Origin of the sequence: Achromobacter sp., from assembly GCF_050285585.1 — a bacterium.
GTDB lineage: Bacteria > Pseudomonadota > Gammaproteobacteria > Burkholderiales > Burkholderiaceae_B > Achromobacter.
The window spans coordinates 1-110984 of sequence record NZ_JBLZXF010000012.1 but is presented as its reverse complement, the minus strand read 5'-3'; the positions used below and the strand labels follow the sequence as shown (position 1 = coordinate 110984).

Genomic DNA, 110984 nt, shown 5'->3' with positions numbered 1-110984 from the left:
GTCGCCTTCGCGCAACCCAAGCTCGGCCGCGTGGCCTACGGGCAGGGCAGCATCGATCCCTTCTTCGCCGCCGGCTACGTGGCGCTCAAGAACGGCTATTTCGGCGAGGGCGGGCTCGAGGTCGAATACCTGAACTCCCAGAGCGGCCCGCGCACCAACCAGCTGCTGGCCGCGGGCCAGATCGCCTTCGGCGCCACCGCCGCCACCGCGGCGCCGGCCCTGACCCTGGCCGGCAAGCCCGCCACCCTGGTGTTCGGCTTCGACCGCAAGCTCACCTATGCCAACGTCATCGTGCGCCGCGAAGACTTCGAAAGCGGCAAGATCAAGTCATTGAAGGACCTTGCCGGCAAGCGCGTGGGCGCCACCCAGCCGCAGTCCAGCACCTGGCTGATGGCGCTGTACCTGATGCAGAAGGCGGGCGTGGCCGACAAGGTCGACATCCGCCCGCTGGGCGACCTGGCGACCATGCTGGGCGCGCTCAAGACCGGTTCGGTATCCGCCAGCATGGCCACCATGTCCATGATGGAACAGGCTCGCCAGGAAGGCTGGGGCGTGCCCATTTTCGACGCCACCACCGAGAGCTCATGGAACGAGTTCATGGGCGGCGACGTGCCCGGCATCGCGGCGCTGACGCTGCAGGACACCATACAGAAACGTCCCGAGGTGGTGCAGGCCTTCGTCACGGGCCTGGTGCGGGCGCAGGATTTCATCGGCGCCAACAGCGCCGCGGCCGTCACCGACGCCATCTACGACGACTACCTCAGCGCCTTTCCGCGCGACGCGATCGAGAAGACGCTGGGCGTGTACAAGGAAACGGTGTTCCTGAAGGACAACATCATCACCCAGGACGCCTACGACCGCATGACGGCCATCATGGGCGACGGCCGCCAGTTCTCCAATGACGAGATCAAGACGGTGCCGTACGACCGCTGCGTGAACATGAGCTTCGTGCGCCGCGCCAGGGGCCTCTGATGATCACGCTGGACCACGTCGGCAAGGCGTACCAGACGCGCCAGGCCACGACCCACGCGGTGGGCGATGTCAGCCTGACGATCCCGGAAGGCGAGTTCGTCTCCATCGTGGGCCCTTCCGGCTGCGGCAAGAGCACGCTGCTGAACATGATCGCGGGCTTTCTGCGCCCGACCACGGGCGCCATCCGCGTGGACGGCCGCATCGTGGACGGGCAGGTGCCGCCCGCGCTGGGCTACATCTTCCAGAAGGACACGCTGCTGCCCTGGTTCAGCGTGAGGAAGAACGTGGCGCTGGGCCTGAAGTTCCAGGGCGTGCCCGCCGCCAGGATCGAACGCCGCGTTGCCGAGCTGCTGGAACTGGGCCATCTCGGCGCCTTCGCCGACGCCTTTCCGCACCAGCTGTCCGGCGGCATGCGGCGGCGCGTGGCGCTGCTGATGAGCCTGGCGGTGGAACCGCGCATCCTGCTGCTGGACGAGCCCTTCGGCGCGCTGGACACGCACACCAAGACGCACCTGCATCGCGAACTCATCGAGATCTGGCGCAAGCTGGGCCAGACCATCGTCATGGTCACGCACGACCTGGACGAGGCCATCCTGCTGTCCGACCGCGTGGTCGTGCTGTCGGGGCCGCCCAGCACGGTGCTGCTGGACGAACGCATCGCCATCTCGCATCCGCGCGATGTCTTCACGCTGCGGGAAACGCCGCAATTCGTGAGCCACGTGCAAAGCCTCTGGAGCGTGCTGGGACAGCAGTTCCGCGCCGCCGCCTGACATGACCCCGACCGATACTTCCGATTCCCTGCAGGACCAGCTGCGCCTGGACCGCCGCGCCGGCATGGCGCGCCGCCTGCGCATCACCCTGTGGCAAGTGCTGATCCTCGCCTTCATCCTGGGTTCCTGGGAAATTCTGACGCGCATCCCGTGGTTCGCGCAGAACACCTTGTTCGACCCGTTCTTCATCAGCCAGCCCTCGCGCGTGGCGCTGCGGCTATGGGAATGGCTGCAGCCCGGCCCCCGATCGGTCTGGCCGCACCTGTGGCTGACCTTGCAGGCGACGATGGTGGGCCTGGTGGTCGGCGTGGGCAGCGGCTTCATCGTGGGCATGACGCTCAGCCGCAGCCGCTTCCTGGCCGACGTATTCAATCCCTTCATCGTGGCGTTCAATTCCATGCCGCGCATCGCCTTCGTGCCGCTCATCACCATGTTCTTCGGCCTGGGGCTGGCCTCCAAGGTGGTAACGTCGTGGTTCGTGGTGTTTTTCCTGGTGTTCTTCAACACCTACAAGGGCGGCCGCAGCGTTGAGCGCGAGCTGGTGGATTTCTGCCGCACGCTGGGCGGTTCCCCCCGCCAGATCCTGTGGCGGGTACGGATCCCGACCGCCGCCGCATGGACGTTCGCGGCGCTGCCCAACGCCATCAGCTTCGCGCTGATCGGGGTGGTGCTGGCGGAGTTCGTCGGTTCCACGACGGGAATGGGCTACCTGATGATCACGGCGCTGGCGACCCTGAACGCCACCGACATGTTCGCCGCGGTGACGCTGCTGTCGGTCGTGGGCATTGCGCTGGTCTATTGCGTGACCTGGCTGGAACGCCGCCTGCTGCATTGGGCGCCGGAGTTCCGCGAATAGGAGGGCTCCCCCCGCAGCGCTGCGCGCTTCCCCCCAGGGGGGCGCCGCTGCGGACCGGCGGAGCCGGATCCGCGCGGCCCGGATTGAGACGAAGCACTTTGGACGACTGACATGGATACGCTGCCATATTTGCGCAACTTCGACCTGACGGGAAAGGTCGCCCTGGTGACCGGTTCGGCGCGCGGGTTAGGCTTCTGTATTGCAAGGGCGCTGGCCGGCTGCGGCGCGCGAGTGCTGATCAACGGCCGCAATGCCGAGGGCGCCGCCGCCGCTGCAGCTGAATTGACGGCCGCCGGCCTGGACGCGCATCCGCTGCCGTTCGACATCTGCGACGACGCCGCGATGGAACGCGCCTTCCAGGGCATAGACCGCGACCATCGGCGCCTGGACATCCTGGTGAACAACGTCGGGGCCCGCAACCGCAAGACCCTGCGCGACACCAGCCCCGCCGAGATCCGCGAGCTGATCGACACGGACCTGGTGGCCGGCATGCTGCTGGCCAAGTTCGCCGCCGAGCGCATGATGCGCCAGGGCGGCGGGCGCCTGATCGCCATTACCTCGGTGGTGGGGGAGCTGGCCCGCTCCGGCGACGCGATCTACCCGGCCGCCAAGCAGGGCCTGACGGGCATGGTGCGCGCGCTGGCGGCGGAGTTCGGCGGCCATGGCATCACCAGCAACGCCATCGCGCCGGGCACCTTCGCCACCGAAACCAACGCCGCCATGGTCGCGGACCCGGAGTTCGGGCCGCGCATCGCCTCGCGCAATCCGATGGGCCGCTGGGGCGAACCGGAAGAGATCGCCGGCGCGGCCGTGTTCCTGGCCTCGCGCGCGGCCTCGTACGTGAACGGACACGTGCTGGTGGTCGACGGCGGGCTGTCGATCCAGTTCTAGGGCCGGCGACCCCAAGCCCTGGCCCCGCGGCCGGACCTCGCTCAGGTCGTCTCGTCCTGGTACCAGACGCCTTCGGCCAGCATCATCTTCTGATGCCCGTGCCCGGCGGGCATCATGGGGAAGCAGTTCTCCTGCGCCGCCACCGCCACGTCGAGGAAATAGGGGCCGTCGTGCGCCAGGCATTCAGCCAGCGCCGCGTCCAGCTTTGCCGGATCGTCCACCCGCGCCGCGCCCCAGCCGAAGGCCTTGGCCAGGGCCACGAAGTCCGGCAGCGAGGCGTTGTAGCTGTGGCTGTAGCGCCCGCCATGGATCAGCTCCTGCCACTGCCGCACCATGCCCATGTAGCCGTTGTTGCACAGCACGACCTTGACGGGCGTCTGGTGCTGCATGGCAGTGGACAGTTCCTGGATATTCATCAGCACCGAAGCGTCGCCGCTGACGCAGACCACCGTCTTGTCGGGATGGCCCACCTGCGCGCCGATGGCGGCGGGCACGCCATAGCCCATGGTGCCCGCGCCGCCCGAGGTCAGCCAGCGGTTGGGGGCGTCGAAACGCAGGTACTGCGCCGCCCACATCTGGTGCTGGCCCACGTCGGTCGAGACGATGGCGTCGCGGCCTTCCAGCGCGGCGTTCAGGCGCGACATCAGGTGCTGGGGCAGGATGGCGTCGGCCGCGGGCGTGTAGCCCAGGCAATCCTGGGCGCGCCAGGCGCCGATGCGGGACCACCACGGCGCCAGCCGGGCGGCGTCCAGGGGCTCGTCGCCCAGCTCCGCGCGCAGCGCGCGCACCAGCGGCAGGCAGTCGCCCACCAGCGCGACGTCCACGCGCACCACCTTGTTGATCGAGGCCGGATCGATGTCGATATGGATCTTGCGCGCATGGGGGCAGAATTCCGACAGCTTGCCCGTGATGCGGTCGTCGAAGCGGGCGCCGATGCAGACCACGAGATCGGCGTTGTGCATGGCCAGGTTGGCCTCCACCGTGCCGTGCATGCCGAGCATGCCCACGAACTGGTCGTCCGACGCCGGGAAGGCGCCCAGACCCATCAGCGTCAGGGTGCAGGGCGCGCCGGTATGGCGCACCAGGTCGGTGAACGCCTCGCAGGCCTCGGGGCCGGCGTTCACCAGTCCGCCGCCGCCGTAGAAGATGGGCCGCCTGGCCTGGGCGATCAGGCCGGCGGCCCGGCGCACGGCCGACTGCGGCAGCTTGGGCGCCAGCTTGCTGGCCTGGCGCCGCGCGCGCAGCGCCGCCAGCTTTTGTTGCGAGGGCACGGCCGGGACGCCGTCGTCGGCGTCTTGCGGCACGGCCAGCTGCACGTCCTTCGGAAAATCCACCAGCACCGGGCCGGGACGGCCCTGGCGCGTCAGTTCGAATGCCCGGCCCACCACGCCGGCTACGTCGTCCACCGCCCGGATCTGGGTATTCCACTTGGTCACCGAGCGCGAGATGCCGATGGCGTCGCATTCCTGGAAGGCGTCGGTGCCGATGGCGGCCGTGGTGACCTGGCCGCTGATGCACAGCACCGGGATCGAGTCGCACATAGCGTCCAGCAGCCCGGACGTGGTGTTGGCCATGCCGGGGCCCGACGTGACGAAGACCACGCCCGTGCGCCCCGTGCTGCGGGCATAGCCCTCGGCCGCATGGACGGCGGCCTGCTCGTGGCGCACCAGCACGTGCCGCAGGCGGGGCTCGGCGTAGAGCGCGTCGTACAGGGGCAGGACGGCGCCCCCCGGGTAGCCGAACACCGTATCCACGCCATAGGCGATCAAGGTATCGAGCAGAATTTTCGCCCCGTTGTCGGCGGGGCGATCGGAGGCGGCAAGCGCGGCGGCGGCGGTGGGGTGCAGGCGATCGTTCATGCTATCTATCTTATTCGTAGATCGGAAGAATATTTATCTTCTTTTCCACCGATAACCGACAATCGCAGTAAATTTATCTTTGATATGGAGGAATCAAAGAAAATGAACCTGGACAAGTTTGACCTCGCCATTCTCAAGGTGCTGCAGGAGAACGCGCGCGCCAGCCTGAACGACATCGGCGCGGCCGTCGGGCTGTCGTCCACGCCGTGCTGGAACCGCATCAAGCGCATGGAAAGCGCCGGCGTGATCCGCGGCTACACCGTGGACATCGACCCGGCCAGCCTGGGCTTCATGGACACGGTGATCGTCCACGTCACGCTGGAAAGCCACAGCGAGGAGACCTTGTACGAGTTCGGCCGCGCGCTGGCGCAGATCCCGGAGGTGCTCGAAGCGTTCCTGGTTTCGGGCGACTATGACTATTACATCCGCATCGCCGTGCGCGACACCCGGGACTACGAACGCCTGCTGCGCGAGCAGCTCTACCGGATTCCGGGGATCCGGCACAGCAAGTCGTGCTTCGTGCTGCGCCGGCTGAAGGAGACCCAACTGCCCCTGACCGGCCTGGCTGACGCCGCGCGCGCCTAGCGCAGGACGAAGTCCACCGGCCGGGCGGGCTCGGGCAGGGGGCGCACGCCCAGGCCTTCGAGCAGGTCGATCTCGATCACGCGGGCCAGGGCCGACAGCGGCAGGTCGTTTTCGTCCACGCCGAATGGATCTTCCAGCTCGTCCCCGACGGCATCCAGCCCGAAGAAGGTATAGGCCACGATGGTGACCGCGACCGGCATCAGGTATTCCAGCGCCCCCACCAGCCCGAAAGGCAACAGCAGGCAGAACAGCCACGCCGTCCGGTGCAGCAGCAGCGAATACGCGAAGGGCGAGGGCGTGAACTTGATCCGCTCGCAGGCGGCCTGGATGGCGGCGCAGGCGGCCACGCGCCGGGTGAGCCCTTCGTACAGAATGTCGCTCAGCTCGCCACGCCGCAGGCAGGCCGCCAGGTCGCGGTTGATCGCCATGAGCAGGGCGTCCGGCACGTTCCGGCAACCGGCCAGCGTCTCCGCCTCGTCCTGCTGCACCCAGGGGCGCGCGGCGGCCGTCATGTCCTCTTCGCGCAGCCTCGCCGCAAGCGCATAGGCAAAGCCGATGCAGCGACGCACGATGCGTTCCTGCACCGGATTGGCCGTGCTGGCGGCCAGCAGCACCGCGCTTTCGCGCGCCAGGCTGCGGGCCTGCACGATCAGCTCGCCCCACTGCTTGCGGGCTTCCCACCAGCGGTCGTAGCAGACATTGTTGCGAAAACCCATGAACACGGATAGGGCCAGGCCGAACAACGAAAATGGCACCGCCGACAGGTGGGCGGGCGAAAACCATTGCCGGTGGTACATCCACACCACCAGGCAGGAAAGCAGCGTGATGACGAGGATGCGGCTCAGGATGCGCGGGATGATGGAACCGCGCAGGATAAAGAACAGGGCCAGCGCTGAAGGACGCGGACGGACGATCATGATGGGTATTCGATCGGAAACAGGGCGGCGCACACTATACGCCTGTCATTCTGTAAAACGGCCGCCGATATAATCCTGTTTCGTCTCACCGCCACCGCCACTGCCCAATGACCACCGAAGACACTCCGATCAAGCCCTGGCACGTCGTCCGCCGCTCCAAGCTGCACGGCAATGGCGTCTTCGCCGCGCGCAAGATCCCGGCGGGCACGCGCATCATCGAGTACGGCGGCAAGCGCATCAGCGCCAAGGAAGCGGACCGCCGCCATCCGACCAATCCGGACGATCCCTTCCACACCTTCTTCTTCGCGCTCAGCTCCGGCCGCGTGATCGACGGCGGCGACGAAGGCAACGACGCTCGCTGGATCAATCACTCCTGCGAGCCCAATTGCGAGGCCCAGGAAGGCAGGCACGGTAAGCGCGTCTACATCGTCGCGCTGCAGGACATCCCGCGCGGCACCGAACTGTTCTACGACTACGGCCTGGTGCTGGACGGCCGCATCACCAGGAAGCTCAAGGAAGGCTACCGCTGCCTCTGCGGCACGCCGCCCTGCCGCGGCACGATGCTGGCGCTGCCCGAGAAAAAGAAGAAGTCCGCCAAGCCGGAAACCGCCGACGCCGCGCCCTGAGCGCGAAGCCATCCGTCCCCACGCGTGCCAAGACCCCGGACGCGGCGCGCGTATTCGGCGTTCCGCGCCGGACAGGCGTACAATCGACCAAGTCGTTAACACGACATGCAGTACGTCTTCAGGGCGGGGTGAAACTCCCCACCGGCGGTATGCCATGCAATGTGGCGAGCCCGCGAGCGCCCGGCCTCCCTTACGGAAGCCGGGGTCAGCAGATCTGGTGAGATGCCAGGGCCGACGGTCATAGTCCGGATGAGAGAAGATGTGCCGGCACATACCCGCCCGTCCTGGCGCGCCCGCGTCCGGGCAACGGTATTGCGTTCGGCTGTCGAGTAGCCCTGGAACGTTTTTCGCCCCTTTAACTTGCGAGAGCGTTTCCAATGTCCAACGTTACCCTTACCCCGCAGTCCCCCATCCCCAGCCTGGCTTCCCAGCCGTTCGCCGTCCGCCTGCAGCGCGCGCTGCATCAGTTGCGCCTGGGCCGCCCCGTCATCCTCATGGACGACTTCGACCGCGAGAACGAAGCCGACCTGATCGTGGCCGCCGACAAGCTGACCGTGCCCGTCATGGCCCAGCTGATCCGCGACGGCAGCGGCATCGTCTGCCTGTGCCTGCCCGGCGAAACCCTGGATCGGCTGGGGCTGCCGCCCATGGTCCAGCGCAACCAGAGCCGCTTTGCCACCGCATTCACGGTGTCCATCGAGGCGCGCGAGGGCGTCAGCACCGGCGTGTCGGCCGTGGACCGCGTCACCACGATCCGCGCCGCGATCTCGCCGTCGGCGCAAAGCGACGACATCGTCAGCCCGGGACACGTATTCCCGCTGCGCGCCCAGCCCGGCGGCGTGCTGACTCGCCGCGGCCACACGGAAGGCTCCGTGGACCTGGCGGTGCTGGCAGGCCTGCGCCCCGCTGGCGTGCTGTGCGAACTGATGAACGCCGACGGCACGATGATGCGCGGCGCGGCATTGGAGCGCTATGCCGCCCAGCATGGCCTGGTCGCGCTAACCATCGCCGAGCTGGCCGACCACCTGCAGCAACTGAAGGACGGCCAGGCCGAGGCGATCGACGACGAGGTGCTGGAGATGGCCGCAACGGTCTGATCCTTGCCCAGGCGGCGCCGCCTGGGCTTTCAACGCCGTCCCCTGAGCGCCATGGCCACGGCCATCGCCGCCAGCGCACACGCGCCCCCCATCGCGTACACCGCGCCGTAGCCCTGCGCCCCGGCCAGCCAGCCGGCCGCCGGGCCGCTCAGCCCCAGCGCGATATCCAGGAAAGCCACATACGCGCCCATGGCCGTGCCGCGGCTTGCCGCCGGCACGCGGCGCACGGCCTCCACGCCGAAGGCCGGAAACGCCAGCGAATAGCCCGCGCCCGTCAGCAACGCCCCGGCATAGGCCCAGGCCGGCGTGGAGCCGGTCCAGATCAGCCATTGTCCCGCCGCTTCTATCAGCACGCAGACCAGCGCCACCCGCGCGCCGCCCAGCTTGTCCGGCAAGCCGGCGAAGAACACGCGGGCCAGGATGAAGCCCGCTCCGAATGCAGTGAACATCCATGCGGCGCCTTCCCAGCCCCGCGCCGAGAACAACAGGCTCACGAAGGCGGTGATCACGCCGAAGCCGACGCTGCACAGCGCCAGGCCCAGGCCCGGCAGCAGAACCAGCCCCAGCACCCTGTAGAAGGGCGTGCGCGAGCCGCCCGCCGCGCGCACGCCGCGCAGCGGCAGCACCAGCGCCAGGGCGGCCAGCGGAATCAGCGCCGTGGCCCAGGCGATGCCCGCGAAGCCGGCGGCGCCGTAGAGCCGCATGCCGGCCGGCGCGCCCAGCGCATAGGCGGCGTAGATCGCCACGCCCACCCAGGCCATCACGCGGCCCGCGTTTTGCGGCCCCGCGCGGCCCACGCCCCAGCTCAGGGCGCCGGTGACGATGAGGCTTTCCGCGCAGCCCATCAGCGCGCGCCCGGCAAGCAGGGCGGCCAACGCCGCCTGCGGTTTTGCCGACAGATCGTCGGCAAGCAGATAGAACAGCCCCGCGACGGAGCCCAGCGCAAAGCCGCCCGCCACCGCGCGCTTGGCGCCGCGGCGGTCGGCCACGGACCCCGCATAGGCGCGAGACAGCAGCGCGGCGGCGAACTGCAGGCCCGCCACCACACCGACGGCCAGGGCGCCCAGGGCAAGCGTGCCGTCCACGTACAGCGGCAGCACCGGCATGGGCAGGCCGATCATGAAAAAACCGACAAACACCGCCAATGCGAGCGGCAGGATTTGCGCGAAAACGGAACGCGCGGGTCCGTGGGCCGAGGGCATGGCCCCGGCCGCAGATGAGTTCGACATGGATATTCCTTGGACAGGTGATCGCGTCCCGCCGCCATCGCGCGAAAACCGTCGATGGCATAATCCGCCCATGGGGGCGGCCTTCGGGATCGTCTGCCGGAAATTCTATGAGTGATTGCTCATGTTTGATACTCGCCTTTCATTGCACCCATGACCGTCATCCCACAGCCCCGGAAATCGCCGCGCCAGCTCAGGTCCCAGCACACCGTGGACACGATTCTGCAAGCCACGGCTCGCGTTCTGGCTACGCATGGCTATGCCGGCACCAATACCAACCTGATCGCGGAAACCGCCGGCGTCAGCGTCGGCTCGCTGTACCAGTACTTTCCGAACAAGAACGCGCTGATCGCGGCGCTGCACGACCGCCACGACAACCAGATGCTGGACGTCATCGACGGGGTGCTGGACAGCAATCCCGCCGCCACGCTGCGCGAGCGGGTCGCGGCCATCGTCCAGGCCATGCTGCACGCGCACCTGCTGGAGCCCGCGCTGCACCGCGTGCTGGAAAGGGAATTCCCGCTGTTCGACCTGCCGCACGAGCACAGCCGCGCCGACCAGGACATCCATCGCCGCATGCGGCATCTCCTGGAATTCCATCGCGACGAGATTGCGCAGCAGGACCGTGACCTCGCCACCTACGTGGTGCTGCGCATCATGGAATCGCTGGTGCATGCCGCCGCGCTGGAACCGCCCGCCGGCTTCTCGCCGGCGCAGCTCGAACAAGCGGTGGTCGACGCCGTAATGGGATACCTGGGCACGCCGCCATCGCCTGCCCGGCCGGCGCCGCGCAAGGCGGCGAGGAAAACGGCGCGGCGCTAGGGCGCGTCCTAGCTCGCCTCGGCCATGCGGGCCAGGCAATCGGCGGCATCGCCGTGGACAATGCGGGCGCTGCATGCCAGCATCAGGTTCAGGCTCAAGCCGAAGTCCTCGACGGTATAGCCCTGGGCGTCCACCATGCGCGATGCGCCGTCGTCGGCCGCCGCCCCGACGGCCACCTGATCGATCAGCGATCCGGCCTGCCGGGTATAGCCCCAAACGGGTTTTCCACAGGCGATGGCGTAGCCGACCTCGAAGGCCGTTCCCGAATCGGGCTCGGCCCCTCGAAACGGGTTCAGGTTGGCCATCACCATATCGGCGCGACGGATCAGGGCGACGTTCTCGCGATAGATCCATTGCGCCAGCGCAGGGCCGGAGAGCTCCCGGGGCGCCTGGTTGTCCAGGGGAAAGAGGCCTTCGAAGCCGTGCGCGGCGCACAGCGCCTTCAACCGCCCGCCGTGCGCCTCGGCGTCGGGCAGGAACACGTCGAAACCGGCAAGGTACACGCTGCGCATGAAGCTACTCCGTCGCGGAGACATTGAAGGCTTCGCCCGTGGCGAAGAAGGGCCCGCCCGCCAGGTAATGGACCGAGCGGCGCGCGTCATCCGGGAAGTGCCACCGGTTTCCGGAAAACACTTCCGGCGCGGCCCAGGCGGCCACGACCTCGCCGATGAAGAGATCGTAGGCCTGCTGGTTGTGCGGTTCGGGCACGACACGGCATTCGAGCCAGCCCAGGCAGCCGTCGACCAGCGGCGCCCCGATCTTGCTGGCCGGAAACGTCGTCAGGCCGCTGGCGGCGAACTTGTCCTCGTCGCGCCCGGAATTCGATCCCACCCTCAGCGTGGCCTGGGCTTGCGCGCGCGAGGGGATGCACAGCGCAAATTCGCCGGACGCTTCGATCAGTTCACGGGTGTAGGTGCTCTTGTCCACCACCACCAGCATCTTGGGCGGGCTGAAGTCCAGCGGCATGGCCCACGCGGCGGCCATGACGTTGCGGGCTTCGCCATGCGCGCTGGTCACCAGCACGGTCGGGCCGTGGTTGAGCAGAAGATAGGCGCGCGGCAGTTCGACGGGCTCGATGCGGGACATGATCCGCTTCCTTGCTGGATGAACGGGCCCTAGAACATGCCGTTCTTGTTGGCCGGGTTTTCCGGAATCTCCTGGCTCACGTCCCAATGCTCGACGATCTTGCCGTTTTCCACCCTGAAGATATCCACCACGGCCTGCCCGCGGTCTTCCGGGGAATCGCGCCACAGGTTGTGGATCATCACCAGGTCGCCCTCGGCGATCACCCGCTTGATCTCGACGATGGATTGCGGATGCTGTTCGAAGTAGGCGGGAAAGAAGTCCACCATGGGCTCGACGCCGTCCTGCATGTACGGATTGTGCTGCGTGTAGCCCGGGCCGACGTACCGGCGCACGGCTTCGTCGATATTGCGGTCCTGGAACATCATGCGGAAGAACGCCACCACGATGTCCTTGTTGGACTGGGGCGCGGCCGCGCGGACCGGCGCGATCGCCAGGGTGGCGGCGGCGACCAGCATACAGAGGGCCAGAGATTTGAACTTCATACGCATACAGGACAACTCAGGTCGTGACGCCGGCTTGGCGCGGTTTGCCAGTTTACAAATAAATACGCGGATACCGGGGCCTTTCCCCCAATGAGAAAAGGGGCCCGCCCGGGCCCCTTTTCCGTCCGCCCGCGGGCGGCGCGCCGGCGATCAGTAGCCGACGGTGTAGCGGCGGCGCGAGTGCTTGGGCGTCTCCAGCTCGTCGACCAGCGCAATGGCGTAGTCTTCCATGGAGATCCAGCTCTTGCCTTCGTCGTCGGCCAGCAGGGTATCGTCCCCCACGCGGAACTTGCCGGTGCGCTCGCCCGGCTCGAACAGCGCGGAAGGCGACAGGAACGTCCAGTTCAGCACCTTTTCCTGGCGCAGCGCGTCCAGGAACACCACGCCCGCGCGGGCCTCGGGCTTGTAGGCGTCGGGGAACTCGGGGGTGTCGATCAGCATCTTGCCGGGAGCAACCAGCAGGCTGCCCGCGCCCCCGACGACCAGCAGGCGCGGGACGCCGGCGTCCTTCACGGCATGAAGCAGAGGCTTGGCGTCGGACGAGACGAAGCGCGACGCGCTGATCACGGCGTCATGGCCGGCCAGGATCGAGGTCAGCGCCTCCGGGTCGGTGGCGTCGCCCTGCTTGATGGTCAGGCCGGGCTGGGGATTCACGTCGGACAGGTTGCGGGCGATGCCCGTGACCTGGTGGCCGCGCTTGAGCAACTCATCCGCCACGCGCGAACCCACGCGGCCGGTAATTCCGATCAATGCGACTTTCATGGTCTTGCTCCTTGGAAAGGGAAGCCGGGCAGGCAGCCGCAACATGCGGCGCAGCGCGTCCGGCTCAGGCAAAGCCATACTATTCGGTCAAATCCGATCAAAAAACCCGTAAAAGCGGAAGAGTTTTTTGCATTCCATGCACCAATTCATGAAACCGGATGAGCCCGGGAGCGAATCGACCGGCCGGACCGCCATGCCAGTTTGCGCTCCCCGGCCCTGCTTGAACAGGGGCCGCGAAGCCGTGGCCGGCCCGGGCGCTCAGCCTGCGGCGCGCTGGGCCTGATAGACCTGCAGATGCGTGTAGGCGGCGCGCAGATAGGTCGCGTCCACGCCCAGCGTGCGGGCGCGGCGGAGCATATCGCCCACGATGTGGTCGGCTTCGACCGGCAGGCCCTGGCGCAGGTCCCGGAACATGGAGGCGGTCATGGGCTGCGCGGGATCGGTCAGGATCTTGCGCGCCGACGCGTCGGCCTCGGGCCGGACCGCATGGCCCGAGGCGGCGGCCACGGCTTGCGATTCCTGCAGCAACGAACCCAGGATGTCGAGGCCGTCATCGGTGGAGGCGATCTGCCCGACGGTGCCGCGCATCAGGCAGGTGGCGGCCGCCAGGGTGGTCAGGAACACGTACTTTTCCCAGATGTCCTGGTAGATCTCCCCGCTCAGGCGGCAGGAATATTCCCCTCCGGCCAGCGCCTGCTCAAGCGCCTCGCAGCGCGCGCTGCGGGCCGGGCCCGCGCGTTCGCCGAAGACGATGCTGGCGTGCTTGCCCAGGTGGACCACCTGGCCGTCCGGGCCGAGCGTCGCGTTGATCTGGCAAAGGCCGCCCAGCACGCGATGGGGCTCGAACTCGCGGTCCAGCACGTCGTATTGCAGCACGCCGTTCATGATGGGCAGCACGGCCGTGTCCGGGCCGACCGCCGGACGGATCGCCTCGATCGCGCTGGACAGGTCGTACGCCTTGCAGCTGAGCACCACCACGTCGTAGCTGCCTTGCAGCGTGTCCTGCGTGACCAGCTGCGGATGCAGCGTGGCGTCGCCCAGCGGGCTCTGGATGCGCAAGCCATGCTCGCGGAGGCGGGCCGCGCGCGGCTCGCGCACCAGGAATGTCACGTCCGCGCCCGCCTGGGCGGCGCGCCCTCCGAAATACCCGCCGGTGCCGCCAGCGCCCAAGAACAACAACCGCATGTCTCTCTCCTGTCGTGGCCCTTCGCCAATGCCGCGGGCCGATGGCGGAATTATGCGCCTTGCGCGGGCGCGGCGCGCTTGCGCTCGGCCCAGGCCTCGTATCCGCCGCGCAGGGCCCAGGTGTTGGGATAGCCGGCGGCGCGCAGCCGCGAAGCCAGCAACGCGGCCGATACCTCGTTGGGGCAGGCGCAATAGACGACGATGTCGGACTCCAGCGCATCCGGATCGAGCTCGGGCAGCGGCGCCTTCAAGTCCACCGCGATCGCGCCCGGGATCCGCTGTTCGTCTCGCACCGCCTCCGGCCGCACGTCGAACACGAGGGGGCTGCGGCCGTCCTGCCGCCATTGCATCAGCTCGTCGACCGACAGGCGGGGTATGACGCGCAGGCTGCGCAGCAGGATTCTCCGCCGCAGGAAGCGCGCCAGGATGTATAGCGCCAGCACCGCCGCCAGCACGCCCAGGCCCATCGCGCCATAGGTGCCCAGGATCTCCAGGAGGTCGTTCACGACGTTGTGGAACAGGCCGCCCAGCAGCAACGCGGAACCGACCCAGATCAAGGACCCCGCCAGGTCGTAGAGCAGGAACCGGCGATAGGCCGTGCCCGTCAGCCCCGCCATGACCGTGGACAGCGCTCCCGCGCCCGGCAGGAATTTGCAGACCAGCAGCGCGCGCACGCCGATGCGCAGGTACAGGCGCTGCGTCTGGCGGATACAGGAGTCCTGCGACAGCGACATCTTGCAGATCACGCCCAGCAGGCGCGAGCCGTAGCGCCGGCCGGCAAGGTACCAAAGCGTGTCGGCCAGCAGGCAGGCGGCCGTGGCCGCCAGCCAGGGCACGGCCCAGCCGCCCGCGCCGCCCAGGGCGCCGGCGGCGATCAGCATGGGATAGGCGGGCACCGGCAAGCCCGCCTGCTCGACCAGCACATTGGCGAACACCAGCCACCCGCCGTACTGTTCGAGCAGCAATTGAATATCTTGCATGGCGTCTTCCCGCTTGCCGCGCCGCGCGCGGCTCATCCAGGGATTTTAGGCTTGCGGGGCCGCGGCGGATGCCCCGCGGCAGCGCAACAGCCCGTTCCGGAGCCGCGCTGTCCACGCCTTGGAACGGCGCGCACCCTATCGGTGCCGCGATTCCCCGCCAGGGTGCCTATAATCCTGCCCGGCCATCAGGTTTCCCCGACTTGTCGCGGGGATGCCCCATGGCATACAACTTGCTTCGCCTGGACTGGCCGCGAACCCGCCCCTTCGGATGGGACGCGCCTCCCGGCGCTCCCGCCCAATGACCGATCCCGCGCCCTCGTCTTTGTCCGCTCGCCCCGGCATGCCCGCCGGCGACCGCCATTCCGCGGCGCGCCCGCAACACCCCCCGATCCCTTTCCTTCCCCGCGTAGGAGTCACCTGCATGAAAGCCCTGTTCCCCCCGTCCGGCGCCATTGCCCGCCGCGGCCTGCTCAAACTGGCCGCAGCCGCCGCCGGCGCGCTGCTGTTCTCCGGCGCCGTCCAAGCCCAGGCGCCCGCCAAGACCAAGGTCGCCGCCATCTACACGGTGCCGGTCGAGCAGCAATGGGTGTCGCGCATCCACAAGGCGCTGACGGCCGCCCGCGATCGCGGCGAGATCGAATACACGTTCTCGGAAAACGTCACCAACGCCGACTATGAGCGCGTGATGCGCCAGTACGCGGAACAGGGCAACAAGCTGGTGGTGGGCGAGGCCTTCGCGGTGGAAGCCGCCGCCCGCAAGGTGGCCAAGGACTACCCGGAGACCGCCTTCCTGATGGGGTCTTCCGGCAAACCGCAGAAGCCCAACTTCTCGGTGTTCGACAACTACATCCAGGAGCCCGCCTACCTGACCGGCATGATCGCCGGCGGCGTCAGCAAGACCGGCAAGATCGGCCTGGTGGGCGGCTACCCCATCCCCGAAGTGAACCGCCTGATGCAGGCCTTCATCGAAGGTGCCAAGGAAGTGAACCCGCAGGCCGAGTTCACCGTTACCTTCATCGGCTCCTGGTTCGATCCCCCGAAGGCCAAGGAAGCCGCCTTCGCCATGATCGACAAGGGCGCGGACGTGCTCTACGCCGAGCGCTTCGGCGTGTCGGACGCCGCGAAGGAACGCGGCAAGCTGGCCGTCGGCAATGTGATCGACACGCAGCCCCAATACCCGGAAACCGTCGTCGCTTCGGCCTTGTGGAGCATGGAGCCGACCATCGACGAAGCGCTCAAGCAGGTCAAGGCCGGCACCTTCAAGGCCGACGACTACGGCCAATACTCGCTGATGAAGCACAAGGGTTCGTCGCTGGCGCCCCTGGGCACCTTCGAAAGCAAGATCCCGGCCGAGCTGATCGCCCGCGTCCAGGCCAGGCAGAAAGCCATCCTGGACGGCAGCTTCAGCGTGAAGGTCAACGACAAAGAACCCAAGTCCTCGGCACGATGAACCAAGCGCCGCTCGCCCTGCGACTGACGGGGATCACCAAACGCTTCGGCAGCCTGACGGCCAACGACGACATCTCGCTTACCCTGCGCCAGGGCGAGGTGTTGGCCCTGCTGGGCGAGAATGGCGCGGGCAAATCGACCCTGGTGTCCATCCTGTTCGGCCACTATGTGGCCGACGCCGGCGGCATCGAGGTTTTCGGCAAGCCCTTGCCTGCGGGCCGGCCCGACGCGGCGCTGGCGGCCGGCGTGGGCATGGTGCACCAGCATTTCACGCTGGCCGACAACCTCTCGGTGCTGGACAACATCATGGTCGGCACGGAGTCGCTGTGGAAGCTGGCGTCCGGCCGCGGCAAGGCGCGCAGGCGCCTGGTGGAGCTGGGACGGCGCTTCGGCCTGGGCGTGGATCCGGACGCCCGGGTCGGCACGCTGTCCGTCGGCGAAAAGCAGCGGGTCGAGATCCTGAAGGCGCTGTACCGCGGCGCCCGCGTGCTGATCCTGGACGAGCCCACCGCGGTGCTCACGCCGCAGGAAGTGCAGGACCTGTTCGCCACCCTGCGCGGCTTCGTGGACGAAGGCCTGGCCGTGATCTTCATTTCGCACAAGCTGGACGAAGTGATGGCCGTGTCGCGCCGCGTGGCCGTGCTGCGCCAGGGCAGGCTGGTGGCCGAACGCGACACCGCCGGCACCACCCCCGCCGAACTGGCGGAGCTGATGGTGGGCCGCAAGGTCGTCATGCCGCATGCCGAGGCGGTGGCGGCAGCCGAACAGGCCGCGCCCGTGGTGACCCTGTCCCAGGTTTCGGTGCGCGACGGCCGTGACGGCGCGTTGCGGCTGGACGGCCTGGACCTGGTGGTCCACAACCATGAAATCGTCGCCATCGCAGGGGTGGCCGGCAACGGCCAGCAGGCGCTGGTCTCGGTGCTGACGGGCCTGCGCCAGCCGTCCGACGGCACGATACGCCTGGGTCCCGAGCACGCGGCCGCGCCCACGACGCCGGCCGGCTGGACGGCCGCGCGCGTCGGCCGCATCCCGGAGGACCGCCACGGCGAAGGCATGATCGGCGACAGCCCGTTGTGGGAAAACGCCATCGTCGAAGACCTGAAGGACAAGCGCTTCGCGCGCTACGGCCTGATCCGCGCGCGCGCGGGCAAGGCCTACGCCGCCGAGCTGGCCAGGCAATTCGACGTGCGCGCCGCCTCGCTGGACGTGCGCACCCGCAGCCTGTCCGGCGGCAATATGCAGAAGCTGATCCTGGGCCGCACGCTGGCGCGCGAGCCGCGCTTCATCGTGGCCGACCAGCCCACCTGGGGACTGGACATCGGCGCGGTGGCCTATGTGCGCGAGCAGCTCCTGGCGGCCCGCAAGCGCGGCGCCGGCGTGCTGCTGGTGTCCGAGGACCTGGAAGAGATCTTCGCGCTGGCCGACCGCATCGCCGTGCTGTGCGCCGGCAAGCTGGTCGCCGTCAAACCGGTGGCCGACTGGACGCCCGCCACGGTGGGCCTGGCCATGACGGGCACCCGCGCCTGACGGACCGTCGGCGCCCCTATATTGAGCATCTTTCGCATGAAACTGATCCTGGAACGCCGCCCCGAGCCCAGCCGATTGGCGCTGGCCTTGGCCCCCATCGCGGCCATCCTCTTTACGCTGGCGGTCTGCACGCTGCTGGTGGCCTGGGCCGGCGCGCCCGTCGGCCGCACCTACGGGCTGCTGTTCGAAGGGGCATTCGGCTCGCGCTTCGCCCTGTCCGAAACGCTCACCCGCGCCACGCCGCTGATGCTGACGGGCCTGGCCTGCGCCGTGGCGTTCCGCGCCCGCTTCTACAACATCGGCGCCGAAGGCCAGCTGTACCTGGGCGCGCTGGCCGCGGTCGCCGTGGGCGGCCTGCACGACGGCACCGGCTTCGACCTGCCGGTGCCCGCGCTGTTCGCGGGCATGATGCTGGCCGCCGCGCTGGCGGGCGCCTTGCTGCTGCTCATCCCCGCGTTGTTGAAAACCCGCCTGGGCGTGGACGAAGTCGTCACCACGCTGCTTGGCAATTTCATCGTGCTGCTGTTCGTGTCCATGATGCTGGACGGTCCCATGAAGGACCCGATGGCCATGGGCTGGCCGCAATCCGTGGCGCTCAACGGCGACCTGGAACTGGGCAAGCTGATCGAACGCACCCGCGCCCACACCGGCCTGCTGTGGGCCGCCGGGCTGGCGGTAGGCCTGTGGCTCTTGAACCGCTACACCGTATTCGGCTTCCAGATGCGCGCGGTCGGCGCCAATGCCCATGCCTCGCGCTTCCTGGGGCTGCCCGTGAACCGCGTCATGCTGGGCACCGCCATGCTGTCGGGCGCGCTGGCCGGGCTGGCGGGCGCGATCGAAGTGGCGGGCCGCACCGGCTACGTCACCCTGGACATGTCGCCGGGCTATGGCTACACGGGCGTGGTGGTCGCCATGCTGGCGGGGCTGCACCCGCTGGGCGTGATCCTGGCCAGCCTTTTCGTCGCCGGCATGCTGGTGGGCGCGGACAGCATGAGCCGCGCCATCGCCGTCCCGAACTACATCGCCGACGTCATCGTCGCCACCTCGTTGCTCGCCATGCTGGTCGCGACGTTATTCGCGCAGTACCGCCTGCGCCGGACCCAGGCCTGAGGAGCGCGCCATGGAATGGATGGATCTGATGAGTTCCCCGGCCTTCTGGGTCGCCGTGCTGCGCCTGGCCACGCCGTTGATCCTCGGCACGCTGGGCGTGCTGCTGTGCGAGCGCGCCGGCGTCCTGAACCTGGGCATCGAGGGCATCATGGTGGCTGGCGCGTTCACGGGCTGGCTGGTGGTGTACCTGGGCGCGCCGCTCTACGTGGGCGTGCTGGCGGCGGCGCTGGCGGGCGCGGTGTTCGGCCTGTTGCACGCGGTGCTGACCGTGCCGCTGGGCCTGTCGCAGCACGTATCCGGCCTGGGCGTCACCCTGCTGGCCACCAGCCTCAGCTACTTTGCGTACCGCGTCACCTTCCCCAGCGTGAATACGCCGCCCACGATCGCCCCGTTCTCGGAAATGAAGTTCCTGGACGGCATCCCGCTCATCGGGCCGGTGCTGGCGGGGCAGACGCCCATGACCCTGATCGCCCTGGCTGCCGTGCCCATCCTCGCCTGGGTGCTGAACCGCACGCCGGTCGGCCTGGCGGTGCGCATGGTGGGCGAGAACCCGGCCGCCGCCGAGGGGCAGGGCCTGTCCGTGACGCGCCTGCGCATGGGCGCCATCGTGGCGGGCTCGGCGCTGATGGGCGTGGCCGGCAGCTTCCTGACCCTGGCGGCGTTCAATGCCTTCTTCTTCAATATGGTCAACGGCCGCGGCTGGGTCTGCGTGGCGCTGGTGGTGTTCGCCTCGTGGCGGCCGGGCAAGGCGCTGCTGGGCGCGCTGATATTCGCCTTTTTCGACGCCCTGCAGCTGCGCATGCAGCAGGGCGGCGCGGCCTTGCCCGGCCTGCCCGAGCTGCCGTACCAGGTGTACCTGATGCTGCCGTATATCCTCTCCATCCTGGCCCTGGTGGTGATGGCGCGCCGCGCCGCCTACCCGCAGGCCCTGATGAAACCGTACCGCAAGGGCGAAAGATAGGGAGCCCCCCCGAAGCGCTACGCGCTTCCCCCCAAGGGGGGCGTCGCTACGGACCGGCAAAGCCGGCTCCGTGCGCCCCGAATGGGGCGACGCCGGCTTGAAGCAGCGAGGGAAGAGCGCAGTACGATGAATAACAGAAACCTCCAGCAAGGAACACAATGCTCGATCTGATCCTTAGAAACTGTGCGCTGCCGGACGGCCGCCGGCACATCGACATCGGCATCGCCAATGGCCGCATCGCGGCCTTGGAGCCGGCGCTGAAGGCCGAGGCCGCGCAGACCATCGACGCGGGCGGCCAGCTGGTGTCGCCGCCCTTCGTGGACGCGCACTTCCACATGGATTCCACGCTGTCCTTCGGACTGCCGCGCGTGAACCAATCGGGCACGCTGCTGGAAGGCATTGCGCTGTGGGGCGAGCTCAAGCCGCTATTGACCCAGGAAGCGCTGGTGGAACGCGCGCTGGCGTACTGCGACTGGGCCGTTGCGAAGGGTCTGCTGGCCATCCGCTCGCACGTCGACGTCTGCGATCCGCGCCTGCTGGCCGTGGAAGCGCTGCTGCACGTGCGCGAGAAGGTCAAGCCCTACCTGGACCTGCAACTGGTGGCCTTCCCGCAGGACGGCGTGCTGCGCGCGCCGGGCGCGCTGGACAACCTGAAGCGGGCCCTGGACATGGGCGTGGACGTCGTGGGCGGCATTCCCCACTTCGAGCGCACCATGCAGGACGGCACCGAATCCGTGCGCATCCTGTGCGAACTGGCCGCCGAACGCGGCCTGCGCGTGGACATGCACTGCGATGAAAGCGACGACCCGCTGTCGCGCCATATCGAAACCCTGGCCTACCAGGCGCAGCGGCTGGGCCTGCACGGCCGCGTAACGGGCTCGCACCTCTCGTCCATGCATTCCATGGACAACTACTATGTCTCCAAGCTGATCCCTCTGATGCGCGAGGCGGGCGTCGCCGCGATCGCCAATCCGCTGATCAACATCACGCTGCAAGGCCGTCACGACACCTATCCCAAGCGCCGCGGCATGACGCGCGTGCCGGAGTTGCTGGCCGCCGGCGTGCCGGTGGCCTTCGGCCATGACTGCGTGATGGATCCCTGGTACAGCCTGGGGTCGGGCGACATGCTGGAAGTCGCGCACATGGGCCTGCACGTTGCCCAGATGACGGGCCAGGACGCGATGCGCGCCTGTTTCCAGGCGGTGACCGCCACGCCCGCGCGGATCCTGGGCCTGGACGAAACGGGATTGGAGGTCGGCAAGCGCGCCGACCTGGTGCTGCTGCAGGCGCGCGACCCGGTCGAGGCGCTGCGCCTGCGCGCCACCCGCCTGATGGTGATGCGCAGCGGCAGGGTGATCGCGACCACGCCTCCCGCCACGGCCACCCTGGACCTGCCCGGACGCCCCGGCCAGGTCAGCTTTCAGACACCGGCCCGCTGACGAACCCGGGACGCCGCGCCGCCGTCACGATGATCTCCACCAGCAGCTCGGGCGCGGCCAGCTTGGCCTCGCACGTGGCGCGGGTGGGCATCGCATTGGGCAGCGCCCACTCGGCCCACACGGCGTTCATGCCGGCGAAGTCGCGGTCGATGTCCTTCAGCCAGATCTGCACGGACAGCAGGCGCGACTTGTCCGTGCCGGCCTGCGCCAGATAGCCGTCGATCTTCGCCAACACGTCGCGGGTCTGCTCGGTGATGCCGCCGGCCGCGGATGAGGTCACGCCCGCCACGTACACCGTATCGCCGTGGATCACGATGCGGCTCAGGCGCTGGTTGGATTCCTTGCGCACGATATCAGTCATTCGTCTTGCTCCTTTGCGGATGGGTCGGACTCCGTCGCGGGGTCCGTGAAACGTTCGATCCTGAACGGCGCGATTGGCTGGTCCGTCTCGCCCGTGGTGATCAGGTCGGCCATGATACGGCCCACGATGGGGCCCAGTTCGAAACCGTGGGCCGAGAAACCGAAAGCATGGAATGCGGTCTCGTGGCGGCTGCTGCGGCCGATCACGGGTATTTCATCCGGCATGGCGGCCTCGATGCCCGCCCAGCCTCTGTTCACGATCGCATCCCGCATGTGCGGGAACAGGTCGCAGACTGTGCGCGCGCCTTCGGCCAGCGAGCGGAAATCCAGTTCGGTCCATTCGGCGTCGCGGTCCACCCAGGCGCGCCGCCCGCCGCCGATCAGCACCGTGCCGTTCGCGCGCTGCTTGAACGACAACGCGCGGCCCGTGCCCAGCACCACCGGATCCAGGAAATGGTTCATGCGCAGCGTGACGAGCATCATGGGACTGATCGCGGTCAGCGGCACGGGCTCGCCCCACTGCGCGGCAATGCGGTCGGCCCAGGCGCCCGCGCAGTTCAGCACCTGCGGGGCGGTGTAGGTCCCCCCATCCGTTTCCACCACCCACTGCCCGCCCCTGCGCGCGACCTGGAGCACGCGCACGCCCTCCAGGTAGCGGGCGCCCAGGCTCGCGGCCTTCATGCGGAAAGCCAGGGTCGTGCGGTAGGGATCGGCGGCGGCATCCTCGCGCGCGATCAGGCCGCCCTGCACCGTGGGCGCCAACGCGGGAATCAGCGCCCGCAAATCCGCCGGACTTATCCACTGCTCGTGGCTATAGCCGTGATCCGTCATGGTCCGCAGGCGGGCGCGCAGCAAGGCGGCGTCCTCGGCGTTCTCCGCGACGCGCACCTGCCCGTGCTGTTCGAAGCCGCAATCGTCGTCCACCAGCTCGCCGATGCGATACCAGAGCTCGCGCGAGGCCAGGGCCAGCGGCACCTCGGCCAGATGCCGCGACAAGGTGCGCACGCCGCCGGCATTCACGCCCGACGCGTGCCGGCCCGCGTAGTTTTTCTCGATCACCAGGGCCCGTACCCCCGCGCGCGCCAGGTGCAGCGCCGCCGAGCTGCCATGCAGCCCTCCGCCGATGATGATGACTTCCGCCGACCGCGTAGCACCGGTCATGTCTTTTTCCCCTTCAGCCGCCGCACGGCTGTTCAAGAACGCAATCCCGCAAATGGCCGCGACCCAAAACGCGGACGCCGGAGATCCGGCTGCGCCGGTCTCCAGGCGTCGCCCCCTCGAGGGGGCGCGCGCAGCGCGTAGGGGGTGGGTTTACTTCTTCAGCCGGACCACGGCCTGCCGGGAATCGTCCGTCTGCGGCAACGATGCGAGCTCTCCCAGCGTCAGCGGCTTGGTCGGGAAGCGCAGGCGGTAATAGCCCACCTCCTGCGTCGGCACGCCGCGCTCCTCGGCAATGATCTCGGACACCGTCAACCCGCAAAAGCGGCCCTGGCAAGGCCCCATGCCGCAGCGCAGGAAGGCCTTCATCTGGTTCGGCCCGCTGCATCCCAGCTTGACGGTTTCACGCACCTGCGCCGCGGTGACTTCCTCGCAACGGCAGACAATGGTGTCGCCGGTGGGGCGCCGGAACGCATCGGGCGCCTTGTAGAGCGCGTCGAAGAACTCGCGGCCCCTCACGGCCCTTGCCAACGCGGCGCGGGGCGCCTTGGCCTCGCTATCGCGTTTGGCGGCGTCGATCCGTCCGAGCAGATGGGCGGCCTGCAAGGCCGCCAGCCGGCCGCGGTGTTCCGCCGCCAGCGCGCCCGCGATGCCCGCGCCATCGCCCGCCATGCCGATGCCGTCCACCGAGGTCAGTCCCCATTCGTCGACCTGCGGTTCCCAACAGTCCAGCGCCTCGTTCCAGCGATGGGCCGCCCCCACCGCGCGCGACAGATTCACATTGGGCACCACCCCCTGGTGGAGCATCAATTGTTCCGCGGGCAGCGTCTTCGTGACGCCGCCCGCCGTGTAGCGCACGCCTTCCAGCTTGTCCTGGCCCACCGCCTCCAGCGCCGTAACGCCGCGGACGACGGGCACCGCTGCCTTGACCGCCCGCAACAGCTTCAGGCCCTTGCCCAGGTATGGCGAACGCAGGAACCCCCAAATCCTGGGCAACGCCTGGCTCATGCGGCCGGGCGGCGTGGTTTCGAGCAGCGCGTCGATCTTCACGCCGGCGTTCAGATACTGCCAGGCCACCAGGTACAGCAACGGACCGCTGCCGGCCAGCACCGTGCGGTCGGCAGGCACCACGCCCGCGGATTTCAACAGGATCTGCGCCGCGCCGGCGGTAATCACGCCGGGCAGGGTCCAGCCCGGAATGGGGAAAGGGCGCTCCTGGGCGCCCGTAGCAAGCAGCAGCCGGCGCGCGTGAGCGATGCGCGCCTCGCCGGCCACGGAGTACGCCACTTCGAAGCCCTGCTCCGGATGCGGCGCCGTGTGCTCGGCCACGGCCCATACCGTGGCGCCCGGCACGTAGCGCGCGCCGGATTGCTGGAAGGGCGCCACGAGCGACGCGCCGTGCCAATAGTCTTCGCCCAGGATGCCGCGGTCGGTCACGGGCGTGGTCGTGATGGCACGATAGATCTGCCCGCCTGGCGCCGGCTGTTCGTCCAGCAGCATCGTGTCCACGCCCAGTTTGGCCGCCAGCGCGGCGGCCGCCAATCCCGCCGGACCCGCGCCCACCACCAGCAAATCGCATTGCGTCGTATCGATCATGCCTGCACCTTGCGCGCGCCCATCTGGCGCTCGATCTGCATTCCTTCGCGCACGGCCGTCATGCAGCCCTGCTGATTCGCCTGGCCGTCGATGGTGACCAGGCAGTCGTAGCACACGCCCATCATGCAGTAGGGTCCGCGGGGCACTTCGTTGACGGCCGTGTCGCGGCAGGCCTGCACGCCGCCCGCGAACAGCGCCGCCGCCACGCTGTCGCCCTGGCGGCATTGCAATTCGGCCCCGTTGACCGTTACGCGCACCGGCGCGCCCTGCGCCTGGCGCTGCGCCTCGTCAAGCCTCTTGAACATGGAACCTCCGGGTAGAAAAAGGCGCCATATCGTCGGCGAGAGAGCCGGCGGCGATCATGGGCGCCAGATGGAGCGCGTGCGCGGCGGCCAGCGTCACGCCGCTATGGCAGGTGGCGACGAAGGCGCCCGGGCACGTTTCGGATTGCTGATAGATGGGAAAGCCATCCTTGGACATGACGCGCAGCGCGGCCCAGCTGCGCACGACGCGCACCTCGCGCAACGCGGGCAGGGTGCGCACGGCGCGGTCGGCCAGCGTGCCCAGGATCGGCAGGCCCACCTGATTGTCGGCGTAGCCCGCCTCTTCCTGCGAGTCGCCGATCAACCAGGTTCCCTCGTCGGTCTGGCGCAAGGTGGACAGCGGCGTTTCCAGCATCCGGCGCGTGCGCTCCAGCACCACGATCTGGCCGCGTTGCGGGCGCACCGGAACGTCCAGGCCTATCTGGGCGCCCAGCTCCTTGTTCGACAGGCCGCTGGCCAGCACGAGCGTGCGCGCGCGCACCGTACCGGCCGGCGTGTCGATGTCGAACACCCCATCGCGCTGGCGGATGCGCTGCGCCGGACGACGCGGCAGGTAATCCACAACCCGTCGCGCAAAACTCATGTGCAGCGCGCGCAGCAGTTTGAGCGGATTGGCGATGCCGTCGACCGGCGTCCAGGTCGCGCCCCGCACGTCCGGACCGATTCCCGGCACCAGATCGGCGACCTCGCCGCGGTCGAGCAACTTCCAGTCGTACGTCGCCATGCCGGGCTGCGCCAGCAGGGTCTGCATGAACGTGACGCGAGCCTCCAGCTCCTCTTCGCTCAGCAGCGCATGCAGGCCGCCGCGCTGCTCCAGGTGGACGTCCACGCCGGTCTCGTCGAGCAGTTGCGCGGCCAGCCTCGGCCAACCCGATGCCGAAGCCATGGTCCATACGCCATAGCGCGGCAGGCCCATGCCCTTGCTCTGCACCCAGACCAGCCCGAAGTTTCCCCGCGAAGCCCGATAGGCCACGTCGCCTTCATCCAGCACGGCCACGTGGTCCAGCTCGCGCCGCAGGCCGTAGGCGATGGCCGAGCCGACGAGCCCGCCGCCGATGACCGCCGCGTCGTATATCCCGCGATGCGCGGGCGCGCGCGGCGCCAATTCCGTTTCTTCCGTCATTAGCGTCCCTTTCCTACAAACAGCTTTTCCAGGCCGACCACGCGGTCCAGGATGAAGATGGCGATGATGGTCATGTAGATCAGTACGGCCGATACGGCGGTGACCAGCGGATCTATCGTGTCTTCGATCTGCAGGAAGATGCGCACCGGCAGCGTGGTCGTGGAGGGCGAGGCGATGAAGATGGACATGGTCAGCTCATCGAAGCTCGTGATGAAGGCGATCACCCATCCGCTGACGACGCCCGGCAGCAGCAAGGGCAGCACCACCCGCCTGAACGCTGTCCAGTTGGACGCGCCCAGGGATTGCGCGGCCCGCTCCAGCGCTGGATCGATGCCCGTGGCCGACGCCAGCACCAGGCGCAGCGCATACGGCATGATCAGGATCACATGCGCCACCACCAGGCCCACGTACGTGCCGGCCAGATCCACCGTGGTGAAGAACTTCAGGAACGCCAGGCCCAGCACCACGTGCGGGATCATCAATGGCGACAGGAAAAAGGCGACCAGCGCCTCGCGGCCGCGGAACCGGTTGCGGGCCAGCGCCAGCGCGCTGGGCACGGCGAGCAGCATGGCCAGGCTGGCCGACAGCGTGCCCAGGCCCATGCTGAACCAGAAGGCCTCGATGAAGCGCGGATTGTCCAGGATGGCGCGGAACCACCGCAGGGACAGCCCTCCCGTGGGCAACGAGATGAAGCCCTCGGACGTGAACGCCACCGCGCAGACCATGACGATGGGAGCCAGGATGAAGAGGATGAACAGCGTGTGAAACAGCAGGCCGACGGGACCGTTTCTGAATGCCATCTCAGCCTCCCGCCTGATTGAAGACCGCGCCGTACTTGCGCTCGATGATGCGGTTTGCCGACAGCAGCACCACGACCGTCGCCAGCAGCAGCACCACCGCCAGCGCCGCGCCCAGCGGCCAGTTCAGGGTATTCAGGAACTCGTCGTAGGCCGCGGTAGCCACATTCTTGAGGCGGCGTCCGCCGATGATGGCCGGCGTGGCGAAGGAACTGGCGGCCATCGCGAACACCATGATGGCGCCGGACAGGATGCCCGGCATGACCTGCGGGATGACGACCCGGCGGATCACGGTGAACTGCGTGGCGCCCAGCGACAGCGCCGCCGCCTCGGTCGACGGGTTGATCCGCTGCAGCGATGCCCATACCGATATCACCATGAAGGGAACCAGCACGTGCGTCAGCGCGATGGCCACGCCCAGGTTGCTGTACATCAGGTCCACCGGCGTGGAGATCAGTCCGATCCCCATCAAGGCTTTGTTGATCAGCCCGGTGGAACCGAACAGCAGCGCCCAGCCCAGCGTGCGGACCACGACGGAGATCAGCAGCGGCCCCAGCACCACCATCAGGAACAGCCCCTTCCAGGGGTTGGCCATGCGCGAGAGCACATAGGCCTCCGCCGTGCCCAGCACCAGGCAAGCCAGCGTCACCGCGGCGGCCACGCCGAAGGTGCGGGCGTAGATCTCGTAGTAGTAGCCGTCGGACAGAATCTCGAAATAGTTTTTCCAGGTGAACGTGGCCTGCATGCCGCCATAGAACTGGAAGTCGAAGAAGCTGATCAGGATCACCAGCGCCATCGGCACCACGAGAAACGTGGCATACAAGGCCAGCGCAGGCGTGCTGAGCACCCAGGGATTGACGCGCGCGCTCATGACGGCCTGCCCTGCGGCGGCTGGGACACGGCGCACATGTCCTGCGCGCGCCAGCGCAGGTGCACGGTCTCGCCTTCTCCCGGCACCGGCACCCCGTCGTTCTGGCGGATCACCATCACCTCGCCCACCGAGGTCTCTACCTGGCACAGCCAGTGGTTGCCCTGGAAGACGCGGGTCTTCATGCGGCCGGGCAGCGCACAGGCCGCGGGCTCGGAGAACAGGATCTTCTCGGGGCGCACGATCACGGCGCCCTGAGGCACGGGGCTGCCTTCCATCGAAACGTGGGCTTCGCCGATGCGGGCGCGCGTCTCGCCGCCGTAATCCTCGGCTTGCGGCGTGAACACATTGGCCTTGCCCAGAAAGCCGCCCACGAACTGGCTGGCCGGCCCCTCATAGGCCTGGAACGGCTCGGCCACCTGCTCCACGCGCCCCTGGTTCATCACCACGATCCGGTCCGACAGCGCCAGCGCTTCGGACTGGTCGTGCGTCACCAGAATGGTGGTGGTGCCGACCGTGCGCTGGATGCTGCGCAGTTCCAGCTGCATTTCCTCGCGCAGCTTCGCGTCCAGGTTGGACAGTGGCTCGTCCAGCAGCAATACGCTGGGCCGGATGACCAGCGCGCGGGCCAGCGCCACGCGCTGCTGCTGCCCGCCGGACATGCGCGCCGGGTGGCGGTCGGCCAGATGCGACAGGCCCACCAGCTTGAGCGCATCGGCCACGCGCGCTTCGCGCTCATCCTTTTTGACGCGTTGCATCTCCAGCCCGAATGACACGTTTTCGGCGGCCGTCATGTGCGGAAACAGCGCATAGTTCTGGAAAACCATGCCCAGGCCCCGCTTGTTGGCGGGCACCTTGCTGACGTCCCTGCCATCCAGCACGATGCTGCCGCCCGTCGGCTCGACGAAACCCGCGATCATCTGCAAGGTTGTCGTCTTGCCGCAGCCCGACGGCCCCAGCAGCGAAATGAATTCGCCCCGGTTCACGGAAAGGCTCAGATCCTGCACGGCGACGGTATCGCCGTAGCGCTTGCTCAGGCCATTCAAGACTAGGTAGCTCATGGATGCAGGCCCTCAGCGCTCGATTTCCCGCGTCCAGCGCTTGTTCCAGTCGTCGCGGTTCTGGTTGACCGTATCCCAATCGATCACGATCAGATCGGCGGCGCGCTTGCCGATGGGCAGCGGCACGCGGGGATCGTCGGTCACCTTGGCCTTCTTGTTCACCGGGCCATAGCCATAGGCGGTCGCCAGCTTCTCCTGCACCTCGGGAGAGACGAGGTATTGCACGAAGGCCTGGGCAAGCGGGTTGGGATTGGGCTTGGCCACCGGGCAGACGGACGACAGCAGGGCGTAGGCGCCTTCCTGCGGATACACGAAGCCCACGGGGAACCCGGTGTCGGCAAATGCCTTGACGCGGCCGCTGCCCCAGACCGATATCACCGCCTGGCCGCTGGAGAACAGTTCCGTCATCTTGCCGGGCGACGGCTCGTAGACCAGGACATTGGGGCCCACTTCCTTCTTGAAGGTGGCAAAGCCCGGATCGATCTTCTTTTCCCCGCCGCCGCCTTCGCGCGCGTACTCCACCAGCGCGTGCAGGCCGTAGGTGTTGTTCAGCGGCGGAATCACCAGCTGCTTTTTGTACTTGGGATCCTTCAGGTCCTTCCAGGACGTGGGCGGCGCCCATTTCCGTTCGTCGAAGACCTTCTTGTTGTACATGATGCCGGTCGCCACGATGCCGATGGCCACCGCCTTGTCGTCCTTGTAGCGCGCCGTCCCGTAAATATCGTCGCCCGGCAGGCCCTTGATGGGTTCGCAAAAGCCCAGCGCGATGGCCTGGTACATGGGGCCGTCGTCGATGATGGCCACGTCGATCTGCTGGTTGCTCTTTTGCGCCTGCAGGCGCGCCACCGTATTGGTGGAATTGCCGGCCACGTAATCCAGCTCGACGCCATGCTGTTTGGCGAAGGGCGGGAAGATGTCCTTGCGCATGATGTCTTCGAACGAACCGCCATATCCAGCCACCACCAGCTTCTGCGCCGCCGCGTTGGAGCCGAGCCCGGCCGCCATCGCCGCCGCCGCCAGCACTGCAAGTACCTTGCCCATGAGAACCCCCGAATATTGGAAGAGAACCGCAAGAACCGCCAAATGCCGCCAGGAGCGCAGGCGGGACGCGCGATAGGGCGCCCCACGACAAAAAAATCTCTTCCCACGCTCCCGGACTTCATGTCAGCCGTACAATTTGTCCGTACATGAATGTCCGGACAAATAATGGATCTCGCAAGATGTCCTTGTCAATGGGTTATTGTCCGTACAAACCCCATATAACAATTCCAGGAGCCTCCCCAATGACCCGATCCTCCGAGCGCGCGACTGGCCCGGGCGGAGCACGGCAAGCGCACGGCAAGCCGGAGTCGCCGGCCCACGGCGGCAATGCCGACGGCCCCCGCTACAAGAGCATTTTTCAGACGCTCTCCCACGACATCCGCTCGGGCCGCTACCCCGTCATGACGCTGCTGCCTACCGAGCACGAGCTTTGCGACCAGTTCAATGCCAGCCGCCACACCATCCGCGAGGCCATCCGCATGCTGACGGTGGCCGGGATGGTTTCACGCCGCCCGGGAGTGGGCACGCGAGTGGAGACCGCGCGCGCCGGCACCCGCTTCACGCAGCGCATTTCGCAATTTCCCGATCTGCTGCAGTACGCGCGCAACGCCGCCCTGCTGGTGCAGGACGTGCGCGCCATCAAGCTCGGCAAGCGGCTCGCCGAAACGCTGGGCTGCGAACCCGGCGTGTCCTGGCTGCACATCAATTCCATCAAGACCCTGGACGACAGGGACACCGCCGCCGCCTGCACGCTGATCTACACCGATCCCGCGCATTCCGACCTGCGGGTCGAGGTCAAATCGCGCATCTCGCTGCTGCGCCTGATAGAAGACCATTTCGGGGACCGCATCACGGAAGTCAACCAGGAGTTCTCGGCCACGCCCATCGGCGCGACGATGGCCAGGCAGCTGGGGGTCGAGCCCAGGACGGCGGGTTTCGTCATTACGCGGCGCTATTACGGGGACGGCGGCGTGCTGCTGCTCGCCACCATCACCACGTTTCCGCATGACAAGATGAAGTACTCCATGACGCTCAACGTGGGGTGAGGCCCCACGCGAGGTCCGGCCCGATGCGCGTTTGCGGCGCGCGGGCCGCCTACTTCAATGGAAGATGGATGCGGGTCAGCAATTGCGCGGGAGGCGTGCTGCGCGGGTCGTTCATGTATTGCTCGAACATGGGGAAATCGGCGGGCACCATGCCGCTGCCGGGCAGCCATTCCGAGAACATCCAGTTGTACGCCTTGCCCATCTCGCTATAGGGGCCGGTGTACGCAAGCACGGCGCAGCGGCCGGCGGGGATCTCGAAGCGTTCCAGCCCGTCGCCCAGCGCGGCGTCCGCGGACACCGGCACGCCGGCCAGCGAACGCAATTCCTGTACGGGCACCTGTTCCGGATCGTCGAAGTACACCCCATATCCGCAGGTTTCTGGCGTGGCCAGGCCGCGGCTGCCCGCCAGCATGAAGGCCCGGTCGAACACGGGTCCGATGTCCTGGTAGCTGCCCCGATGAGGCAGCGCGGCGAGGATGACGCCGGGAAAGTTCTCGATGGTGATGGGATACATGCCGAGCTCCTGAGGATCGAAGGGACGGGAGCGGGCGGCGCGATAGCGTCCCGGCGGGATGCCGAAGACCGCGCCGAATGCCCGGTTGAACGCCGCGTCCGACTCATAGCCGGCGCGCTGCGCCACCTCCCGCAAGGAAGCCTGGGTACCCGCGAGCGCCGCCGCCGCGCGATGCATGCGGATGCGCTGCACCGTTGCGTTTACCGTCTCTCCCATCATGGCGCGATAGACCCGATGGAAGTGGTAGGGCGACAGGCAGGCCAGTTCCGCCAGCCGGTACAGGTCCGGGTCGGCGTCGGGGTGGCTTGCCAGCCAGCGCAGGACGGGGTCCAGGCGCCGGGCGTATTGGATAAGGGTTCCTGGCTTCATGCGGGCTCCTTGGAGGGCAATGTAGCGAAGGGACGTTTGCAGATTTTGCGCTTTCGCGGCCGGCGCGCCCGCGCCGGCTCAATAGCCGCGCCGCGTATCGTAGAGGTTCGGCAGCGCTTCCCCGCGCTCATGGGCTCCGATCAGGAACGCCGTGTGCCGCGCGCGCTCCTTGCGATCCGGAATGGCCGCGCAATGCGGCGTGACGATAATGCCGGGATGCGACCACAGCGCGGATTCCGGCGGCAGGGGCTCCTCTTCGAACACGTCCAGCACGGCCTGGCTCAGCTGGCCGCTGTCCAGGGCGGCGAGAACATCCTGCTCGACCATGTGGGAGCCGCGCCCGGCGTTGATCAGGCAGGCGCCGCGCGGCAGCCGCGACAGCGTGGCGGCGTTGAGGATGCCTCGCGTGGAATCGGTGGCGGGCAACAGGCAGACGAGGATGTCCGTCGCGGCCAGGAACGCGCCGAACTGCGCCTGTCCGGCATAGGTGGGCAGGCCTTCCAGCCGGCTGTTGCCGCGGGACCAGCCGCTGACCTGGAAGCCGACCCGCGCCAGCAGCTGAGCGGACGCCGCCCCGAGGTGGCCCAGGCCCATGATGCCGACCCGCAGCTCTGCGGCGATGCGCGCGGCGTCGAAGAACTCCCAATGGCGGCGCGCCTGGTTGTCCACGGCCCGCTTGATGTCGCGGGTCAGCATCAGCGCCGACGTCAGCACGAATTCGGCCATTTCGGTCTGGGTGCGGGCGGTGATCATGCGCGCGATCGGCACATGGCGCGGCCACTGCGGATCGGCCAGGATGTGATCGACGCCGGCGCCGGCGCTGATGATGAGCTTGAGGTTCGGGAACGTGGCCAGGCGGCCCGGATCGGGCTCCCAGACGAGGGCGTAGTCCACGCTGGCGGGGTCGACGTCTTCGTGCCAGCCCGCCACCTCCAATTCAGGAGCGAACGCCTGGAAGTTCGAACGCCAGTCGTCGATCGCCCGGGCGCCGCCGGAATTGATGATGAGCCGCATGTCGGTCCTCGGAAAGGCGCGGCGCGCGCCCGCAGGTTTTCCACAGACGCGCGCCGTTTTCAGCGTTGATCCTGGATCGTGGCGTACGCCACGCGCATCAGGTCGGGTAGGTTCCCGGCAGCAGGATGCTGCGGTCCCCGGGTTCGATGGAGCGGCGGCCGCACAGCGCCATGGTGGTGTCCATTTCCTTGTACAGGATCTCCAGCACGCGCCTCACGCCGTCCTGGCCGTAGGCGCCCAGGCCGTACAGGAACGCGCGGCCGATCATCGTGCCGCGCGCCCCCAGCGCCACGGCCTTGAGGATGTCCTGGCCCGACCGGATGCCGCCATCCATCCACACCTCGATCTTGTCGCCCACGGCATCGGCGATCGCGGGCAGGGCGGCGATGGAAGACATGGCGCCGTCCAGCTGGCGCCCGCCGTGGTTGCTGACGATCAGCGCGTCGGCGCCGCTGTTGGCCGCCAGTTGCGCGTCCTCGACGTCCAGGATGCCCTTGATGATGAGCTTGCCGCCCCAGCGCTGCTTGATCCATTCGACGTCGTCCCAGCTCAGGCGCGGGTCGAATTGCTCGGCCGTCCATGAAGACAGCGACGACAGGTCGCTCACGCCCTTGGCATGGCCGACGATGTTGCCGAAGGTGCGGCGCTTGGTGCCCAGCATGCCCATGCACCAGCGCGGCTTGGTCGCCAGGTTGATGAGATTGCGCAGGGTGGGCTTGGGCGGCGTCGACAGGCCGTTCTTGATGTCCTTGTGGCGCTGGCCCAGGATCTGCAGGTCCAGCGTGAGCACCAGCGCGGAGCAGCCGGCGGCCTTGGCGCGGTCGATGAGATTGCCCACGAATTCGCGGTCGCGCATCACGTAGAGCTGGAACCAGAACGGCTTGCGGGTCGCGGCCGCCACGTCTTCCAGGGAGCAGATGCTCATCGTGGACAGCGTGAAGGGCACGCCGAAGGCCGCGGCCGCCTTGGCCGCCAGGATTTCCCCGTCGGCATGCTGCATGCCGGTCAGGCCCGTGGGCGAAATGGCCAGCGGCATGACCACGTCCTGGCCCACCATGGTGGTGCGCAGCGACCGGCCTTCCATGTTCACCGCCACGCGCTGGCGCAACTTGATCTTCTGGAAGTCGCTCTCGTTGGCTCGATAGGTGCCTTCGGTCCAGGCGCCGGAGTCCGCGTAGTCGTAGAACATGCGCGGCACGCGCTTTTGCGCAATGGCGCGCAAATCTTCGATGCAGGTGATCGTAGAAAGGTTAGCGGTCATGGGGTGGTCTATGGAGTGTAGAGGGACGGCTGCGATTCTTTATTTTTTGGATCCCCGGCCACCGGCTGCGGGCGGCTCCAGGGTGCCGCCGGGCCTGGAGCCCGCGGCGCCGCCCAGTATACGCGCCGGGGCCGGCAAGCGTCGCTTGCCGGCCCCGGTCGCCCCCCTGCCGCAAGGGCTCTTCCGGCCCTTGCGCCCCCTATCGCGGCCAGACCTTCGACACGGCCCGGATCGTGGCCCACGCCACCCAGCGCGGGCTGGTCAGCCTCGCCGCGGGCAGGCGGCGCATCACGTCCACGGCCAGGCCGCCGCGCTTGTGCCATTGCTTCTTGCGGGTCTGGCTGTCGGTCCAGCGCCCCTCCAGCCACGGGAATTCGCGGCGCCCAGGCTTGTAGACCGGCGGCGTGTTGTAGATGAGGATGTAGGCCAGGCGCGGCGATTGCGACGTATTGGGACCGGTGAAATGCAGGGTCCGGGCGTCGTGCACCGTAATGCCGCCCGGCTCCAGCGGTTCGGGCACCGCCTGCTCGCGCGGAAAGTCGCCGCAGCACTCCAGCGGATGCAGGCTCTTGTCCCCGCCCGGCGAACGATGCTCCAGCACCTCCCATTTGTTCGAGCCCGGGATGAACTGCATGCAGCCGTTCTCGGTCGTGGCCGGCTGCAGCGCCAGCCAGATGCTAAGTTCGTTGTAGACGAAGTCCGGCGACCGGAACGCCTCGTCCTGGTGCCACGGCGTCTCGGGGCCGTGGGGGCCCGGCTTGAGCAGGGCGTGCTCGCCGTAGAGGGCGGCGTCCTCGCCCAGCAACTGGCGGGCCAGCTCCAGGGTGCGCTCGTGATAGGTGGTCTTCAGGAGGCCCGGGGCATAATGGCGTGGATCGTGCAAACTGGGGAACTTGGCCGGCTTGGACGGATCGTCGCGGCTGACGAAGTCGTACTGCGCACCCTCGTTGTAGCCGGTCTTGTTAGCGAACAGATCCATCAGGGTCCGGCGGATGTAACCCACCTCGTCTTGCGGGCACATGTCTTTCAGGGCCAGGTACCCTTGTTCCCTGTAGCGCGCTGTCTCCACTTCCGACAACAAACTGGTCTCTTCCATAATGGCTTCTCCAAGCTCTGGTAGCGGGTGTTCCCGTTGGCACGTTTTGACATGAGCTCTAACGTATCGCTTCGATGCCCATCGGGCCTATAGATCATCCGCCGTAGCCAATACCGCCTACGCATATCGCCAGAGGCGGCGCATCATCCGAAGGAAACCGCATGCAAGACCCCAAAACCGCCCCTCACATCGAAACCGTCCGCGTCGCCATCAGCGGCGTCGTGCAGGGCGTGGGCTATCGTCACGCCACGGTCCGCCGCGCCCATCTGCTGGGCGCGACGGGCTGGGTGCAGAATCTGCCGGACGGCACGGTCGAAGCCGTGGTGCAAGGCACGCCCGATCAGGTCGACCACATGCTGGAATGGCTGCGGCGCGGGCCGCCCGGCGCCGACGTGAAAGAAGTCACCACAAGCAGGGAGTACACCGATAAGCGTTACATCCGCTTCGAGCAACTGTGAGGCCGCCCGCGCGGCCCGCCGGGATGGCGTAATCCGATAGACTGAAAAACGGCGGAAGAAGCGGTGCCGGTATCGGCCGTTCGGCTCAGCGGGTGCGCAGCCAACGCCCGCCCAACTGGTTGAGCACCAGGCCTGCCAGCACGCAGGCCGCGCCCAGCCATTGCAGCGGCAACAGGCTTTCGCCGAAGGCCATGGACGCCGCCCACAGGCCCACCACCGGCACCAGCAGCGAGAACGGCGCCACCTTGGCCGCCGCGTGACGCGTCAGCAACTGCGTCCACAGGGTATAGGCCAGCAAGGTCGCCAGCCCTGCCAGGTAGAGCACCGACAGCGCCTCGCCCCATCCCATGCCGGCCACCATGCCGACCGCCGGCTCCCAGCCGTCGATCAGCACCGCCAACAGCAGGAAGGGCAGCACCGGCGCGGCGCTGCTCCAGACGATGAAGGCGAAAGGGTCGTAGCCGGGCGCCTTGCGGCTGGCCAGGCGCACGATGATGTTGGACACGGCCCACATGAAAGCGCCGCCGAGGGTCAGCGCAAACCCCAGCATCGTCATCTGGCCCGGCCCCTCGCCGCGGCCGCCAGCGATGACCGCCAGCCCCACGGCGGCCACGCACAGCCCGATCCAATGGTGCCGCTGGGCGCGTTCATGCAGCATGGGCGCGGCCAGCAACAGCGTGAAGAATGCCTGGGTCTGGATGACCAGCGAGGCCATGCCCGCGGGCATGCCGAACTTGAGCGCGGTGAAGAGCAATCCGAACTGGCCCAGGCCCTGCACCAGCCCGTAGGCCGCGATCCAGCGCCAGGGCAGCCTCGGCGGACGCACGAAGAGGATCAGGGGGAACGCCGCCAGGGCGAACCGCAAGGCGCCGAGCATCATGGGGGAAAGGCCCCGCATGCCGATCTTCATGACGACGAAGTTCGAGCCCCAGATGACAACGACCGCCAATGCGCAGAGATAGTCTTTTCGGGAAAGGTGGGTCGTGGACATGCGGCATTATCGCACCGGGCATGCCCCTGGGAACGGCGCAGATCAGCCGGCGTTCAGTACCGTTTCGAAGGCATGCACGGCCGCGTCGATGTCCGCGTCGCCGATGTGGCGGTGGGTCACGCAGCGCAGCCGCGTGCGGCCCCACGGCCGGACGAGCAGACCCGCCGCCTGCAGCGCGGCGACCCACTGCGCATTGCCCATGCCGGTGCCGGCGGTCTCGACCTGCACGATATTGGTCTGGGGCACGCTCGCGGACAGCGCTGGCGCCAGGCGGTTGACGCCATCGCTCAGCCGGCGGGCGCGGACGTGGTCCTCGGCCAGCCGGTCGCCCATCGCCTGCACGCCTTCCAGGCCGGCCGCCGCCATGATGCCCGACTGGCGCTGGGTGCCGCCCAGCATGCGGCGCAGCACCCGCGCGCTGGCCATAACGGACTTGCCGCCGGCCAGCACGGCGCCCACGGGCGCGCTCAGCCCCTTGGACAGGCACAGCGATACCGTGTCCGCGTGGCGCGCGATGTCGCCGGGCGCCACGCCCAGCGCCACCGCCGCGTTGAACAGGCGGGCGCCGTCCAGGTGCACAGCCGCGCCGGCGGCGCGCGCCATGCCGTGGACCGCCTGCATGTGGTCCAGGGGCAGCACCGCGCCGCCCGCATTGTTGTGCGACGTTTCCATCGCCACCAGCGAGGTCTTCAGCCGATGCCCTCCGCCTTGCAGCGCGTCTTCAAGGCGGGCCAGGTCCATCGCGCCGTCGGCGCCGGCCACCCCCAGGTAGAACAACCCGGTAAACGTGGCCGCGCCGCGTTCCGAGGTGTACATATGGGCCGATGATTCCAGCACCACCTGTTCATTGCGTTGCGTCTGGGCCAGCACGGCCAGCAGATTGGCCATGGTGCAGCTGGGCACGAACAGGCCGGCTTCCTTGTCCAGGCGGGCGGCCACGTGCGCTTCCAGTTCGCGCACGGTAGGGTCGCCGTCCAGGCCGTCGTCGCCGATCGGCGCGGCGCGCATGCGCTCGTACATCGCCTCGGTGGGACGGGTGACGGTGTCGCTGCGCAAATCTACGGGCGGGCGCGAGGCGGCGGGGGTACGCTGGGTCATGGCTGTCAGTGCTGCAGGATTTTGGAAAGAAACTGGCGCGTGCGCGGGGCACGCTCCTCTACGTTGTCGAAGAACTGCTCCTTTGCGCAGTCCTCCACGATCTTGCCGCCGTCCATGAAAATCACGCGGTCGGCCACGCGGCGGGCGAATCCCATTTCATGGGTCACCACCATCATCGTCATGCCGTCGCCCGCCAGGTCGGTCATCACGTCCAGCACCTCGTTGACCATCTCGGGGTCCAGGGCGGAGGTCGGTTCGTCGAACAGCATCACCACCGGGTCCATCGACAGCGCCCGCGCGATGGCCACGCGCTGCTGCTGGCCGCCGGAAAGTTCGCCGGGATGCTTGTCCCTGTGCGCGGACAGGCCCACGCGGTCCAGCAGGGCGAGCGCGCGCTGGCGGGCCTCGTCCTTGCCGCGCTTGAGCACCTTGACCTGGCCCAGGCACAGGTTCTCGGTCACCGACAGATGCGGGAACAGCTCGAAATGCTGGAACACCATCCCGGCCACGGCGCGCAACTTGGGCAGATTGGTGCGCGGATCGCCCACCGAAATGCCGTTGACCACGATGTCGCCCTTCTGGAAGGGCTCCAGGGCATTCACGGTCTTGATCAATGTGGATTTGCCGGAGCCGGACGGCCCGCATATCACCACGACCTCGCCGCGGCCGACGCTCGTCGAGCAATCGTCCAGCACCTGGAACGAGCCGTACCACTTGCTGACCTGCCTGATCTCGATCATCGGGGGTTTGGGGGTAAGTTGCATCGTTGAACCTGTGGATAACTTGGAGAGGGCCGGAACGGCGGGCTAGCGCAGGACCCGCGTGCGCATTTCCAGCAGCTTGACCAGGCGGGACGCCGTGAAGCAGATCACGAAGTACACCACCGCCACGAACAGATAGAGCTCCACCAGGCGGCCGTCGCGCTGGCCGATCTTGGACGCCGCGCCCAGGAAATCGGTCAGGGACAGCACATACACCAGCGAGGTGTCCTGGAACAGGATGATGACGCGCGTGAGCAGCGCGGGCACCATGTTGCGCAACGCCTGGGGCAACACCACGTAGCGCATGCCCTGCCACGACGTCAGTCCCAGGGCGAGGCTGGCCGACACCTGCCCGCGCGCGATCGACTGGATGCCGGCGCGCATGATTTCGCAGAAGTACGCGGCCTCGAATAGCGTGAAGGTGATCACCGCCGACTTGAACGCGCCCACCCGCAGCGGCGTGGGCGAGCCCACGATCCACGCGGCGATATACGGCATCAGGAAGTAGAACCAGAAGATCACCAGCAGCAGGGGGATAGAACGCATCACGTTCACGTAGATGCCCGCCGGCACCGACAGTATCCTGAAGCGCGACAGGCGCATCAACGCCAGCAGCGTGCCCAGCGCCAGCCCCATCACCGCCGCCAGCGCGGTCAGTGTGAGCGTGAACGTCATGCCCGTCTGGAACAGGTACGGCAGGGCGCTGCCGATCACATCGAAGTCGAATTTGCCCATGATGCTAGGGCCTCTTGGCCACGGCGCCGATCAGGCCCGGGACCGCCACGCGGCGCTCGATCGTGCGCATGCCGAAGACCACGATGCCATTGAGTATCAGGTAAATGACGGTGGCGGCCGAGAACGCCTCGAAGATATGGAAGCTGAACTCCGCCATCGAACGCGCCTGCCCGGTCAGTTCGAGAAGGCCGATCGTCAGCGCCACCGACGAGTACTTGACCGTGCCCATGAATTCGGACGTCAGCGGGGGCAGCACGATGCGGAACGCCTCCGGCAGGATGATGTAGCGGTAGACCTGCGCCTCGGTCAGGCCCAGCGCGGTGCCGGCCTGGAACTGGCCGCGCGGCAGCGACTGGATGCCCGCGCGCAGCTGCTCCGCCACGCGCGCCGAGCCATAGAAGCCCAGGCACAGCAAGGCCGGCACGAACTGGCCCCAAGGCTGCGGCATCTGCTTCATGGCCAGGCCCCAGACGTGCGGCAGCAGCTCGGGCAGCACGAAATACCACAGGAACATCTGCACCAGCAGCGGCACGTTGCGGAACAGCTCCACATAGGTCGCGCCGATCGCATTCATCAGACGGGACTGCGCGGTGCGCATCACGCCCAGCCAGGACCCGAGCAACAGCGCGAATACCCACGCCGTCAGGGCCAGTGCGAGGGTCCAGCCCACGCCGATCAGAATCGTCTCCAGGAACGTATGCACGCCATCAGGCGACATCTCCAGGAAGACGCCCCAACTCCAGTTGTAGTTCATACCCGTCCTTCGATGGCGATGCCGTCCGCCTCCGGCGGCCGGCATCCTGCCCCGGCAAGGACCGCGGAAGTACGCGCCTTCCGCGGACCGCCCCCCTTACTCGTATACCTTGGGGTCGCCGGAATCGGTGGGATTGGCCAGCGCGCGCTTCAGGGCGTCGCTCATGGGGTATTTCAGGTTGATCTGCTTGGGCGGGATCGGCGAATTGAAATACTTGTCGTAGATTGCCGCCACCTTGCCCGTCTTGATCAGATCCAGCACCGCGTCGTCCACCACCTTCTTGAAGGCCGGGTCGTCCTTGGGTTCCATGATGCCGTAGGGCGCCACTTCCAGGCCCTTCTTGCCGATCACGAACACATCCGGATTCTTCGCCGAAGCCACCACCCCATAGGCAATGCCGTCGTCGTTGGCGGACCCCGCGGCGCGGCCCGATTCCACCATCAGGAGGGTTTCCGCGGTGTCCTTGGTGGGCGCCATGGTGATGCCCAGGTTGCCCTTCGCGTTCAGCTGGGAGATCAGCCGGAAGGTCTGGCCGCCGGCCTGCGCGGCGATGGATTTGCCGCGGAAGGACTCCAGGTTGTTGGGATCCACGCCGCCGTCCTTGCGCGCCACCAGCACCACCTGGGCCACGAACGTGGTGGGAGCGAACGACACCAGCTTATGGCGCTCGAGGTTGTTGGTGGTATTGCCGCATTCGAGATCGATGGTGCCATTGGCCAGCAGCGGGATGCGCGTGGCCGACGTGGTCGGGTTGTAGCGCACGTCCAGCTTCGGCAGCTTCAGCGCGGCCTTCACGTACTGGGCGATCTCCTGGCAGATCTCCACCGTATAGCCGATCGGTTTCTGGTTGCCGTCCAGGTAGGCAAACGGGACCGAGGTCTCGGGATGGCCGAGGGTGATCACGCCGGACTCCCGGATCTTGTCCAGGCGGCTCGGGCCTTCGGCGTGAGCGGATGCGGCGCTGGCCACGAGGGCCGCGGCGACGGAGATCACAGCAAGTGCTTTCATCTGATTCCCTTGGCGCCGCGCGAGCGGCGCATGCTTATATTTACGATCGGCGCTTCCTGGCCCGCCGGAAACCGCCGCGTCCCGCGATGAGCCCCGCGGTTGGCGAAAAGTATCAACTAGCAGTATGGTTTTATCCAGTTCCAATCGAGTATTCCTCTATACGGATTTGACATGGCCATTCCACGGATGGGCTTGCGACACATCGAGGCCTTCCGGGCCGTCATGATGACCGGCTCGATGACGGCCGCCGCGCGGCGCGTGCATACCTCGCAGCCGCACGTTAGCCGCTTAATCGCGCAATTGGAAGCCATCACCCAGTTCGCCCTGTTCGACCGCAACGGCAGCCGCCTGACGCCCACACAGGACGGGTCGCGCTTCTTCCAGGAGGTGGAGAAAACCTTCATCGGCCTGGCCGGCCTGGAGTCGGCCGCGGCCAGCATCCGCTCGTTCAGCGCCAGCCGGCTGAGCGTGGCGGCCATGCCGCGGCTGGCCGGCGGCCTGCTGGCGCGCATCGTGGCCGCCTTCAAGACCGAGTACCCGGACGTCATGGTGTCCATCCATTCGGGCAACGCGAGCACGGTGCACAACTGGATCAGTTCCGGGTTCTGCGATACGGGGTTGGCCATGCTGTCGGGGGACTCGCCGGGCATCCAGGTGGAACCGGTGCTGACGATGAGCTGCGTGGCCGTGGTGCCGAAGGGCCATCGCCTGGCCAGACTGAAGAAGCTCAAGCCCGCCGACTTCGCGGGCGAGCCGTTCGTCGCCTTCACCAGCGGCACGCCCCTGCGCGAGAAAATCGACGCGGTGTTCAAGGCGGCCAAGGTGGAAAGACAGATCGTGGCCGAGGCCGGGCTGGGCTCGTCCATCTGCGCCCTGGTCGGCGCGGGCCTGGGCGTCGCGCTCATCAATCCGCTGGCTGCGCGCGAGGAATTCGAGGCCAACGGCGTGGAAGTACGGCCATTCAGCCCGGCGGTGCCGGTCACCGTGGCCTTGCTCTATCCCCCGTACCATACCCGCACCCGCCTGGTCAGCGTGTTTTCACGCTATGCCCACCAGCTCATGCAGGAAGAAATGTCCGACCTGAAGGCACGGCCGGCGCGCTGACAGCGCGCCGACGCGCGCGTTCTCACGCGAGATCCTGCTCCAGATAGCTGTCGGCCTCGCCCGACAGTTTCAACGCTTCCCACTGCGCCAGCGTCAGCTGGGGCATCTGGAATGCCGCCTGAGGGCGGCAGTACCACCCCGGGTTGTGCAGGCGGGCAAGCAGATCCATCCGGGGGCCGTCCAGGTACAGATGGTCCCTGTCGGCCACCACCTCGTCGCGCACGTGCATGGCAACCACGCCCGCCACCACCAGACTGCGCCGATCGATGCGGATCAGTTCATGCACGCGGCATTCGAACGCCACCGGCGACTGCGCCACCCATGGCACGCCAATGCGCCGGGACGGCGACAGGATCAGCCCGGCTTCCAGCGACTCGTCCACCCCGGCCGGAAAGTCCACCGCCGTGACGTTCATCCGCGCGGCCAGCGGCGCCGACACCAGGCTCACCGTGAATTCGCCGCGCTCGGAGATATTGCGCGCCGTGTCCTTGGGCGCGTCGCCGCGCACGCCGATGCCGACGCAGATCAGGGGCGGATCGCCGGACATCACGTTGAAGAACGAAAATGGCGCCACGTTCGTCGTTCCAAGCGTGTCGCGCGACACGATCCAGGCGATGGGCCGCGGCACGACCGCCGCCGTCAGCAGCTTGTAGCGGGCCGGCCCCTCCAGCTCATTCATGTCGATGAACATGGCTCGTCTCCCGCCGTGTCAATCGCGCGCCCGCGTAGGCGCAGCCCCTTCGGCGGCCTTGGCATCGGCGAACGCGCGGTCGCTGCGCTTGCAGCGGCAGCGGCCGATCTGGTGCAGCTCGATCAGGTTGCCCACCGGGTCGCGCAGGAACAGCTGCATCAGCTCTGGCGCCGCCACGTTGTCCAGCTTCCAGTACTCCACGCCCAGGCGTTGCAATTCGGCTTCGGACGCCGCGATATCGCGCACCGCCAGCGCCACGTGGTTTTCCACAGGATCTCGGCCCGGGCCTTGGGAATAGGGCGAAGGGCCGTCGCTGCCCAGCAGATGGATCTGGCAATCATTGCCCATGTCCAGGAAGTATCCGGCGATGCCCGGAATCTCCCATCGGCCCTTGTCGGTGTCCAACCCCAGCACGTCTCCATAGAACGCGCCCATGGCCGCGACTTTGTCCAGCGGCATGCGCACGGCGTGATGATGCAACTCCAGAACGTCCAGCGCCATTTCTTTCTCCTCGATTCTCGTCCGGCGAACGCCCACGCGCCGCCCAGACCCGCATGTTGGCGCGGCCCCGGACGCCGGGGAATGCCGCGATGCGCAATCCAGAAGTGCACGCCGGACAACGCCCAAACCCCGGCCGCTCATCGGCCCGCGCTATGCTTGGCCGCATGAAATCGCTGGATCTCAACCTGCTGCTGACCCTGGACGTGCTGATCCAGGAGGGCAGCGTCGCCGGCGCGGCGCGGCGCCTCAACCTCAGCACGCCGGCCGTCAGCCGCAGCCTGGCCCGCATAAGGCGGGCCGTGGGCGATCCCGTCCTGGTCCGATCGGGACGGGGCCTGGCGCCCACCCCGCGGGCACTGGACCTGCACGGACGCGTGAAAAGCGTGGTGGAACAGGCACAGGCCGTGTTCGCCGAATTCAGCCAGGACATCGATCTGGCCACCCTGGAGCGCGTGTTTACCCTGCGCGCCAACGACGTGTTCGTGGGCGGCTACGGCGGCCGCCTGCGCGAGCACCTGGGCCGCCACGCGCCGCGCACCGTGTTGCGCTTCGTCTCGGAGGGCGAGGACGATGCCGACGCCCTGGGCGGCAACGCCGACCTCTATATCGGCTCATTGCAAAAGTTCGGCGCCGACATCAAGGTACAGCGCCTGTTCACCGCCACCTTCTGCGGCCTGGCGCGCGCCGGACACCCCATCTTCGATGGACGCATCACCCCGCGGCGCTTCTCCGCCTACGACCACATCAGCGTATCGCGCCGGGGCCGCTCGCAAGGCGCCATCGACGCGGCGCTGGCCGAGCTGGGCCTGGAACGGCACGTCTCGGTCATCACGCCCACGTTCCACGCCGCCATCTTCGCGCTGGCCGATTCCGACCTGATCCTGCCATCCATGCCCAGGGACCTGATACCCGGCGTGGAACGGCTGGGTCTGAACCTGCGGCCCTTCGCCGTGCCGGTTCCGGTGACCCCGGTCACCGTCGTGCAGGCCTGGCCGCCGCGGCTGGACAGCGATCCCGCGCATCGCTGGCTGCGCCAGACGATCAAGCGGGTTTGCGGCACGCCGGGCAGCACCGCGCAGCCCTTCTGAAAGGGCTTTCCGCGCCGCTGCGCTCCTGTATACTGCCCCATGATTGTTCAACAATCCTGGCAGTGATTCCAGGATCGGATCAGGAGGCAGACCATGTCGAATTACCCCGCGGCGTACCAGGTAGGCAAGGGTTCGGTATTGAATGTGGACCGGGACTTCTACCGCACGCTCGTCGCCGACCCGGCGCAGCGCAAGCTAGTCGAATCCCACGTCGTTCCCATCCGCAGCGGCTTCGCCTGGAAAGTCCCCGCCGGCCACGTGTTCCGCATCGTGACCCTGGAAGGCCCCCAGGTGGCGGACTTCAACATGTGGAACCTGCACAATCCGCGCGAGCGGATGTGGGCATCGCGCACCCGCCAGCTGCAACAGGCGCACGTCAGCACGCATGACCGCATCTGGTCCACGTTGCCGTACCTGCGGCCCATGGTCACCATTACCGACGACACGCTCGCCGACTATGGGGTCGACAGCGATGGCGGCCGCGTCCACGACCTGCTCGGCACGCGTTGCGACCCTTACGTGAACAAGCTGCTCAGCGGCGAGGATTTCCACTTCCACTGCCACTCGAACCTGACCCGCGCGGTGGCGCCCCACGGCCTGACCGAATTCGACGTCCACGACGTGCTCAACGTGTTCCAGGTCACGGGCCTGAACGACGAGGACAAGTACTTCATGAAGGCATGTCCGGCCAAGCCGGGCGACTACCTGGAGTTCTTCGCCGAAATGGACCTGCTGTGCGCGCTTTCCACCTGCCCCGGAGGCGACCTGTCCGTGCCCATGTGGGGCCCCGAGGCGCGCGACCCCATCGACGTCTGCCGTCCGCTGGGCGTGGAGGTCTATGCGCTGGATCCCGCGCTGCTGCAAGGCTGGACACCGCCCGAGGTTTCACCGTATAAGGGCGTCCACGGACTGCACCCTGAAAAGGTCGAGTGGAAGAAATAACGGGAAACGTCCCTCGCCGCGCCTTCGGCTTGCAGGCCCCCACGGGGCCTGTTTTACCTGGAGCGGCGCCTTTCCTATAGGAGCCCATGCCATCATGCCCGCCGAACGCGACAGCGGAATCTCGATCGCCGAACGCATCAGCCACCAGCTGCGCGACGACATCATGGAAGGCAAGCTGCCACCCGGCACGCAGCTGGTGGAGGTCGACCTGGCCGCGGACTATGGCGCATCGCGCAACACGATCCGGGAAGTCCTGCACCAGCTCGGCCGCGAGGGGCTAGCCACCTTCATCCGCCACAAGGGCGTCGTGGTCCGGCGCATGGAGCGCAAAGACCTGCGCGAGATCTATGCGGCCCGCCGCGCGCTGGAGCTGCAGGCCATCGAAGGCGGGCTGCCGCTGCAATCCGCGCTGCTCGACAAGATGCACACGACCATCAACGCGGCCGAACGCGCGCTGTCCCGGAAACAATGGCGCACCGTAGGCACGCTGAGCCTGCAAGTGCACCAGCACATCGTCGCGCAGCTGGGCAGCCGGCTGCTGGACGAGTTCTTTCTCACGCTCTGTGCGCAGCTGCGCCTGGTGTTCGCGTCGGAGGTCGATGAAAGCCGCATCCAGACGCCCGACTGGATCGAACGCGAACGCCGTATCCATGGCCTGCTCGTGGAAGGGCGCCGCGACCTGGCGGCGCAAGCCCTGACCGAATACCTGGACGATTCCGAACGCACGCTGATGGCCGTGCTGACCCGCCTGAAGCAGCAGGCCAAGTAGCGGGCGCCAGGCAGGCGCCCGGATGCGCCTAGGCGCGCTGCTCCGGCTCCGGCTCCGCGTAGCTGCCGTCCGCCTGGTGCGTTTCCTGTCCGCTCAAGGGCGGGTTGAATACGCAGACGAGCCGCAAATCCCCCTTCACGGCCCGCAGGATGTGCTGGTCGTTCTTGTCCAGTGCGTACAGCGTGCCGGGCCTGACGGCGTGGACGGCGCCGGTGGCCACGTCCTCGACCTCTCCTTCGCCTTCCATGCAGTAGTTCGCTTCGTAGTGATGCTTGTAGTGCAGATGCAGCTCGGCGCCTTCGAAGACGCGGGTTTCGTGCACGGAATAACCGATTCCGTCGCGCTTGACGATGATGCGCTTGCTTTCCCAGCCCGGTCCCCGGGCGTGGCGTTCAGTGTCGGTCAGTTCGTCGCTGTGGATAACTATCATGGGATGCTACTCGGCAAATGAGTGGGGAAATCAGTTCCGGTGGCGCGCGGCCGCTCCGAGCGCCGCTTCGATCCGCACGGCGGCAGCCAGCAGGGCGCGGTCGCCGCCGCGCAAGCCTGTCGCCATCAGGCCCACGGCGCTTCTGTCGGCAAGATCGCCGGGCAGCGAAATGCTCGGCAAGTCCAGGCGGTTTGCGAATTCCGTCAGGCTGAAGGCGCGGGAGTTTTCACGCAGATAGGCGTCGTTGTCTTCCAGCTGCGCCAACGTCGGCGGCAGCATGGGCACGGTCGGCGTCAGCACCGCGTCCGCTCCCGCCATCGCCGCGTCGTATTCCCGGCGCAGTTCCACCAGCCGCCGCTGCGCCGCAAGATAGGCATGCGCGGGAACCTGCGCCCCCAACAGCATGCGCGGCCCCACGCGGGGATCGTAGCGGGCCGCATCCTTGGCCAGGCGCGGCGCGTGCAGCATGTAGGCCTCGGCCGCGATGATGCCTCCGTCGCGCGCCACAAGGCCGGACTGGGCAACGCAAGGCATGGGCACGCGCCGCAGCGCCGCGCCCGCGCCCATCAGGCATTGCAACCAGGCCGAGAATGCGCGCCGCACTTCCGGGTCCAGCATGTCCTCGACATGGTCCGGCACCACGAAATTCAAGCCCGCCAATGGCGCCGCCGCGCGGGCAAGGCGCGCCGGCGATCCGGCGTCTGGGCGGGGCGCCAACGCCTTATCCACACGCAGGCACTGCGCGGCGTCCATAGCGATGATGCCCGGCACGTCGAACGTCGGCGACAAATACGTCATGCCGGCGTCTTCATACCGGCCCCGGGAAGGCTTGAAGCCCGCGACTCCGCAAAACGCCGCGGGTATGCGCGCCGAGCCGCTGGTGTCGGACACCAGCGCAAGATTCACCATGCCCCGCGCCACGGCCACCGCGCCGCCGCTGCTGGACCCGCCCGCCACGCGCGGAGCGTCGGCCATGCATGGCGTGAGCGGCGTGCCGAAGGTCGCGTTCAGGCCCAGCGCGCCGTAGGCGAACTCCGTCATGTTGTTCTGCGCCAGCAGCACGGCCCCGGCGCGCCGCAGCCTGCGGACCAGCGGGGCGTCTTCGGCCGCGGCCGGCGCATCGGACAGCACGCGCGAACCTGCGTGCGTCGTCCAGCCCCGCACATCGAAACAGGCCTTTACGCCCAACGCCATTCCGGCCAAGGGCTCGTCTCCCGGCGCCAGTGTTCGCAATGCATCGCGCGCCCGCGCCTCGTCCAGGGCGTCCTCGTCGCGGCGCGCGAGCAGGGCCAGCGCGGCGGCCGACGGATCCTCGAGCGCCCGCGCCAGGCACGCCGAAACCGCCCGCGACGCCGGACCGCGTTGATCAGGAAACATGGACATGGCTCAGGAAGTCCTTCACGCGCGGATCCGCGCTGCCCAGCACCTCGGCGGGAGGCGCGTCGAGCAGCACGCGGCCGGCCTCCATGAACACCACCCGGTCCGACACCTTGAACGCGAATCCCATTTCATGCGTCACGATCAACATCGTCATGCCTTCGCGCGCCAGCGTTTCCACGACCTTCAGCACTTCCGCCACCAGCTCCGGATCCAACGCCGACGTGGGCTCGTCGAACAGCATGATGGACGGCCGCATGGCCAGGGCGCGGGCGATCGCCACCCGCTGCTGCTGGCCTCCTGAAAGCTGGTGCGGGTACTTGTGCGCGTGGTCCAGCATGCCCACCTTGTTGAGCAGCACCAGCGCTTCGCGGCGCAGCGCGTCGGCGCCGCCGCGCCCGTGGTAGGCCGGCGCCAGCATCACGTTCTGCAGCACCGTCTTGTGCGGGAACAGATTGAAGCTCTGGAACACCATGCCGATATCGAGGATCCGATCGCCGGGCCCCGCCTGCGCGCCCGCGCCCGGAGACCCGAGAAAGGGTTTGCCGTGCAGCAGCACCTCGCCGCCATCCAGCGTCTCCAACCCGTTCAACGTGCGTATCAGGGACGTCTTGCCGGAACCGGACGGGCCGATGATGCTGATGACTTCGCCGGCCTTGACCTTCAGGTCGATGCCCTTGAGCACCTCGTGGTCGCCAAAGCGCTTGCGCGCCTGCCGCACTTCCAGCGCGGGCTCGTCGCCGGCGGCCTTCATCGCGGGCCCTGACGCGCCTTCCTGCACTGCGCGGCGCGTCTGCTCGTCCAGCGCCAGAGGCTTGGGAGCCCGCCGCAGAATATTCATGTGCGACTCCAGCCAGCCCAGCAGCTTGTCGAAAAGCGTGACGATCAGCACGTAGTACAGCGCTACCGCGAGCATCGTCTCGAACACCAGGAAGTTCTGCGTGTACAGCCGCTGCCCGACCAGCAGGATCTCGGCCAGCGAGATCACCGACACCAGCGAGGTCAGCTTGGCTATCGTGATGAATTCATTGCTCAGGGCCGGAAGCGCAATGCGCAGCGCCTGGGGAATGACGATCATGCGCTGGATGCCGGCATAGCGGATGCCCAGCGCCCGTCCCGCTTCGATCTGCCCCCGTGGCACCCCAAGGATGCCGCCCCTGTGGATTTCGGCGATGAAGGCCGTCTCGCTCACGACCAGCGCGGTCAGCCCCGCGTAGAACGGATCCGACAGCAGAGCGCCCGCAGCCGGAAATACCTGCGGAAGGTTGTAGATGAACACCAGCAGCACCAGCAGCGGCAGGCTGCGGAAGAACCAGATGTACAGGCCCGCCAGACGGCTAATGACGGGATTCCTCGCCTGTTTGCCCAGCGCCAGCAGAAACCCCGCCGCTACGCCTATCACCCAGGTCGCCGTGCTCAGCTTCACCACCACCCAGCACGCCTTCCAGAAATCGGTGTCCCAGAGCAGACTGACGGCGTAGTCCCAATCGAAATGCATGTTCCGGCTTCCGTCGCGGTGTTATCGGGCCGGGCCCGCCAAGGCAGCCTGTATCTCGGCCGCCGACGGCTCTTCCAGCCCGTAGCGGGCCAATAGCGCCTGGTACTCGCCGCTCTCGCGGGCGCGCTGCAACGCGTTGCTCAACGCGCCCTGGAGCTCCTTCGATTCCTTGTTGACGCCCAGGCCGATTACGATCGGATAGAGCAGGGAGGTGGAGGTCACCTTGAGGCCATCCCTGGATTGCTCCAGCATGCCGTGCACCACCGCCGCGTCCTCGATCATGGCATCCGCGGCCTGCGACCGCAGCGCCATCATCGCTTCTGGCGAGGTTGGGAACTCCAGCACCTTGATTTCTCCCTGCCCCTTGGGCTGGCAGGTCTCGCGCGAGACCTTCTGCAGCTTGGGCGTCCACGACGCGCCCTTGATCGACGCCACCCGCTTGCCGCAAAGCGCCTCCGGGCCGGCCGGCGCGTACTGGCTGGCGGCCAGCACCACCAGCGATGCCCCGGTCTTCAGGTACGGAATGAAGTCGATCAGCCTGGTCCGCTCGGGCGTCACGTACAGCGCGGACGCCACGGTATCGAAGCGGTGCGCCCGCATGCCGAGGATCAGGTCCGGAAAGCGCGTGTCGACAAACACCGGCTTGAGCGAGAGCTTGGAAGCCAGCAGCCGCGAGAAATCGGCATCGAAGCCGGCGGGCTTGCCGCCCTCCATGTAGGCATAGGGCGGATAGGTGAGGTCCGAGCCTACTGTCAGGCTGTCGGCCTTGATCGTGGCGGATGCCAGAACCATCGGAGATGCTGCGCACAACATGAAAGCGGCCAGTGCGCGCGCGACGCCGCGCCGTGATGCCGTCAGAATCGTGGTGGACATGATTTCCCCTATTGAACGCCCTGGAACCCGCGGCAGGACTGGGCCTGCGCCATGCCACCAGGCATTTCCCGAACCAGGATTGTTGAACAATTTTTGCGATTCTGCGGCAATGGGAAGGCACGGGATATGGGTATTTTCCCTAGCGGTTCCTTCGCAGACGTTCCGCCGGAACGGGGGAACGGGAAGGCGCAGCGCGACGTTGGAGGCAAAAAAAAGCCGGCCCTGAGAAGGGCCGGCCGATGCGCCGCTTGCGGTTGACGCGATGCTTAGGCGTCGATATTCCCCGCCGACAGCGCGTGCGTTTCGATGAAGTTGCGGCGCGGTTCGACGTCGTCGCCCATCAGCGTGGTGAAGACTTCGTCCGCCGCGATGGCGTCTTCGATCTGCACGCGCAGCAGACGGCGCACCTTCGGGTCCATCGTGGTTTCCCACAGCTGGTCCGGGTTCATTTCGCCCAGGCCCTTGTAGCGCTGCTTGGAGATGCCGCGTTCGGCTTCGCTGCGCAGCCACTGCATGGCTTCGCGGAAGTCCGATACGGTCTGTTCCTTGCGCTTCTCGCCTTCGCCGCGGGCGACCAGCGAACGCGGGCCGACCTTCCCGGAAAAGCTCGCCGCGGCCTTGGACAGGATGGCGTAGTCCGATCCATTCACGAAGTCGGCGTCGATGATGCTCACGCGCACGTTGCCGTGGTGCATGCGTTGCACCGACAGGCGGTGGCGCTCGGTCGCCTCGTCGAACTGGGCCACGACTTCCACGCCGTTGCCGCTCACCGGATCGCGCATGGCGTCGGCCAGGCGGCGGGCGGACGCGGCGGTGGATTCGGCCGTCTCCAGATTGATTTCCACGCCCTCGGCCATGGCCGACAGCGCGGCCACGTCGAACACGCGGGAGAGCCTGGCGATCACGGCGTCCGCAGCCACGTACTGGCGCGCCAGTTCGTTCAGCTCGTCGCCGCGGATGATGTTGCCGCCCGAGATGATCTCGGCATCCTTCAGCGCCAGCGCCAGCATGAATTGCGCTTCTTCCTGGTCGTCCTTCAGATAGCGCTCTTCGCGGCCGACCTTGACCTTGTAGAGCGGCGGCTGGGCGATGTACACGTAGCCGCGCTGGACCAGCTCGGGCATCTGGCGGTACAAGAGCGTCAGCAGCAGGGTGCGGATGTGCGCGCCGTCGACGTCCGCGTCGGTCATGATGATGAGGCGGTGATAGCGCAGCTTGTCCACGTTGAAATCGGGGCCGATGCTGGTGCCCAGCGCCGTGATCAGCGTGGCGATCTGTTCGCTGGCGATCAGGCGGTCAAAGCGCGCCTTCTCGACGTTCAGCACCTTGCCGCGCAGCGGCAGGATGGCCTGGAACTTGCGGTCGCGGCCCTGCTTGGCCGAGCCGCCTGCGGAGTCGCCCTCGACGATGTACAGCTCGCACAGCGCGGGGTCCTTTTCCTGGCAGTCGGCCAGCTTGCCGGGCAGGCCGGCGCCTTCCAGCACGCTCTTGCGGCGCGTCATCTCGCGCGCCTTGCGCGCGGCTTCGCGGGCACGCGCGGCTTCGACGATCTTGTTGCACAGGGCCTTGGCGTCGTTCGGGTGCTCGAGCAGCCAGGTTTCCAGCGTGCGGGCCACGGCTTCTTCAACGGCCGGACGCACTTCGCTGGACACCAGCTTGTCCTTGGTCTGGCTGCTGAACTTGGGCTCGGGCACCTTCACCGACAGCACGCAGGCCAGGCCTTCGCGCATGTCGTCGCCGGACGTCTCGACCTTGGCCTTCTTGGCCAGCTCGTTGTCGGTGATGTACTTGTTGATGATGCGCGTCATCGCGGCGCGCAGGCCGGTCAGGTGCGAACCGCCGTCGCGCTGCGGGATGTTGTTGGTGAAGCACAGCACGCTTTCGCTGTAGCTGTCGTTCCACTGCATCGCCACTTCCACGCCGACCGGCACGCCGCCCGCCGAGGACTCGGTGGAAACCGAGAACACGTTCGGGTGCAGCACGGTCTTGCTGCGGTTGATGTACTCGACGAAGCCCTTCACGCCGCCCGAGAACGCAAAGTTCTCTTCCTTGCCCTGGCGCTGGTCGATCAGGCGGATCTTCACGCCATTGTTCAGGAACGACAGCTCGCGCAGGCGCTTCGAGAGGATCTCGTAGTGGTACTCGATGTTGGTGAAGATGATCGGGTCGGCCAGGAAGCGCACTTCGGTGCCGCGCTTGTCGGTCGTGCCCGTCACGGCCAGGGGCGCGGTGCGCTCGCCCTGGCGGAATTCCATCTGGTGCACCTGGCCGTTGCGGCGGATGGTCAGCCGCAGCCATTCGGACAGCGCGTTCACGCAGGAAACGCCCACGCCGTGCAGGCCGCCCGAGACCTTGTACGAGTTCTGGTCGAACTTGCCGCCGGCATGCAGTTCGGTCATGACGATTTCCGCCGCGCTGCGGTGGAATTCATCGTCCTTGTGGATGTCGGTGGGAATCCCCCGGCCGTTGTCGGTGACGGAAATGGAGTTGTCGGTGTGGATCGTGACGACGATGTCGTCGCAATAGCCGGCCAGGGCTTCGTCGATGGCGTTGTCGACGACTTCGAACACCATGTGGTGCAAGCCGGTACCGTCGGACGTGTCGCCGATGTACATGCCGGGGCGCTTGCGCACGGCCTCCAGCCCCTTGAGCATCTTGATCGAGTCAGCGCCGTAGCCGCTGTTCTCGGGAGTGGTGTTCTGCTGATCTGACATGTCTGTATCGATAACGCTTTAAAGAACGGCCTGGCGGCCGGACCGCCCGCGAGCCCTCAGGCCCGCAAGCGGCACAAACCCACGATAGGCGCGCGGATCAAATCCGCATGGGCATGACGACGTACTTGAACTGGTCGTCTTCGGGCAGGGTGATGAGCGCCGACGCGTTGGCATCGGGCATGACCGACCACTGGATGTTGTCCACCTTGACGTTGGCCAGCACGTCGAGCAGGTAGCCGACGTTAAAGCCCACGTCCAGCGGTTCGTGGCCGTAGTCGATGTCGATTTCTTCCTGCGCCTCTTCCTGCTCGGCGTTGGAGGACGAGATCTTCATCTGGTTCTGCGCCAGTTGCAGGCGCACGCCCTTGAACTTGTCGGTGGTCAGGATGGCGGCGCGCTGCAGGCTGCCCTGGAGCGCTTCGCGGCCGACCAGGAAATGGCGCGTGTAGTTCGTCGGGATCACGCGCGTGAAATCGGGGAACTTGCCTTCGACCAGCTTGGACACCAGTTCCACGTCGCCGAAGCGGAAGCGGATCTGGCCCGGCGCCACGTCGATGGAGACGGGCTCGTCGGAGTCTTCCAGCAGGCGCTGCATTTCCAGCACGGTCTTGCGCGGAACGATGACTTCGTGGCGTTCCTTGATGCCGTCGGCCTCGGTGGCGCAGTGCGCCAGGCGGTGGCCGTCGGTGGCCACGGCACGCACGCGGCCCGGCTCGAACACCAGCAGCATGCCGTTCAGGTAGTAGCGGATGTCCTGCTGCGCCATGGCGAAATGCACCATGTTGAACAGGTGGCGCAGCGTGCGCTGCGGCAGCGTCAGGGAAACGTCCCACTGCTCGGGCTGGGCCACGGTGGGGAACTCGCTCGCGGCCAGCGTCTGCAGCGCGAAGCGGCTCTTGGCCGACTGCACGGAAAGCTTGTTGCTTGCCAGCGCCAGCTTGACCTCGCCCGTATCGGGCAGCGCCTTCAGAATGTCCAGCAGCTTGCGCGCCGCGACCGTGGTGGATTCGTTGTCCTGGCCCACGCCGAAGTCGGCATGGGTGGTGATCTGTACTTCCAGGTCGGTCGCAATGAAGGCCACCTTGTTGCCTTCCTTGCGCATCAGGATGTTCGCGAGGATGGGCAGGGTATGGCGTCTTTCGACGATGCCCGCCACAGTCGACAGCGGTTTCAGCAATGCATCGCGTGTGGTTTGTACGAGTTGCATGTTCATCCTTTTAGAGTTTGTTCCAACACGTGCAGGGTATGGTTGAGCTCCGCTTGCTTGGCGCGGGCGTCGGAAATCTTGCGTACGGCATGCAGTACGGTGGTGTGATCACGGCCACCGAACAGATCGCCGATTTCCGGCAGGCTTTTCTGGGTCAGCTCCTTCGCCAGGTACATCGCGACCTGGCGCGGCAAGGCGATATTGGCGGGCCGGCGTTTCGAGTACATGTCGGCCACTTTGATCTTGTAGAAATCCGCCACCGTCTTCTGGATGTTTTCCACGGTGATCTGCCCGTTGGACACGGACAGGAGGTCCTTCAGGGCTTCCTTGCAGACATCCACCGTCAGGACGTCGCGGCCGTGGAAGCGCGCGTAGGCCAGCACCTTGCGCAGCGCGCCTTCCAGTTCGCGGACGTTGCTGCGCAGATGCTTGGCGATGAAGAACGCCACTTCCTCGGGCATGGGCACGCCCTCGGACTCCGCCTTGCGCAGCAGGATCGCAACGCGCATCTCCAGCTCCGGCGGCTCGATGGCCACCGTCAGGCCGGAATCGAAGCGCGAGATCAGGCGGCTGTCGATGCCGGACAGTTCCTTCGGGTACGTATCGCTGGTGATGATGATCTGCTTGCGCTGCGCGACCATCGCCTCGAACGCGTAGAAGAACTCTTCCTGCGTGCGGTTCTTGCCGGAGAAGAACTGGATATCGTCGATCAGCAGCAGGTCCAGCGAATGGTAGTAGCGCTTGAAATCGTCGAACGCCTTGCGCTGGTAGGCCTTGACCACGTCGGACACGTACTGGTCGGCGTGCACGTAGCGCACGCGCACCCCGGTTCCCGCGGCGACCATCGCATTGCCGATGGCGTGGATCAGGTGGGTCTTGCCCAGGCCCACGCCGCCGTACAGGAACAGCGGGTTGTACGAGGTGCCCGGATTCTCGGCCACCTGCAGCGCGGCGGCGCGCGCCAGCTGGTTCGCCTTACCGGTAACGAAGTTCTCGAAGGTCAGGTCGGTGTTCAGGCGCGAGCGCTCGTACACGATATTGGCCGCATCCGCGGTCACCGCCTGCGCCGCGGCCGTCGTGGCGGGCGCGGGAGCAGGGACGGCGGCCGGCGCGCCCATGGGCGGCGCGCCGCCTGACGGGGACGCGGCGGACGGATGCGTGGGCACGGGCTGCACGGCTCGCACGGGCGCTACCGGCATGCGCGGCGCGGTGCCATGGGAAGGCAACTCGAACAGCACCTGCACCGGACGCTCGAACCACTCCGCGGCCAACGCTTCGATCTGGTGGGAAAAGTTCTTGCGCACCCAGTCCAGCTTGAAGCGGTTGGGCGCGGCAACGCGCAGCACCGCCTGCGTCTCGTCATACGCAAGCGGGACCAGCGGTCGTATCCACGCGCTGATTTGTTGGGGGGGGAGTTCCTGCTCAAGACGACTGACGCAGGTCTGCCAGAATTCTTTCATGTCGCTCTTATTCAAACCTCGATTCTACCTTGCCTGGGCTGGGGTTATCCACAGGGTAGGGCATAAGTGTCCGCATGGCCCCGGCTTAACTGTTTGACAAGACAGGGAAAACTTGCTGAAATGGTGGGCTTTTCCGAATTCTGTCTGTCAGAAGGTTTCGCAGAGAGCTTGACCGCGCTCGCCTGGTAAGGGTGTTTCACCCGTATCGATATGGCCCCGCCATATGGCAAACGCCCGGTTCTAGCTTCTATAGGTCGCCCGGGTTTTTCCCGGTCAGAGCCCCGTCTACGAGTTGTTTTTTGCCTATGTTGCAAAAATGCCCGCTAGATACCCGCTTCCTGAATGCGCGACCAGGAACCCTCCGGGCAGGTCCCTTCTGACTTTTGTTCTTTTTGTGGATCGTCCATGAAACGTACCTACCAACCTTCCGTTACCCGCCGCAAGCGCACCCATGGCTTTCGCGTGCGCATGAAAACCCGCGCTGGCCGCGCCATCCTGAGCGCCCGCCGCGCCAAGGGCCGCAAGCGTCTGGCCGTCTAAGTCCGGGTATTCCGGATTATCCGGAAACCTGACGCCCGATCCGCAGTCCATGCCGCGCGCCACGCTTCCCCCGGAGGCGCGGCTGCATCGCCCCTCCGAGTTCGCCGCCGCCCTCAAAGGCCGGCGTCTTGCCCGAGGGGCGTTCTTCATTGTGAGCGCCGCTTCCAATGATCTGCCCCCTGGCCAGGATGCCTGCGCACGCCTGGGCCTGGTGATCGCCAAACGGTTCGCCGCCCGCGCCAGCACGCGCAACGCCATCAAACGGGTCATCCGCGAGGCGTTCCGCCATCGGCGGCTGGATCTGCCGGCAAAGGATTATGTCGTGCGCCTGCACAGCAAGGTCGCGCCCGCCACGCTCACCGCGCTCAAACGCGGCGTCAGAGCCGAAGTGGACGCTCACTTTGGGCGCATCGCGCGATGAACGGGCGGACCCGCAAGCTCGGAGCTGCTTTACTCATTGCCCCGATCCGGTTCTACAGGTTCTTCCTGAGTCCCTGGATCGGCCGGCAATGCCGCTTTACCCCCACCTGCTCGGCGTACGCGATCGAAGCGATCGAACGCCACGGCGCCTGGCGCGGCTTCTGGCTCGCCGTCCGGCGCATCGGCCGCTGTCACCCGTGGTCGCCTGGCGGGTTGGATCCGGTTCCGCCGGCCAAGGGAACCAATGGCACCCGCCGCTGTTCCCACAGCCACCGCATCGAGCATGATTGACGCTAAACTGGCGGGCTTTGCTGGCCCGTATTCACTTCAGTAGGCACCATGGATATCCGACGAACCGTCCTCTGGATGATTTTTTCCTTCTCGCTGTTGCTCCTATGGAACAACTGGCAAATCCATAACGGCAAGCCGTCGCTGTTCGGGGCCCCCACGCCCACGGCCAGCACGAGCGAACCGCAGGCTGCCGCGAACAACAACGCGACGCCCTCGGTGCCCAGCTCTCCCGCTCCCGCGGCGGCCGCCCCGTCGTCCGCGGTGCCCGGCGCCACGGCGCCCGCTGCCGCTCGCTCGGAAGAAATCGTCATCACGACCGACGTGCTGCGCCTGACGTTCGACACGATGGGCGCCCAGCTGGTGCGCGCCGAGCTCCTGAAGTACCCGGCCACCGGCCAGCCGGATAAGCCCACCGTGCTGCTGGACCGCTCCGCCGGCCTGAACTACGTGGTGCAGACCGGCGTGGTCGGCGCGCCCAACGGCCAGAGCTTCCCCACGCACCAGACGCCGTTCCGTTTTGTTTCCTCCGAACGCCAGATGACCGGCGACAGCCTGGCCGTCGCGTTTGAAAGCGAATCGGGCGGCATGAAGGTCACCAAGACGTTCACGCTGCATCGCGGCCGCTACGACATCGACGTGCGCCATGACCTGGCCAACGTGGGCGCCGCCCCCGTGACGCCGGCGTTGTACCTGCAGCTCGAGCGCGACGGCAACGACCCGGCCGACACGTCCAGCTTCTATCACACCTTCACCGGTTTCGCGGTCTACTCGGAACAGGACAAGTTCCAGAAGATCACCTTCAGCGACATCGAAAAGAAGAAGGCCAACTACATCAAGCAGGCGGACAACGGCTGGATCGCCGTGGTCCAGCATTACTTCGCCACCGCCTGGGTGCCCCCGCAGGGCAAGCCGCGCAACAACGAACTGCTGGAAGTGCAGAAGAATCTGTACGCCGCCCGCAGCATCGAGGCCGTCGGCGAGGTCGCCCCGGGCGCCGCCGCCCGCGTGGACTCGCACCTGTGGGTCGGTCCGCAAGACCAGAAGGCCATGGCGGCGCTCGCCCCCGGCCTGGAACTGGTCGTCGACTACGGCTGGCTGACCATCATCGCCAAGCCGCTGTTCAAGCTGATGACCTGGCTGCATTCGATCCTGGGCAACTGGGGCTGGACCATCGTCGCGCTGACCGTGCTGATCAAGGCTCTGTTCTACCCCCTGGCCGCCGCCAGCTACCGCTCCATGGCCCGCATGAAGCAAGTGGCGCCGCGCCTGCAGGCCCTGAAGGAAAAGTACGGCGACGACAAGCAGAAGCTCAATGCGGCCATGATGGAGATGTACCGCACCGAGAAGATCAACCCGCTGGGCGGCTGCTTGCCGATGCTGGTGCAGATCCCGGTGTTCATCTCGCTGTACTGGGTGCTGCTGGCCAGCGTGGAAATGCGCGGCGCGCCGTGGATCCTGTGGGTGCACGACCTGTCGATCCGCGACCCGTTCTTCATTCTGCCCGCCATCATGATGGCCACCATGTTCCTGCAGATCAAACTGAACCCGACGCCCCCGGACCCCGTCCAGGCCAAGGTCATGATGATCATGCCGCTGGTGTTCGGCGGGATGATGTTCTTCTTCCCGGCCGGCCTGGTCCTGTACTGGTGCGTGAACAACACCCTGTCGATCGCGCAGCAGTGGTCCATCACCCGCGCCATGCAGCGCAAAACGGAAGCCGCGGCGAACCGCTGATTCCGCCTCAGCCAGAAAACCGGCCCCATGGGCCGGTTTTTTTTATGCGTGCCCGAATCGGCAGACGGGGCGGAGGCCGATTTATTCGATAGTTATTCTTAATCAACTTTTATAGATCAATCAATTTCACAATGTAAAGCAAGCCACCTATGATGTGTTGGCGATGTGCCCCGCAGGCAGTGCCGGGCGATCGTGGACAGGGCGCGGGTCCGGGTAGGCCCCGCAATCCAGGAACGACATAGGGAGTGTGCTATGAACGACAAGAAACATCTGACCACCGCCTCAGGCGCGCCCGTGGCAGACAACAACAACACACTGACGGCGGGCCCGCGCGGCCCGGCGCTATTGCAGGACTTCTGGCTGATCGAGAAGCTCGCCCACTTCGATCGCGAACGCATCCCCGAACGCGTCGTGCACGCCAAGGGCTCGGGCGCCTATGGCACCTTCACGGTCACCCACGACATCACGCGCTACACCCGCGCCAGCATTTTTTCCCAGGTCGGCAAGCAGACCCCGCTGTTCCTGCGCTTCTCCACCGTGGCCGGCGAACGCGGCGCGGCGGATGCCGAGCGCGACGTGCGCGGCTTCGCCATCAAGTTCTATACCGACGAGGGCAACTGGGACCTGGTGGGCAACAACACGCCCGTCTTCTTCATCCGCGATCCGTTGAAATTCCCGGATTTCATCCACACGCAGAAACGCGACCCCAAGACCAACCTGCGCAGCGCCACCGCCGCCTGGGACTTCTGGTCGCTCAACCCCGAATCGCTGCATCAGATCACCACCCTGATGAGCGACCGCGGCATCCCCGCCAACCTGCGCCAGCAGCATGGCTTCGGCTCGCACACGTTCAGCTTCATCAACAAGGATGGCGAGCGCTTCTACGTGAAGTTCCACTTCAAGTCTCAGCAGGGCATCGCCTGTCTGACCGACGAGGAAGCCGCCCAAGTCGTCGCGCACGATCGCGAAAGCTCGCAGCGCGACCTGTTCAACAACATCGAACAGGGCAATTTCCCGAAGTGGACGCTGAAGGTGCAGATCATGCCCGAGGCCGAAGCCGCGACGTATCACATCAACCCCTTCGACCTGACCAAGGTCTGGCCGCACGGCGACTACCCGCTGATCGAAGTCGGCGTGCTGGAGCTGAACAAGAACCCCGAGAACTACTTCGCGGAAGTGGAGCAGGCCGCCTTTACGCCGGCCAACGTCGTTCCCGGCATCGGCTTCTCGCCGGACAAGATGCTGCAAGGCCGCCTGTTCTCCTATGGCGACACGCACCGCTACCGCCTGGGCATCAACCACCACCAGATCCCGGTGAACGCGCCGCGCTGCCCCGTCCACAGCTTCCATCGCGACGGCGCCGGACGCGTCGACGGCAATGCGGGCGGGACCCTTAATTACGAACCCAATAGCTTTGGCGAATGGAAGGAAACCCCGTCCGCAGCCGAGCCGCCGCTGTCGCTGGACGGCCAGGCCGCCGATCGCTGGAACCACCGCGTGGACGAGGACTACTACTCGCAGCCGGGCGCCTTGTTCCGCCTGATGACGCCGGCCCAGCAGGAACTGCTGTTCGGCAACATCGGCCGCCACATGGCGGGCGTGCCCGAAGACATCCAGCGCCGCCAGCTGGAACACTTCCGCAGGGCGGATCCTGCCTACGCGGCGGGCGTGGCCAAGGCGCTGGGACTCAAGCTGTAACCTCCCCGCGTCCGCAAGAAGGGGCGGCCCGTTCGAGCCGCCCCTTTTTTTGTTTCACGGCCGGTCAAGACGCGATCCGCGACTCGCGCCGCGCCGCCCGGGGAGGCACGCCGAAGCCGCGCAGAAAGGCTTCGCGCAGATGGCGCCGGTCGCGAAACCCCGTTTCCCGGGCCACCACCTCCAGCGGATGCCGGCTGCTTTGGATCATCAGCCGCGCCGCCTCGAGCCGCAGCCCCTCTATGGCCTTGGCCGGCGACTGACCCGTTTCGGCCGTGAATACGCGGCTGAACTGGCGCGGGCTCAAACGTGCGACGCCGGCCAGTTCCTCCACGCTCAGGGGTTGCGCGAGATTGCGCCGAGCGTACTCCAACGCCTGCTGGATACGATCGGACTTGGGCGCGAGCCTGAGCATCTCGGAGTGCTGCGACTGCCCGCCAGAACGGCGCTGGTGCATGACCAGCTGGTGTGCGACCGAACGCGCCACCTCGGCGCCCAGGTCCTTTTCCACGAGCGCCAGCGCCAGATCCAGCTCCGCCGTCATGCCGGCGGAAGTCCATACCGGCCCATCGGCAATGTAAATGCGGTCGGCCTCGACCTGTATGCCGGGATGGCGCCGCTGCAAGGCCTCGGCCCAATGCCAGTGCGTGGTGGCGCGCCGCCCATCGAGCAAGCCCGCATCGGCCAGCACGAAGGCGCCCGTGCACAGGCCGGCCATGCGCCGCGCACGCGCTGCGATCTTTCCAACCAGCCGGGGGAATTCGGGCGCCATGGGCGCCAGAAGCGGCGAAATGACGCCCGCGACCAGCCAAGTGTCGGCCTCGCTGCGCGCCGTGAGCGCGCGGGCCTGGATTGCCAGGCCCGATGATGCGCGCGCCGCGCCGTTCAGGGCGTAGTTCTCCACGGCATAGCAGGGCTGGCCCGCCACCAGGTTGGCGAATTCGAAGACGGCCTGGGTCCCCAGGCCCATGACCTGGAAGCCCTCGGGTAGCAGGTAGCCGATGCGGTGCATGGAATTCGTCCTTTGCCGTGATGTCCTGATTCATGACTATATACGTCATTTACGACATTCCCGGCGAATCGCATCATGCCTTCCATGGACATCCACCCACCAAGGAGCTTCACCATGGCACCCCCCTCTCACCTCGGCACCGCCCTCATTACCGGCGCATCCAGCGGCATCGGGGCGCTGTATGCGGACCGCCTCGCACGGCAGGGCTACGACCTGATCCTGGTCGCCCGCAACCGCGAGCGGCTGAACGCGCTGGCCAGCGACCTCAGCACCCGCACCGGCCGCGCCGTCGAAGTACTGCCCGCCGACCTGAACGACCGAGCCGCGCTCGCGCAGGTCGAAAAACCGTTGCACCAGGACGCCAGCATCACCTTGCTGGTAAACAACGCCGGCATCGGCACGCACACGCCGCTGCTGCAAAGCGACGTAGAGCAGATGACGCGCATGGTCGAGCTGAACGTCACCGCGCCGATGCGGCTGGCCTACGCGGCGGTGCCCGGTTTCGTGGCGCGCGGCCGGGGCGCGATCATCAACATCGCGTCCATCGTCGCCGTTTCTCCGGAAACGCTGAATGGCGTCTATGGCGGCAGCAAGGCCTTCGTGCTGGCGTTCAGCCAGTCGCTGCAGCATGAACTGGCGGACACGGCGGTCCGCGTGCAGGCGGTGCTGCCCGGCGCCACCGCCACTGATTTCTGGGCCACCGGGGGGCTGCCTGTCGAACACCTGGACCCGGGCATCGTGATGCGCGCCGAGGATATGGTCGATGCCGCGCTGCTGGGCTTCGCCCGCGGCGAGAAGGTCACCATCCCCTCACTGCACGCCGGCGAAAAATGGGATGCCTACGACGCGGCGCGCCAGGCTATGGCGGGCCATCTGTCCAGCAACACCGTCGCGCCTCGTTATGCGGCCGGGCACGGCGTCAGCGCTGCATGCCCCAGCGCCTGACGGTCAGGCGCTCCAGCGTGTCGAACCCGAGGTTTTCCACAAGCAGGCCGATGATCACCACGGCGGCCAGCCCCGCGAACACGCGGTCTGTGTACAACTCGTTGCGGTTCTGGAAGATGTACCAGCCCAGGCCGCCCTTGCCGCTGGAAGCGCCGAACACCAGCTCCGCCGCGATCAGGGTACGCCAGGCGAAGGCCCAGCCTATCCGCAGCCCGGCCAGGATGGCGGGCAGCGCCGCCGGCACCAGGATCTGCAGGACGTAGCGCAGGCCGTTCAAGCCGTAGTTGCGCCCCGCCATGCGCAGGGTGTCGGATACGCCCAGGAAGCCCGCGTACATGTTCAGGGCCAGCGCCCACAGCACGGAATGGATCAGCACGAACACCAGGCTGCCCTCGCCCAGGCCGAACCACAGCAGCGCCAGCGGCAACAGCGCAATGGCCGGCAACGGGTTGAACATGGCGGTCAGGGTCGACAGCAGGTCGCGGCCGAAACGCGTGGATACCGCCAGCGTGGTCAGCACGAACGCCAGCGCCACGCCCGCCGCATAACCCTGCACCAGCACCCGCAGCGACTGCCATGCGCGCGCCGGCAGTTCGCCGCTGCCGATACCCTGGACGAAGGCCTGCGCCGTTTGCACGGCGCCGGGCAGGAGCAGGTCGTTATCGGTATGGCGCGCGGCCAGTTCCCAGATGCCGGCCAGCAGCGCCAGGATGAATAGCTTGCGCAGGCCGGCATGCTGCCACACGCGCTCGTGCCAGGGCAGCGGCGCTTCGGCCGCCTGCGCGGGCAGGGGCGGCAGATCGTATTCGGCTTCGGGCCGGACCGGGACGGTCCCGGCGTAGGTGTTGCTCATGGGCTTCCTCAGGCCGCGGCCAGTTCGGCCCGCTGTTGCGGGGCCGGCTCGAACAGCAGGTCGTGAATGCGCCGGGCGGCGGACTGGAAAGCCGCGGAGCCCTGGCTGTGCAGATCGAAAGCGTGGGCATTCAATTCGGCCCGTACCCGTCCTGGATGCGGCGATAACAGCAGCACGCGGCTGCCCAGCACCAGAGCCTCCTCGATCGAATGCGTAACGAACACCAGCGTGAAACGCACGTCTTCCCACAACGCCATCAGCTCTTCCTGCATGCGCCTGCGCGTCAGCGCGTCCAGCGCGGCGAAAGGTTCGTCCATCAGCAACACGCGCGGCTGCATGGCAAGGGCGCGGGCGATGGCCACGCGCTGCTTCATGCCGCCCGACAGCGTGTGCGGATGGGCGTCGGCGAACGCGGCCAGGCCAACCTTGTCCAGCCAGTGCATCGCACGCTCGTCCGCCTCGCGCCGGCCCAGCTTGCGCGAAGCCAGGAGCGGAAACGCCACGTTCTGGCGCAGCGTCTTCCAGGGCGGCAACTGGTCGAATTCCTGGAACACCACGATCCGGTCGGGGCCCGGGCCGCGCACGGGTCTTCCATCGATTTCGATGCGGCCTTCGGTGGGTTCGATGAAGCCCGCGATCGCCTTCAGCAAGGTGGACTTGCCGCAACCGGACGCCCCCAGCAGGATGGACCGCTCCCCCTCGTGCACCTCGAAACTTGCCTGATGCGTGGCCCGCACCCGCCGATCGCGCGTCTTGTATTCGATCGACACCTTATCCACAAGCAGCAAAGGCGCTGCCGTCTCGGGCTTATCCACAGGCGCGGCGGCGATCAGGCCCATATCAGCTGCCTTGCGCCGTGACGGGGTCGTCGAAGAAGTAGTCGCGCCAGCTCTGCGGCGCGTGCTTGATCGCGCCCACTTTGTGCATGAACTCGGCCAGCGCGTAAGTGTTCTGCGGTTCCAGCTTGAATTGCACGTCGGGGTTCTTGATCACCTTCACCAGGAAGCCGCGGTCCAGCTTGGCGCCCGTGACGCGCAGGTACGTATCCGCCGCCTGCTCCGGATGGGCGGCGGCGAAGGCGGCCGCTTCCTGCAGCGCGGCCTGGAACGCCTTGTAGGTCTTGGGATTTTCCTTGCGGAATTTCTCCGTGGCGAACAACACCGTCGAGGAACTGGGCCCGCCGAGCACGTCGTACGACTTGAGCACGATGCGCGCATTGGAATTCTCGGCCAGTTCCTGCTCCTGAAAAGGCGGATTGCCGAAATGCGCCGTGATCTCGGTGCCGCCGGCGATGATCGCGGCGGCGGCGTCCGGGTGCGGCAAGGCAACGGACAGCCTGTCGAGCTTATTGAATTGCGCATCGCCCCACAGCTTGGCCGACGCCAGTTGCAACACGCGCGATTGCACCGACACGCCAACGGCGGGAACCGCGATGCGATCCTTGTCCGTGAAATCGGCGATCGTCTTCACGTTCGGATTGTTGCTGACCAGGTAGTAGGGAAAGTTGCCCAGGGACGCAACGCCTTTGACGTTCTGTTTGCCGCGCGTGCGGTCCCAGATCGTCAGCAGCGGCCCCACGCCCGCCCCTGCGATATCCACAGCCCCCGACAGCAGCGCGTCGTTCACGGCCGACCCGCCGGACAACTTGGCCCATTCGACCGAAATGTCCAGGCCTTCGGCCTTGCCATGCTTCTCGATCAGTTGCTGGTCGCGGGCGACGTTCAGCAACAGGTACACGATGCCGTACTGTTCCGCGATGCGGATGCGGCCTTCCGCCATCGCCGGCGTGGGCGAGGCAAGCGCCAGTATGGCGAGCGCCAGCGCAAGGCCGGCGCCGGTGGCGATACGGATGCAGCGGTCTCGCACGGAGGAAGAAAAACGCATGGCGTTCCTTGTGGATAAGTGGTTGCGCGGGCGGCGCCCGGTTTTTTCAGAAGGGCGCGTCGCCTTCGATGGTGGTGCGATACAGCTTGCGGCGCAGATGATCGGGCGTGCCCCCGGCCAGATGGATCAGCGAGCGGTTGTCCCAGAACACCAGGTCGTGGGGTTGCCACTTGTGGCGGTAGATGTGCCCGGGCCGGATGCTGTGGGCGAACAGTTCGTCCAGGATCTGGCGGCTCTCGTCCTCCGGCAAACCCTCGATGCGCGTCGTGAAGCCTTCGCTGACGAACAGCGCGCGGCGTCCGGATTCGGGATGCGTGCGCACCACCGGATGCACGACCTCCTGCACCTGCGCCAGCTGCTGCGCGCTCAGGTTGGGGCGCCAGGCGCCTTCCTTCTGCAACTGCCCGTACTTGGCCAGATAGGAGTGCACGGCGCGCTTGCCGTCGATGGCATCGCGCAGGGCGGCCGGCAGCGTGTCATAGGCCTGGTGCATGTTGGCGAAGAGCGTATCGCCGCCTTCCGCCGGCAGCTCCTGCGCGTGCAGCAGCGATCCCAGGCTGGGCAGTTCCTTGTACGAAATGTCCGAGTGCCAGTACTTGCCGGCATCGCCCAGGCCCACCGGCGCGCCGTTCTCCACAATGTTGGAAACCACCAGGATCTCCGGATGCCCGGGCAGATGGAACTGATGCAGCACGTGGATCATCAGGCGGCCGAAGCGGCGGCTGAAATCGATGTGTTGCTGCGGCGTGATGCGCTGATCGCGGAACACCAGCAGGTGATGGTCCAGATGCGCCTGGTGCACCCGGGCGAAATCGGCCGTGTCGAGTTCGCGCGACAGATCGATGCCGACGATCTCGGCGCCCATCGCGTCCGCCAGGGGACGGATCTCGAAATCCTGGGGCGCGGGGGCCGTCGCGTACCGCGGTGCGGCATGCGCCTCGGACTGGCGCAGCGCATTGCTCTGGGACATGGATCGCTCCTTGCGGGTGAACCGGCGCACAGGCCGGCGTTGGAGCGATCCATTATGAAAACCCGCTACCTCGCGGCAAACGAATTATTCGGCGTTTGTTCAAGCCCGCGCGTCATATAGGGAGGGATCCGGCCTGTGGATAACCCTGGGGGCAAGCCCTGGGACAAGCGCGGGAAAACCGGTGGAAGGCCGGGGGATATCCCGGTGGATAGCCAGTGGATTGCAAGTGGATAGCCGGTGCATAACTCGGCTCCAGCCATAGAAAAGGCGCTGATCCGTGCGGGATTGCGCCTTTTAAATCAATCGCTTGCGCGAATCACGACCTGGGAAGAAAGGCCTCCACCAGTTTTACCCAGTACGTCGCGCCGACCGGCAGCAGGGCGTCGTTGAAGTCGTAGTTCGGATTGTGAAGCTGGCATGGCCCCATGCCGTGATAGCTTTCCAGGCGATGCCCGCCGTCGCCATTGCCCAGGAACATGTAGGTGCCCGGGACGGCCTCCAGGAAGAAGGAAAAGTCCTCGGCGCCCATGAAGGGCGGCATGTCCCGCAGCACGTTTTCAGCGCCGAAGGCGTCCTCCGCGACCTGGGCGGCAAAGGCCGTTTCGTTCTCCCAGTTCACCAGCGGCGGATAGGCGCGCACGAAATCCAGTTCGCCCGTGCCGCCGTACACCTGCGGCAACGTCGTGGCGATGCGGCGCATGTCCGCCTCGATCTTGTCCAGCGCCTCCACCGAATACGTGCGCACGGTGCCGCGCAGCACGGCTTCGCCCGGAATCACGTTGTACGCGTCGCCCGCGTGGATCTGCGTGATCGACAGCACGGCCTGGTCCAGCGGATTCTTGCTGCGCGAGATCACCGTCTGCAGCGCATGGACCATGTCGGCCGCCACGACGATGGGATCCACGGACGCATGCGGCTGCGCCGCGTGGCCGCCGACCCCTTTGATGACGATGTCCCACCGGTTGCTGGAGGCCATGGTCGGGCCCGCGCGGAACCCGAACTGGTTCACCGGCATCCCGGGCATGTTGTGGATGCCGAAAACCGCATCGCACGGGAAACGGTCGAACAGGCCATCCTGCATCATGGCGCGCGCGCCGGCATTGCCGCCTTCCTCGGCCGGCTGGAAGATGAACACGACGGTGCCATCGAAATGGCGATGCGTGGACAGGTACTGCGCCGCGCCCAGCAACATGGTCGTGTGCCCGTCATGCCCGCAGCCGTGCATGCGTCCACTGATGGTGGACTTGTGTGCAAAACGATTGTGTTCCGGCATGGGCAGGGCGTCCATGTCGGCACGCAGGCCGATCGTTTTCTTGCCGCTGCCCGCGCGCAGAATTCCCACCACACCGGTTTTCCCCAGCCCGGTGTGGACTTCCAGTCCCCAGCCGCGCAAGCGCTCGGCTACCAGCGTGGAAGTGCGCGTTTCCTGGAACGCCAGTTCGGGATGCGCGTGGATATCCCGGCGCAGCGCGGTCAAATCGCTGTGTGCGCGTTCGATTTCGTCGATGGTTTTCATGGCTGTGGATAAACGGTAAGGATGAAAATTGGCGGCCTGCCGGCCTAGGCCGTGTCGTTCAAATGGCAGGCGCTGAGCTGCCCCGGCGCGATTTCCCTCAACAACGGCCGTTCCGCTTTGCAACGCGGCATGGCATGTGGACAACGCGGATGGAACGCGCAGCCCGTCGGCGGATCCAACGGCGACGGCAGTTCGCCCTTGATCGGCTGGTACGTTCTGCGCCCCGGCCGCAAGGTAGGCAGTTCTTTCAGCAGCGCCTGGGTGTACGGATGGTTGGCATGCCGGAAAACGGTATCGGTGGGCGCCAATTCCACCACGCGTCCCAGGTACATGATAGCCACGCGATCCGAAATGTGGCTGACCACGCTGAGATTGTGGCTGATGAAAAGATAGGTCAGGTCCAGTTCCGCGCGCAATTGTTCGAACAGATTCAGCACCTGCGCCTGGATCGAAACGTCCAGCGCGGCGACGGCTTCGTCGCAGACGATGACCGACGGCTTGAGCGCCAGGGCGCGCGCAATTCCGATGCGCTGCCTCTGTCCGCCCGAGAATTGATGGGGATAACGCTGTGAAAAACTCGGATCCAGGCCGACCTGGCGCATCAGCCCGGCCACGTATTCCGCCTTGTCCCGCGTCCGTGCCAGGCCGTGGGCCACGGGCGCCTCGCCGATGATCTCCCGCACACGCATGCGCGGATTCAATGAGGCATAGGGATCCTGGAAGATCATCTGCACCCCCAGTTCATAGGCCCGCCGTTCCGCCCCCGCCAGCTCCCGCGCCGGCTTGCCCCGGTAGCGCACCTCTCCCGAAGTCGGCGGCAGGATGCCCGACACGATGCGGCCCAGGGTGGATTTTCCACAGCCCGATTCGCCCACGATGCCGATCACCTCGCCCGGCATCACATCCAGGTCCACGCCGGCCACGGCGTGCACGACCTGCGTCTTCAGGCCGGCTCCCAACAGGTTCGCGATCCGGCCGGCAAGATCCACATGCTGCACGAAGCGCAGTTCGACCTGGCGCAGGGAAAGAATGGGAGCGGCGGTGTCGCGTTGCGCGGTGCTCATTTGATGTCCGGGCCTCCTGCGTGCCAGCACCGCACCCATTGGGCCGGGCGTACCTCCACGGGCTGCGGCTCGGCCAGACAAGCATCGGTCGCGCGCGGGCAGCGCCCCCGGAATGCACAGCCTTGCGGCAGATTGAGCAGCGACGGCGTCATGCCGGGAATCGGCACCAGCGGCCTGCCGCGGGATTCGGGCGTAGGGATGGAAGCGATGAGGCCGTGCGTGTAAGGATGCATGGGATGGCTGATGACCGCCTCGGTGCTTCCGGTCTCTACGACCCGGCCCGCGTACATCACCGACACGCGATCCGCCAGGCCGGCCACGACCGCGAGATCGTGCGTGATCCAGATCAGGCCGGTGCCGGTTTCGCGGCATAGCTTCTGCACTTCAAAAAGGATCTGGCCTTGTATCGTCACGTCCAGCGCAGTGGTAGGTTCGTCGGCGATGATCAGGCGCGGAGAATTCAGCAGGGCGATCGCGATCGCCACGCGCTGGCGCATGCCGCCCGACAACTGGTGCGGATAAGTCCGCAGGCGTTCCTCCGGCGAGGGGATGCCCACCATCGCCAGGGTCTGCAACGCGCGCTGGCGCGCCTGTTCGCGCGTGGCGTTGCCGTGGGCCTGCACCGCTTCGATCATCTGCGTGTCCACGCGCAGCACCGGGTTCAGCGTCATCATCGGATCCTGGAAGATCATCGCGATCTCCTGGCCCCGCAGCTGCCGCCAGCGCGCAGGCGTCGCGCCGCGCAAGTCTTCCCCGTTCAGCCGCAACTGCCCGTCCACGATGCGGCCCGGCGCGTCCAGCAGGCCCATCAACGAAAAACCCGTGATGCTCTTGCCCGATCCCGATTCGCCGACCAGGCCCAGGATCTCGCCTTCGGCAAGTTGCAGGTCCACGCCATCAACGGCCTTCACCACGCCATTGCGGGTGAAGAAATGCGTTTTCAGCCCATGCACCTCGAGTATCGGCTTCCGGGCGTCCAACGGGTTCTCCACAAGCGATGTCTGCATCTCGCCACCCCTCAGTTCTCGTGGCGCGGGTTGAGCACATCGCGCAGGTGGTCGCCCACCAAGTTGATGGCGATGATGGCCAGCGCCAGGGCGATGCCGGGAAAGAAGGAAATCCAATACTGGCCCGACAGCAGGTACTCGAAACCGTTGTAGATGAGCATGCCCAGCGAAGGCTCGGTCACCGGCACGCCCACGCCCAGGAACGACAGCGTCGCTTCCAGCGCGATGGCGTGCGCCAGGTCGATGGTGGCGATCACGATCAGCGGTGGCATGCAGTTCGGCAACACGTGGCGGAACAGCACGCGTCCCCAGGACAAGGACATGCAACGCGCCGCTTCCACGTATTCCTTGCCTCGCTCGACCAGAGCCGCGCCGCGCGCCGCCCGCGCGAAATACGCCCACTGCACCACAATCAGCGCGATGATCACCTTGTCCACACCCTTGCCCAGGATGGCCAGCAGCATCAACGCCACGAGAATCGCGGGAAACGACAGCTGGATATCCACGATCCGCATCAGCAAGGCGTCGATGCGCCCCCCGAAATAGGCCGCGATCAGGCCAACGGTAGCGCCGATGCCGAAGGCCGCGAGCACCGACACGGTCGCCACCAGCAGGCTGGTGCGCATGCCGTAGAGAATGGCCGACAACAGGTCTCGCGCCTGGCCGTCGGTGCCCAGCCAGTAATGCATGGCGCCATCGCCGCTTTCACTGCCTGGCTTGAGCTTGGAATCCATGATGTCCAGCACGGCCAGGTCGTATGGGTTCTGCGGAGCGATCCACGGCGCCAGCAGCGCCGCGCCCACGATTACCACCAGCATGGCCAGGCCAAGCGTCGCCAGCTTGCTGGCAAAGAAGTCCGACAGAAAGCGGCGCCAGGGCGTCTGCTCCTTGGCCCGCGGCGGCGGCACGGCGGCGGAGGCGGGTGTGTTCATCGGCGGTTATCCAGGCGGACGCGGGGATCCAGCACCGTATAGATGATGTCCACCACGAGGTTGAGCATGACCAGGAAGAACACGATCAGCAGCAGATAGGCGACTACCACCGGACGATCCAGATTGATGATGGAATCGATCAGCAGCTTGCCCATGCCCGGCCACGAAAACACGGTCTCGGTCACCACGGCGAACGCCATTACCTGGCCGAATTCCAGTCCCGCGACCGTCACGACCGGGATCAGGATGTTCTTCAGCAGATGCACGCCCAGCACGCGTCTTTCCGACAGGCCCTTGGCGCGCGCGAACTTGATGTAGTCCATGGGCAGGGCCTCGCGCGTGGCCGCGCGCGTCACGCGGATGATCATCGCGCACTTGGCGAAAGCGATCGTCGCCGCCGGCAGGGCCAGGCTCAGCCAGCCATCGAGTGTCAGCACGCTCAGCTGCAGGGATCCTATGCTGACGGTCTGTCCTCGCCCGCCCGCGGGGACCCAGCCCAGCATCACCGCGAACACCATGATGAACATCAGGCCCACCCAGAAATTGGGCAGCGAGAATCCCAGCACCGACCCCGTCATGATCGCGCGCGATGCGGGCGCGTTGGGCTTGAGGCCGGCGCGTATGCCCAGGGGCACGCCGATCAGCACGGACAGCAGCATGGCCACGCATGCCAGCTCCACGGTGGCCGGCATGCGCTCGAGGATCAGGCGCATCGCGGGTTCGCCCGTCAGGAAGCTGTTGCCGAAATCTCCGCGAACCGCCTGGCCCATGAAGATCAGGTACTGCCGCCACAGCGGCAGATCCAGGCCCAGCGACGCGCGCACCGCGGCGCGCTGCGCTTCGGTGGCCTCCGGGCTCGCCAGCATCGATACCGGGTCGCCCACCATGTAGATGCCGGCAAAGACCAGCGCCGACATGACGAGCATGACGACGATGGTCTGCAGCAGCCTTCTTACGATCGTTGCAAGCACGAGATGCCGCCCGCCACGCGCATTACTTTTTCAGGGTCGCGAATTGCGCAAGCGTGACCTGGTCGGGCCGGCCCCGATAGCGGATGTCATTCTTCATGGCCCACACCGACAACTCGAAATGGATGGGCAGCATCGCATAGTCGTCCATGGCGATATTGCTGGCCTGCGACAGCAGCTGGGCGCGCTTGGCGTCATCCATGGTGGACGATGCTTCCTTCACCAGCGCATCCATCTTGGGATTGGAATAGCGGCTTCGATTCGTGGTGCCCAGGCCTGCCTCCGGATTGCGCGTGACCAGCAGCGAGGTCAGCGCGTTGGACATTTCGCCGCTCGTCACCGACCAGCCGGCCAGATACGCCGAGAATGCGTAGCTGTCGCGATTCTTGAAGAACACCGGGGGCGCCATGGCGTCCACGCTGGTCTTCACGCCGATGCGGGTCCACATCGAGGCGATCGCCTGAGCCACCTTCGAATCGTTCACGTAGCGGCCCGAAGGCGAACCCAGCGTGATCGAGAAGCCATCGGGATAGCCCGCTTCCTTCAACAGGGCCTTGGCCTTTTCGACGTCCGCCTTGGGCGCCTTCGAGTGCTCTTTGCTCGAACCGAACATGGGGTAGGGCAGCAAATTGCCCGCCGGCAGCGCCACGCCGCCCATCACGCGTTCCACCAGGGCCTGGCGATTGATGGCCAGCGACAGCGCCTCGCGCACGCGCTTGTCCTTCATGGGATTCTTGTCGGTGCCCTTGACCCCGGGCGAGGGCTCCGCGTACTGATCGAGCGCGACGTACACGACGCGCACCGAGGGCGTTTCCTCTACGAATAGCTTCTTGTCCGCCTTCAACTTGGGCAGATCGTCGGTTGGGGGATCCTCGATCATGTCGACGTCGCCGGCCAGCAGCGCCGCCGCGCGCGCCGCGGCGTTGCTGATCGGCCGGTAGACCACGCGGTCCCATTCAGGCTTCTTGCCCCAGTAGTTGTCATTGCGCGCCAGCACGAACTCGGCGCCCCGCTTCCACGACACGAACTTGTACGGCCCGGTTCCGACCAGGCCGTCGCCGCTGTTCAGTTCGGTGGTCGTCTTACCCTCGGCGGCCGGCCCCGATGCCGCCTTCTTGGACATGATGGGCAACTGCGCCAGATTCACCAGCAGATTGGGGGCCACCTCCTTGGTCGTTATCCGCACCGTTTGGGGGTCCACCGCTTCGGTCTTCTCGACCGATCCCAGATACAGCGTGAAAGGCGACGGACTGTTGGGCACCTTCGGCACGCGCGCATACGTGAAGACGACGTCCTCGGCCGTGAATGGCGTGCCGTCGGAGAACTTCACGTTGGGACGCAGCTTGAAGGTCCATACCTTGCCGTCCACCGTCCAGGATTCCGCAAGCGCCGGCTGGGGTTTTAGCTGCGCATCGGTCGCGACGAGGGTGTCGAAGATGGTCTGGGAGATCTGCGTATTGGGCGTCAGCGCGTGGTACTGCGGATCCATGGAGGAAGGTTCCGTCTTCAAGGCGATCACCAGATCGCGAGCCATGGCCGAACCGAGTGTGCCAAGCGCCAATACCACCGCGGCCGAACCACAGGCCAAGACGCGCGAAAACCGAGATGCCATTGTGATCTCCCAGAGTTGTTTCGGGTTTTGAACCTCGGGGCCACAGTAACCACCAAACAAGCCCCCGCGCAACAGTTATATTCCCTTATTGTTCTCGTTTCGCCCACGCTGAAATATGTCCGCCTACGCCCCCATCGCCGCCATTGCCACCGCTCCCGGAAGAGGCGGCATCGGCGTCGTGCGCGTCTCGGGCGCGGACCTCTCCGGGCTGGTGCGCCGCCTGTTCCAACGCGATCTCGTCCCGCGCCACGCGCACTATCTTCCGTTCAAGGCGGAGTCCGGCGAATTGCTGGACGAGGGCATTGCCATCTACTTCCGGGCGCCGCATTCGTACACCGGCGAAGACGTGCTGGAATTGCAGGGGCATGGCGGCCCGGCCGTGCTGCGGCGCGTGCTGGAAAGCTGCCTGGCCGCGGGCCGCGACCTGGGCGTCCGGCTGGCCGAGCCCGGCGAATTCACGCGCCGCGCCTTTCTGAACGACCGCATGGACCTGGCCCAGGCCGAGGCCGTCGCCGACCTGATCGAAGCGTCGTCGGTAGCCGCGGCGCGCGGCGCCATGGCGTCCCTATCGGGCGAATTCTCGGCACGGGTAAACGATCTATCGGATCGCATCATCCATTTGCGCATGCTGGTCGAGGCCACGCTGGATTTTCCCGAAGAGGAAATCGACTTCCTGGAGAAGTATCAAGCGCGCGCCACCCTCGAAGCGCTCGCCACGGATCTGGCCAGGCTGATCGCGCAGGCCCGCCAGGGCGTGATCCTGCGCGAAGGCCTGCACGTCGTCCTCGCCGGCCAGCCCAACGTCGGAAAATCCAGCCTGCTCAATGCGCTGGCCGGCGACGACATCGCCATCGTTACGCCGATCGCCGGCACGACGCGGGATAAGGTGGTGCAGGAAATCCACATCGATGGCGTGCCGCTGCATATCGTCGACACGGCCGGCCTCAGGGATACCGAGGATACCGTCGAAAGCATCGGCATCGCCCGCACCTGGCAGGAAATCGAACGCGCGGACGTCATCCTGCACCTGCAGGATGCCACCCAGCCTGGAGACGAGCTGGACGCCCAGATCACCGCGCGCCTGCCGCCGCGCACGCCCGTCCTCAAGGTCTTCAACAAGGTGGACCTGCTGCCCGCGGCCTTTGCCGCCGCCCCGGGAGAACTCGGCATTTCCGCCAAGAGCGGCGTCGGCCTGGATGCGCTGCGCGCCGAACTGCTGCAGATCGCGGGCTGGAATCCGGGGGCGGAATCCCCCTGGCTCGCGCGCGAACGGCATTTGCGCGCGCTGCAGGAGTCCGCGGAACACCTGGCGCTGGCGGGCGAGCACGCCGAACAGGACGACCGGGTGCTGGATCTCTTCGCGGAAGAACTGCGCCTGGCGCACGACAGCCTTTCCAGCATCACTGGCAAGTTCACCAGCGACGACCTGCTGGGCGAGATCTTTTCCAGCTTCTGCATCGGGAAGTAGGCCGCGCCACGGCGCGGGCCGCCGCCCCCGCGCTTCTATGGCTTGCGGGCCGCCTCCACCAGGCATTCCGACAGGCGGTCGAAATGCTGCAGCGCAGCCTGGCTCAGCTCGACCTGCTTGCGGCGGGCGTCTTCGGTATCCACCAGCAGGACCCAGCCTTTTTCGCGCATCGACTTCAAGCGGGCGTGCAGGGTCGCGGGCGAGCCGATGCTGTCCACGGCCATGACGTCCCGCACGGACAGACGGCGTTGCTCTTGAGAGGCGCGGGCGACCAGGGTCAGGATCCGTTCTTCTACCGGGTCCAGCGATGGCAGGGAAGGCAGGCCGCGCAGGGCTTCTGCAAGGCGCAGGAAACGCAGGTAGATGTCCGCGGGCCTCTTTCTTTGTTTCATGGATAATGAACGCGGCGACCGATGGCGTGGCAAAAAGTAACCGATGATACTCAGGATATGGACAACATTCTAGGTCAGGGAAAATGGGCCCTGACGACGACCATACTGTTCCTTGCGAGCCTGGCGGTCAACGAATGGGTCTTCACGAATCTGGAATTCGTCCGCGGCATCAACTGGATCTACCTGCCCGCGGGCGTGCGGCTGGTCAGCACGCTGCTTCTTGGCCTGCCGGCCGCGATCGGCCTGTTGATCGGGTCCTGGATCGCCTGCTTTTTCTATTACTTCCCCGATGATTTCGTGCGCTCGGTGGCCGGCGGCATGATGGCGGCCGCGGCGCCCTACCTGGCCTACCGCTGGGCCCGGGCAGCGCTGCACCTGCGGCCGGATCTCGGCAATCTCACCGCCTGGCGGCTGATCGTCTGCGCGGTTGCCTATGCGCTGGTGAATTCGGCGATCCATCACGCCTGGTTTTTCTTCCAGGGTGAAAGAGCCGCGCTGCCGGGCGGATTCGTGGCGATGTTCACGGGAGACGTCACGGGCTCATTGTTCGTGCTGTACACGCTCAAGGCTGTAGCCGCCATGTTCCGGCGGCTTCCGGCCGGCTCGCGCACCCACGCCATCAAGGAAAGCCCCGCCAAATAAGCGGCTCAGCTCGTCACGGCCGCCGGATCGCGTTCCGGCTCTTCTCCGTCCAGGGCCTGGGCGGAAACACCGGAACCGCGGGCTCGCAACAGCTTGTCCAGGCGCTCGGCCAGCGTACGCATGTCCCGGGCTCTTTTGCCATGCAGCACCCGGCCGAGCGCGCCGAGATTCAACGCCATCGTCCGCAGTTCCGACAGTTCGCTCTCCGTCAGGGGGCTGCCCTGATCCCGACGGCGCTCGGCCCGGTCGAGGACGGAGGCGCACGCCCCGTGGAACCTGGAGTATTCCTCCCAGAGATTGGGCGGGCCGCTACCCGCCGGAACGGACTTTCCGGATGCCATGGACGCTCCTGTGGGGAACCGCGCAGCAATTCTTGGTGTGGCCGCGCGACTCGGTCGAGAACCCGCGCGACATATTTATTATAAATTTTATAACTAATTTGCCTGGTGTTCCCCCAGCGCTCAAATGCCCGTATATTTTGGATTCGGCCGGCCACGGCGCGACTGGCATCCAGGCTGGCGGCCCGCTGGCCTTTCTTGCGCGCAGGATTCCCGTGCCCTTCGATATCCGTCCCGCCGACATCTCGGACATTACCGCGATCGAGCAGATCGTCGCGAGCGCCTATGCGCCGTACGTCGCGCGCATCGGCGCGACGCCCGGACCCATGCTTGACGATTACCCCGCGCGCGTTGCGCGGAACATGGTGCATGTGCTGGAGACGCAGGAAGGCATACAGGGCATCCTGGTGTTGATCCCCGAGGAAGACTGCCTGCTGCTGGACAATATCGCGGTGTCGCCCGGCGCGCAGGGAAAGGGTTATGGGAGGCAGCTGCTCCGGTTCGCCGAAAGCGAGGCGCGCCGTCTCGGCTACGCGCACATCCGCCTTTATACGCAGGAAAAAATGACCGAGAACATCGGCATCTATACGCGTCACGGCTATGTCGAAACGCACCGCGCCGAAGAAATCGGATTGAAGCGAGTGTTCATGAAGAAAGCGCTTTGACGCCGCGTTTTCTTCCCATTAAAAAATACGAGTATTTACTCGTAAATCATGAGTCGGGCCTTCCGCCCTCCTGGACGCGGGACACCGCGATCCGCGCGCGCCGGTTGCTGGCCAATGATTTTGCATAGACGGAATCGGGCCGGATATGGTGCGCGATCACATAGCCCGTTACGCACGCCAGCATGAGCGGCAGCATGACCTCGTAGCTGAGCGTCATCTCGAATATCATCAGGATCGACATCAACGGTGCGTACGTCGTGGCGGCAAGCAGCGCCCCCATGCCGACGATGGCATAGCTGGAAACGGCCGACAGATCGCCGGCGGGAAACAGGGCTTGCAGCCCCGTGCCGTACAGGGCGCCCAGCGCAGCCCCCACGAACAGCGTGGGCGTGAACACGCCGCCTACCGCGCCCGATCCCACGCTGGCCGCGGTCGCCAACGTTTTGAGCAACAGGATGGCGGCGACCGCCTGCCAGGCCCATTGCGTATGCAGCATGCTGTTGACCACGCTATATCCATTTCCCCAGACCTCGGGATTCACCACCGATAGCGCGCCCACGATCAGGCCGCCCGCCGCCATCCTGGCCCACAAGGGAAAAGGCAGGCGTCCGAACGCGCTGCGCGCCATGTCCAGGAATCGCAGGAATTGCGGCGCCGCCAAGCCCGCGATCAGGCCCAGGCCCAGATAGTTGATGACTTCCCAGCCGGACACGAAATCGAAGGGCGGCATGTGGAACACCGCGTCGTAATGCAGGATCTGGCGCGTCACGATGTTGGCCACGACCGACGAAACGACCAGCGGCACCAGCGTGGCGGACGCGATGGCGCCGTAGACGATCTCGGAAATGAACAGCGCGCCGGCAATGGGCGCGTTATAGGCGGATGTGATGCCCGCGGTCGCGCCGCAGGCCACCAATAGTCTCAGATGCCTGGGCGGCAGCACCAGATATCGCCCCGTCAAAGAGGACAGCATCGCCGCCAGCTGCACCATGGGGCCTTCGCGGCCGATGGAAGCGCCGGAGCCAATGGAGAAAATGGATGACAGGCTGCGCGCGACCGTCTGACGGAACCCGATGATGCCGCGGCCGACCGATATCGCTTCCATGTAGTCCGCCGCGCCGCGCTTGGGCAGCCGCTTCGCCGCCAGTTGCAGGATCGCGCCTGCGATGGCGCCACCGGCCGCCGGCATCAAGAACCGCTGCCAGGGGCTGAGCCCCCTGGCGAGGGATACCATGCCGTGGGGAACGTCGCCGCCGCCCAGCAATACCTGCGTCCAGCCGAGCAGTTCGCGGAAAACAACCGTGGCCAGCGCGCCAAACAGCCCCATCAACGCCGCCGCACACACCGTAGCCGGCAGATTGTCGGCCAGCAAACGGCTTCTCAGCCAGGTCGCCCAACCCGAATTCTTGATTCTGATTTCTCTCGCCATGGCGCGATTCTACGGCGAAACCTGCTCACTTTTTGTTCAGTCCCCTGTAATGAAACGCCGGACGCCTCCCCCCGAATCCCCGCTTTCGAAGAGGGCCCACAGGGCCGTTTATGGCCTCTGGAAAGGCAAAAAACCGGAGATGCCAAACCGCGTTTTTCGGGGTAAAAGTGCCGGTTTTGGGGCCCGGATCCGGGAAGAGGGCTGTGGATAACTCCTAAGGCGGCCGGTTGTGCACATTTTGTGGAGGCAAGTTGAACAAGCAGGGGTTTCGGACAGGGTCCAAAATCTTGTCCAACTTCAGCTTTTTTCCCACACAGAGTTCTTGCACAGGCAAAAACGGCTCCAAGCCGATGAAAAAAAAGAGGTTTTCAAGGTTAAGGTAGTTATCCACAGCCCTTATTAATCATTAGTCTTTATATAAAGAGAAATAAAGGAAAAGCCAAACATGTCTTCCCATTTCCCCCAGCCATCCCCCCCCGGACTCCGTCCATGCGCATCCTTCTGATAGAAGACGAAGCCGAACTGGCTCGCTGGCTTTCAAGAAGCCTGGCCAGGCATGCCGGCTTCGTTGTCGAATGGGCCGATGACGGACTGGTTGCCGAACGAAGACTGGCAATCGAAGAATTCGATGCCGTCATCCTGGATCTCGGACTTCCCGGCATGGATGGCCATACCTTGCTGGCGAAGATTCGCGCGCGGGACGACCGTACGCCGGTGCTGGTCTTGACCGCGCGCGATTCGCTGGCCGAAAAAATCGGCACCCTCCACCAGGGCGCGGACGATTTCCTGCCAAAACCGTTTGTTGTGGAAGAGTTGGAAGCGCGATTGATCGCACTCATCCGGCGCAGCCGCGGGCGTGAACACCCGCGCCTCACTCTGGGGAACCTGGTTTTCGAGACTTCGGCCCAGAAATTCACTGTCGCGGGGCAGCCCCTGCAGTTATCCCCACGGGAACATTCGGTGCTTCGGGTGCTGATCCAGAAAAGCGGCGAACCCATCAACAAGCAGCAGATCCTGGACCGCATCGTCACCGACGATGAAGACATCAATCTGGAAGCCATCGAGGTCCTGGTGCACCGGTTGCGCAAAAAATTGGCGGACACCGGCGTGCAGATCGTCACCATGCGGGGCATGGGCTACTGCCTGGAGAACGTTGTTGACAACTAGAAGTCCGCGAAAAACCAGGCAAAAACGGACGCGCACCCTCAAAGCCCAGTTGCTCTGGTGGCTGATTCCGACACTGGTGCTGGTGATGATGGGCGCGCTCTGGTTATCCAACCACCAGCTGCGGAACCAGGTCGACATTGCCTACGATCGGTCGCTCTCCGGAGCGCTTCGCGCGATCGACCACAACATATCCACAGCCAGCGGTGGATTAGCCATGGAGCAGCCGTACCTGATGCTGGAATTTTTCGAGCTGACGGCCAATGGCAGCGTTTTCTACCGCGTGGCGACCGAAGACGGGCTGGCGGAAATCGGGCATCCCGACCTGCCCATGCCGACGGAACCCCTGGTATCCGGCGAGCCTCGCTTTTTCTATGCGACCTATCAGGGGACACCGGTGCGCGTCGCGGCGCTGGCGCGCCCCATGGATCCCCCTCTGTACGCGAACAAAGGGGGACGGGTAGTGGTGCAGGTCGCGGAAGGCCTGGATACGCGCCAGGCCTTCCTGCATCAGGTCCTGGTACGTTCCGTGGAACGGGACCTTGCCGTCATTCTCATCAGCGTCCTCGTGATCGTCCTGGGGGTTTTCATGGCCTTGCGCCCCCTGGCCCGCCTGCGACAAGAGGTGGAAGGGCGCTCTGCAGACGATTTAAGCCCCGTCAGCGCGTCGGACATGCCAAGGGAGGTCCTACCCCTAGTTGCGGCCGTAAACCTCCACATGGCCCGTTTTGCGGCCCAGGCGAGGGTCCAGAGCCAGTTCCTGGACGACGCATCGCACCAGTTGCGCACTCCGCTGTCGGTGCTGCGGACCCAGACGGCCTATGCGCTGCGTGAAACAGACCCCCAGGAGGTCCGTACAGCCCTTCTGGCGATGCAGGAGGGCCTGGACAGGGCGGTGCGCACCACCAACCAGATGCTGGCCCTGGCGCGCGCCAAAGACGCCTCCCTGGCCGAAGGCGGGTTTGTCCCCGAATCCGTCGACCTGGTGGAGCTGGCCGATGGCGTCATCCGCAGCCTGCTTCCGACGGCTCGCGTCCGCCAGCTGGACATCGGCCTGGAAGCCGAGCAGCGGCCCGTCGTCGTGCAGGGCGCCGACTGGCTGCTGCGCGAGGCGGTCAGCAATCTGGTGGACAACGCCATCCGTTACACCTCGCCCACGGGAGAAGTCACTGTCCGGATCGAAACCGACGGCGAACAGGCCAGGCTGGTCGTGGAAGACAGCGGCCCGGGAATGTCCGCCGAGGACATCGCCCGCGCCTGCATCCGCTTCCGCCGCGGGGCCGCGGGCAAGAACAAGCCGGGCGCCGGCCTGGGCCTGGCCATCGTCGGCACCATCGCCGAGCTTCTGGGCGCCCGGCTGGTCCTGGAGAACAGGGCGCCGCTGCCCGGCCTGCGGGCTGCCTTGGTGTTTACCCTCGGACAAGGGCCGGATGCTGCGCTGCGCCACGAAAACGGCAGTTTTTGAAAGGTATTGGAAAGCTTCGATTTTGTACGGTTGCGTCCACTGGGGCAGCCAGCGCGGAAAATCGCCACGGCGGGGCTTCCAGCCATACCTAGACCTATAAATCTCGGAGACGCAAGAATGCAGACGAGTCTGAAGCTCCGCCTGGCCGCCATTGCGGCGCTTGGCGCGATTACCCTCTCCCTGGGCGCCGCCCAGGCCGCCGAAGAGCCCCGCCGCCCGGAATGCATCGCGCCGGCGCAGCCCGGGGGCGGTTTCGACCTGACCTGCCGCCTGGCCACCGAAGGCCTGAAGCAAAGCGGCGCGCTCAAGAGCGCCATGCGCATCGTCTACATGCCCGGCGGCATCGGCGCCGTGGCCTACAACAACATCGTCGCCCAGCACCCCAACGAGCCTGGCACCATCGTGGCGTTCTCGGGCGGCTCCCTGCTGAACCTGGCGCAGGGCAAGTTCGGCAAGTACAACGTCAACGACGTGCGCTGGCTGTCCGCGATCGGCACGGACTACGGCGTCGCGGTGGTTCGCAACGATTCCCCGTACACGGACCTGAAGAGCCTGATGGAGGCCTTCAAGCAGGATCCGACCAAGATCGTGCTGGGCGCGGGCGGCACCGTGGGCAGCCAGGACTGGATGAAGGCCGCCCTGACCGCCAAGGCCGCGGGCGTGGACTTCAAGAAGATGCGTTTCGTCGCCTTCGAAGGCGGCGGCGAGGCCGTGACGGCTTTGCGCGGCGGCCATATCCAGGCCTACATGGGCGATGCGGCGGAAGCCTTCACCATGCTGGAAGGCGGCGCGCCGATCCGCGTGCTGGCCGTGTTCAACGACCAACGCCTGCCGGGCAAGCTCGGGACCGTGCCCACCGCCAAGGAACAGGGCTACGACATCGTCTGGCCCATCATCCGCGGCTTCTACGTCGGCCCCAAGGTGTCGGACAGCGATTACCAGTTCTGGGTCGACGCCTTCAACAAGACCACGGCTTCGCCCGAGTTCGACAAGCTGCGCCAGCAGCAGGGCCTGTTTCCGTTCAACAAGACGGGTCCCGAACTGGATGCCTACGTGAAGGAGCAGGTCAAACGGTACGGCGAACTGGCTGATTCCTTCGGTCTGGTCAAGAAGTAAGCACCAGGCCTTTCCTCCCGGCATCGCGCCCGCCAGGGCTTTTCGCGCCGCGGGCTTTCCGCGGCGGCGGGAGGGGCTGCGCCGCGCGATGCGACTACAACGGAAAAGTGATCATGAACGATCGATTATTGGGGCTGGCGGCGCTGGCGCTTTCCGCCTTCATGACCGCGGCCGGATGGGGGATCGAAGCCCCATTCGCCTATGAGCCCGTGGGGCCGCGCGCATTCCCCCTGCTGGTGGCGCTGATCATTGGCCTGTGCGGCCTGTGGCTGGTCTACAAAGGGGGCAATGCGGTCGAAGCCAATCCTCCCGGCGCCAACGGCCGCATCGCGTTGATGGTGGTGTTCGCCGCCGCCTATGCCTTCCTGTTCCAGTGGCTGGGTTTCGTGATTGCCACGTCGCTGATGACGGTGTTCGTCGGCCGCCTGTTTGGCGGCGGCTGGATCAAATGCGCCATAGGCGGCGTGGTCATGAGCGTTTTCTTTTTCGTGCTGTTCGACAAAGTGCTGGACGTCGTCCTGCCGGGCGGATTGCTGGAGAGCCTGATATGAGCGCCATACTCGATCACCTGACCATAGGTTTCGGCGTCGCTTTCTCGTTGACGAACCTGCTGGTCGCAGCCATCGGATCCTTCTTTGGAACGATGGTGGGCGTCCTGCCCGGGCTCGGTCCCATCAACGGCGTGGCGATGCTCATACCGATCGCATTCGCCATGAACCTGCCGCCCGAAACGGCATTGATCCTGCTCGCGGCGGTGTACGTGGGCGCCGAGTACGGCGGTCGCATTACGTCCATCCTGCTCAACGTGCCGGGCGAGGCCAGCGCCATCATGACGACGCTGGATGGCTACCCTCTGGCGCGGCAGGGCCTGGCCAACGTGGCCTTGTCGCTGTCCGCATGGTCGGCCTTCTTCGGCGCCATCGTGTCCGTGGTCGGCATCATTCTGCTTGCGCCGCTCCTGGCGAAATGGGCGCTCGCATTCGGTCCTGCGGAATACTTCGTGCTGATGATTTTCGCGTTCTGCTGCCTGACCAGCCTGCTGGGCAAGCAGCCCGTCAAGGGCGTGCTGGCGGCGATGATCGGGCTGTCGATTTCGGTGGTCGGCGTGGATGCGAACTCGGGCGTGTACCGCTATACCTTCGAATCGGTGCACCTGGCCGACGGCATTGATTTCGTGGTTGTCGTGATCGCGCTGTTCGCGGTCAGCGAAATGCTGGAAATGCTCGAGAAGGTGATGGCGGGCCATAGCGTGGAAGTCAAGGCCAGCGGCCGCAAGCTGTTCAATCTGAAAGAACTGGTCTTCACCTGGTGGAGCGTCGTGCGCAGCGCATTCGTCGGCTTCGGCGTGGGCGTGCTACCGGGGGCGGGAGCCAGCGTGGCCGCGGCTGTGGCGTACTCGCAGGAGAAGCGCATCATCGAGGCCAAGGACCCGGAGGCGAAGTTCGGCAAAGGCGATATGCGCGGCCTGGTGGCGCCCGAAGCAGCCGCTACCGCGTCCGCAATCGGCTCCTTCGTTCCGATGCTGACCCTGGGCGTTCCGGGCTCCGGCACCACGGCGGTGATGATGGGCGCGTTGACGCTCTACAACATCACGCCTGGCCCTGTCCTGTTCGAGTCCAAGCCCGACCTGGTGTGGGGATTGATCGCCTCGCTGTTCGTCGCCAACGTGCTGCTCTTCATCATGAACGTGCCGCTCGTCCGTCTTTTCTCCAAGGTCCTGTCCGTGCCGGGATGGCTGATGGTGCCTGGCATTCTGTGCATCAGCTACATCGGCGTGTACGCGATCAACGCGGGCACATTCGATCTGCTGCTGGTGGCCGGGATCGGCACGCTGGGCTACTTCCTGCGCAAGCTCGGCGTGCCGATGGCGCCGCTGGTGCTGGGCGTGGTGCTGGGCGACATGATGGAGCAGAACCTGCGCCGCGCCTTGTCCATGACGGATGGCGATGTGTCCGTGCTGTTCGCCAGCCCCGTCGCGATCGCCTTGTGGGCGGGAGCCGCCGCGGTCGTGATCGTGCCGCAGGTCATGCGCAGGTTGCGGGCAGCGAGAAAGGTTGCCGCCGATCCGGCCTGATGCGAGTTGGAGGCGTTCGCGGCGTTGTCCTGCGAATGCTCCGGATCATCGCCGGAATTGCATGGGGCGCCTCGCGGCGCCCCTTTTTTCATGCGTCGGAATGAATAAAAATAGAATGCGAGCTTTTATTCATATTTATGGTTTTGGCGATTAAACCCGCGCCAGGCGCTCCAGCGCGGCGTCGAGCGTGGCATCCTTTTTCGCGAAGCAGAATCGCACGATGCGATGGTTGGATTCCGGTGCGTCGGGCTGGCGGTAGAAGGCGGATACCGGGATCACGGTGACGCCATGATTCACGGTCAGATCCCGCGCGAAATCGGCCTCGCTCTGCTTGGAAATCCCGCTGTAATCGGCGAGCAGGAAGAACGTGCCGGGGCTGGGGAGCGGGCGGAAACGGGTCTTTTCCAGGCCTTGCGCCAGACGATCGCGCTTGGCCTGGTAGAAGCCCGGGAGATCCAGGTAGGGCTTGGGGTTGCGCATGAATTCGGCCAGCGCGAACTGCATGGGCGAGGGCACGGTGAACACCATGAATTGATGCACCTTGCGTAGCTCGGCGCTGAGCTGGCGAGGGGCGCAGCAGTAGCCGATCTTCCAGCCGGTGGTGTGATAGGTCTTGCCGAAGGACGAGATTACGAAGGCGTGCTCGGCCAGCAGGGGCCGGCGCGCGATGCTGGCGTGCGGTTTGCCATCGAACACGATGTGCTCGTAGACCTCGTCGGAGACCAGCAGCACACCGGTGTCTCGCACGATGGCTTCCAGCGCGTCGAGATCGCTGTCGTCGAGCACGGCGCCGGTGGGGTTATGGGGGAAGTTCAGCATCAACAGGCGCGTCTTCGACGTGATGGCGTCGCGCACGCGCTGCCAGTCGATGCGGTAGTAGGGATCGCCCTCGATGGGGGCGCGCAATGGCACCGGCACCGCGGTGCCGCCAGCCAGGCGGATCGCCGGCAGATAGGAGTCATAGCAGGGCTCGATCACGACGACCTCGTCCCCGCTGCCCACGGCGGCCAGCACGGTGGCCATCAACGCTTCCGTGGCGCCGCTGGTGACGGTGATCTCGGTTTCGGGATCGTAGGCATGGCCGTAGAGTTCGCGCGTCTTGGCGGCGATGGCTTCGCGCAGCGGAGCCACGCCAGGCATGTAGGGGTATTGGTTGTGGCCGTCGGCCATCGCCTTGGCAACGAGCGCGCACAAGGCAGGATCGGGATCGAAGTCGGGAAACCCCTGGCCCAGGTTGATGGCCTTGTGTTCGATGGCCAGGCGGCTCATCACGGTAAAGATGGTGGTGCCAACGTCAGGAAGTTTGGATCGGATCATGGTGAACGGGGAAGTGGACGCTGCTAGCAAAGAGAGTTTTCGTAAGTATCCCACTAACTCATAATTCGGTTTTCTCATGAGCTCAAGGCGCGGAAGGGGACGTGGTGGGGAATATGTTGTGGAGGGTGCTGGGCGGGTTTGCGATTGCGCTGACAGGGGCCTTGCTGGCGGTGTGGGCGCATATTCCACTGCCCTGGATGCTGGGCGCGCTATTGCTGACCGCCGCGACGCGGATCGCGGGCCTGGGCACGGCTTGCCCAAGGCCGGCGCGCAACGGCGGGCAGTGGGTGATCGGAACATCGCTGGGTCTTTATTTCACGCCGCAGGTGATCGGACACATCGGCAGCAACGCGGGGCCCATCATCGTGGGCATGCTGTTCGCGCTGGGGCTGGCGTTCATGGGCACCGCCATCCTGCGCCGCTACGCCGACGTGGATTTCAAGACCGCCTGGTTCTCGTCCGCGATCGGCGGCGCAAGCGAGATGGCCAACCTGGCGGAGCGGCACGGCGCGCGCATCGACCGTGTGGCGACGGCGCATAGCGTGCGCGTGCTGTTGGTCGTGGTGACGGTCCCGTTCATTTTTCAATGGTGGGGCGTGGCGGGGTTGGATCCGACCGTGCCGGGGCCGCGGGAAGTCCATGGAGCCGGTCTGGCTTTGCTGGTGGCGCTGACGAGCATAGGGGGAGCAGCCTTCATGAAGCTGCGCCTGCCCAACCCTTGGGTGCTGGGCCCGATGCTCGTCGCCATGATATTGACGGCATCCGGTATCGAACTGTCGGCGTTGCCGGACTACGTGCCCAAGATCGGGCAGTTATTCATCGGGTGGTCGCTGGGCGACCGCTACCGGCCGGATTTCTTCAGGGCGGCTCCGCGCTTCATTGCCGCGGTGGCGGGGTTTACCGTTGCTTCCCTCGCGCTCGCGTTCGGCCTTGGCGCCTTGCTGTCCTTGTGGTCCGCTGCGCCCATTCCAACCTTGATCCTGGGCACCACGCCGGGAGGCATTGCCGAAATGGCGATCACCGCCAAAGTGCTGCAGCTGGGCGTGCCGGTGGTCACGGCATTTCACGTCACCCGGATGGTGTTCGTCGTGATTATTACCGGGCCGCTGTACGCGTTCCTGGCCCCCCGGCAGGCCGAGTCGGTGTAAATCAGACCTGTTCCAGTCTGAAAAATACGACATTGGGGAAAACAACTATATGAGTCTGTAATGTGTGATGAGTATGCTGATCAGGCAGTTGATTCAAGCAGCGCGCGGACTCGTTCTGCAGCTTGGCGGCAAGCGGGAACGCAGCAGCAACGCAGGTGTCACTACCGGTCGTTCAGTTCTCACGGCGTCCTTGATTCATTGCATTTCGAGTTAATTACAGGACGCTAGAAAAAATGGCTCAGAAGGGCAAAGTTAAGTGGTTCAACGCTGACAAGGGTTACGGTTTCATCACTCCGGACGTTGGCGGAACCGATGTTTTCGCACACTTTTCCGCCATCCAGGGCCGCGGCTATCGCAGCCTGAACGAAGGGCAGGAAGTCGAATTCGAAGTTAAGGATGGTCCGAAAGGACCTCAAGCGGCCGAAATTCGCCCGCTCTAAATCGGGAAATCCCAATTTCCCGTCCGCCAGGTTCGGCCTGGCTGCAACGCCCCAAGACCTCCGGGTCTGGGGCGTTGTTTCATTTTGGGGTCCTGTCTTTCTGGCCGCGCTCCGTCAATGTTAGTAATCACTAACATATTCTCGGCCCGTGGATAAGTTTGTGGATAATTATTTTTGGGCATGAGTATTTCCATGCGCAGTAATGAAGCAGTGACGTTTGGGAGCGCGGGGTTTTACACAGTTATCCCGGTTCTCGCCAATACCCGATGATATGAGGGCGGCGGCCGCGTCGTTCTTCCGATCAGCGTCGTGTTGAACGGAAAATAGAACATTTCCCTAGCAAATACATGCGTTTGGGCGGGTTTTCCGCAAAGAACGGCGGTAAGGTCGCGGGCGTCGACGATGAGCCTGCCGTTCAAGCAGAGGGGTATTTGGCCCCATGCGGCGCCGGTTGTTCACAAAGATATCCCCATCCCGGTTATGCACAGAATTACGTCTTTTGGCTTGCTGAGGCGAGCCCTGCGCCTGTGGATATAAATGGGGATAGAGGAGGACAGGGTCCGACTTTCGGGCAGGTCCGTGGCGATCCCCCGGACAGTTTCGTCAACGCCATGGCGCTGGCGTTTGGTCATGCCTGCGGGTTTTCCACAGCATGCGGAAGATAGGCTGGATCTCAACCATATGGATGATGGCGCGCGGCCTGCCGTGAGAGCAAGATGATTGCTTAGTCAATGAATCTCGCGGCGCGACCTCCACGAACTCGGTAAGTCCGCAGGATAAATATCGCGCCTGAATAACATTGGGGATAAATCGACAACGCCGTCAACGAGGCGATTTTGACCTATGCACGGCAGCTTGGTTCCCGCGTGATCTGATATTGCGTGTCCGCTTTTTTGGGTGAGCGCGAGATCTCCCGCTTCATCTTATCCACAAAGTTTTCCACGGCCACCGGCGCTTCTTGCGCACCGCTCGTCTCGCCATTCCCGGCAAGTCTTTCCGCTATTCCCACAACAAGAAAATGGCGGCCCCCATAGGGGAGATGTTGCGCATTTGTGCTTTTTCATGGATCTGAGTGGTTTGCGCCTGGGCGTGGGGTCGTGGCTGGGCAGTGGGTTGCATCCTCGTCTTTGTCCAACTTATCCCCAGAGTTGTTCCACGTGAAACGCGTTTGCTGTGGAATCCTGGAAAGGGAAAGTTTGTTGATAACCCTGTTATGAATTTGGTGGCTCGTCAGGAGCAGCGGGGACAAGATGTTGTACGGAGCGTGCGTGCCTGGCGGTAGAGACTGGCGCCATTGAAATGGCGAGGGCCATCTCGGTGGAAAACCCGTTTACCGAAATGATCTGATTAATGTCGGCGGATGTAGGCATGATCGGGAGTTGAAAATTTTGCGGTCCGCACTCGATCCTGGCTTTGATCGTCGAAACCCTATGGAGATGTTTCACGTGAAACTCAAAAAAGAACTTTTTGGGGGTAGGGGTAGGGTAGGGTCAAATAAATCGTTTTTTATTCAATGCTTGATACTGCGCAATCCAGGCGGGCTATCAATACGGCCGATAGGCATGACGTCTGACAACAGGTGCGTTGTTCTGCGGCGCCTTGACCGCCCTGGTTTTGAACGAACAAAGAACGGACATGATGCTGAAATTGGCACGTCCGGAGCTCTTGTTTCACGTGAAACACGAGCTATTCCCATGGCGTTTGACCGCGGCATCATGTGACGTTTCACGTGGAACATTCAAAGGTACGTCCTGCATTTACGTAGGCGTGTGCGCGATGATGCGGCGTCCGCCACGGTCGCATGGAACTGCCTTCCAGTTGATTCGGTATTCCGCTGCGCCGTTTGCTAAATAATTCAAAGGGCCTGGCTTGGGTATTTGCTGTTTCACGTGAAACATCAACACCGTCAGGAGACGCGGCCGTGGGGTTGGAACGCGGCACATAGGGTTTGCTGCTTCGGCCCGAGGGAGGCCCGAAGGCGAGCGGTCGGTGCTGATCATTACCCTGCTCATACCAGGCGATGTTTCACGTGAAACATTGATGGTAAGGATAAGGCGAGCCGCCGTGGGAGAAGAATGGGTAACGGCCAACACCCATCAATGTCCGATTCACCTACATGCAGGCCAAGCGATATCCGGAAGACGCGGCACAGTGCGGCGCAGAATCTATGTTTCACGTGAAACATACCCGGAGAGTCAGCTGGAAAATGGGCGTCTGCACGAGCCGTACAGCCCACGGCGCACACACAACGGCTTCCCCTCCCTGCCGGATGGCTACACCGAACCAACGGCATGATCCCGAAGAGCAATGGTTCGGTGCGATGGAGCCGGGTGTGGGCGGCTGTCCCACTCTCTCTCTTGGCTTAGCTCGCAGCGAGAGACTGATTCATGGGGCGTGGCCCACGCCTGAAAGGCCCAGAAAGATCAATGCGGCCGGATGTTTCACGTGGAACATGCTTCGGAAACACCGGCAGATGCCGACATATTGTGCACCCATGAAGGCGCTACGTTGCCATTTGCCTACGGCCCCAGGCATCCGAATCGTCCCTTTGCTGCAGCGAAACATGTTTCACGTGAAACATGCAATCCCTGCCTCTATAATGAGCACCGAACGCTCTCTTACCTCCCCATCATGGACTATCCCCGCGCATTCGATGTCATCGTCGTCGGTGGCGGCCACGCCGGCACTGAAGCCGCATTGGCTGCCGCCCGCACTGGCGCCCAGACGCTACTGCTGACGCACAACATCGAAACCCTAGGTCAAATGTCTTGCAATCCCTCCATCGGGGGGATCGGCAAAGGCCATCTCGTCAAGGAAGTCGACGCCCTGGGCGGCGCAATGGCTTTGGCGACCGACGAGTCGGGGATCCAGTTCCGCATCCTGAACGGATCGAAGGGTCCGGCCGTACGCGCGACCCGCGCCCAAGCCGATCGCGTGCTGTACCGGAAGGCGATCCGCGGCCGTCTGGAGAACCAGCCTAATCTGTGGCTGTTCCAGCAGGCGGTCGAGGATCTGATGGTGGAAGGGGATCGGGTCGTGGGCGCCGTTACCCAGATTGGCCTGAAGTTCCGGGCCAAGACGGTGGTGCTGACCGCGGGCACCTTCCTCAATGGCCTGATTCACGTGGGCCTGCAGAATTACTCGGGCGGCCGGGCAGGAGATCCTCCCGCCATCTCCCTCGGACAGCGCCTGAAAGAACTCAAGCTGCCGCAGGGGCGCCTGAAGACGGGAACTCCTCCGCGGATCGACGGACGCTCCATCGACTACGGCGTGCTGGAAGAGCAACCGGGCGACCTGGATCCCATCCCGGTGTTCTCGTACCTGGGCAATGTCGCGATGCATCCGCGGCAGCTACCTTGCTGGATTACCCACACCAACGCCCGCACGCATGACATCATCCGCGGCGGCCTGGATCGCTCCCCGATGTATAGCGGAGTGATCGAAGGGGTGGGGCCGCGCTATTGCCCGTCGATCGAAGACAAGATCCACCGTTTCGCGGACAAGCAATCTCACCAGGTCTTCCTCGAACCCGAAGGCCTGGATACGCATGAGGTGTACCCGAATGGCGTTTCGACCAGTCTGCCGTTCGATGTGCAGCTGGAACTGATCCATTCTCTTCCGGGCCTGGAGAATGCGCACATCCTGCGGCCGGGCTATGCCATCGAATACGATTACTTCGATCCACGTGGATTGAAGAGCACGCTGGAGACGAAAGCGATCGAGGGCCTGTTCTTCGCTGGCCAGATCAATGGCACGACGGGCTACGAAGAAGCCGCCGCCCAAGGCCTGCTGGCGGGCACTAATGCAGCGCTGCTGTCTCTGGATCGCGAGCAATGGACGCCGCGCCGGGACGAAGCCTATTTGGGCGTGTTGGTGGACGACCTGGTTACGCGCGGCGTGACCGAGCCCTATCGCATGTTCACGTCCCGGGCGGAATACCGCCTGAGCCTGCGCGAAGACAATGCCGATCTGCGTTTGACGGAAATCGGCCGCCGGCTCGGAATCGTCGACGACGTGCGCTGGGACGCATTCAATCGCAAACGCGACGCGGTCGCCGCGGAAGTCGAGCGCCTGAAATCCTCCTGGGTGAATCCGCGGGTGCTGCCGCCGGAAGTGGCCGAACCCTTGTTGGGCAAGGCAATTGAACGTGAGTACTCACTAGCCGACCTGCTGAAACGGCCGAATGTTTCCTATGACGCCTTGATGGCCGCCCGCAATACGGACGGCACGCTGCTGGCCGGCCCCGGCGTGGCGGAAGACGAGGTGCTCGCCGAGCAGGTCGAAATCCAGGTCAAGTATGCGGGCTACATCGCCCGCCAGCAGGACGAGGTGCAAAAGCACATCGCGCACGAACAGCAGCCCATTCCCGCGGACGTCGATTACGACGCCGTGACCAGCCTGTCGTTCGAAGTGCGCCAGAAACTCAAGGCGCATCGTCCCGAGACCATCGGTCAGGCCGCCCGGATTTCCGGCGTCACCCCAGCTGCCATCTCGCTGCTCCTCATCCACTTGAAGCGCCTGCACTACGGCTCGCGCAAGCAAGCGGCATGAACCGGCCGGACCGCCCCAAGGGCGTATACCGTAGTGCGGAGCACGAAGGCTCTCCCATGAGCGCGCCCGAGCAGGGCGGCGCCGATATGGCTGGCCGTCTTTCCCGCGCATGCGAGCAGCTCGGGCTGGATGCCGGCGCCGGTGCAAAGGCCAAGTTGCTGGACTATCTGTCCCAGATGCAGCGCTGGAACCGCACCTACAACCTCACGGCAATTCGCGACCCGCAGCAGATGCTGGTCCAGCACCTGTTCGACAGCCTGGCTGCCGTAGGGCCCTTCAGCGAGGCGCTGGGCGCGCCCGACGCTGCAGCCAAGGTCTACGACGTCGGATCGGGTGGAGGCCTGCCTGGCGTCGTCCTGGCGATCATGCGGCCCGACTGGTCCGTGACCTGCGTGGATGCCGTCGAAAAGAAAACCGCATTCGTGCGCCAGATGAGCGGCGCATTGGCTCTGCCCAACCTGCAGGCGCGCCACGCGCGCATCGAAACGCTGGCCCCCGGCGAGTGCAACATTGTCACGTCGCGCGCCTTCGCATCCTTGGACGATTTTGCTCAACTCGCAGGTCGTCACGTGCGCAACGATGGTACCCTCGTCGCCATGAAGGGCAAGCTCCCCGAGGATGAAATCCAGGCGCTGCATGCGCGTGGGGAATGGCAGGTCGACCGTATTCAGCAGCTTCACGTGCCGGAGCTGCAAGCGGAGCGCTGCCTGATCTGGATGCGCCGTAGTCAAGGAACCCTATGAAGAACATACCCCCCAGCACGACCGCCCGCGTATTCTGCATTGCCAACCAGAAGGGCGGTGTGGGCAAGACGACTACCGCCATCAATCTGGCGGCGGGCCTTGCCACGCACAACCAACGTGTGCTGCTGGTGGACCTGGACCCTCAAGGCAACGCCACGATGGGCAGCGGCATCGACAAGAACTCGCTCGAATCGAATCTGTACCAGGTGCTGATCGGCGAAGCCGGTATCGAGCAGGCCCGCGTGCGGTCCGAATCGGGCGGCTACGACGTGCTGCCCGCCAACCGCGAACTCTCCGGCGCCGAGATCGACTTGGTGCAGATGGAACAGCGCGAACGCCAGTTGAAGGCCGCGATCGACACCGTCTCGGGCCAGTACGACTTCGTGCTGATCGATTGCCCGCCCACGCTGTCCCTGCTGACCCTCAACGGGCTGGCTGCCGCCCATGGCGTCATCATTCCGATGCAGTGCGAGTACTTCGCGCTGGAAGGTCTGTCGGACCTGGTCAACACGATCAAGCGCGTGCATCGCAACATTAACGACGACCTGCGCGTCATCGGCCTGCTGCGCGTGATGTTCGATCCGCGCATGACCCTGCAACAGCAAGTGTCCGCACAGCTCGAGGCGCACTTCGGAGACAAGGTCTTCAAGACGGTCGTGCCGCGCAACGTGCGCCTGGCCGAAGCACCCAGTTACGGCATGCCCGGCGTGATCTATGACCGTGCGTCACGCGGCGCGCAGGCCTACATTTCATTTGGTGCCGAAATGATCGAGCGCGTAAAGAAGGATTTGAAGTAAGCCGTATCCATGTCCACTTCCGCGCTCTTTGCTCCGCTACAGACGGCCGTCCGCCGTACGCCGCCCGCCGACGTACGCGATAGCCTGCGCGTGCGCCTGGAGGAAGCCGCATTGAACGCGACGGCGGTGGGCGCGCAGGTGCTTTATGATGGCTGGCTGGTGCGTTTCGCGCATTCGTCGGCCAAGCGCGCGCGCAGCGTCAATGTGCTGGGGTTATCCACACGTACGCTGGACGATCGGCTGGCGTATTGTTCTTCGTTGTATGCGCGCCATGGCCTGCCCATGGTGCTGCGCATTACCTCCATCGGCCCCGATTTTTCCCTCGACGCCGAGTTGGAGTCCCGCGGTTATACCTTCACCGACGAGACCCGAGTCATGTGCATGCCGCTCGCCCCCAGGACTTGCGTCAGGGGCGACCTGCAATTCCTTACGGTCGATGCCGGCCGCTTTGCGGCGGCGGTTGGGGAGATGCGCGGCTCGCTGCCCGGGCACGTCGAGGAACACCGGACGCGTCTTCTAGGGCTGGCTGTGGATATCCTGCCGGTGCTGGCGATGGACGCCGCCGGACGGAGCGTGGCCGCGGGCCTGGCGGCCCGCGACGGGGACCTGCTGGGCCTGTTCGACATCGTCACGGATCCGGCGCAACGGCGTAAAGGCTACGCTGGCGCCCTGGTGGAACACTTATTGGCAGAGGGCGCTGCCGGCGGCGCCACGACAGCCTATTTGCAGGTTGAGCCGGAAAATTCAGCCGCGCGCGCCTTGTATGGCCGCTACGGTTTCAAAGACTGTTACGCGTATTGGTACCGCTTGCCCGCCGAGCACGCGGAAGCCTGAGCCTGGCTCGAGATACAAAAACAGAAGGAAAGAGGATTTAACTATGGCCACCAAGAAACCCAAGGGATTGGGTCGCGGACTGGACGCCTTGCTCGGCGCAGACGCGCCCGCCATCGAAAACATCGGCAAGGCCGTGGCCAAGCCCGAGGGTCCGCCGTCCACCTTGCCCGTTTCGAAAATGCGCGCAGGCAAGTATCAGCCGCGCACGCGCATGGACGAAGGCGCATTGGGCGAGCTGGCCGAATCGATCCGCACGCAAGGCATCATGCAACCCATTCTTGTGCGGGCATTGGGCGAGGCCGCGCCTGGCCACTACGAAATCATCGCGGGCGAACGCCGTTTCCGCGCCGCCCAGATCGCGGGCCTGAAGGAAGTCCCCGTGCTGGTGCGTGAAGTGGCCGACGAGAACGCGGCCGTCATGGCGCTTATCGAGAACATCCAGCGCGAGGACCTGAATCCCCTGGAAGAGGCGCAGGGCGTGCGCCGGCTGCTGGACGAATTCGGGCTGACGCATGAACAGGCGGCCCAGGCTATCGGCCGTTCGCGTTCGGCTACGAGCAACTTGCTGCGCCTGCTCAATCTGGCGGCGCCGGTGCAGACCATGCTGCTGGCCGGCGACGTGGACATGGGCCATGCGCGCGCGTTGCTGGCCGTCGACGCGGCCACGCAGATCCAGCTGGCCAACCTGATCATCGCGCGCCGCCTGTCGGTGCGGGAGGCCGAAAAGCTGGTCGCCAAGACCGCCAAGGACGCCGACGCGTCCGCCTCGCCCAAGAAAAAGGCCAATGGCGCATCGCGCGACCTGACCCGCCTGGAAGAAGCCCTGTCCGATCATCTGGGCACGCGCGTCGCGCTGAAGGTGGGCGCCAAGGAAAAGGGCCAGATCGTCATCGACTTCCATGGCTGGGAACACCTGAATTCTCTGCTGGAGCGCCAGGGCCTGTCCGGGGTTGTGGATGCCTGATCGCGCGCTGCCTGTCATCGCGGTATTGGCGACGGGCGGCACGATTGCCGGCGCCCAGGCAGACGCGACTTCCGCGGGCTACAAGGCCGGGTCGTTTTCCGTCGGCGATCTGCTGGCGGCGGTGCCGCAGCTGGCCGGCATCGCCGACATCCGCGCCGAGCAGATCGCCAATGTCGGCAGCCAGAACATGACGCACGGCGTGTGGCGCGCCCTGGCCACACGCGTGGAGGCGTTGTGCCAGGACGCGTCGGTGGCCGGCATCGTCATCACGCATGGCACGGACACGCTGGAGGAAACGGCGTACTTCCTGAGCCTGGTCATCCGGCACGACAAGCCCATCGTGCTGGTGGGCGCGATGCGCCCGGCCACCGCGCTGGGGGCCGAGGGGCCGGCCAATCTGTACAACGCCGTGGCGCTGGCGCGCCATCCCGAGGCCCGGGGCCGAGGGCCGTTGGTCGTCATGAACGAGGACGTCCACTATGCCCGCGAGATCCAGAAGATCGCCAGCGCCGGCCTGTGCGCATTCGCCTCGCCCAATCGCGGCCGCGCAGGCGTGATGCACGGCGCCGCGCCGGTCTTCTATTCCCGCAACACCACAACCCATACGACAGAAAGCGAGTTTTCACTCGCATTGCTGGAAAAGGCCGGATGGCCCCGCGTGGACGTCGTCTACGCCCACGCCAATCTGCAGGCCGATCTGGTCGATTTTCTTGCCGGCGTGGCGGACGGCATCGTGCTGGCGGGCGTCGGGGACGGCAACGCGACCGACCTGGCCATCGACGGACTGCTGCGGGCGGCTACCGCCGGCGTGGCGGTCGTGCGCTCCAGCCGCACGGGCAGCGGCTTCGTGGCACGCGACGTCGAACTGGACGACGCCCGCATGGGATTCGTCGCCGCGCGCGACCTGAACCCGCAAAAGGCGCGCATCCTGCTGATGCTGGCTCTGTCGATCACGCGCGATCCGATGGCCTTGCAGCGCATTTTCGACCGTTATTGAATGGAGGCGGCGGCTAGGCCGCCTCGCCTTGCTGCGCCAGGCCGAGATTGGCCCTGAGCATGTCATAGACCTGCCGAGTCAGCGGATTGATCAGGTCACGCCTTATCCACAGGAAATACGTGACCTCCGGCAAGGGCGGCAGCCCTTCCTTCTCCCCCAGCACCCGCATCTCCGGGCCCAGCAGTTCCACGCTGCGCGCCGTCACGCCCAGGCGGGCCCGCAGCGCCGCCTTTATCCCCACCAGGTTCGGCGCCACGTAGTTGGTGTGCCAACGCACGCGCGCCTGTTCCAGCGCATTGAGGGCCAGGCGCCGGAAGATGCTGGGCTCATCGGCCAGCACCAGCGGTACGGGAGCGTGCACGTCGTGCACATAGTCCGCGGAGGCCAGCCACACGGTCGGCGACGTGCGCAGCGCCACGCCTTCGAAGTCCTGGTCGAAGCGGGTGGATATCGTGAGGTCGATTTCGCCGGCCCGCAAGGCGTCCATCAGGATGGGACTGCGGTCCGTGCGGATTTCCAGCTTCACGCGCGGCGCGGAGCGCGCGATATGCATGAGCAGCGTGGGAAGTATGGTGTCGGCCACGTCCAGCGGCGCGCCCAGGCGCAGGTCTCCTTCCAGCGGCCCGTCCTGCAGGGCGCGCAGCGCCTCGTCGTTGATGGCCAGGATATGGCGGGCGTACTCCACGAGGCGGCGCCCGTGCGACGACAGCACCTTGTTGCGGCCCTGCTTTTCGAACAGAGGCTGGCCTATGGTCGATTCCAGCCGTTGCATCTGCTGCGTGACGGCCGACTGCGTCTTGTAGAGGCGATTGGCCGCCTCCGAGAACGTCTCGTACTGGGCGATGGCGGTCAGCGTGCGGAGCAGGTCTAGATCCAGGTTGCGCATGGCTGGCTTAAAAGTATTAGGAACGCTAATGGGATATTAAGGCAATTTAAATTGTCCGGGGCCCAGCCGGCGGATACATTAAATCCGATAACGACTGAACCCAGGGAAAATTCAAGTGAGCAATCCGCATCCTCATCAGGCCGGCATCGACGGCGCCATCGGAAATATTAAGAAAACTGTAGGAAATAAGGGGCTGAACCGGGACAGCCTGAAGGCGGTGCTCGACGAACTGATCGCGCTGGCCGGCCACGCGGACTGGTGGGCGGCGGACCGCTATCCCGCGCCGGAGGATGGCGAGCGCCAGGCGCGCTACCTGATCGCCGAGGATGCCGACAAGCGCTACGCGCTGTACTTGAACGTGATGCGTCCCGGCAAGCAGATCGTCCCGCACAATCACACGACATGGGCCTGTATCGCCGCCGTCGAAGGCGTGGAATACAACTACGTCTACGACCGCGTCGACGACGGTTCCGTGCCCGGCGTGGGCCGCCTGGAAAAAACGGGGACGGTCGTGGTGGGGCCGGGCGCCGGCATCGCCCTGATGCCCGACGATATCCACGCGGTGGAAATCCAGGGCGACAGCGTCATCCGCCACCTGCACATGTACGGGCGGGCGCTGGAAACACTGAACGAGCGCCTGGCGTTCGATCTGGAAGCCGGCACCTGCAAGGTCATGCCGATCGGCGTGCAGACTCGCCGCTGATCATGAACAAGCCCCTTCGGCCCGCGACGCGCCTGCTGCGCGCAGGGCGTCCCCATCAAGGCTGGGTCAATACGCCCGTCACGCGCGCCAGCACCTATGTCTTCGACAGCGTGCAGGCGTGGCGCGATACGCGCGCCCGCCGCGAAGAGGAACGCCTGCCATCCTATGGCGCGCGCGGCACCGACAGCACGCACGCACTCGAAGACGCGCTGGTCGAACTCGAGGCGGGCCACCGCGCCAAGCTATATCCCACCGGCCAGGCCGCCATCGCCACCGTGCTGCTCGCGTACCTGCGCACCGGTGACCACGTGCTCGTTACGGACGCGGTGTACGAGCCGGTGCGCCGCTTCTGCTCCGAACACCTGTCCCGGCTGGGCATCGACTATACGTACTACCGGCCCGACGGCGCCGGCGTCGCGGCGCTCATCCGGCCCAACACCCGGATGATCTATGCGGAGTCTCCGGGCTCCCTGACCTACGAGATGCCGGACTTGCCCGCACTCGCGGAACTGGCCCGGCGGCATGATTGCTGGCTGGCTGTGGATAACACCTGGGCGTCCGGCCTGCTCTACAACCCTTTGGCGCTGGGCGCCGATATCTCCATCCTGGCGGCCACCAAGTACCTGGGCGGGCATGCCGACGTGATGATGGGAGCGGCCGTGACCAACGCGCGCGCCTGGCGCGCCCTGGAACGCGCCACCATCGATCTGGGCCAGACCGTCGGCGCCGATGACGCGTTCCTGGTGTTGCGCGGGATGCGCTCGCTGCCGCTGCGCATGGCGCAGCATGCGCGCAGCGCGTTGCGCGTGGCGGATTGGCTCATGGGCCGTCCCGAAGTGGCGCGCGTCCTCTGTCCGGCCCTGCCGGGAGATCCCGCGCACGCCATCTGGAAGCGCGATTGCCGCGGCACCAATGGCCTGCTGACGGTGGAGTTTTCGGACCGACTCGGCGAGGCGGACGTCGAACGCCTGATCGACGGGCTGCGGCTCTTCGGCATCGGCGCGTCGTGGGGCGGTTTCGAAAGCCTCGTGCTCCCCGTGCGGCTCGACACTTGCCGATCGCTGCCCGACGCCATGCGGCGCGGCGTCATGGCGCGCCTGCATATCGGCCTGGAGGATCCCGACGACCTCATCGCCGATCTCGAACAAGCGCTGACCGCGCTTTCCCCAGTTTCACGTTCTCTCTGATTCAGATGATGCATCCCATCCAAGACCATCCTGTCGCCGACATCGATTCGCACACGCTCAAGCAATGGCTGCATGACGGTGGCGAGATCGCGTTGCTGGACGTGCGCGAACACGGCCAGTACGGCGAGTCCCACCTGTTCTACGCGGTGCCGGTGCCGTATAGCCGGCTGGAGGTGGACGTGGTGCGCCTGGCGCCGCGGCGCGACGTGCGGATGGCGATCTACGACGAAGGGGGCGCCGACGCCACGGCGGCGCGCGCCGCCCGCGCGTTGGCGGCGCTGGGCTATAGCAACGTGCACCGCCTGGCGGGCGGCATCGCGCAATGGCGGCAGGATGGCTATGCCGCTTTCGCCGGCGTGAACGTGCCCAGCAAAACGTTCGGCGAACTGGCCGAAGAGGTTTTCCACACCCCGCGCATCGGCGCGCGCGAACTTGCCGAGCGCCAGCGGCGCGGCGACGACCTGATCGTGCTGGACGGCAGGCCCTATGCCGAATACCAGAAGATGAGCATTCCGGGCGGCGTCTGCTGCCCGAATGGCGAACTGGCGCTGCGCGCCCATACGCTGGCCAAGAGTCCCCGGACCACCATCGTCATCAACTGCGCGGGCCGCACGCGCAGCATCATCGGCGCGCAGACGCTGATCAATCTGGGCGTGCCCAATCCCGTCTATGCCCTGGAAAACGGCACGCAGGGCTGGTATCTCGAAGACCTGGAGCTGGAGCACGGGGCGCTGCGCCGTTACGCCGACGACATCGCGCCGCAGGAGGTGCCCGCGCTGGCGCGGCGTTCCGCGGCGCTGGCAGAACGCCATGGCGTGCCCACGGTTTCCGCGGACGAAGTCCAGGCCTGGCTGCGCGACGCGACGCGCACCACGTTCCTGTGCGACGTGCGCAGCGCGGAAGAGTATCTCCAGGGCTCGCTGCCCGGCGCGCAACACACGCCGGGGGGTCAATTGATCCAGGCCACGGACCAATACGTGGCCGTGAGGGGCGCGCGCATCGTGGTGTTCGACGCCGAGGGCGTGCGGGCCCCCGTCATCGCCAGCTGGCTGCGGCAGATGGGCTGGGACGCCAGCGTCCTGAGGGAAGGCGTGCGCGCCACGCTGGAGCACGGCGCCGACGAGGGGCGGACCCCGCCGATCCGCCTGTTGGGCGACGCGGCGCTCGCCGCGGCGATCGCGCAAGGCGCGCAGCTCATCGATATCCGTCCTGGAATGCGCTATCGCGCCAAACATATCGCCGGCGCGCGCTGGGCCATCCGGCCGCGCTTTGACCGCCTGTCGCTGGACGCCACGCGTCCGGTCGTGCTGCTGGCCGAAGACGCCGCGCAGGCCGCGTGGGCGGCGCAGGACCTCGGCGCGCTGGGAATGAACGACATCAGCGCCAATACCGGCACGCCGGCCGGCTGGACCGGACAGGGCATCGCGCTGGAATCCACGCCCGACACGCCGTCCGACGCGGATTGCATCGACTACCTGTTTTTCGTGCACGACCGCCACGACGGCAACAAGGCCGCGGCGCGCCAGTACCTGGCATGGGAGACCAACCTGGTCAGGCAGATAGACGAACACGAACTTGCGGGCTACCGCTTTCCCGCCAGCTGAGGGATCGCCCCGGACGGGCCGGCTTGCGCCCGCCGACACGGCAAACGCATTCATTCTGACTTACGCCCCGCGGCCCGCGCCGCAGGGGTGCGGACGGTTCATGGCGAACCGAAATGCAACGGACGGCCGAGCATCCGGCCGCCAACACAAGGGGAAATCCAGATGAAGCAGATCGCATCGCACGTTTGCAGGGCCGCGGCCGTCGCCGGCCTGTTGTGGGCAAGCGCCGCCCACGCCCAGGCGCCCGCGCCTTTGGCCGACTATCCAAAGCAGGCCATCACCATTGTTTCGCCGTTTCCGCCGGGTGGCGGCAACGATGGCGTCGCGCGCCTCCTCGCGCAGGAGCTCGGCGCCATCACGGGCCAGAGCGTGGTTGTGGAAAACCGCTCGGGCGCCGGCGGCAACGTCGGCACCGCGCAGGTATCGCGAGCCAAGCCCGACGGCTACACCCTGGTGATGTCGCAGACCAGCGTGATGGCGGTCAATCCGCGTCTGTACAAGAACGTGGGTTTCGATCCGATCAAGGATTTCGCGCCCATCTCGCAGATCACGTCCGCGCCGCTGGTGCTCGTGGCGCGCGCCGAGAGCCCGTACAAGACGCTCAACGACTACCTCGATGCCGCGCGCAGGCAACCCGGCGTCATCACCTACGCAACGCCCGGAAACGGCACCATGAGCCATCTGATGGGGGCGCTGGTGTCGCAGAAGGCCGGAGTCAAACTCGTCCACGTGCCGTACCGGGGCGCCGCTCCCGCCATCACCGACCTGATGGGTGGGACGGTGGACATGCTGATTACCTCGCCGGCATCGGCCGAGCCGATGGTGGCGGCGGGCAAGCTGCGCATCCTGGCGCTCAGCCACGAGAACAGCATCGGCCTGTTCAAGGGCTCGCCCACGCTCAAGCAATCCGGCATGGACGGCATCACCGCCGACGACTGGTACGGCCTCTTCGCGCCCGCGGGCACCCCTGCGGAACGCATTGCCTATCTGGCGCGGGCTGTCGAGCAGGCGATGAAGTCGCCCAGCGTGATCGCGAAGATCAACAGCGGCGGCAGCTGGGCGGTGGGCAGCCGGCCCGACGCGTTCAAGACTCGGCTGCAGGAAGACACGGTGTATTGGGCCGGCATGGTAAAGGCCGCCGGCGTGTCGCTGGATTGAGGTCCTGCCTCATACCGCCAGGATGCGCCCGACCGCCGATTTCAAGGCGGCGTAAGCCGGCGCCTTCTGCGCGCTGGCGTTGGTGACCAGATGGTCTATCCGGTCGGCGCGGCAGTACGACACGCGGCTGCAGAGTCCGATTTTGCTGAAATCGGCCAGCAGCACCAGTTGCTTGGCATTGGCGGTCATGGCGCGCGCCACCTCGGCCTCGCGCAGGTCGTAGTTGGTCGCGCCGCACTCCGCGTCCACGCCAACCGGCGACAGCAGCGCCAGGTCGGCGCGGTAGCGGTGGATCTCGCCGATCGTGATGTCGCCTGCGGTGGCGCACACCGGGCCGTCTACCGAGCCGCCCAGCATGATCAGCTGGTTGGCGCCGCTGCCGGCGGTGCCTATCTTCAGGGCCACGTCGAAGGAATTGGTGATGACGGTCAGGCCCGACAGCTTGGCCAGTTCGTCGGCCAGCACGCTGGTGGTGCTGCCCGCGTCCAGGAACAGCGTCTGGCCGCTGGAGACCAGTCCGGCGGCCGCGCGGGCGATGGCGCGCTTGTATTTGACGCGGGTATGCACGCGTTCCGCGATGGGCGGCTCGCTGTGGACGGGCACCGCGCCGCCATGCACGCGGCGCAGCTCGCCCATGGCCTCCAGCTCCAATAGGTCTCGCCTGACCGTTTCCCGGGATACCCCGAGCTCGCCGACGATACGGTCGGTCGATACCTGCTGCAATGAAGACAGCAGGGCGCGGATTCTCTGATACCGCTCTTCTTGCCACATGTCCGATGCTTCCTAGTCTATGCCCGCCGCCGTGCGGCCCAGGCAATCAGCGCGCGCAACACCAGCAGGGAACCTCCAACGACCAGCATGATAAGCGTTGAATAGGCCGCCGCCTGCGATACGAACCCCGCTTCGTCCAGTCGCAGGACAGAGACCGGCGCGACGCTGACGGACGGAGTGACCAGGAAGATCACCGCCGAAAGGGTAACCATCGATCGCATGAACAAAAAGAAGAAGACGCCCAGCACGGTGGGGCCGATCAACGGCAGCACCGCGTCGCGCAGCACCCGCAGCGTGCCGCCGCCCAGGCAGCTGACCGCCTCCTCCAGGGCCTGCGGCACGGCGCGCATGCCCGTCATCATCGTCAGGAACCCCTGCGTATGGTAGTGGTAGAAGTTGCACACCGCGATCAATGCGGCGCTGCCATAGAGCGCATACAGCGGCGTGCCCGGCGCATTGAACGCGAAGATGTAGGACAAGCCCAGGACCAGGCCCGGCACCCCCACCGGCAGGACCGCCAGCATGTACACGGGCTTGGCCCACGCGCGCGGGATGCGGCACACGCCGAAGCTCAGGAAGAACAGCAGCAGCACCCCGCCGCCCGCCGCCGCCAGGGACAGGTACAGGGAGGTCCAGAGCGGCGCATAGCCGCCGCTGACGGTAATGTCGTAATGCTTGAGCGTCCATTCCATGCGGTAGGGCCAAAGCCGCATGAAACTGGCGAACACCACCGTGGCCACCGTGACGATGATCGCGCCGCTTGCCAGCAGCACGGCGGCGCCGAAGGCCGCGTCCCGGCCCCGCGCGGGGAGCGGCGTGACTTTCAGGCCGCTGGGCGAGGCCGAGCCGAACTGGCGCTGCGAGGCCACGCGCTCGATCTGCACGGATATCAGCGAGGGCAATAGCAGCAGGATGCCCACCACGGATCCCATGCCGAAGTTCATCTGCCCGGACACCTGGCTGTAGATCTCGGTCGCCAGCACGCGGTAGTTGCCTCCGATCACCGCGGCATTGCCGAAATCGGTGATGGTGATGACGAACACGACGAAGGCCGCGCTGAGCAGGCCGAATTTGCAGTTGGGCAGGGTGATGTCGAAGAACTGGCGGGCGCTCGACGCGCCCATGACTTCCGCGGCGTCGTAATAGCGTGCGTCCATGTTGCGCAACGCCGCCTGCAGGATCAGCACGGCCTGGGGCAGGGCGTAGAACACATTGGAGATCAGCAGGCCCCAGAAGCCATAGATATCGATTTCCCAACCGGTCCAGCGATGCACCAGGCCGTTGCGCCCCAGCAGGAAAATCAGCCCCAGCCCCTGCACCAGGGAGGGAGCCAGCAGGGGCAGCACCAGCGCCACCCGCACGGCGGCCTTGCCGCGCATGCAGCTGCGGTCCAGGCCGTAGGCAATGGCGAAGCCCAGCACCATGCTGACGGCCGTGGTGGCGAGGCTCATGACCAGGCTGTTCAGCGTTGCGGTCAGGATGCCCCGGGTAGCGAAGACCTCGGCATAGTTGCCCAGGCCGATCGAACCGTCTTTTTCGACCAGGCTGTTCCAGGCGACGGTCGCGAGCGGGTAAAGGAAGAATAGCGCCAGGCCCGCCATCGGGATGCCGACGCAGGTCCACAGCAGCAGACGGTCCGCCGACCAGGGCGCGCGCCCGGTCGGCGCGACGATGGCCGTGCCGGCCTGGGCGGCGCTCACGCGGGAACTCCGCAATGGCCGCGTACGCGCTTCATACGCTGACCCAGGCGCACTGGCCGGGTTCCGCGTCCAGGCGCACGGGGGCCCCTCGCGACAACCCCGCCGCGCCATGCTGCTCCACGACCAGTTCGCGCCCGCGCCAGGCGACGCGCAGCCGGGTGAGATTGCCCATGAAGGTCATGTCCTGCACGCGGCCGGCGCCGCGTTCGTCCGCGGCGACGCGCAGGTTTTCGGGCCGCAGGCAGGCCTCATAGCGTTCACTGGCCCCTTCGGGCCGCGTCGCCAGCAATTCAGGCATCGCTTCGCGCACCCAGTCGGTCGGCAGCAGGTTGCTCAGTCCCACGAAATTCGCCACGAAGCGCGTGCGGGGCCGCAGGTACAGATCGGCCGGCGAGCCCACCTGCTCGATGCGCCCATCGTTCATGCAGACGATTTTGTCCGCCAGCGTCAGCGCCTCTTCCTGGTCATGCGTCACCATGATCGTGGGGATTTTCAGGCGGCGCTGCACGTCGTGGATCTCGGCGCGCATGTCGGTGCGCACGCGCGCGTCCAGCGCGGACAGGGGCTCGTCCAGCAGGATCAGCGCCGGGTCCACGGCCAGCGCGCGAGCCAGGGCCACGCGCTGTTGCTGGCCGCCCGACAGCTGATGCGGATAGCGTCCGGCATGATCGGGCAGCTTGATCAGCGTCAGCAGTTCGCCGACCCGCGATGCGATGCGGTCGCGGCCTTCGCCGCGGATGCGCAGGCCGTAGCCTACGTTCTCGGCCACGGTCATGTTAGGGAACAGGGAGTACGACTGGAACACGATGCCGAAGCCGCGCTTGCGCGCCGGCAGCGCGCTCAGGTCCCGTCCGCCGAGGGTGATGGCGCCGCGGTCGAACGGCAGCAGCCCGGCCACGATGCGCAGCAACGTAGTCTTGCCGCAGCCGCTCGGGCCGAGCAAACAGACGAACTCGTGTTCGCCCACGGACAGGTCGATGTCTTCCAGCGCGACCGAGCCGTCGAAAGTCTTGCGTATCCCGCGCAATTCCAGGTACATGGCGTCTCCCAGGACGGGCCGCGGCCGGCGCCGCCGTCAGCGCTTGATGGTTTCCTGCCAGGTCTTGATCGTGGCGTCGCGTTCCGCCGCCGATTTCTGGAAGTCCACCGGATACAGCACCGCGCCCAGGTCCTTGGGCAGGCCCGCCGCCTCCGCCGCCTTGTTGGGGGCGGCGCCGGGGATGGTGACGAGCTCCTTGTATTTGCTGTAGAGGCCGCCCGCCTGTTGCGAGAGCGTCCAGTCCAGGAAGCGCTTGGCGTCCGCGGGATTCTTGGCCGTCTTCATCAGGCCGGAGGCCTCGAGTTCATAGCCCACCCACTTGGCGGGGATCACCATCTTGATGGGATAGCCCTCTTCGATGGATTGCATGGCGGGGAAGGCGAAGGACACGCCGATCGCGTACTCGCCGGCGCGCGCCATCTTGCAGGGACGGGAGCCGGACGGCGTGTACTGCGCGACGTTCTTGTCCAGGTCCTTGAGCAGCGCCCAGCCTTTCTCCTGGCCCAGTCCCTGCAGCAGCGCGACGATCTGGAGATAGCCGGTGCCGGAGGCCGCCGGGCTGGGGATGACGATCTCGCCCTTGTAGACGGGCTTGGCCAGGTCTTCCCAGGACGTGGGCATGGGCAGGTTCTTGGACTTCAGCCTGTCGGTGTTCACGCAGAAGGCGGCGACGTAGCCGGTGGCCGCGAACCATTTGTTGTCGGTGCCCTTGTACTTGGCGGGCAGGGCGTCGATTCCCTTGGCCGCGTACGGCTCCAGGAGCTTCTGCAGGCGCGGATCCAGCATGTTGCTGACGGCGAATCCCCAGATGACGTCCTGCTGGGGATTCGACGCCTCGGCGATCAGGCGGGCGCCCAGATCGCCTGTGGACAGGCGTAGCACGTTGACTTTGACGTCGGGCATGGCCGCGTTGGCCGCCTTCAGGTAGGCCGCGATCTCGTCTTCCTCAAGCGCGGTGTAGACGGTGATCGAGCCGGCGTGCGCCTGTGCATAACCTAGGGAAATTACTGCAACCACAAGACTGAGCTTCTTCATACATTGCATGATGGGACTCCAGTTGGAATACACGGCAACGGTGGCGAGCTACGTATGCGGACTGCGGCCTGCAAACCTCGTTACGAGTTGCAGTTTTAGGTATGTTTGCAAATTTGTGGCAACGTGTCTAGACTGGAAAAACCAGGATGCGGGCATTTTTTTCGCAGACGCATCCGCCCGCGCCACGCCCGGAGGCATCGTCGATGCAAACTTCATTGCCGTTATCCGCGCCGCAGCTCGCCGCCTATTCCGCATTCGCCCAGGCGCTGGCGGACCAAGTCCGGCCCTTGTCGCGCAAGTGGTTCCGGCACCCGCTGTCGGTCGACACCAAGGCGGACGACAGCCCGGTCACCCAGGCGGACAGGGAGGTAGAAGCCGCCCTGCGCGAAGCGATCTCCCGGGAATACCCCGATCACGGCATCTTCGGCGAGGAATTCGGCGCCTCGCACGCCGAGGCCGAGCTGGTCTGGTCGCTGGACCCGATAGACGGCACGCGCGCCTTCATCTCAGGCAATCCGCTGTGGGGCACGCTGCTGGCGCTGTTACACCGGGGCAAGCCCGTGCTGGGGCTGATCGACATCCCCATGCTGGACGAGCGCTGGATGGGGGCGGCGGGCGCGCGCGCAAGCCTGAATGGCGAAGCCTGCCGCGTGAGCGGCTGCACCGAATTGCGCCAGGCCATCCTTTACGCCACCTCGCCCGATATCTTCGCCGGCGCGGAGCTGGCCGCCTTCGACGCGCTGGCGCAGGCCGCGCGCATGCGCCGTTACGGCGGCGACTGCTACAGCTATGGGCTCCTGGCCAGCGGCCATGTCGACCTGGTGGTCGAATCGGGCCTGCAACCGTACGACTACCTGTCGCTGATGCCCGTGATCGAAGGGGCCGGCGGCGTTATTACCGATTGGTCGGGGCAGCCGCTGGGCCTCGAATCGCAGGGCCGCGTCGTCGCGGCCGCCACGCCACAGCTGCATCGCCAGGCGATGCGGGTGCTGGGGGCTGCCGTGACTTGAACGCCGCGCCGCCCGCCCGCAGGTCAACGCAACGCTTCAGCCACAGCAAGGTGAACGAGCATGCATGCACTAGGGGTAGCAACGGTGGAAGACGCGGAGCGGCTGGTGCAAGCCAGCACGCTCTCGCACATCAAGGTCGGTCTGTCCGACATCGACGGCGTCATGCTGGGCAAGTATCTGCGCCGCGACAAATTCCTGGGCGCGTTGCGCTCGGGCCTGGCATTTTGCGACGTCGTATTCGGCTGGGACCTCGACGATCAGCTGTACGACAACACCCAGTACACCGGCTGGCATACGGCCTATCCCGATGCCAAGCTGAGGATCCTCCCGCATACCGGCCGCAGGCTGCCCCTGGAGCAGGGCCCGGGGGGCGAGGACATGCTGTTGTTCCTCGCCGAATTCGAAGGGGAAGCGGGCGCCATTTGTCCGCGGCGCCTGCTGCATCGGGTCCTCGACCGGGCGGCCGCCATGGGCTACGACGCCTACGCCGCCCTGGAATACGAGTTCTTCATGTTTCGCGAAACCCCGCATTCCGTGCGCGCGAAGAACTACCGCAACCTCGAGAACTGGACCCCGGGAAATTTCGGCTACTCCGTGCTGCGCAGCACGGTCGAAGGCGATTTCTACCGCAAGCTGCTGGACATGTGCGAACGCATGGATATGCCCATCGAAGGCTTGCATACCGAGACCGGACCCGGGGTGCTGGAGGCCGCCATCGCGGTGGACCTGGCCGCGGCGGCGGGCGACAAGGCGTTTCTTTTCAAGACGTTCACCAAGGCCCTGGCGCAGCAGAACGGCCTGATGGCGACCTTCATGGCGAAATGGTCCCACGATCATCCGGGCCAGAGCGGCCACATCCATCTGTCCCTGCGCGACAGGAAGACGGGGCGTTCCGCATTCCACGACGAATCGCGGCCGCACGGCATGAGCGCGACGCAGGCATCCTTCATGGCGGGCGTGCAGCGCTACCTGCCCGAATTCATGTCCCTGTACGCGCAGACCGTCAATAGCTATTCGCGGCTGGTGCCCGGATACTGGGCGCCGCTGGACGCCACATGGGGCATGGAGAACCGCACCACCGCGCTCCGGCTCATCCCGGGCAGCGATAAATCGCAGCGCGTCGAGGTGCGCATCGGGTCGGCCGACGCCAACCCCTACCTGGCCTTGTCCGCCGCCCTGGCCTCGGGCCTCTACGGCATCGAACAGGGCCTGTCGCCGGAGCCGATGGTACAGGGCAACGCCTACACCCAGCAGTTTCCCGCCCACTTGCGGCTGCCGGGCACCTTGTGGGAGGCCGCCCAGCGGCTGCGCGAATCCGAGGCCGCGCGCCATCTGTTCGGCGATGCGTTCGTGGCGCACTACGTGGCGACCCGCGAATGGGAAGAGCGGCAATTCCGGCGTCACGTCACCGACTGGGAACTGGCGCGCTACTTCGAAATCATCTGATCCCCGACACACGCTTGCACAGGGCAGCCATGACTCAGGAACTCATCACCATCAGTCCCATCGACGGGCGCGAAATCGTCCGCCGTCCCTACGCCAGCGAAGCGCAGATCGCGCAGGCGCTGGCCGGCGCGCAGGCCGCGCAGCCGGCCTGGCATGCGCTGGGCGTGGAGGCGCGGGGGCGCATCGTGTCCGACGCGGTGGACCGTTTTGTCGCGGCCAAGGACGAGATCGCGCGCGCCATCACTGTCCAGATGGGACGGCCGTTGCGCTACACCCCGGGCGAAGTTGCGGGTTTCGAGGCCCGCGCGCGCCACATGATCTCGATCGCGAGCGAGGCGCTGGCGCCCATACAGGTACCCGCGCAAGCGGGCTACACGCGTTTCATCAGCCGCGAACCCATCGGCGTCGCGCTGACCATCGCGCCGTGGAACTATCCCCTGTTGACCGCCGTGAACAGCATCGTGCCCGCGCTGATGGCGGGAAACACCGTCATCCTCAAGCATTCCGACCAGACGCCGCTGTGCGCGGAGTTCATTGAACGTGCGTTCCGGGAAGCCGGCGCGCCCAACGGCGTGTTCCAGTATCTGCACGCCAGCCACGACATCGCGCAGCGGCTGATCCGCGCGCCCGAGATCGGCTATGTGTCTTTCACCGGCTCGGTGCGGGGAGGCCGCGCCGTGGAGGAGGGGGCCGCCGGGCGGTTCATCGGCGCCGGGCTGGAGCTGGGCGGCAACGATCCGGCCTATGTGAGGGCGGACGCCAAAATCGACCATGCGGTCGAAACGCTGATGGACGGCGCCTATTTCAACTCGGGCCAGTCCTGCTGCGGCATTCAGCGCATCTACGTGGCGCGGCCGCTGTACGACGAGTTCGTGGAACGCGCCGTCGCCCTGACGCAAGGCTACGTGCTGGGCGATCCGCTGCATGCCGACACGACGCTGGGGCCCGTCGTGCGCGCGCGGGCCGCGGCCGAGATTCGCGATATCGTCGATGAAGCCGTATCCGCCGGCGCCAGAAACCTGATAGATCCTTCATATTTCAATAAAGCGAGCAAAGACTCGCCTTATGTCGCGCCGGCCCTGCTGACCCAGGTCGACCACGGCATGCGCGTGATGAACGACGAATGCTTTGGCCCGGTGGTGGGCATCATGGCGGTCGACAGCGACGAGGAGGCCATTGCGCTGATGAACGACAGTCCATATGGGTTGACCGCGGCAGCCTTCACGCAGGACCAGGACGCCGCCCTGCATATCGGCAGCCGGGTCCAGGCGGGCACGTTCTTCATGAACCGGTGCGACTACCTCGATCCTGCCCTGGCCTGGACCGGGGTCAAGAATTCCGGCCGCGGCGTCTCGCTGTCGGTGGTTGGCTACGAGCAGCTCACGCAAGCCAAGTCCTTTCATCTGCGCAGCGTCTGACAGGGCGCCTACAGGAACCGAACCATGACCGTGCCCAGCGTAAATTGGAATTACCCCACCGCCATCAAGGCCGGTCCCGGCCGCATCAAGGAGTTGCCGGACGGGTGCCGCGCGCTCGGAATGACGCGCCCGTTGCTCGTGACGGATCCGGGGCTCGCGGCCCTGTCGATGGTGGGCGGCGCAGTGGCCGCCTGCCGGCAGGCGGGCCTGGAATGCGGCCTGTTCCATGAGATCAAGGGCAATCCCACCGGCCGCAACGTCGACGATGGCGTGGCCGCCTACCGGCAGGGCGGTCATGACGGCGTGATCGCGCTGGGCGGCGGATCCGCGCTGGACGCGGCGAAGGCCATCGCACTGATGGCAGGGCAGAAGCGCCCCTTATGGGACTTCGAGGACGTGGGCGAGAACCACCTGCGCGTGGATGTGGCCGGCATGGCGCCGGTGGTGGCGGTGCCGACCACCGCGGGAACCGGCTCCGAGGTGGGGCGCGCCTCCGTGATTACCGATGAGTCCGCCGAGGTCAAGCGCATCATCTTCCACGCGCGCATGCTGCCGGCCATCGTGATTCTCGACCCGGAGCTCACGGTCGGGCTGCCGCCGGGAATCACGGCCGCGACCGGCATGGACGCGCTGTCGCACAACCTGGAGGCGTACTGTTCGCCGTTCTTCCATCCGATGGCGGCGGGCATCGCGATCGAGGGCATGCGCATGATCAGGGAATACCTGCCCCGGGCGGTGGCCGATGGCAGCGATCTGCAGGCGCGCCAGCAGATGCTGGTCGCTTCCAGCATGGGGGCCACCGCCTTCCAGCGCGGCCTGGGGGCGATGCACGCGCTGGCGCATCCCCTGGGGGCGCTGTACGACACGCACCACGGCACCTTGAACGCGATACTCATGCCTTATGTACTGAAGGCCAACCAGCAGGCTGTGGCGCCGCGGCTGGAGGCATTGGCGCGCTACCTGGACCTGCCGGGCCAGGGGAGCGGCGCGGTGCTGGACTGGGTGCTGGCCTTGCGGGAGTCCCTGGGCATCCCCCATACGCTCGCGGAAATCGGCATCGACGAGTCCCAGGCCGAGCGGGTGGGACGCATGGCGGTCGAGGATCCCTCGGCCGGCACCAACCCCGTCGCCTACACGCAGCAGCAGTACGCCGATCTTTTTCGTGCAGCGATCCGTGGAAACCTGTAAGCTACGCCCCCTCTGCGCGCAAACGCGGAGTCGCTCTGAACGGGATTTTGAATATTTCGTCCGAATCGTTTGACACCGGATCTGAAAGTGTTCATAATCTCGAATTCTCTGGAGGGGTGCCCGAGTGGTTAAAGGGGGCAGACTGTAAATCTGTTGGCCTTGCG

General features: G+C 66.0%; 106 protein-coding genes and 1 riboswitch (1 of these 107 running past the window's edge). Of the genes, 49 read left to right on the top strand and 57 right to left on the bottom strand.

The features are described from left to right. From ACN6PJ_RS17955 to ACN6PJ_RS17940, 4 genes are all read left to right on the top strand, one after another. Positions 1-972, top strand: the 3' portion of a protein-coding gene (locus ACN6PJ_RS17955) for an ABC transporter substrate-binding protein (RefSeq protein ID WP_427997202.1). It extends 87 nt beyond the left edge of the window; the window shows 972 of its 1059 coding nt (coding positions 88-1059); its start codon lies beyond the left edge, outside the window; the stop codon is at positions 970-972. Further along, on the top strand, positions 972-1742 hold the full coding sequence (locus ACN6PJ_RS17950) for an ABC transporter ATP-binding protein (protein ID WP_427997201.1): 771 nt from the start codon (positions 972-974) through the stop codon (positions 1740-1742). The genes ACN6PJ_RS17955 and ACN6PJ_RS17950 overlap by 1 nt, the downstream gene beginning before the upstream one ends. A 1-nt stretch (position 1743) precedes the next feature. Further along, complete coding sequence (locus ACN6PJ_RS17945; protein ID WP_427997200.1) at positions 1744-2598, top strand: ABC transporter permease; 855 nt, start codon at positions 1744-1746, stop codon at positions 2596-2598. Between the two features lie 111 nt (positions 2599-2709). Continuing rightward, on the top strand, positions 2710-3489 hold the full coding sequence (locus tag ACN6PJ_RS17940; RefSeq protein WP_427997199.1) for an SDR family oxidoreductase: 780 nt from the start codon (positions 2710-2712) through the stop codon (positions 3487-3489). Positions 3490-3530: 41 nt separating this feature from the next. Here ACN6PJ_RS17940 and ilvB read toward each other — a convergent pair whose 3' ends face one another. Beyond that, positions 3531-5357 (bottom strand): biosynthetic-type acetolactate synthase large subunit, encoded by a 1827-nt coding sequence (gene ilvB / locus ACN6PJ_RS17935; protein WP_427997224.1) that lies wholly within the window; start codon positions 5355-5357, stop codon positions 3531-3533. A 93-nt stretch (positions 5358-5450) separates the two neighbouring features. Here ilvB and ACN6PJ_RS17930 point away from each other — a divergent pair, with 93 nt between their 5' ends. Next, a complete protein-coding gene (locus ACN6PJ_RS17930) occupies positions 5451-5933 on the top strand; it encodes an Lrp/AsnC family transcriptional regulator (protein ID WP_427997198.1) in 483 nt (160 codons plus the stop codon). Here the strand turns inward: ACN6PJ_RS17930 and ACN6PJ_RS17925 are convergent. Further along, the gene (locus ACN6PJ_RS17925; protein WP_427997197.1) at positions 5930-6850 is read right to left on the bottom strand and encodes a bestrophin family protein; all 921 of its coding nucleotides are present in this window, start codon (positions 6848-6850) and stop codon (positions 5930-5932) included. The two genes, ACN6PJ_RS17930 and ACN6PJ_RS17925, sit on opposite strands and share 4 nt — an antisense overlap. Before the next feature lie 107 nt (positions 6851-6957). Here ACN6PJ_RS17925 and ACN6PJ_RS17920 point away from each other — a divergent pair, with 107 nt between their 5' ends. Then, a complete protein-coding gene (locus ACN6PJ_RS17920) occupies positions 6958-7476 on the top strand; it encodes an SET domain-containing protein (RefSeq protein ID WP_427997196.1) in 519 nt (172 codons plus the stop codon). 110 nt (positions 7477-7586) lie between these two features. Further along, positions 7587-7741, top strand: a riboswitch (FMN riboswitch). A 112-nt stretch (positions 7742-7853) separates the two neighbouring features. Further along, positions 7854-8573: a 3,4-dihydroxy-2-butanone-4-phosphate synthase gene (ribB, locus tag ACN6PJ_RS17915; protein WP_427997195.1), complete on the top strand. Its 720-nt coding sequence runs from the start codon at positions 7854-7856 to the stop codon at positions 8571-8573. 29 nt (positions 8574-8602) lie between these two features. Here the strand turns inward: ribB and ACN6PJ_RS17910 are convergent, their stop codons facing one another. Then, entirely contained in the window at positions 8603-9802 is a 1200-nt protein-coding gene (locus ACN6PJ_RS17910; RefSeq protein WP_427997194.1) for an arabinose transporter, read from the bottom strand. A 150-nt stretch (positions 9803-9952) separates the two neighbouring features. Here ACN6PJ_RS17910 and ACN6PJ_RS17905 point away from each other — a divergent pair, with 150 nt between their 5' ends. Beyond that, on the top strand, positions 9953-10621 hold the full coding sequence (locus tag ACN6PJ_RS17905; RefSeq protein WP_427997193.1) for a TetR/AcrR family transcriptional regulator: 669 nt from the start codon (positions 9953-9955) through the stop codon (positions 10619-10621). A gap of 8 nt (positions 10622-10629) precedes the next feature. On the opposite strand, the gene ACN6PJ_RS17900 is transcribed toward ACN6PJ_RS17905, so the two are convergent. The 6 genes from ACN6PJ_RS17900 to ACN6PJ_RS17875 all read right to left on the bottom strand — a co-directional run bounded on the left by ACN6PJ_RS17900 (position 10630) and on the right by ACN6PJ_RS17875 (position 15116). Next, positions 10630-11133: a nucleoside 2-deoxyribosyltransferase gene (locus tag ACN6PJ_RS17900; protein WP_427997192.1), complete on the bottom strand. Its 504-nt coding sequence runs from the start codon at positions 11131-11133 to the stop codon at positions 10630-10632. A 4-nt stretch (positions 11134-11137) separates the two neighbouring features. Continuing rightward, complete coding sequence (locus ACN6PJ_RS17895) at positions 11138-11707, bottom strand: flavin reductase family protein (protein ID WP_427997191.1); 570 nt, start codon at positions 11705-11707, stop codon at positions 11138-11140. A 29-nt stretch (positions 11708-11736) separates the two neighbouring features. Beyond that, the gene (locus ACN6PJ_RS17890) at positions 11737-12195 is read right to left on the bottom strand and encodes a nuclear transport factor 2 family protein (RefSeq protein WP_427997190.1); all 459 of its coding nucleotides are present in this window, start codon (positions 12193-12195) and stop codon (positions 11737-11739) included. Between the two features lie 144 nt (positions 12196-12339). Then, on the bottom strand, positions 12340-12951 hold the full coding sequence (locus ACN6PJ_RS17885; protein WP_427997189.1) for an NAD(P)-dependent oxidoreductase: 612 nt from the start codon (positions 12949-12951) through the stop codon (positions 12340-12342). A gap of 258 nt (positions 12952-13209) precedes the next feature. Then, positions 13210-14136, bottom strand: a complete 927-nt coding sequence (panE, locus tag ACN6PJ_RS17880; RefSeq protein WP_427997188.1) for a 2-dehydropantoate 2-reductase — start codon at positions 14134-14136, stop codon at positions 13210-13212. Between the two features lie 50 nt (positions 14137-14186). Then, positions 14187-15116 (bottom strand): DedA family protein/thiosulfate sulfurtransferase GlpE, encoded by a 930-nt coding sequence (locus ACN6PJ_RS17875; RefSeq protein WP_427997187.1) that lies wholly within the window; start codon positions 15114-15116, stop codon positions 14187-14189. 421 nt (positions 15117-15537) lie between these two features. On the opposite strand from ACN6PJ_RS17875, the gene ACN6PJ_RS17870 reads away from it, so the two are divergent. From ACN6PJ_RS17870 to ACN6PJ_RS17850, 5 genes are all read left to right on the top strand, one after another. Next, positions 15538-16566, top strand: a complete 1029-nt coding sequence (locus tag ACN6PJ_RS17870; RefSeq protein WP_427997186.1) for a BMP family protein — start codon at positions 15538-15540, stop codon at positions 16564-16566. Continuing rightward, a complete protein-coding gene (locus ACN6PJ_RS17865; RefSeq protein ID WP_427997185.1) occupies positions 16563-18092 on the top strand; it encodes an ABC transporter ATP-binding protein in 1530 nt (509 codons plus the stop codon). The genes ACN6PJ_RS17870 and ACN6PJ_RS17865 overlap by 4 nt, the downstream gene beginning before the upstream one ends. Before the next feature lie 36 nt (positions 18093-18128). Further along, positions 18129-19202, top strand: coding sequence for an ABC transporter permease (locus ACN6PJ_RS17860; protein ID WP_427997184.1), 1074 nt, complete (start codon positions 18129-18131; stop codon positions 19200-19202). Between the two features lie 10 nt (positions 19203-19212). Next, a complete protein-coding gene (locus ACN6PJ_RS17855; protein WP_427997183.1) occupies positions 19213-20163 on the top strand; it encodes an ABC transporter permease in 951 nt (316 codons plus the stop codon). Positions 20164-20321: 158 nt separating this feature from the next. Beyond that, positions 20322-21602 carry an amidohydrolase family protein gene (locus tag ACN6PJ_RS17850; protein ID WP_427997182.1) on the top strand — a complete coding sequence of 427 codons (1281 nt, stop codon included), beginning with the start codon at positions 20322-20324 and terminating at the stop codon, positions 21600-21602. Here ACN6PJ_RS17850 and ACN6PJ_RS17845 read toward each other — a convergent pair. From ACN6PJ_RS17845 to ACN6PJ_RS17805, 9 genes are all read right to left on the bottom strand, one after another. After that, the gene (locus ACN6PJ_RS17845) at positions 21577-21963 is read right to left on the bottom strand and encodes a RidA family protein (protein WP_427997181.1); all 387 of its coding nucleotides are present in this window, start codon (positions 21961-21963) and stop codon (positions 21577-21579) included. The genes ACN6PJ_RS17850 and ACN6PJ_RS17845 overlap by 26 nt on opposite strands. Then, complete coding sequence (locus tag ACN6PJ_RS17840; RefSeq protein WP_427997180.1) at positions 21960-23123, bottom strand: NAD(P)/FAD-dependent oxidoreductase; 1164 nt, start codon at positions 23121-23123, stop codon at positions 21960-21962. Before ACN6PJ_RS17840 ends, ACN6PJ_RS17845 begins: the two co-directional genes overlap by 4 nt. A 150-nt stretch (positions 23124-23273) precedes the next feature. Further along, positions 23274-24716 carry an NAD(P)/FAD-dependent oxidoreductase gene (locus ACN6PJ_RS17835; protein ID WP_427997179.1) on the bottom strand — a complete coding sequence of 481 codons (1443 nt, stop codon included), beginning with the start codon at positions 24714-24716 and terminating at the stop codon, positions 23274-23276. Then, the gene (locus ACN6PJ_RS17830) at positions 24713-25021 is read right to left on the bottom strand and encodes a (2Fe-2S)-binding protein (RefSeq protein WP_427997178.1); all 309 of its coding nucleotides are present in this window, start codon (positions 25019-25021) and stop codon (positions 24713-24715) included. Before ACN6PJ_RS17830 ends, ACN6PJ_RS17835 begins: the two co-directional genes overlap by 4 nt. Beyond that, complete coding sequence (locus ACN6PJ_RS17825; protein WP_427997177.1) at positions 25005-26162, bottom strand: NAD(P)/FAD-dependent oxidoreductase; 1158 nt, start codon at positions 26160-26162, stop codon at positions 25005-25007. The genes ACN6PJ_RS17830 and ACN6PJ_RS17825 overlap by 17 nt, the downstream gene beginning before the upstream one ends. Beyond that, positions 26162-26962 (bottom strand): ABC transporter permease, encoded by an 801-nt coding sequence (locus ACN6PJ_RS17820; protein WP_427997176.1) that lies wholly within the window; start codon positions 26960-26962, stop codon positions 26162-26164. The genes ACN6PJ_RS17825 and ACN6PJ_RS17820 overlap by 1 nt, the downstream gene beginning before the upstream one ends. Position 26963: 1 nt before the next feature. Continuing rightward, positions 26964-27830, bottom strand: coding sequence for an ABC transporter permease (locus ACN6PJ_RS17815; protein ID WP_043541210.1), 867 nt, complete (start codon positions 27828-27830; stop codon positions 26964-26966). Then, positions 27827-28888: an ABC transporter ATP-binding protein gene (locus ACN6PJ_RS17810; protein WP_427997175.1), complete on the bottom strand. Its 1062-nt coding sequence runs from the start codon at positions 28886-28888 to the stop codon at positions 27827-27829. The genes ACN6PJ_RS17815 and ACN6PJ_RS17810 overlap by 4 nt, the downstream gene beginning before the upstream one ends. Before the next feature lie 12 nt (positions 28889-28900). Beyond that, a complete protein-coding gene (locus ACN6PJ_RS17805) occupies positions 28901-29929 on the bottom strand; it encodes an ABC transporter substrate-binding protein (protein WP_427997174.1) in 1029 nt (342 codons plus the stop codon). Between the two features lie 242 nt (positions 29930-30171). Between ACN6PJ_RS17805 and ACN6PJ_RS17800 the strand changes: the two genes are divergently transcribed. Further along, positions 30172-30975: a GntR family transcriptional regulator gene (locus ACN6PJ_RS17800; protein WP_427997173.1), complete on the top strand. Its 804-nt coding sequence runs from the start codon at positions 30172-30174 to the stop codon at positions 30973-30975. Positions 30976-31024: 49 nt separating this feature from the next. On the opposite strand, the gene ACN6PJ_RS17795 is transcribed toward ACN6PJ_RS17800, so the two are convergent. The 4 genes from ACN6PJ_RS17795 to ACN6PJ_RS17780 form a co-directional block, all read right to left on the bottom strand. After that, positions 31025-31858 carry an AraC family transcriptional regulator gene (locus tag ACN6PJ_RS17795; RefSeq protein ID WP_427997172.1) on the bottom strand — a complete coding sequence of 278 codons (834 nt, stop codon included), beginning with the start codon at positions 31856-31858 and terminating at the stop codon, positions 31025-31027. Positions 31859-31936: 78 nt separating this feature from the next. Continuing rightward, on the bottom strand, positions 31937-32872 hold the full coding sequence (locus ACN6PJ_RS17790) for a 2-hydroxyacid dehydrogenase (RefSeq protein ID WP_427997171.1): 936 nt from the start codon (positions 32870-32872) through the stop codon (positions 31937-31939). 97 nt (positions 32873-32969) lie between these two features. Beyond that, positions 32970-34133 (bottom strand): alpha-hydroxy acid oxidase, encoded by a 1164-nt coding sequence (locus ACN6PJ_RS17785; RefSeq protein WP_427997170.1) that lies wholly within the window; start codon positions 34131-34133, stop codon positions 32970-32972. A gap of 199 nt (positions 34134-34332) precedes the next feature. Then, positions 34333-35229 (bottom strand): phytanoyl-CoA dioxygenase family protein, encoded by an 897-nt coding sequence (locus ACN6PJ_RS17780; RefSeq protein ID WP_427997169.1) that lies wholly within the window; start codon positions 35227-35229, stop codon positions 34333-34335. A 161-nt stretch (positions 35230-35390) separates the two neighbouring features. On the opposite strand from ACN6PJ_RS17780, the gene ACN6PJ_RS17775 reads away from it, so the two are divergent. After that, positions 35391-35687, top strand: a complete 297-nt coding sequence (locus tag ACN6PJ_RS17775) for an acylphosphatase (RefSeq protein ID WP_427997168.1) — start codon at positions 35391-35393, stop codon at positions 35685-35687. 85 nt (positions 35688-35772) lie between these two features. On the opposite strand, the gene ACN6PJ_RS17770 is transcribed toward ACN6PJ_RS17775, so the two are convergent. The 6 genes from ACN6PJ_RS17770 to ACN6PJ_RS17745 form a co-directional block, all read right to left on the bottom strand. After that, complete coding sequence (locus ACN6PJ_RS17770) at positions 35773-36678, bottom strand: EamA family transporter (protein ID WP_427997167.1); 906 nt, start codon at positions 36676-36678, stop codon at positions 35773-35775. A gap of 42 nt (positions 36679-36720) precedes the next feature. Then, on the bottom strand, positions 36721-37776 hold the full coding sequence (locus ACN6PJ_RS17765; RefSeq protein WP_427997166.1) for a threonine aldolase family protein: 1056 nt from the start codon (positions 37774-37776) through the stop codon (positions 36721-36723). A gap of 5 nt (positions 37777-37781) precedes the next feature. After that, positions 37782-38516 carry an amino acid ABC transporter ATP-binding protein gene (locus tag ACN6PJ_RS17760; protein WP_427997223.1) on the bottom strand — a complete coding sequence of 245 codons (735 nt, stop codon included), beginning with the start codon at positions 38514-38516 and terminating at the stop codon, positions 37782-37784. Positions 38517-38582: 66 nt separating this feature from the next. Further along, a complete protein-coding gene (locus ACN6PJ_RS17755) occupies positions 38583-39272 on the bottom strand; it encodes an amino acid ABC transporter permease (RefSeq protein WP_427997165.1) in 690 nt (229 codons plus the stop codon). Positions 39273-39276: 4 nt separating this feature from the next. Further along, complete coding sequence (locus ACN6PJ_RS17750; protein ID WP_427997164.1) at positions 39277-40026, bottom strand: amino acid ABC transporter permease; 750 nt, start codon at positions 40024-40026, stop codon at positions 39277-39279. A 96-nt stretch (positions 40027-40122) separates the two neighbouring features. Then, positions 40123-41034 carry an amino acid ABC transporter substrate-binding protein gene (locus tag ACN6PJ_RS17745; RefSeq protein WP_427997163.1) on the bottom strand — a complete coding sequence of 304 codons (912 nt, stop codon included), beginning with the start codon at positions 41032-41034 and terminating at the stop codon, positions 40123-40125. 171 nt (positions 41035-41205) lie between these two features. Between ACN6PJ_RS17745 and ACN6PJ_RS17740 the strand changes: the two genes are divergently transcribed. Then, positions 41206-42138 carry a LysR substrate-binding domain-containing protein gene (locus ACN6PJ_RS17740; protein WP_427997162.1) on the top strand — a complete coding sequence of 311 codons (933 nt, stop codon included), beginning with the start codon at positions 41206-41208 and terminating at the stop codon, positions 42136-42138. Between the two features lie 22 nt (positions 42139-42160). Here ACN6PJ_RS17740 and ACN6PJ_RS17735 read toward each other — a convergent pair whose 3' ends face one another. Next, positions 42161-42829, bottom strand: a complete 669-nt coding sequence (locus ACN6PJ_RS17735; RefSeq protein WP_427997161.1) for a flavin reductase family protein — start codon at positions 42827-42829, stop codon at positions 42161-42163. Between the two features lie 18 nt (positions 42830-42847). Beyond that, the gene (locus ACN6PJ_RS17730) at positions 42848-43330 is read right to left on the bottom strand and encodes a VOC family protein (protein WP_427997160.1); all 483 of its coding nucleotides are present in this window, start codon (positions 43328-43330) and stop codon (positions 42848-42850) included. A gap of 164 nt (positions 43331-43494) precedes the next feature. On the opposite strand from ACN6PJ_RS17730, the gene ACN6PJ_RS17725 reads away from it, so the two are divergent. The 3 genes from ACN6PJ_RS17725 to ACN6PJ_RS17715 all read left to right on the top strand — a co-directional run bounded on the left by ACN6PJ_RS17725 (position 43495) and on the right by ACN6PJ_RS17715 (position 46129). Continuing rightward, complete coding sequence (locus ACN6PJ_RS17725) at positions 43495-44418, top strand: LysR family transcriptional regulator (protein ID WP_427997159.1); 924 nt, start codon at positions 43495-43497, stop codon at positions 44416-44418. A gap of 93 nt (positions 44419-44511) precedes the next feature. After that, positions 44512-45360 carry an urea carboxylase-associated family protein gene (locus tag ACN6PJ_RS17720; protein ID WP_427997158.1) on the top strand — a complete coding sequence of 283 codons (849 nt, stop codon included), beginning with the start codon at positions 44512-44514 and terminating at the stop codon, positions 45358-45360. A 94-nt stretch (positions 45361-45454) separates the two neighbouring features. Next, a complete protein-coding gene (locus ACN6PJ_RS17715) occupies positions 45455-46129 on the top strand; it encodes a GntR family transcriptional regulator (RefSeq protein ID WP_427997157.1) in 675 nt (224 codons plus the stop codon). Positions 46130-46157: 28 nt separating this feature from the next. Here the strand turns inward: ACN6PJ_RS17715 and ACN6PJ_RS17710 are convergent, their stop codons facing one another. The 7 genes from ACN6PJ_RS17710 to dnaA form a co-directional block, all read right to left on the bottom strand. Next, the gene (locus ACN6PJ_RS17710; protein ID WP_427997156.1) at positions 46158-46559 is read right to left on the bottom strand and encodes an ectoine synthase; all 402 of its coding nucleotides are present in this window, start codon (positions 46557-46559) and stop codon (positions 46158-46160) included. Positions 46560-46589: 30 nt separating this feature from the next. Next, positions 46590-47942 (bottom strand): amidase, encoded by a 1353-nt coding sequence (locus ACN6PJ_RS17705; RefSeq protein WP_427997155.1) that lies wholly within the window; start codon positions 47940-47942, stop codon positions 46590-46592. Further along, positions 47926-49434 (bottom strand): amino acid ABC transporter permease/ATP-binding protein, encoded by a 1509-nt coding sequence (locus ACN6PJ_RS17700; RefSeq protein WP_427997154.1) that lies wholly within the window; start codon positions 49432-49434, stop codon positions 47926-47928. The genes ACN6PJ_RS17705 and ACN6PJ_RS17700 overlap by 17 nt, the downstream gene beginning before the upstream one ends. Before the next feature lie 21 nt (positions 49435-49455). Beyond that, positions 49456-50307 (bottom strand): transporter substrate-binding domain-containing protein, encoded by an 852-nt coding sequence (locus ACN6PJ_RS17695; protein ID WP_427997153.1) that lies wholly within the window; start codon positions 50305-50307, stop codon positions 49456-49458. A gap of 266 nt (positions 50308-50573) precedes the next feature. Continuing rightward, the gene (gene gyrB, locus ACN6PJ_RS17690) at positions 50574-53021 is read right to left on the bottom strand and encodes a DNA topoisomerase (ATP-hydrolyzing) subunit B (protein WP_427997152.1); all 2448 of its coding nucleotides are present in this window, start codon (positions 53019-53021) and stop codon (positions 50574-50576) included. Positions 53022-53118: 97 nt separating this feature from the next. Continuing rightward, positions 53119-54228: a DNA polymerase III subunit beta gene (gene dnaN, locus ACN6PJ_RS17685; RefSeq protein WP_427997151.1), complete on the bottom strand. Its 1110-nt coding sequence runs from the start codon at positions 54226-54228 to the stop codon at positions 53119-53121. Between the two features lie 2 nt (positions 54229-54230). Further along, complete coding sequence (gene dnaA / locus ACN6PJ_RS17680; protein ID WP_427997150.1) at positions 54231-55688, bottom strand: chromosomal replication initiator protein DnaA; 1458 nt, start codon at positions 55686-55688, stop codon at positions 54231-54233. Between the two features lie 405 nt (positions 55689-56093). On the opposite strand from dnaA, the gene rpmH reads away from it, so the two are divergent. The 5 genes from rpmH to ACN6PJ_RS17655 all read left to right on the top strand — a co-directional run bounded on the left by rpmH (position 56094) and on the right by ACN6PJ_RS17655 (position 60371). Further along, a complete protein-coding gene (gene rpmH, locus ACN6PJ_RS17675) occupies positions 56094-56228 on the top strand; it encodes a 50S ribosomal protein L34 (RefSeq protein WP_006228069.1) in 135 nt (44 codons plus the stop codon). 49 nt (positions 56229-56277) lie between these two features. Beyond that, positions 56278-56649, top strand: a complete 372-nt coding sequence (locus ACN6PJ_RS17670) for a ribonuclease P protein component (RefSeq protein ID WP_427997149.1) — start codon at positions 56278-56280, stop codon at positions 56647-56649. Next, entirely contained in the window at positions 56646-56939 is a 294-nt protein-coding gene (yidD, locus tag ACN6PJ_RS17665; protein WP_427997148.1) for a membrane protein insertion efficiency factor YidD, read from the top strand. The genes ACN6PJ_RS17670 and yidD overlap by 4 nt, the downstream gene beginning before the upstream one ends. A gap of 48 nt (positions 56940-56987) precedes the next feature. After that, positions 56988-58673, top strand: a complete 1686-nt coding sequence (gene yidC, locus ACN6PJ_RS17660; RefSeq protein ID WP_427997147.1) for a membrane protein insertase YidC — start codon at positions 56988-56990, stop codon at positions 58671-58673. Positions 58674-58925: 252 nt separating this feature from the next. Further along, positions 58926-60371 (top strand): catalase, encoded by a 1446-nt coding sequence (locus ACN6PJ_RS17655; RefSeq protein ID WP_427997146.1) that lies wholly within the window; start codon positions 58926-58928, stop codon positions 60369-60371. 64 nt (positions 60372-60435) lie between these two features. Here the strand turns inward: ACN6PJ_RS17655 and ACN6PJ_RS17650 are convergent, their stop codons facing one another. Beyond that, positions 60436-61380 carry a GlxA family transcriptional regulator gene (locus ACN6PJ_RS17650; RefSeq protein WP_427997145.1) on the bottom strand — a complete coding sequence of 315 codons (945 nt, stop codon included), beginning with the start codon at positions 61378-61380 and terminating at the stop codon, positions 60436-60438. Between the two features lie 114 nt (positions 61381-61494). Here ACN6PJ_RS17650 and ACN6PJ_RS17645 point away from each other — a divergent pair, with 114 nt between their 5' ends. Beyond that, positions 61495-62325 carry an SDR family NAD(P)-dependent oxidoreductase gene (locus tag ACN6PJ_RS17645; RefSeq protein ID WP_427997144.1) on the top strand — a complete coding sequence of 277 codons (831 nt, stop codon included), beginning with the start codon at positions 61495-61497 and terminating at the stop codon, positions 62323-62325. Here ACN6PJ_RS17645 and ACN6PJ_RS17640 read toward each other — a convergent pair. From ACN6PJ_RS17640 to ACN6PJ_RS17595, 10 genes are all read right to left on the bottom strand, one after another. Further along, positions 62300-63178 (bottom strand): ABC transporter permease, encoded by an 879-nt coding sequence (locus tag ACN6PJ_RS17640; protein ID WP_427997143.1) that lies wholly within the window; start codon positions 63176-63178, stop codon positions 62300-62302. The genes ACN6PJ_RS17645 and ACN6PJ_RS17640 overlap by 26 nt on opposite strands. An 8-nt stretch (positions 63179-63186) precedes the next feature. Next, the gene (locus ACN6PJ_RS17635; RefSeq protein WP_427997142.1) at positions 63187-64017 is read right to left on the bottom strand and encodes an ABC transporter ATP-binding protein; all 831 of its coding nucleotides are present in this window, start codon (positions 64015-64017) and stop codon (positions 63187-63189) included. Between the two features lies 1 nt (position 64018). Next, positions 64019-65062, bottom strand: coding sequence for an ABC transporter substrate-binding protein (locus ACN6PJ_RS17630; RefSeq protein ID WP_427997141.1), 1044 nt, complete (start codon positions 65060-65062; stop codon positions 64019-64021). A gap of 46 nt (positions 65063-65108) precedes the next feature. Then, positions 65109-66032, bottom strand: coding sequence for a TauD/TfdA dioxygenase family protein (locus tag ACN6PJ_RS17625; RefSeq protein WP_427997140.1), 924 nt, complete (start codon positions 66030-66032; stop codon positions 65109-65111). Between the two features lie 316 nt (positions 66033-66348). Beyond that, positions 66349-67548 (bottom strand): M20 aminoacylase family protein, encoded by a 1200-nt coding sequence (locus ACN6PJ_RS17620; RefSeq protein ID WP_427997139.1) that lies wholly within the window; start codon positions 67546-67548, stop codon positions 66349-66351. A 44-nt stretch (positions 67549-67592) separates the two neighbouring features. Next, positions 67593-68612: an ABC transporter ATP-binding protein gene (locus ACN6PJ_RS17615; protein ID WP_427997138.1), complete on the bottom strand. Its 1020-nt coding sequence runs from the start codon at positions 68610-68612 to the stop codon at positions 67593-67595. Then, positions 68609-69619 (bottom strand): ABC transporter ATP-binding protein, encoded by a 1011-nt coding sequence (locus tag ACN6PJ_RS17610; RefSeq protein ID WP_427997137.1) that lies wholly within the window; start codon positions 69617-69619, stop codon positions 68609-68611. Before ACN6PJ_RS17610 ends, ACN6PJ_RS17615 begins: the two co-directional genes overlap by 4 nt. An 11-nt stretch (positions 69620-69630) precedes the next feature. Continuing rightward, on the bottom strand, positions 69631-70551 hold the full coding sequence (locus ACN6PJ_RS17605) for an ABC transporter permease (RefSeq protein WP_427997136.1): 921 nt from the start codon (positions 70549-70551) through the stop codon (positions 69631-69633). After that, positions 70548-71522, bottom strand: a complete 975-nt coding sequence (locus ACN6PJ_RS17600) for an ABC transporter permease (protein ID WP_427997135.1) — start codon at positions 71520-71522, stop codon at positions 70548-70550. The genes ACN6PJ_RS17605 and ACN6PJ_RS17600 overlap by 4 nt, the downstream gene beginning before the upstream one ends. Before the next feature lie 22 nt (positions 71523-71544). Next, the gene (locus tag ACN6PJ_RS17595) at positions 71545-73131 is read right to left on the bottom strand and encodes an ABC transporter substrate-binding protein (RefSeq protein ID WP_427997134.1); all 1587 of its coding nucleotides are present in this window, start codon (positions 73129-73131) and stop codon (positions 71545-71547) included. A 115-nt stretch (positions 73132-73246) separates the two neighbouring features. On the opposite strand from ACN6PJ_RS17595, the gene mnmE reads away from it, so the two are divergent. After that, positions 73247-74599, top strand: coding sequence for a tRNA uridine-5-carboxymethylaminomethyl(34) synthesis GTPase MnmE (gene mnmE, locus ACN6PJ_RS17590; protein WP_427997133.1), 1353 nt, complete (start codon positions 73247-73249; stop codon positions 74597-74599). Positions 74600-74634: 35 nt separating this feature from the next. On the opposite strand, the gene ACN6PJ_RS17585 is transcribed toward mnmE, so the two are convergent. Then, positions 74635-74991 (bottom strand): winged helix-turn-helix domain-containing protein, encoded by a 357-nt coding sequence (locus ACN6PJ_RS17585; RefSeq protein WP_427997132.1) that lies wholly within the window; start codon positions 74989-74991, stop codon positions 74635-74637. A gap of 57 nt (positions 74992-75048) precedes the next feature. Here ACN6PJ_RS17585 and ACN6PJ_RS17580 point away from each other — a divergent pair, with 57 nt between their 5' ends. Beyond that, positions 75049-75633, top strand: coding sequence for a hypothetical protein (locus ACN6PJ_RS17580; protein ID WP_427997131.1), 585 nt, complete (start codon positions 75049-75051; stop codon positions 75631-75633). Between the two features lie 5 nt (positions 75634-75638). On the opposite strand, the gene ACN6PJ_RS17575 is transcribed toward ACN6PJ_RS17580, so the two are convergent. Further along, positions 75639-75974, bottom strand: a complete 336-nt coding sequence (locus ACN6PJ_RS17575) for a hypothetical protein (RefSeq protein WP_427997130.1) — start codon at positions 75972-75974, stop codon at positions 75639-75641. Between ACN6PJ_RS17575 and ACN6PJ_RS17570 the strand changes: the two genes are divergently transcribed. Further along, complete coding sequence (locus ACN6PJ_RS17570; RefSeq protein ID WP_427997129.1) at positions 75968-76636, top strand: GNAT family N-acetyltransferase; 669 nt, start codon at positions 75968-75970, stop codon at positions 76634-76636. The genes ACN6PJ_RS17575 and ACN6PJ_RS17570 overlap by 7 nt on opposite strands. A 46-nt stretch (positions 76637-76682) precedes the next feature. Here ACN6PJ_RS17570 and ACN6PJ_RS17565 read toward each other — a convergent pair whose 3' ends face one another. After that, on the bottom strand, positions 76683-78065 hold the full coding sequence (locus ACN6PJ_RS17565) for a ClcB-like voltage-gated chloride channel protein (protein WP_427997128.1): 1383 nt from the start codon (positions 78063-78065) through the stop codon (positions 76683-76685). A 489-nt stretch (positions 78066-78554) separates the two neighbouring features. On the opposite strand from ACN6PJ_RS17565, the gene ACN6PJ_RS17560 reads away from it, so the two are divergent. The 5 genes from ACN6PJ_RS17560 to ACN6PJ_RS17540 all read left to right on the top strand — a co-directional run bounded on the left by ACN6PJ_RS17560 (position 78555) and on the right by ACN6PJ_RS17540 (position 83884). Continuing rightward, positions 78555-79232, top strand: a complete 678-nt coding sequence (locus tag ACN6PJ_RS17560; RefSeq protein WP_427997127.1) for a response regulator — start codon at positions 78555-78557, stop codon at positions 79230-79232. Beyond that, positions 79222-80694 carry a sensor histidine kinase gene (locus ACN6PJ_RS17555; RefSeq protein ID WP_427997126.1) on the top strand — a complete coding sequence of 491 codons (1473 nt, stop codon included), beginning with the start codon at positions 79222-79224 and terminating at the stop codon, positions 80692-80694. Before ACN6PJ_RS17560 ends, ACN6PJ_RS17555 begins: the two co-directional genes overlap by 11 nt. A gap of 117 nt (positions 80695-80811) precedes the next feature. Continuing rightward, positions 80812-81810: a Bug family tripartite tricarboxylate transporter substrate binding protein gene (locus ACN6PJ_RS17550; RefSeq protein ID WP_427997125.1), complete on the top strand. Its 999-nt coding sequence runs from the start codon at positions 80812-80814 to the stop codon at positions 81808-81810. Positions 81811-81923: 113 nt separating this feature from the next. Beyond that, the gene (locus tag ACN6PJ_RS17545) at positions 81924-82361 is read left to right on the top strand and encodes a tripartite tricarboxylate transporter TctB family protein (protein ID WP_427997124.1); all 438 of its coding nucleotides are present in this window, start codon (positions 81924-81926) and stop codon (positions 82359-82361) included. Beyond that, complete coding sequence (locus ACN6PJ_RS17540) at positions 82358-83884, top strand: tripartite tricarboxylate transporter permease (protein ID WP_427997123.1); 1527 nt, start codon at positions 82358-82360, stop codon at positions 83882-83884. Before ACN6PJ_RS17545 ends, ACN6PJ_RS17540 begins: the two co-directional genes overlap by 4 nt. A 150-nt stretch (positions 83885-84034) precedes the next feature. Here the strand turns inward: ACN6PJ_RS17540 and ACN6PJ_RS17535 are convergent, their stop codons facing one another. Further along, on the bottom strand, positions 84035-85201 hold the full coding sequence (locus tag ACN6PJ_RS17535) for a pyridoxal phosphate-dependent aminotransferase (protein ID WP_427997122.1): 1167 nt from the start codon (positions 85199-85201) through the stop codon (positions 84035-84037). Between the two features lie 113 nt (positions 85202-85314). Here ACN6PJ_RS17535 and ACN6PJ_RS17530 point away from each other — a divergent pair, with 113 nt between their 5' ends. From ACN6PJ_RS17530 to ACN6PJ_RS17495, 8 genes are all read left to right on the top strand, one after another. After that, positions 85315-86349, top strand: coding sequence for an AbrB family transcriptional regulator (locus tag ACN6PJ_RS17530; protein WP_427997121.1), 1035 nt, complete (start codon positions 85315-85317; stop codon positions 86347-86349). Between the two features lie 233 nt (positions 86350-86582). Beyond that, positions 86583-86789, top strand: a complete 207-nt coding sequence (locus ACN6PJ_RS17525; protein ID WP_006216596.1) for a cold-shock protein — start codon at positions 86583-86585, stop codon at positions 86787-86789. 2631 nt (positions 86790-89420) lie between these two features. Next, positions 89421-91340, top strand: coding sequence for a tRNA uridine-5-carboxymethylaminomethyl(34) synthesis enzyme MnmG (mnmG, locus tag ACN6PJ_RS17520; protein WP_427997120.1), 1920 nt, complete (start codon positions 89421-89423; stop codon positions 91338-91340). Between the two features lie 56 nt (positions 91341-91396). Next, positions 91397-92083, top strand: a complete 687-nt coding sequence (rsmG, locus tag ACN6PJ_RS17515) for a 16S rRNA (guanine(527)-N(7))-methyltransferase RsmG (protein WP_427997119.1) — start codon at positions 91397-91399, stop codon at positions 92081-92083. Further along, positions 92080-92880, top strand: coding sequence for a ParA family protein (locus tag ACN6PJ_RS17510; RefSeq protein WP_427997118.1), 801 nt, complete (start codon positions 92080-92082; stop codon positions 92878-92880). The genes rsmG and ACN6PJ_RS17510 overlap by 4 nt, the downstream gene beginning before the upstream one ends. 9 nt (positions 92881-92889) lie before the next feature. Then, the gene (locus ACN6PJ_RS17505; protein ID WP_427997117.1) at positions 92890-93714 is read left to right on the top strand and encodes a GNAT family N-acetyltransferase; all 825 of its coding nucleotides are present in this window, start codon (positions 92890-92892) and stop codon (positions 93712-93714) included. A 43-nt stretch (positions 93715-93757) separates the two neighbouring features. Continuing rightward, positions 93758-94678: a ParB/RepB/Spo0J family partition protein gene (locus ACN6PJ_RS17500; RefSeq protein ID WP_043542590.1), complete on the top strand. Its 921-nt coding sequence runs from the start codon at positions 93758-93760 to the stop codon at positions 94676-94678. After that, a complete protein-coding gene (locus ACN6PJ_RS17495; protein ID WP_427997116.1) occupies positions 94671-95675 on the top strand; it encodes an asparaginase in 1005 nt (334 codons plus the stop codon). Before ACN6PJ_RS17500 ends, ACN6PJ_RS17495 begins: the two co-directional genes overlap by 8 nt. Positions 95676-95688: 13 nt before the next feature. Here ACN6PJ_RS17495 and ACN6PJ_RS17490 read toward each other — a convergent pair whose 3' ends face one another. Then, positions 95689-96561, bottom strand: a complete 873-nt coding sequence (locus tag ACN6PJ_RS17490; protein ID WP_427997115.1) for a LysR substrate-binding domain-containing protein — start codon at positions 96559-96561, stop codon at positions 95689-95691. A gap of 115 nt (positions 96562-96676) precedes the next feature. Here ACN6PJ_RS17490 and ACN6PJ_RS17485 point away from each other — a divergent pair, with 115 nt between their 5' ends. The 4 genes from ACN6PJ_RS17485 to ACN6PJ_RS17470 all read left to right on the top strand — a co-directional run bounded on the left by ACN6PJ_RS17485 (position 96677) and on the right by ACN6PJ_RS17470 (position 101213). Beyond that, entirely contained in the window at positions 96677-97264 is a 588-nt protein-coding gene (locus ACN6PJ_RS17485; RefSeq protein WP_427997114.1) for a hypothetical protein, read from the top strand. Between the two features lie 2 nt (positions 97265-97266). Continuing rightward, the gene (metC, locus tag ACN6PJ_RS17480; protein WP_427997113.1) at positions 97267-98451 is read left to right on the top strand and encodes a cystathionine beta-lyase; all 1185 of its coding nucleotides are present in this window, start codon (positions 97267-97269) and stop codon (positions 98449-98451) included. Between the two features lie 5 nt (positions 98452-98456). After that, complete coding sequence (locus ACN6PJ_RS17475; RefSeq protein ID WP_427997112.1) at positions 98457-100055, top strand: rhodanese-like domain-containing protein; 1599 nt, start codon at positions 98457-98459, stop codon at positions 100053-100055. Positions 100056-100217: 162 nt separating this feature from the next. Then, a complete protein-coding gene (locus ACN6PJ_RS17470) occupies positions 100218-101213 on the top strand; it encodes a Bug family tripartite tricarboxylate transporter substrate binding protein (RefSeq protein ID WP_427997111.1) in 996 nt (331 codons plus the stop codon). A gap of 9 nt (positions 101214-101222) precedes the next feature. Here ACN6PJ_RS17470 and ACN6PJ_RS17465 read toward each other — a convergent pair whose 3' ends face one another. From ACN6PJ_RS17465 to ACN6PJ_RS17450, 4 genes are read right to left on the bottom strand one after another with little or no spacing between them, the layout of a single operon-like run. Beyond that, positions 101223-101984, bottom strand: coding sequence for a DeoR/GlpR family DNA-binding transcription regulator (locus tag ACN6PJ_RS17465; RefSeq protein ID WP_427997110.1), 762 nt, complete (start codon positions 101982-101984; stop codon positions 101223-101225). A 17-nt stretch (positions 101985-102001) separates the two neighbouring features. Then, on the bottom strand, positions 102002-103684 hold the full coding sequence (locus ACN6PJ_RS17460; RefSeq protein ID WP_427997109.1) for an ABC transporter permease subunit: 1683 nt from the start codon (positions 103682-103684) through the stop codon (positions 102002-102004). A gap of 31 nt (positions 103685-103715) precedes the next feature. Next, the gene (locus ACN6PJ_RS17455) at positions 103716-104723 is read right to left on the bottom strand and encodes an ABC transporter ATP-binding protein (protein ID WP_427997108.1); all 1008 of its coding nucleotides are present in this window, start codon (positions 104721-104723) and stop codon (positions 103716-103718) included. 36 nt (positions 104724-104759) lie between these two features. Then, positions 104760-105767, bottom strand: coding sequence for an ABC transporter substrate-binding protein (locus ACN6PJ_RS17450; protein ID WP_427997107.1), 1008 nt, complete (start codon positions 105765-105767; stop codon positions 104760-104762). Between the two features lie 194 nt (positions 105768-105961). On the opposite strand from ACN6PJ_RS17450, the gene hisN reads away from it, so the two are divergent. From hisN to ACN6PJ_RS17430, 4 genes are read left to right on the top strand one after another with little or no spacing between them, the layout of a single operon-like run. Then, positions 105962-106768: a histidinol-phosphatase gene (gene hisN / locus ACN6PJ_RS17445; RefSeq protein WP_427997106.1), complete on the top strand. Its 807-nt coding sequence runs from the start codon at positions 105962-105964 to the stop codon at positions 106766-106768. A 60-nt stretch (positions 106769-106828) separates the two neighbouring features. After that, complete coding sequence (locus ACN6PJ_RS17440) at positions 106829-108214, top strand: glutamine synthetase family protein (protein WP_427997105.1); 1386 nt, start codon at positions 106829-106831, stop codon at positions 108212-108214. A gap of 29 nt (positions 108215-108243) precedes the next feature. Then, positions 108244-109632 carry an aldehyde dehydrogenase family protein gene (locus ACN6PJ_RS17435; RefSeq protein WP_427997104.1) on the top strand — a complete coding sequence of 463 codons (1389 nt, stop codon included), beginning with the start codon at positions 108244-108246 and terminating at the stop codon, positions 109630-109632. Between the two features lie 24 nt (positions 109633-109656). Then, the gene (locus ACN6PJ_RS17430; protein ID WP_427997103.1) at positions 109657-110820 is read left to right on the top strand and encodes an iron-containing alcohol dehydrogenase; all 1164 of its coding nucleotides are present in this window, start codon (positions 109657-109659) and stop codon (positions 110818-110820) included. Positions 110821-110984: the final 164 nt, after the last annotated feature.

Bases quoted from the DNA above. Each gene is read 5' to 3' on its own strand.
- ACN6PJ_RS17950 (WP_427997201.1), top strand. From the start codon at position 972: ATGATCACGCTGGACCACGTCGGCAAGGCGTACCAGACGCGCCAGGCC.
- ACN6PJ_RS17945 (WP_427997200.1), top strand. From the start codon at position 1,744: ATGACCCCGACCGATACTTCCGATTCCCTGCAGGACCAGCTGCGCCTG.
- ACN6PJ_RS17940 (WP_427997199.1), top strand. From the start codon at position 2,710: ATGGATACGCTGCCATATTTGCGCAACTTCGACCTGACGGGAAAGGTC.
- ACN6PJ_RS17930 (WP_427997198.1), top strand. From the start codon at position 5,451: ATGAACCTGGACAAGTTTGACCTCGCCATTCTCAAGGTGCTGCAGGAG.
- ACN6PJ_RS17925 (WP_427997197.1), bottom strand. From the start codon at position 6,850: ATGATCGTCCGTCCGCGTCCTTCAGCGCTGGCCCTGTTCTTTATCCTG.
- ACN6PJ_RS17920 (WP_427997196.1), top strand. From the start codon at position 6,958: ATGACCACCGAAGACACTCCGATCAAGCCCTGGCACGTCGTCCGCCGC.
- ribB (WP_427997195.1), top strand. From the start codon at position 7,854: ATGTCCAACGTTACCCTTACCCCGCAGTCCCCCATCCCCAGCCTGGCT.
- ACN6PJ_RS17910 (WP_427997194.1), bottom strand. From the start codon at position 9,802: ATGTCGAACTCATCTGCGGCCGGGGCCATGCCCTCGGCCCACGGACCC.
- ACN6PJ_RS17905 (WP_427997193.1), top strand. From the start codon at position 9,953: ATGACCGTCATCCCACAGCCCCGGAAATCGCCGCGCCAGCTCAGGTCC.
- ACN6PJ_RS17900 (WP_427997192.1), bottom strand. From the start codon at position 11,133: ATGCGCAGCGTGTACCTTGCCGGTTTCGACGTGTTCCTGCCCGACGCC.
- ACN6PJ_RS17895 (WP_427997191.1), bottom strand. From the start codon at position 11,707: ATGTCCCGCATCGAGCCCGTCGAACTGCCGCGCGCCTATCTTCTGCTC.
- ACN6PJ_RS17890 (WP_427997190.1), bottom strand. From the start codon at position 12,195: ATGCGTATGAAGTTCAAATCTCTGGCCCTCTGTATGCTGGTCGCCGCC.
- ACN6PJ_RS17885 (WP_427997189.1), bottom strand. From the start codon at position 12,951: ATGAAAGTCGCATTGATCGGAATTACCGGCCGCGTGGGTTCGCGCGTG.
- panE (WP_427997188.1), bottom strand. From the start codon at position 14,136: ATGCGGTTGTTGTTCTTGGGCGCTGGCGGCACCGGCGGGTATTTCGGA.
- ACN6PJ_RS17875 (WP_427997187.1), bottom strand. From the start codon at position 15,116: ATGCAAGATATTCAATTGCTGCTCGAACAGTACGGCGGGTGGCTGGTG.
- ACN6PJ_RS17870 (WP_427997186.1), top strand. From the start codon at position 15,538: ATGAAAGCCCTGTTCCCCCCGTCCGGCGCCATTGCCCGCCGCGGCCTG.
- ACN6PJ_RS17865 (WP_427997185.1), top strand. From the start codon at position 16,563: ATGAACCAAGCGCCGCTCGCCCTGCGACTGACGGGGATCACCAAACGC.
- ACN6PJ_RS17860 (WP_427997184.1), top strand. From the start codon at position 18,129: ATGAAACTGATCCTGGAACGCCGCCCCGAGCCCAGCCGATTGGCGCTG.
- ACN6PJ_RS17855 (WP_427997183.1), top strand. From the start codon at position 19,213: ATGGAATGGATGGATCTGATGAGTTCCCCGGCCTTCTGGGTCGCCGTG.
- ACN6PJ_RS17850 (WP_427997182.1), top strand. From the start codon at position 20,322: ATGCTCGATCTGATCCTTAGAAACTGTGCGCTGCCGGACGGCCGCCGG.
- ACN6PJ_RS17845 (WP_427997181.1), bottom strand. From the start codon at position 21,963: ATGACTGATATCGTGCGCAAGGAATCCAACCAGCGCCTGAGCCGCATC.
- ACN6PJ_RS17840 (WP_427997180.1), bottom strand. From the start codon at position 23,123: ATGACCGGTGCTACGCGGTCGGCGGAAGTCATCATCATCGGCGGAGGG.
- ACN6PJ_RS17835 (WP_427997179.1), bottom strand. From the start codon at position 24,716: ATGATCGATACGACGCAATGCGATTTGCTGGTGGTGGGCGCGGGTCCG.
- ACN6PJ_RS17830 (WP_427997178.1), bottom strand. From the start codon at position 25,021: ATGTTCAAGAGGCTTGACGAGGCGCAGCGCCAGGCGCAGGGCGCGCCG.
- ACN6PJ_RS17825 (WP_427997177.1), bottom strand. From the start codon at position 26,162: ATGACGGAAGAAACGGAATTGGCGCCGCGCGCGCCCGCGCATCGCGGG.
- ACN6PJ_RS17820 (WP_427997176.1), bottom strand. From the start codon at position 26,962: ATGGCATTCAGAAACGGTCCCGTCGGCCTGCTGTTTCACACGCTGTTC.
- ACN6PJ_RS17815 (WP_043541210.1), bottom strand. From the start codon at position 27,830: ATGAGCGCGCGCGTCAATCCCTGGGTGCTCAGCACGCCTGCGCTGGCC.
- ACN6PJ_RS17810 (WP_427997175.1), bottom strand. From the start codon at position 28,888: ATGAGCTACCTAGTCTTGAATGGCCTGAGCAAGCGCTACGGCGATACC.
- ACN6PJ_RS17805 (WP_427997174.1), bottom strand. From the start codon at position 29,929: ATGGGCAAGGTACTTGCAGTGCTGGCGGCGGCGGCGATGGCGGCCGGG.
- ACN6PJ_RS17800 (WP_427997173.1), top strand. From the start codon at position 30,172: ATGACCCGATCCTCCGAGCGCGCGACTGGCCCGGGCGGAGCACGGCAA.
- ACN6PJ_RS17795 (WP_427997172.1), bottom strand. From the start codon at position 31,858: ATGAAGCCAGGAACCCTTATCCAATACGCCCGGCGCCTGGACCCCGTC.
- ACN6PJ_RS17790 (WP_427997171.1), bottom strand. From the start codon at position 32,872: ATGCGGCTCATCATCAATTCCGGCGGCGCCCGGGCGATCGACGACTGG.
- ACN6PJ_RS17785 (WP_427997170.1), bottom strand. From the start codon at position 34,133: ATGACCGCTAACCTTTCTACGATCACCTGCATCGAAGATTTGCGCGCC.
- ACN6PJ_RS17780 (WP_427997169.1), bottom strand. From the start codon at position 35,229: ATGGAAGAGACCAGTTTGTTGTCGGAAGTGGAGACAGCGCGCTACAGG.
- ACN6PJ_RS17775 (WP_427997168.1), top strand. From the start codon at position 35,391: ATGCAAGACCCCAAAACCGCCCCTCACATCGAAACCGTCCGCGTCGCC.
- ACN6PJ_RS17770 (WP_427997167.1), bottom strand. From the start codon at position 36,678: ATGTCCACGACCCACCTTTCCCGAAAAGACTATCTCTGCGCATTGGCG.
- ACN6PJ_RS17765 (WP_427997166.1), bottom strand. From the start codon at position 37,776: ATGACCCAGCGTACCCCCGCCGCCTCGCGCCCGCCCGTAGATTTGCGC.
- ACN6PJ_RS17760 (WP_427997223.1), bottom strand. From the start codon at position 38,516: ATGATCGAGATCAGGCAGGTCAGCAAGTGGTACGGCTCGTTCCAGGTG.
- ACN6PJ_RS17755 (WP_427997165.1), bottom strand. From the start codon at position 39,272: ATGGGCAAATTCGACTTCGATGTGATCGGCAGCGCCCTGCCGTACCTG.
- ACN6PJ_RS17750 (WP_427997164.1), bottom strand. From the start codon at position 40,026: ATGAACTACAACTGGAGTTGGGGCGTCTTCCTGGAGATGTCGCCTGAT.
- ACN6PJ_RS17745 (WP_427997163.1), bottom strand. From the start codon at position 41,034: ATGAAAGCACTTGCTGTGATCTCCGTCGCCGCGGCCCTCGTGGCCAGC.
- ACN6PJ_RS17740 (WP_427997162.1), top strand. From the start codon at position 41,206: ATGGCCATTCCACGGATGGGCTTGCGACACATCGAGGCCTTCCGGGCC.
- ACN6PJ_RS17735 (WP_427997161.1), bottom strand. From the start codon at position 42,829: ATGTTCATCGACATGAATGAGCTGGAGGGGCCGGCCCGCTACAAGCTG.
- ACN6PJ_RS17730 (WP_427997160.1), bottom strand. From the start codon at position 43,330: ATGGCGCTGGACGTTCTGGAGTTGCATCATCACGCCGTGCGCATGCCG.
- ACN6PJ_RS17725 (WP_427997159.1), top strand. From the start codon at position 43,495: ATGAAATCGCTGGATCTCAACCTGCTGCTGACCCTGGACGTGCTGATC.
- ACN6PJ_RS17720 (WP_427997158.1), top strand. From the start codon at position 44,512: ATGTCGAATTACCCCGCGGCGTACCAGGTAGGCAAGGGTTCGGTATTG.
- ACN6PJ_RS17715 (WP_427997157.1), top strand. From the start codon at position 45,455: ATGCCCGCCGAACGCGACAGCGGAATCTCGATCGCCGAACGCATCAGC.
- ACN6PJ_RS17710 (WP_427997156.1), bottom strand. From the start codon at position 46,559: ATGATAGTTATCCACAGCGACGAACTGACCGACACTGAACGCCACGCC.
- ACN6PJ_RS17705 (WP_427997155.1), bottom strand. From the start codon at position 47,942: ATGTCCATGTTTCCTGATCAACGCGGTCCGGCGTCGCGGGCGGTTTCG.
- ACN6PJ_RS17700 (WP_427997154.1), bottom strand. From the start codon at position 49,434: ATGCATTTCGATTGGGACTACGCCGTCAGTCTGCTCTGGGACACCGAT.
- ACN6PJ_RS17695 (WP_427997153.1), bottom strand. From the start codon at position 50,307: ATGTCCACCACGATTCTGACGGCATCACGGCGCGGCGTCGCGCGCGCA.
- gyrB (WP_427997152.1), bottom strand. From the start codon at position 53,021: ATGTCAGATCAGCAGAACACCACTCCCGAGAACAGCGGCTACGGCGCT.
- dnaN (WP_427997151.1), bottom strand. From the start codon at position 54,228: ATGCAACTCGTACAAACCACACGCGATGCATTGCTGAAACCGCTGTCG.
- dnaA (WP_427997150.1), bottom strand. From the start codon at position 55,688: ATGAAAGAATTCTGGCAGACCTGCGTCAGTCGTCTTGAGCAGGAACTC.
- rpmH (WP_006228069.1), top strand. From the start codon at position 56,094: ATGAAACGTACCTACCAACCTTCCGTTACCCGCCGCAAGCGCACCCAT.
- ACN6PJ_RS17670 (WP_427997149.1), top strand. From the start codon at position 56,278: ATGCCGCGCGCCACGCTTCCCCCGGAGGCGCGGCTGCATCGCCCCTCC.
- yidD (WP_427997148.1), top strand. From the start codon at position 56,646: ATGAACGGGCGGACCCGCAAGCTCGGAGCTGCTTTACTCATTGCCCCG.
- yidC (WP_427997147.1), top strand. From the start codon at position 56,988: ATGGATATCCGACGAACCGTCCTCTGGATGATTTTTTCCTTCTCGCTG.
- ACN6PJ_RS17655 (WP_427997146.1), top strand. From the start codon at position 58,926: ATGAACGACAAGAAACATCTGACCACCGCCTCAGGCGCGCCCGTGGCA.
- ACN6PJ_RS17650 (WP_427997145.1), bottom strand. From the start codon at position 61,380: ATGCACCGCATCGGCTACCTGCTACCCGAGGGCTTCCAGGTCATGGGC.
- ACN6PJ_RS17645 (WP_427997144.1), top strand. From the start codon at position 61,495: ATGGCACCCCCCTCTCACCTCGGCACCGCCCTCATTACCGGCGCATCC.
- ACN6PJ_RS17640 (WP_427997143.1), bottom strand. From the start codon at position 63,178: ATGAGCAACACCTACGCCGGGACCGTCCCGGTCCGGCCCGAAGCCGAA.
- ACN6PJ_RS17635 (WP_427997142.1), bottom strand. From the start codon at position 64,017: ATGGGCCTGATCGCCGCCGCGCCTGTGGATAAGCCCGAGACGGCAGCG.
- ACN6PJ_RS17630 (WP_427997141.1), bottom strand. From the start codon at position 65,062: ATGCGTTTTTCTTCCTCCGTGCGAGACCGCTGCATCCGTATCGCCACC.
- ACN6PJ_RS17625 (WP_427997140.1), bottom strand. From the start codon at position 66,032: ATGTCCCAGAGCAATGCGCTGCGCCAGTCCGAGGCGCATGCCGCACCG.
- ACN6PJ_RS17620 (WP_427997139.1), bottom strand. From the start codon at position 67,548: ATGAAAACCATCGACGAAATCGAACGCGCACACAGCGATTTGACCGCG.
- ACN6PJ_RS17615 (WP_427997138.1), bottom strand. From the start codon at position 68,612: ATGAGCACCGCGCAACGCGACACCGCCGCTCCCATTCTTTCCCTGCGC.
- ACN6PJ_RS17610 (WP_427997137.1), bottom strand. From the start codon at position 69,619: ATGCAGACATCGCTTGTGGAGAACCCGTTGGACGCCCGGAAGCCGATA.
- ACN6PJ_RS17605 (WP_427997136.1), bottom strand. From the start codon at position 70,551: ATGAACACACCCGCCTCCGCCGCCGTGCCGCCGCCGCGGGCCAAGGAG.
- ACN6PJ_RS17595 (WP_427997134.1), bottom strand. From the start codon at position 73,131: ATGGCATCTCGGTTTTCGCGCGTCTTGGCCTGTGGTTCGGCCGCGGTG.
- mnmE (WP_427997133.1), top strand. From the start codon at position 73,247: ATGTCCGCCTACGCCCCCATCGCCGCCATTGCCACCGCTCCCGGAAGA.
- ACN6PJ_RS17585 (WP_427997132.1), bottom strand. From the start codon at position 74,991: ATGAAACAAAGAAAGAGGCCCGCGGACATCTACCTGCGTTTCCTGCGC.
- ACN6PJ_RS17580 (WP_427997131.1), top strand. From the start codon at position 75,049: ATGGACAACATTCTAGGTCAGGGAAAATGGGCCCTGACGACGACCATA.
- ACN6PJ_RS17570 (WP_427997129.1), top strand. From the start codon at position 75,968: ATGCCATGGACGCTCCTGTGGGGAACCGCGCAGCAATTCTTGGTGTGG.
- ACN6PJ_RS17575 (WP_427997130.1), bottom strand. From the start codon at position 75,974: ATGGCATCCGGAAAGTCCGTTCCGGCGGGTAGCGGCCCGCCCAATCTC.
- ACN6PJ_RS17565 (WP_427997128.1), bottom strand. From the start codon at position 78,065: ATGGCGAGAGAAATCAGAATCAAGAATTCGGGTTGGGCGACCTGGCTG.
- ACN6PJ_RS17560 (WP_427997127.1), top strand. From the start codon at position 78,555: ATGCGCATCCTTCTGATAGAAGACGAAGCCGAACTGGCTCGCTGGCTT.
- ACN6PJ_RS17550 (WP_427997125.1), top strand. From the start codon at position 80,812: ATGCAGACGAGTCTGAAGCTCCGCCTGGCCGCCATTGCGGCGCTTGGC.
- ACN6PJ_RS17545 (WP_427997124.1), top strand. From the start codon at position 81,924: ATGAACGATCGATTATTGGGGCTGGCGGCGCTGGCGCTTTCCGCCTTC.
- ACN6PJ_RS17540 (WP_427997123.1), top strand. From the start codon at position 82,358: ATGAGCGCCATACTCGATCACCTGACCATAGGTTTCGGCGTCGCTTTC.
- ACN6PJ_RS17535 (WP_427997122.1), bottom strand. From the start codon at position 85,201: ATGATCCGATCCAAACTTCCTGACGTTGGCACCACCATCTTTACCGTG.
- ACN6PJ_RS17530 (WP_427997121.1), top strand. From the start codon at position 85,315: ATGTTGTGGAGGGTGCTGGGCGGGTTTGCGATTGCGCTGACAGGGGCC.
- ACN6PJ_RS17525 (WP_006216596.1), top strand. From the start codon at position 86,583: ATGGCTCAGAAGGGCAAAGTTAAGTGGTTCAACGCTGACAAGGGTTAC.
- mnmG (WP_427997120.1), top strand. From the start codon at position 89,421: ATGGACTATCCCCGCGCATTCGATGTCATCGTCGTCGGTGGCGGCCAC.
- rsmG (WP_427997119.1), top strand. From the start codon at position 91,397: ATGAGCGCGCCCGAGCAGGGCGGCGCCGATATGGCTGGCCGTCTTTCC.
- ACN6PJ_RS17510 (WP_427997118.1), top strand. From the start codon at position 92,080: ATGAAGAACATACCCCCCAGCACGACCGCCCGCGTATTCTGCATTGCC.
- ACN6PJ_RS17505 (WP_427997117.1), top strand. From the start codon at position 92,890: ATGTCCACTTCCGCGCTCTTTGCTCCGCTACAGACGGCCGTCCGCCGT.
- ACN6PJ_RS17500 (WP_043542590.1), top strand. From the start codon at position 93,758: ATGGCCACCAAGAAACCCAAGGGATTGGGTCGCGGACTGGACGCCTTG.
- ACN6PJ_RS17495 (WP_427997116.1), top strand. From the start codon at position 94,671: ATGCCTGATCGCGCGCTGCCTGTCATCGCGGTATTGGCGACGGGCGGC.
- ACN6PJ_RS17490 (WP_427997115.1), bottom strand. From the start codon at position 96,561: ATGCGCAACCTGGATCTAGACCTGCTCCGCACGCTGACCGCCATCGCC.
- metC (WP_427997113.1), top strand. From the start codon at position 97,267: ATGAACAAGCCCCTTCGGCCCGCGACGCGCCTGCTGCGCGCAGGGCGT.
- ACN6PJ_RS17475 (WP_427997112.1), top strand. From the start codon at position 98,457: ATGATGCATCCCATCCAAGACCATCCTGTCGCCGACATCGATTCGCAC.
- ACN6PJ_RS17470 (WP_427997111.1), top strand. From the start codon at position 100,218: ATGAAGCAGATCGCATCGCACGTTTGCAGGGCCGCGGCCGTCGCCGGC.
- ACN6PJ_RS17465 (WP_427997110.1), bottom strand. From the start codon at position 101,984: ATGTGGCAAGAAGAGCGGTATCAGAGAATCCGCGCCCTGCTGTCTTCA.
- ACN6PJ_RS17455 (WP_427997108.1), bottom strand. From the start codon at position 104,723: ATGTACCTGGAATTGCGCGGGATACGCAAGACTTTCGACGGCTCGGTC.
- ACN6PJ_RS17450 (WP_427997107.1), bottom strand. From the start codon at position 105,767: ATGCAATGTATGAAGAAGCTCAGTCTTGTGGTTGCAGTAATTTCCCTA.
- hisN (WP_427997106.1), top strand. From the start codon at position 105,962: ATGCAAACTTCATTGCCGTTATCCGCGCCGCAGCTCGCCGCCTATTCC.
- ACN6PJ_RS17440 (WP_427997105.1), top strand. From the start codon at position 106,829: ATGCATGCACTAGGGGTAGCAACGGTGGAAGACGCGGAGCGGCTGGTG.
- ACN6PJ_RS17435 (WP_427997104.1), top strand. From the start codon at position 108,244: ATGACTCAGGAACTCATCACCATCAGTCCCATCGACGGGCGCGAAATC.
- ACN6PJ_RS17430 (WP_427997103.1), top strand. From the start codon at position 109,657: ATGACCGTGCCCAGCGTAAATTGGAATTACCCCACCGCCATCAAGGCC.